This is a genomic window from Kaistia sp. MMO-174, from assembly GCF_037147815.1.
GTDB lineage: Bacteria > Pseudomonadota > Alphaproteobacteria > Rhizobiales > Kaistiaceae > Kaistia > Kaistia nematophila.
This window is the reverse complement of record NZ_JBBCUO010000002.1, coordinates 224,516-339,858: the sequence shown is the minus strand read 5'-3', so window position 1 is coordinate 339,858 and position 115,343 is coordinate 224,516. Positions and strand designations below refer to the sequence as shown.

General features: G+C 66.2%; 102 protein-coding genes, 4 tRNA genes and 3 pseudogenes (2 of these 109 running past the window's edge). 44 read left to right on the top strand and 65 right to left on the bottom strand.

What is annotated here, in order from left to right; genetic code table 11:
- A protein-coding gene (locus WFK98_RS07575; RefSeq protein WP_336799806.1) for an amidohydrolase family protein crosses the window boundary here: on the bottom strand, positions 1-255 show its beginning. The gene continues 1,281 nt to the left of window position 1, outside the view; 255 of the gene's 1,536 nt are visible here — the first part of the coding sequence; its start codon is at positions 253-255; the stop codon falls past the left edge of the window.
- Between the two features lie 185 nt (positions 256-440).
- On the opposite strand from WFK98_RS07575, the gene WFK98_RS07570 reads away from it, so the two are divergent.
- Positions 441-1,106: a YitT family protein gene (locus WFK98_RS07570; RefSeq protein WP_336799805.1), complete on the top strand. Its 666-nt coding sequence runs from the start codon at positions 441-443 to the stop codon at positions 1,104-1,106.
- 16 nt (positions 1,107-1,122) lie between these two features.
- Here WFK98_RS07570 and WFK98_RS07565 read toward each other — a convergent pair whose 3' ends face one another.
- The 3 genes from WFK98_RS07565 to epmA all read right to left on the bottom strand — a co-directional run bounded on the left by WFK98_RS07565 (position 1,123) and on the right by epmA (position 3,966).
- On the bottom strand, positions 1,123-1,758 hold the full coding sequence (locus tag WFK98_RS07565; RefSeq protein ID WP_336799804.1) for an FMN-binding negative transcriptional regulator: 636 nt from the start codon (positions 1,756-1,758) through the stop codon (positions 1,123-1,125).
- Between the two features lie 78 nt (positions 1,759-1,836).
- Positions 1,837-2,907 carry a lysine-2,3-aminomutase-like protein gene (locus tag WFK98_RS07560; RefSeq protein WP_336799803.1) on the bottom strand — a complete coding sequence of 357 codons (1,071 nt, stop codon included), beginning with the start codon at positions 2,905-2,907 and terminating at the stop codon, positions 1,837-1,839.
- A gap of 15 nt (positions 2,908-2,922) precedes the next feature.
- Positions 2,923-3,966: an EF-P lysine aminoacylase EpmA gene (gene epmA / locus WFK98_RS07555; RefSeq protein ID WP_336799802.1), complete on the bottom strand. Its 1,044-nt coding sequence runs from the start codon at positions 3,964-3,966 to the stop codon at positions 2,923-2,925.
- 141 nt (positions 3,967-4,107) lie between these two features.
- Here epmA and efp point away from each other — a divergent pair, with 141 nt between their 5' ends.
- The 5 genes from efp (at position 4,108) to WFK98_RS07530 (ending at position 7,230) form a co-directional block, all read left to right on the top strand.
- Complete coding sequence (gene efp / locus WFK98_RS07550) at positions 4,108-4,674, top strand: elongation factor P (RefSeq protein ID WP_266337401.1); 567 nt, start codon at positions 4,108-4,110, stop codon at positions 4,672-4,674.
- 610 nt (positions 4,675-5,284) lie between these two features.
- Positions 5,285-6,580, top strand: a complete 1,296-nt coding sequence (locus WFK98_RS07545; RefSeq protein WP_336799801.1) for a putative bifunctional diguanylate cyclase/phosphodiesterase — start codon at positions 5,285-5,287, stop codon at positions 6,578-6,580.
- Between the two features lie 113 nt (positions 6,581-6,693).
- Positions 6,694-6,770: transfer RNA gene (locus tag WFK98_RS07540), tRNA-Pro, on the top strand.
- Positions 6,771-6,804: 34 nt separating this feature from the next.
- Complete coding sequence (locus WFK98_RS07535) at positions 6,805-7,110, top strand: ETC complex I subunit (RefSeq protein ID WP_266337399.1); 306 nt, start codon at positions 6,805-6,807, stop codon at positions 7,108-7,110.
- Between the two features lie 43 nt (positions 7,111-7,153).
- Positions 7,154-7,230: transfer RNA gene (locus tag WFK98_RS07530), tRNA-Arg, on the top strand.
- Between the two features lie 222 nt (positions 7,231-7,452).
- Here WFK98_RS07530 and WFK98_RS07525 read toward each other — a convergent pair.
- Positions 7,453-7,848 carry a DUF192 domain-containing protein gene (locus WFK98_RS07525; protein WP_266337398.1) on the bottom strand — a complete coding sequence of 132 codons (396 nt, stop codon included), beginning with the start codon at positions 7,846-7,848 and terminating at the stop codon, positions 7,453-7,455.
- Positions 7,849-7,925: 77 nt separating this feature from the next.
- On the bottom strand, positions 7,926-8,501 hold the full coding sequence (locus WFK98_RS07520) for a cold-shock protein (protein WP_266337397.1): 576 nt from the start codon (positions 8,499-8,501) through the stop codon (positions 7,926-7,928).
- A gap of 328 nt (positions 8,502-8,829) precedes the next feature.
- On the opposite strand from WFK98_RS07520, the gene WFK98_RS07515 reads away from it, so the two are divergent.
- From WFK98_RS07515 to WFK98_RS07485, 7 genes are all read left to right on the top strand, one after another.
- Positions 8,830-9,246, top strand: a complete 417-nt coding sequence (locus tag WFK98_RS07515; RefSeq protein WP_266337396.1) for a VOC family protein — start codon at positions 8,830-8,832, stop codon at positions 9,244-9,246.
- A 119-nt stretch (positions 9,247-9,365) separates the two neighbouring features.
- Positions 9,366-9,440: transfer RNA gene (locus tag WFK98_RS07510), tRNA-Glu, on the top strand.
- An 80-nt stretch (positions 9,441-9,520) separates the two neighbouring features.
- Positions 9,521-9,595: transfer RNA gene (locus WFK98_RS07505), tRNA-Glu, on the top strand.
- Positions 9,596-9,777: 182 nt separating this feature from the next.
- Entirely contained in the window at positions 9,778-11,313 is a 1,536-nt protein-coding gene (locus tag WFK98_RS07500) for an ATP-binding protein (protein ID WP_266337395.1), read from the top strand.
- Between the two features lie 142 nt (positions 11,314-11,455).
- On the top strand, positions 11,456-12,010 hold the full coding sequence (locus WFK98_RS07495; protein WP_336799800.1) for a hypothetical protein: 555 nt from the start codon (positions 11,456-11,458) through the stop codon (positions 12,008-12,010).
- 54 nt (positions 12,011-12,064) lie between these two features.
- Complete coding sequence (locus tag WFK98_RS07490; RefSeq protein WP_336799799.1) at positions 12,065-12,706, top strand: L,D-transpeptidase; 642 nt, start codon at positions 12,065-12,067, stop codon at positions 12,704-12,706.
- A gap of 64 nt (positions 12,707-12,770) precedes the next feature.
- Entirely contained in the window at positions 12,771-13,802 is a 1,032-nt protein-coding gene (locus tag WFK98_RS07485; protein ID WP_266337392.1) for an amino acid ABC transporter substrate-binding protein, read from the top strand.
- A gap of 214 nt (positions 13,803-14,016) precedes the next feature.
- Here WFK98_RS07485 and WFK98_RS07480 read toward each other — a convergent pair whose 3' ends face one another.
- On the bottom strand, positions 14,017-14,571 hold the full coding sequence (locus WFK98_RS07480; RefSeq protein WP_266337391.1) for a 2,4'-dihydroxyacetophenone dioxygenase family protein: 555 nt from the start codon (positions 14,569-14,571) through the stop codon (positions 14,017-14,019).
- A 17-nt stretch (positions 14,572-14,588) separates the two neighbouring features.
- A complete protein-coding gene (locus WFK98_RS07475; RefSeq protein ID WP_336799798.1) occupies positions 14,589-15,290 on the bottom strand; it encodes an SDR family NAD(P)-dependent oxidoreductase in 702 nt (233 codons plus the stop codon).
- 95 nt (positions 15,291-15,385) lie between these two features.
- On the opposite strand from WFK98_RS07475, the gene WFK98_RS07470 reads away from it, so the two are divergent.
- From WFK98_RS07470 to WFK98_RS07455, 4 genes are all read left to right on the top strand, one after another.
- The gene (locus tag WFK98_RS07470; RefSeq protein WP_336799797.1) at positions 15,386-16,117 is read left to right on the top strand and encodes a GntR family transcriptional regulator; all 732 of its coding nucleotides are present in this window, start codon (positions 15,386-15,388) and stop codon (positions 16,115-16,117) included.
- Between the two features lie 31 nt (positions 16,118-16,148).
- Positions 16,149-17,036: an NAD-dependent epimerase/dehydratase family protein gene (locus WFK98_RS07465; protein ID WP_336799796.1), complete on the top strand. Its 888-nt coding sequence runs from the start codon at positions 16,149-16,151 to the stop codon at positions 17,034-17,036.
- A 239-nt stretch (positions 17,037-17,275) separates the two neighbouring features.
- Positions 17,276-18,538, top strand: coding sequence for a Glu/Leu/Phe/Val family dehydrogenase (locus tag WFK98_RS07460; protein WP_336800313.1), 1,263 nt, complete (start codon positions 17,276-17,278; stop codon positions 18,536-18,538).
- Between the two features lie 421 nt (positions 18,539-18,959).
- Positions 18,960-20,051 carry a hypothetical protein gene (locus WFK98_RS07455; protein ID WP_336799795.1) on the top strand — a complete coding sequence of 364 codons (1,092 nt, stop codon included), beginning with the start codon at positions 18,960-18,962 and terminating at the stop codon, positions 20,049-20,051.
- A gap of 69 nt (positions 20,052-20,120) precedes the next feature.
- Here WFK98_RS07455 and WFK98_RS07450 read toward each other — a convergent pair.
- The 3 genes and pseudogenes from WFK98_RS07450 to WFK98_RS07440 form a co-directional block, all read right to left on the bottom strand.
- Positions 20,121-20,465, bottom strand: a pseudogene (locus WFK98_RS07450) (CrcB family protein); the annotation flags it as partial.
- Between the two features lie 12 nt (positions 20,466-20,477).
- Complete coding sequence (crcB, locus tag WFK98_RS07445; RefSeq protein WP_336799793.1) at positions 20,478-20,867, bottom strand: fluoride efflux transporter CrcB; 390 nt, start codon at positions 20,865-20,867, stop codon at positions 20,478-20,480.
- 29 nt (positions 20,868-20,896) lie between these two features.
- On the bottom strand, positions 20,897-21,970 hold the full coding sequence (locus WFK98_RS07440; protein WP_336799792.1) for an FUSC family protein: 1,074 nt from the start codon (positions 21,968-21,970) through the stop codon (positions 20,897-20,899).
- Between the two features lie 170 nt (positions 21,971-22,140).
- Between WFK98_RS07440 and WFK98_RS07435 the strand changes: the two genes are divergently transcribed.
- Positions 22,141-22,404, top strand: coding sequence for a hypothetical protein (locus WFK98_RS07435; protein WP_336799791.1), 264 nt, complete (start codon positions 22,141-22,143; stop codon positions 22,402-22,404).
- A 4-nt stretch (positions 22,405-22,408) separates the two neighbouring features.
- Here WFK98_RS07435 and WFK98_RS07430 read toward each other — a convergent pair whose 3' ends face one another.
- The 5 genes from WFK98_RS07430 to WFK98_RS07410 form a co-directional block, all read right to left on the bottom strand.
- The gene (locus WFK98_RS07430) at positions 22,409-23,413 is read right to left on the bottom strand and encodes a LacI family DNA-binding transcriptional regulator (protein ID WP_336799790.1); all 1,005 of its coding nucleotides are present in this window, start codon (positions 23,411-23,413) and stop codon (positions 22,409-22,411) included.
- Positions 23,414-23,505: 92 nt separating this feature from the next.
- Entirely contained in the window at positions 23,506-24,294 is a 789-nt protein-coding gene (locus tag WFK98_RS07425) for an SDR family NAD(P)-dependent oxidoreductase (RefSeq protein WP_336799789.1), read from the bottom strand.
- Between the two features lie 52 nt (positions 24,295-24,346).
- Positions 24,347-25,372: an ABC transporter permease gene (locus WFK98_RS07420; RefSeq protein WP_336799788.1), complete on the bottom strand. Its 1,026-nt coding sequence runs from the start codon at positions 25,370-25,372 to the stop codon at positions 24,347-24,349.
- Between the two features lie 12 nt (positions 25,373-25,384).
- Positions 25,385-26,905, bottom strand: coding sequence for a sugar ABC transporter ATP-binding protein (locus tag WFK98_RS07415; protein ID WP_336799787.1), 1,521 nt, complete (start codon positions 26,903-26,905; stop codon positions 25,385-25,387).
- A gap of 145 nt (positions 26,906-27,050) precedes the next feature.
- On the bottom strand, positions 27,051-28,088 hold the full coding sequence (locus WFK98_RS07410; protein WP_266340139.1) for a sugar ABC transporter substrate-binding protein: 1,038 nt from the start codon (positions 28,086-28,088) through the stop codon (positions 27,051-27,053).
- A gap of 482 nt (positions 28,089-28,570) precedes the next feature.
- Between WFK98_RS07410 and WFK98_RS07405 the strand changes: the two genes are divergently transcribed.
- The 10 genes from WFK98_RS07405 to WFK98_RS07360 all read left to right on the top strand — a co-directional run bounded on the left by WFK98_RS07405 (position 28,571) and on the right by WFK98_RS07360 (position 38,902).
- Entirely contained in the window at positions 28,571-29,539 is a 969-nt protein-coding gene (locus WFK98_RS07405) for a sugar-binding protein (RefSeq protein WP_266340138.1), read from the top strand.
- Positions 29,540-29,637: 98 nt separating this feature from the next.
- Complete coding sequence (locus tag WFK98_RS07400) at positions 29,638-31,164, top strand: sugar ABC transporter ATP-binding protein (RefSeq protein WP_336800312.1); 1,527 nt, start codon at positions 29,638-29,640, stop codon at positions 31,162-31,164.
- Complete coding sequence (locus WFK98_RS07395) at positions 31,157-32,161, top strand: ABC transporter permease (RefSeq protein WP_266340137.1); 1,005 nt, start codon at positions 31,157-31,159, stop codon at positions 32,159-32,161. The genes WFK98_RS07400 and WFK98_RS07395 overlap by 8 nt, the downstream gene beginning before the upstream one ends.
- Before the next feature lie 391 nt (positions 32,162-32,552).
- Entirely contained in the window at positions 32,553-33,260 is a 708-nt protein-coding gene (locus WFK98_RS07390; RefSeq protein ID WP_336799786.1) for a FadR/GntR family transcriptional regulator, read from the top strand.
- 7 nt (positions 33,261-33,267) lie between these two features.
- Positions 33,268-34,473 carry a mandelate racemase/muconate lactonizing enzyme family protein gene (locus tag WFK98_RS07385; RefSeq protein WP_336799785.1) on the top strand — a complete coding sequence of 402 codons (1,206 nt, stop codon included), beginning with the start codon at positions 33,268-33,270 and terminating at the stop codon, positions 34,471-34,473.
- 25 nt (positions 34,474-34,498) lie between these two features.
- Positions 34,499-35,476 (top strand): sugar ABC transporter substrate-binding protein, encoded by a 978-nt coding sequence (locus WFK98_RS07380; RefSeq protein ID WP_336799784.1) that lies wholly within the window; start codon positions 34,499-34,501, stop codon positions 35,474-35,476.
- Positions 35,477-35,554: 78 nt separating this feature from the next.
- Entirely contained in the window at positions 35,555-36,538 is a 984-nt protein-coding gene (locus WFK98_RS07375) for an ABC transporter permease (RefSeq protein ID WP_336799783.1), read from the top strand.
- Entirely contained in the window at positions 36,538-37,293 is a 756-nt protein-coding gene (locus WFK98_RS07370) for an ATP-binding cassette domain-containing protein (protein WP_336799782.1), read from the top strand. The genes WFK98_RS07375 and WFK98_RS07370 overlap by 1 nt, the downstream gene beginning before the upstream one ends.
- Before the next feature lie 10 nt (positions 37,294-37,303).
- The gene (locus WFK98_RS07365) at positions 37,304-38,011 is read left to right on the top strand and encodes an SDR family oxidoreductase (protein ID WP_336799781.1); all 708 of its coding nucleotides are present in this window, start codon (positions 37,304-37,306) and stop codon (positions 38,009-38,011) included.
- A 3-nt stretch (positions 38,012-38,014) separates the two neighbouring features.
- Positions 38,015-38,902 carry an SMP-30/gluconolactonase/LRE family protein gene (locus WFK98_RS07360; RefSeq protein ID WP_336799780.1) on the top strand — a complete coding sequence of 296 codons (888 nt, stop codon included), beginning with the start codon at positions 38,015-38,017 and terminating at the stop codon, positions 38,900-38,902.
- 145 nt (positions 38,903-39,047) lie between these two features.
- On the opposite strand, the gene otnI is transcribed toward WFK98_RS07360, so the two are convergent.
- Positions 39,048-39,824: a 2-oxo-tetronate isomerase gene (gene otnI, locus WFK98_RS07355; protein WP_336799779.1), complete on the bottom strand. Its 777-nt coding sequence runs from the start codon at positions 39,822-39,824 to the stop codon at positions 39,048-39,050.
- 7 nt (positions 39,825-39,831) lie between these two features.
- Entirely contained in the window at positions 39,832-40,767 is a 936-nt protein-coding gene (gene ltnD / locus WFK98_RS07350; RefSeq protein ID WP_336799778.1) for an L-threonate dehydrogenase, read from the bottom strand.
- A gap of 232 nt (positions 40,768-40,999) precedes the next feature.
- Between ltnD and otnK the strand changes: the two genes are divergently transcribed.
- The 3 genes from otnK to WFK98_RS07335 all read left to right on the top strand — a co-directional run bounded on the left by otnK (position 41,000) and on the right by WFK98_RS07335 (position 43,183).
- The gene (otnK, locus tag WFK98_RS07345; protein ID WP_336799777.1) at positions 41,000-42,268 is read left to right on the top strand and encodes a 3-oxo-tetronate kinase; all 1,269 of its coding nucleotides are present in this window, start codon (positions 41,000-41,002) and stop codon (positions 42,266-42,268) included.
- Positions 42,265-42,912, top strand: coding sequence for a 3-oxo-tetronate 4-phosphate decarboxylase (gene otnC / locus WFK98_RS07340; protein WP_442907383.1), 648 nt, complete (start codon positions 42,265-42,267; stop codon positions 42,910-42,912). The genes otnK and otnC overlap by 4 nt, the downstream gene beginning before the upstream one ends.
- 136 nt (positions 42,913-43,048) lie before the next feature.
- On the top strand, positions 43,049-43,183 hold the full coding sequence (locus tag WFK98_RS07335; protein ID WP_266340125.1) for a hypothetical protein: 135 nt from the start codon (positions 43,049-43,051) through the stop codon (positions 43,181-43,183).
- A gap of 116 nt (positions 43,184-43,299) precedes the next feature.
- Here the strand turns inward: WFK98_RS07335 and WFK98_RS07330 are convergent, their stop codons facing one another.
- From WFK98_RS07330 to WFK98_RS07300, 7 genes are all read right to left on the bottom strand, one after another.
- Positions 43,300-44,577, bottom strand: coding sequence for a D-tagatose-bisphosphate aldolase, class II, non-catalytic subunit (locus tag WFK98_RS07330; RefSeq protein WP_336799775.1), 1,278 nt, complete (start codon positions 44,575-44,577; stop codon positions 43,300-43,302).
- Positions 44,577-45,533, bottom strand: a complete 957-nt coding sequence (locus WFK98_RS07325; RefSeq protein WP_336799774.1) for a tagatose kinase — start codon at positions 45,531-45,533, stop codon at positions 44,577-44,579. Before WFK98_RS07325 ends, WFK98_RS07330 begins: the two co-directional genes overlap by 1 nt.
- 240 nt (positions 45,534-45,773) lie before the next feature.
- Complete coding sequence (locus WFK98_RS07320; protein ID WP_336799773.1) at positions 45,774-46,934, bottom strand: ROK family protein; 1,161 nt, start codon at positions 46,932-46,934, stop codon at positions 45,774-45,776.
- Between the two features lie 210 nt (positions 46,935-47,144).
- On the bottom strand, positions 47,145-48,164 hold the full coding sequence (locus WFK98_RS07315) for a substrate-binding domain-containing protein (protein WP_266340121.1): 1,020 nt from the start codon (positions 48,162-48,164) through the stop codon (positions 47,145-47,147).
- Positions 48,165-48,224: 60 nt separating this feature from the next.
- Positions 48,225-49,214, bottom strand: coding sequence for an ABC transporter permease (locus WFK98_RS07310; RefSeq protein WP_266340120.1), 990 nt, complete (start codon positions 49,212-49,214; stop codon positions 48,225-48,227).
- 17 nt (positions 49,215-49,231) lie between these two features.
- Positions 49,232-50,821: a sugar ABC transporter ATP-binding protein gene (locus WFK98_RS07305; protein WP_442907382.1), complete on the bottom strand. Its 1,590-nt coding sequence runs from the start codon at positions 50,819-50,821 to the stop codon at positions 49,232-49,234.
- Between the two features lie 405 nt (positions 50,822-51,226).
- Positions 51,227-52,111: a sugar phosphate isomerase/epimerase family protein gene (locus WFK98_RS07300; RefSeq protein WP_266340119.1), complete on the bottom strand. Its 885-nt coding sequence runs from the start codon at positions 52,109-52,111 to the stop codon at positions 51,227-51,229.
- 219 nt (positions 52,112-52,330) lie between these two features.
- Here WFK98_RS07300 and WFK98_RS07295 point away from each other — a divergent pair, with 219 nt between their 5' ends.
- The 3 genes from WFK98_RS07295 to WFK98_RS07285 all read left to right on the top strand — a co-directional run bounded on the left by WFK98_RS07295 (position 52,331) and on the right by WFK98_RS07285 (position 54,616).
- Positions 52,331-53,107: a GolD/DthD family dehydrogenase gene (locus WFK98_RS07295; RefSeq protein WP_336799772.1), complete on the top strand. Its 777-nt coding sequence runs from the start codon at positions 52,331-52,333 to the stop codon at positions 53,105-53,107.
- A gap of 28 nt (positions 53,108-53,135) precedes the next feature.
- Positions 53,136-53,864 (top strand): SDR family oxidoreductase, encoded by a 729-nt coding sequence (locus WFK98_RS07290; protein ID WP_336799771.1) that lies wholly within the window; start codon positions 53,136-53,138, stop codon positions 53,862-53,864.
- 323 nt (positions 53,865-54,187) lie between these two features.
- Complete coding sequence (locus tag WFK98_RS07285) at positions 54,188-54,616, top strand: VOC family protein (protein ID WP_336800310.1); 429 nt, start codon at positions 54,188-54,190, stop codon at positions 54,614-54,616.
- Positions 54,617-54,841: 225 nt separating this feature from the next.
- Here WFK98_RS07285 and WFK98_RS27345 read toward each other — a convergent pair.
- The 15 genes and pseudogenes from WFK98_RS27345 to WFK98_RS07215 form a co-directional block, all read right to left on the bottom strand.
- Positions 54,842-54,985 (bottom strand): annotated as a pseudogene (locus WFK98_RS27345) (HNH endonuclease); the annotation flags it as partial.
- Positions 54,986-55,835: 850 nt separating this feature from the next.
- Complete coding sequence (locus WFK98_RS07280) at positions 55,836-56,882, bottom strand: quaternary amine ABC transporter ATP-binding protein (RefSeq protein WP_336799770.1); 1,047 nt, start codon at positions 56,880-56,882, stop codon at positions 55,836-55,838.
- Positions 56,882-57,751: an ABC transporter permease gene (locus WFK98_RS07275; RefSeq protein ID WP_266340114.1), complete on the bottom strand. Its 870-nt coding sequence runs from the start codon at positions 57,749-57,751 to the stop codon at positions 56,882-56,884. The genes WFK98_RS07280 and WFK98_RS07275 overlap by 1 nt, the downstream gene beginning before the upstream one ends.
- 155 nt (positions 57,752-57,906) lie before the next feature.
- Positions 57,907-58,805, bottom strand: a pseudogene (locus WFK98_RS07270) (glycine betaine ABC transporter substrate-binding protein).
- Positions 58,806-59,321: 516 nt separating this feature from the next.
- A complete protein-coding gene (locus tag WFK98_RS07265; protein ID WP_336799769.1) occupies positions 59,322-62,423 on the bottom strand; it encodes an efflux RND transporter permease subunit in 3,102 nt (1,033 codons plus the stop codon).
- Positions 62,424-62,476: 53 nt separating this feature from the next.
- Positions 62,477-63,607, bottom strand: a complete 1,131-nt coding sequence (locus WFK98_RS07260; protein ID WP_266340111.1) for an efflux RND transporter periplasmic adaptor subunit — start codon at positions 63,605-63,607, stop codon at positions 62,477-62,479.
- 187 nt (positions 63,608-63,794) lie between these two features.
- Positions 63,795-64,448, bottom strand: a complete 654-nt coding sequence (locus tag WFK98_RS07255) for a flavin reductase family protein (RefSeq protein ID WP_336799768.1) — start codon at positions 64,446-64,448, stop codon at positions 63,795-63,797.
- A complete protein-coding gene (locus tag WFK98_RS07250) occupies positions 64,445-65,194 on the bottom strand; it encodes a GntR family transcriptional regulator (RefSeq protein WP_336799767.1) in 750 nt (249 codons plus the stop codon). The genes WFK98_RS07255 and WFK98_RS07250 overlap by 4 nt, the downstream gene beginning before the upstream one ends.
- A gap of 177 nt (positions 65,195-65,371) precedes the next feature.
- Complete coding sequence (locus WFK98_RS07245) at positions 65,372-66,856, bottom strand: amidohydrolase family protein (RefSeq protein ID WP_336799766.1); 1,485 nt, start codon at positions 66,854-66,856, stop codon at positions 65,372-65,374.
- A 12-nt stretch (positions 66,857-66,868) separates the two neighbouring features.
- On the bottom strand, positions 66,869-67,882 hold the full coding sequence (locus WFK98_RS07240) for an ABC transporter ATP-binding protein (RefSeq protein WP_336799765.1): 1,014 nt from the start codon (positions 67,880-67,882) through the stop codon (positions 66,869-66,871).
- Entirely contained in the window at positions 67,875-68,894 is a 1,020-nt protein-coding gene (locus WFK98_RS07235; RefSeq protein ID WP_336799764.1) for an ABC transporter ATP-binding protein, read from the bottom strand. The genes WFK98_RS07240 and WFK98_RS07235 overlap by 8 nt, the downstream gene beginning before the upstream one ends.
- On the bottom strand, positions 68,891-70,084 hold the full coding sequence (locus WFK98_RS07230) for an amidohydrolase family protein (RefSeq protein WP_336799763.1): 1,194 nt from the start codon (positions 70,082-70,084) through the stop codon (positions 68,891-68,893). Before WFK98_RS07230 ends, WFK98_RS07235 begins: the two co-directional genes overlap by 4 nt.
- A gap of 8 nt (positions 70,085-70,092) precedes the next feature.
- Positions 70,093-71,040: an ABC transporter permease gene (locus tag WFK98_RS07225; protein WP_336799762.1), complete on the bottom strand. Its 948-nt coding sequence runs from the start codon at positions 71,038-71,040 to the stop codon at positions 70,093-70,095.
- Positions 71,030-72,019 (bottom strand): ABC transporter permease, encoded by a 990-nt coding sequence (locus WFK98_RS07220; RefSeq protein WP_336799761.1) that lies wholly within the window; start codon positions 72,017-72,019, stop codon positions 71,030-71,032. The genes WFK98_RS07225 and WFK98_RS07220 overlap by 11 nt, the downstream gene beginning before the upstream one ends.
- Positions 72,020-72,108: 89 nt before the next feature.
- Positions 72,109-73,686 (bottom strand): ABC transporter substrate-binding protein, encoded by a 1,578-nt coding sequence (locus tag WFK98_RS07215; protein WP_266340102.1) that lies wholly within the window; start codon positions 73,684-73,686, stop codon positions 72,109-72,111.
- A gap of 346 nt (positions 73,687-74,032) precedes the next feature.
- Here WFK98_RS07215 and WFK98_RS07210 point away from each other — a divergent pair, with 346 nt between their 5' ends.
- The 5 genes from WFK98_RS07210 (at position 74,033) to lexA (ending at position 78,974) form a co-directional block, all read left to right on the top strand.
- Complete coding sequence (locus WFK98_RS07210; protein ID WP_336799760.1) at positions 74,033-75,229, top strand: ROK family transcriptional regulator; 1,197 nt, start codon at positions 74,033-74,035, stop codon at positions 75,227-75,229.
- A gap of 66 nt (positions 75,230-75,295) precedes the next feature.
- Complete coding sequence (locus WFK98_RS07205; protein WP_336799759.1) at positions 75,296-76,114, top strand: PIG-L deacetylase family protein; 819 nt, start codon at positions 75,296-75,298, stop codon at positions 76,112-76,114.
- 274 nt (positions 76,115-76,388) lie between these two features.
- The gene (locus tag WFK98_RS07200; RefSeq protein ID WP_266340099.1) at positions 76,389-77,294 is read left to right on the top strand and encodes a glycosyltransferase family 2 protein; all 906 of its coding nucleotides are present in this window, start codon (positions 76,389-76,391) and stop codon (positions 77,292-77,294) included.
- Complete coding sequence (locus tag WFK98_RS07195) at positions 77,281-78,042, top strand: hypothetical protein (protein WP_336799758.1); 762 nt, start codon at positions 77,281-77,283, stop codon at positions 78,040-78,042. Before WFK98_RS07200 ends, WFK98_RS07195 begins: the two co-directional genes overlap by 14 nt.
- Positions 78,043-78,269: 227 nt before the next feature.
- Entirely contained in the window at positions 78,270-78,974 is a 705-nt protein-coding gene (lexA, locus tag WFK98_RS07190) for a transcriptional repressor LexA (RefSeq protein WP_266340097.1), read from the top strand.
- Here lexA and WFK98_RS07185 read toward each other — a convergent pair.
- Positions 78,968-81,448, bottom strand: coding sequence for a ComEC/Rec2 family competence protein (locus WFK98_RS07185; protein WP_336799757.1), 2,481 nt, complete (start codon positions 81,446-81,448; stop codon positions 78,968-78,970). The two genes, lexA and WFK98_RS07185, sit on opposite strands and share 7 nt — an antisense overlap.
- Before the next feature lie 159 nt (positions 81,449-81,607).
- Between WFK98_RS07185 and gltX the strand changes: the two genes are divergently transcribed.
- Positions 81,608-83,029 carry a glutamate--tRNA ligase gene (gltX, locus tag WFK98_RS07180; protein WP_336799756.1) on the top strand — a complete coding sequence of 474 codons (1,422 nt, stop codon included), beginning with the start codon at positions 81,608-81,610 and terminating at the stop codon, positions 83,027-83,029.
- Between the two features lie 215 nt (positions 83,030-83,244).
- Positions 83,245-84,537 (top strand): citrate synthase, encoded by a 1,293-nt coding sequence (gene gltA / locus WFK98_RS07175; RefSeq protein WP_266340094.1) that lies wholly within the window; start codon positions 83,245-83,247, stop codon positions 84,535-84,537.
- 374 nt (positions 84,538-84,911) lie between these two features.
- Here the strand turns inward: gltA and lpxB are convergent, their stop codons facing one another.
- The 15 genes from lpxB to dnaE all read right to left on the bottom strand — a co-directional run bounded on the left by lpxB (position 84,912) and on the right by dnaE (position 103,336).
- Positions 84,912-86,087, bottom strand: coding sequence for a lipid-A-disaccharide synthase (gene lpxB / locus WFK98_RS07170; protein WP_266340093.1), 1,176 nt, complete (start codon positions 86,085-86,087; stop codon positions 84,912-84,914).
- Entirely contained in the window at positions 86,084-86,953 is an 870-nt protein-coding gene (locus WFK98_RS07165; protein WP_266340092.1) for a UDP-2,3-diacylglucosamine diphosphatase LpxI domain-containing protein, read from the bottom strand. Before WFK98_RS07165 ends, lpxB begins: the two co-directional genes overlap by 4 nt.
- A 10-nt stretch (positions 86,954-86,963) precedes the next feature.
- Positions 86,964-87,782: an acyl-ACP--UDP-N-acetylglucosamine O-acyltransferase gene (gene lpxA / locus WFK98_RS07160; protein WP_266340091.1), complete on the bottom strand. Its 819-nt coding sequence runs from the start codon at positions 87,780-87,782 to the stop codon at positions 86,964-86,966.
- Positions 87,783-87,792: 10 nt separating this feature from the next.
- Positions 87,793-88,260: a 3-hydroxyacyl-ACP dehydratase FabZ gene (gene fabZ / locus WFK98_RS07155; RefSeq protein ID WP_266340090.1), complete on the bottom strand. Its 468-nt coding sequence runs from the start codon at positions 88,258-88,260 to the stop codon at positions 87,793-87,795.
- A gap of 4 nt (positions 88,261-88,264) precedes the next feature.
- On the bottom strand, positions 88,265-89,332 hold the full coding sequence (gene lpxD / locus WFK98_RS07150) for a UDP-3-O-(3-hydroxymyristoyl)glucosamine N-acyltransferase (protein WP_336799755.1): 1,068 nt from the start codon (positions 89,330-89,332) through the stop codon (positions 88,265-88,267).
- A 69-nt stretch (positions 89,333-89,401) separates the two neighbouring features.
- Entirely contained in the window at positions 89,402-91,720 is a 2,319-nt protein-coding gene (gene bamA / locus WFK98_RS07145) for an outer membrane protein assembly factor BamA (protein WP_266340088.1), read from the bottom strand.
- A 219-nt stretch (positions 91,721-91,939) separates the two neighbouring features.
- Positions 91,940-93,085, bottom strand: a complete 1,146-nt coding sequence (rseP, locus tag WFK98_RS07140; protein WP_266340087.1) for an RIP metalloprotease RseP — start codon at positions 93,083-93,085, stop codon at positions 91,940-91,942.
- A 36-nt stretch (positions 93,086-93,121) separates the two neighbouring features.
- Positions 93,122-94,351 carry a 1-deoxy-D-xylulose-5-phosphate reductoisomerase gene (gene dxr / locus WFK98_RS07135; RefSeq protein ID WP_336799754.1) on the bottom strand — a complete coding sequence of 410 codons (1,230 nt, stop codon included), beginning with the start codon at positions 94,349-94,351 and terminating at the stop codon, positions 93,122-93,124.
- On the bottom strand, positions 94,345-95,142 hold the full coding sequence (locus tag WFK98_RS07130; RefSeq protein WP_336799753.1) for a phosphatidate cytidylyltransferase: 798 nt from the start codon (positions 95,140-95,142) through the stop codon (positions 94,345-94,347). The genes dxr and WFK98_RS07130 overlap by 7 nt, the downstream gene beginning before the upstream one ends.
- 62 nt (positions 95,143-95,204) lie before the next feature.
- Complete coding sequence (locus WFK98_RS07125) at positions 95,205-95,990, bottom strand: isoprenyl transferase (RefSeq protein ID WP_266340084.1); 786 nt, start codon at positions 95,988-95,990, stop codon at positions 95,205-95,207.
- Positions 95,991-96,007: 17 nt separating this feature from the next.
- Complete coding sequence (gene frr / locus WFK98_RS07120) at positions 96,008-96,553, bottom strand: ribosome recycling factor (RefSeq protein WP_266340083.1); 546 nt, start codon at positions 96,551-96,553, stop codon at positions 96,008-96,010.
- Positions 96,554-96,599: 46 nt separating this feature from the next.
- Positions 96,600-97,322: a UMP kinase gene (gene pyrH, locus WFK98_RS07115; protein ID WP_336799752.1), complete on the bottom strand. Its 723-nt coding sequence runs from the start codon at positions 97,320-97,322 to the stop codon at positions 96,600-96,602.
- A gap of 107 nt (positions 97,323-97,429) precedes the next feature.
- On the bottom strand, positions 97,430-98,356 hold the full coding sequence (gene tsf, locus WFK98_RS07110) for a translation elongation factor Ts (protein ID WP_266340081.1): 927 nt from the start codon (positions 98,354-98,356) through the stop codon (positions 97,430-97,432).
- Positions 98,357-98,462: 106 nt separating this feature from the next.
- A complete protein-coding gene (gene rpsB, locus WFK98_RS07105; RefSeq protein WP_266340080.1) occupies positions 98,463-99,239 on the bottom strand; it encodes a 30S ribosomal protein S2 in 777 nt (258 codons plus the stop codon).
- Between the two features lie 629 nt (positions 99,240-99,868).
- Positions 99,869-103,336, bottom strand: coding sequence for a DNA polymerase III subunit alpha (gene dnaE, locus WFK98_RS07100; protein WP_266340079.1), 3,468 nt, complete (start codon positions 103,334-103,336; stop codon positions 99,869-99,871).
- A 542-nt stretch (positions 103,337-103,878) separates the two neighbouring features.
- On the opposite strand from dnaE, the gene WFK98_RS07095 reads away from it, so the two are divergent.
- Positions 103,879-104,439 carry a DUF1269 domain-containing protein gene (locus tag WFK98_RS07095; RefSeq protein ID WP_266340078.1) on the top strand — a complete coding sequence of 187 codons (561 nt, stop codon included), beginning with the start codon at positions 103,879-103,881 and terminating at the stop codon, positions 104,437-104,439.
- A gap of 51 nt (positions 104,440-104,490) precedes the next feature.
- Complete coding sequence (locus WFK98_RS07090; protein ID WP_336799751.1) at positions 104,491-106,251, top strand: metallophosphoesterase family protein; 1,761 nt, start codon at positions 104,491-104,493, stop codon at positions 106,249-106,251.
- A 39-nt stretch (positions 106,252-106,290) separates the two neighbouring features.
- Here WFK98_RS07090 and WFK98_RS07085 read toward each other — a convergent pair whose 3' ends face one another.
- From WFK98_RS07085 to WFK98_RS07070, 4 genes are all read right to left on the bottom strand, one after another.
- Complete coding sequence (locus WFK98_RS07085) at positions 106,291-107,355, bottom strand: AI-2E family transporter (protein ID WP_336799750.1); 1,065 nt, start codon at positions 107,353-107,355, stop codon at positions 106,291-106,293.
- 151 nt (positions 107,356-107,506) lie between these two features.
- Positions 107,507-107,911 (bottom strand): response regulator transcription factor, encoded by a 405-nt coding sequence (locus tag WFK98_RS07080; RefSeq protein ID WP_266340075.1) that lies wholly within the window; start codon positions 107,909-107,911, stop codon positions 107,507-107,509.
- A 77-nt stretch (positions 107,912-107,988) separates the two neighbouring features.
- On the bottom strand, positions 107,989-108,618 hold the full coding sequence (gene fixJ / locus WFK98_RS07075; protein WP_266340074.1) for a response regulator FixJ: 630 nt from the start codon (positions 108,616-108,618) through the stop codon (positions 107,989-107,991).
- A complete protein-coding gene (locus WFK98_RS07070; RefSeq protein ID WP_336799749.1) occupies positions 108,608-110,095 on the bottom strand; it encodes a PAS domain S-box protein in 1,488 nt (495 codons plus the stop codon). Before WFK98_RS07070 ends, fixJ begins: the two co-directional genes overlap by 11 nt.
- A 215-nt stretch (positions 110,096-110,310) precedes the next feature.
- Here WFK98_RS07070 and WFK98_RS07065 point away from each other — a divergent pair, with 215 nt between their 5' ends.
- Complete coding sequence (locus WFK98_RS07065) at positions 110,311-111,000, top strand: helix-turn-helix domain-containing protein (RefSeq protein WP_336799748.1); 690 nt, start codon at positions 110,311-110,313, stop codon at positions 110,998-111,000.
- Positions 111,001-111,004: 4 nt separating this feature from the next.
- Here the strand turns inward: WFK98_RS07065 and cysW are convergent, their stop codons facing one another.
- From cysW to WFK98_RS07040, 5 genes are all read right to left on the bottom strand, one after another.
- Positions 111,005-111,859: a sulfate ABC transporter permease subunit CysW gene (gene cysW / locus WFK98_RS07060; protein WP_336799747.1), complete on the bottom strand. Its 855-nt coding sequence runs from the start codon at positions 111,857-111,859 to the stop codon at positions 111,005-111,007.
- Positions 111,856-112,713, bottom strand: a complete 858-nt coding sequence (cysT, locus tag WFK98_RS07055) for a sulfate ABC transporter permease subunit CysT (protein WP_266340070.1) — start codon at positions 112,711-112,713, stop codon at positions 111,856-111,858. Before cysT ends, cysW begins: the two co-directional genes overlap by 4 nt.
- 35 nt (positions 112,714-112,748) lie before the next feature.
- A complete protein-coding gene (gene cysP / locus WFK98_RS07050; RefSeq protein WP_266340069.1) occupies positions 112,749-113,753 on the bottom strand; it encodes a thiosulfate ABC transporter substrate-binding protein CysP in 1,005 nt (334 codons plus the stop codon).
- A gap of 163 nt (positions 113,754-113,916) precedes the next feature.
- On the bottom strand, positions 113,917-114,645 hold the full coding sequence (locus tag WFK98_RS07045) for an ABC transporter ATP-binding protein (protein WP_336799746.1): 729 nt from the start codon (positions 114,643-114,645) through the stop codon (positions 113,917-113,919).
- Positions 114,642-115,343, bottom strand: the 3' portion of a protein-coding gene (locus tag WFK98_RS07040) for a lipoprotein-releasing ABC transporter permease subunit (protein ID WP_336799745.1). Its footprint extends 567 nt past the window's final position; only the last 702 of its 1,269 coding nucleotides appear in the window; the start codon falls outside the window, past its right edge — the gene reads right to left on this strand; its stop codon occupies positions 114,642-114,644. The genes WFK98_RS07045 and WFK98_RS07040 overlap by 4 nt, the downstream gene beginning before the upstream one ends.

Here is a 115,343-nt window from a genome sequence, read left to right as displayed (position 1 = left end):
CAGCAGGAGTTCCAGGTTGAAGCGGTCGCGGTAGCCGCGCGTCAGCGCGCCGGTGCCATGGGTGTGGCCGTTGACGAGGCCGGCATGCAGCAAATGCCGGCCGGCGTCGATGACTTCCGCGTCGTCCGGCGCGGCAAGACCCGGAGCGCCGATCTCGAGGATGGCGCCGTCGCGGATCAGGATATCGCGCAGCGGCGCCGCCCGCCCCGCCGCGTCGAGCAGGCGTCCACCCCGGATGATCCTGAATTCGCTCATCGATTTCCCCTGTGGCTGGCTGTGGTCAATCCGGCCCATCGCTGCCGGCCATGCTAGATCGTCGCCGGCGATCCGTCAGCCGCAAGAACATCGCCCGATCGATGCTGCACCGCAATATTCTCTTGCCGGCAATTTAAGACAGTATTACTGTCCTATTTCATCGGTGCGCCTCGGAGAGATGGCCAATGGACGACGAACGGCAGCTTGCTCATTCGCTCTATGACGACGCGCTCGCCTTCCTGATCGGCACGCTGTTCATCGCGCTCGGTCTCGCCATGCTGAAGGCGGCGGGGCTCGGTATTGGCGGGACTGCCGGTATTGCCTTCCTGACCAACAAGGCGACCGGGCTCGATTTCGGCAGCGTCTTCTTCGTCATCAACGTGCCGTTCTTCATCTTCGCCTATCTCGCCTTCGGGCCCCTCTACCTGCTGCGCTCGGTGATCGCGACAGCCCTGCTATCGCTCGAAACCACGCTGCTGCCGTCCTTCCTCACCTTCGGCCATATCGACCCGGTGCTGGCGGCGGCGATGGGCGGGTTGCTGATCGGCATGGGCATGCTGTCGCTGATCCGTCATCAGGCCGGCATCGGCGGCTTCGCGACGGCGGCGGTCTATCTGCAGGACCGCTATGGCTGGCGCGCCGGCAAACTGCTGATGGCGGCCGATCTTTCCGTCATGGCGGCGGCGTTCCTGCTGCTCCAGCCGAGCCAGGTGGCGCTCTCCGTCTTCGCGGTGATCTGCCTCAACATCGTGCTGGCGTTCTACCACAAGCCCGGCCGCTATGCCGGCTTCGCCCGCTTCGAACGGCGGCGCGCCAAGGCCGCCAGTGTCGCGCGCGCCGAAGAGGCCTGAGGCCGCGCGGGCACGCTTATTCCGAGGTTTCGCGGTAGCGCTCGGCCACCAGCTCGCCCATCGGGTGCCCGCTCTGGCCCAGCCCTTCGATGACGCCTTCGCGGTCGGCCGCCGGACGATTCTGGCTGACCTTCCACTTGCCCTCGATGCGCGCGATCGGGATCTCGAGCCCGACGATCCCCTTCATCTGCGCCGCGACGAACGGCTCCGGTGCATCGTCGACGCTCCAGGCATGCGCCTGCGCCTTCTCGCTCTCATCGGTCAGTTCGCCGACCTGCTGGCGCAGCCAGTCCGTCGATTCCAGGATGCGCGGCGTGCCCCAGGCATGCACCGTGGCGTAGTTCCAGGTCGGCACCACCTTATGGGTCTCGGCCTTGGTCGCATACCAGTTCGGCGTCACATAGGCATTCGGCCCCTGGAACAGCACCATGGCTTCCGAGCCGGCCCGGAGAGCCGCCAGCTGGTTGTTGGCGCGGGCGAGATGGGCGCGCAGCAAGCCCTTCTCGGCACCGGCCGGGTCGATCAGGAACGGGATCAGATTGGCCATCAGGCCGCCCTCGCCCGCCGTCACCAGCATGGCGAGCGGATGGGCGCGCATCAACCCGTGCAGGACGTCGAGCCGGTCTTCACGGAATGCGGGCGGCTGGTACACGATGGAACCTCATGCGGAATTGTCTGACGACACTGCCACCGCGCGCCGTTGGATCGCAAGCGGCGGAGAGGCGGCAGGTCAGACGGCGTCGTTGAAGCGATAGGCGTGCTCGCCGCCATTCGGGTCGGTAACGGTGTCGTCCTCGCCGACATAGTCCGGCCCGATCGGCACCTTGCCGTAACCGCCCGGAATGTCGAGGACGTAGGTCGGCTGCGCCAGACCGGAGAGGCGGCCACGCAGGGCGCGCATCAGCGCCTGCCCCTCGGCGATCGAGGTGCGGAAATGGCTGGTGCCGGGCGCGAGGTCGCCATGGTGCAGGTAATAGGGCTTCACCCGCGCCTCGACGAAACCGCGCATCAGCGCCGCCATCGTCTCGGGATCGTCATTGATGCCCTTCAGGAGAACCGTCTGGCTGACCATGGCGATGCCGGCATCGGCGAGCCGCGCCAGCGCCGCCCTGGCCTCCGCCGTCAACTCCCGCGGATGGTTGGCATGGATGGCGACATAGACCGTCTTGCCGGTGTTGCGCAGCGCGGCGACGATCTCGGCCGTGATCCGCGCGGGGTCGACGACCGGCACGCGGGTATGGAAGCGCAGGATCCGGACATGCTCGATGGTGCGGAACCGCTCCAGCAGCTCGGCCAGCCGACGCGGCGCGATCACCAGGGGATCGCCGCCGGTGAAGACGACCTCCCAGATCTCCGGACGCGCGCGGATATAGTCGAGCGCCGCTTCCAGTTCCTGCTCGCCCAGCATGGTCGGGCCGCCGGGACCGACGGTCTCGCGCCGGAAGCAGAAGCGGCAATAGACGGCGCAGACATGCACGAGCTTCAGCAGCACGCGGTCCTGATAGCGATGCACCAACCCCGGCACCGGGCTGTGCGCGTCATCGCCGATCGGGTCGGCCCGCTCCTCCGGCAGCGTCGTCAGCTCGGCCGTTGTCGGCACGAACTGGGCCGCGATCGGGTCGTTGGGATCGCTCGCCTCGATCAGCTTCGCCATCGCCGGCGTCACCGCCACCGCATAGCGTTCCGCCACGCGGTCCAGCCCCTCGCGCGCCGAAGGTGGCACAAGGCCGGCCTCGACCAAGGCGGCCGAGGAGCGCAGGGTCAGTGATTTTTCGAGCGGAATGACGGGTGAGCGCGACATTCCGCACTCTTTCGGTCATTCGGCCGCCGGTGTCCAGATCACAACGTCGAGACGCGGCGCGCCGGTCGCCAGCATGACCAACCGGTCGAATCCGAGCGCGATGCCGGACGCCTCCGGCATGATGGCGAGCGCGGCTAGAAAATCCTCGTCAAGCGGATAGCGGTCGCCATAGACGCGCTCCTTCTCGTCCATCTCGGCGACGAAGCGACGACGCTGCTCGGCCGGGTCGGTCAGTTCGCCGAAGCCGTTGGCAAGCTCGACACCGCAGCAATAAAGCTCGAAGCGTTCGGCGACACGCGGATCGCCCGCCTTCGGGCGCGCCAGCGCTGCCTCGACAACAGGATATTCGCAGAGAACCGTTGGCCGCCCCTGCCCCAGATTGGGCTCGACCTTCTCGGCGATGATGCGGCTGAAGATGTCGCTCCAGCTGTCGTCGAAGACGATGCGGATGCCGATTGCCGTCGCCTGCGCCGCCAGCGCATCGCGGTCGGCCGAGCCGTTCGCGTCGAGCGTTGCGAGCAGATCGATGCCGGCATGGCGCAGGAACGCTTCGGCCACCGTCACGCGCTCGGGCTCGGCGAACGGATCCGATTCGAAGCCGCGATGGGTGAAGCGCCGCGTTTCGGCAGCGTCGGCCGCGACGGCGAGAAGCTCGGCGCAATCGCGCATCAGCGCCTCATAGGGTTCGGCCGCACGATACCACTCCAGCATAGTGAACTCACAGGCGTGGCGCGGCCCGAGCTCGCGGTTCCGGAACACCGGCCCGAGCGTATAGATGCGGCTCTCGCCGGCGGCGAGCAGCTTCTTCGCCGCGAATTCGGGCGAGGTATGCAGGTAGAGCGGCTGGCGCGTCCCGTCGGGGAAGACGCGCTCGGTCGCGAAGGCATGCAGATGCGCCTCGTTGCCGGGCGAGACCTGGACGATGCCGCATTCGACCTCGACGAAATCGCGCTGCTGGAACCAGTTGTGCACCGCTGCCTTGATGCGCCCGCGCTTCATCAGGAAGGGGCGGCGATCCGCATGGACATGCGGCGTCCACCAGGGGGATGCACGGGTCATTCTCGGCTTCTCCTGTCATCGCTGCCGCGCCGCGCTGCCGGCTTCGGCGAAATTCGACTGGCGCGAACCAGCGGAATCGCTATGGTGCGCGCCATTATCGCGCCCTTGTACGGGCGCCGACGCCAATCTGAGGGTTAATTCGTGAAGGTTATCGCCAGCCAGGTCCGCAAGGGCAATGTTCTCGAGATCGACGGCAAGCTCTACTCCGTCCTGATCGCTGAAAGCTTCCATCCCGGCAAGGGCACGCCGACGACGCAGATCGACATGCGCGGCCTGGCCGACGGCGTGAAGATCTCGAACCGCTACAAGACGACCGAGCAGGTCGAGCGCGCCTTCGTCGAGGATCGTGACTTCTCGTATCTGTTCCAGGACGGTGAAGGCTTCACCTTCATGAACACTGAGAACTACGAGCAGTTGATCGTGCCGAACGCCGTCGTCGGCGACGCCGCTCCCTATCTCCAGGAAGGCATGGTCGTCCGCCTGTCGATCTTCGAAGAGCAGGCTGTCGGCATCGTCCTGCCGCAGCGCGTGACGCTCGAAGTCGTCGAGACCGAGCCCACCACCAAGGGCCAGACCGCTTCCTCTTCCTACAAGCCGGCGATCCTGTCGAACGGCGTTCGCGCCATGGTCCCCCCGCATATCGGACCGGGCACGCGCATCGTCATCCTGACGGAAGACGGTTCCTACGTGGAACGCGCCAAGGACTAAGCCGCACGGCAGGCGTCTCGTCAGGGCGCCGGAGGGACCCGTTTCGAGCGGCGCCGGACAACCAGTCCGGCGCCGTTTCATTTGGGGCATAGCGATGGTGTGGCCCTGCCCGATCGCGACGATGAACATCGGGAACGGGAGCGCGCGGGCCAATCTTCTCCGCTTCTCCTGCAACTCTACGCGCCCCGGAGCGCGCCGATCTGGACCCGGCTTAGCGTTCATCTATCAAAATATGCTGAAGCATGGTCCAAACTGGACCCACGCCGGCATTCTTCTATTGACTTGTTTACATATTATCCGTGACTCTGATGTTGGGTCGGACTTGGGGGTCCTGGGCAACGCAGCGAAGTTTCGGGCGTTGTTTGCGCATGACAGCCCCAGGGCGCGGTAGGCAGTAATCATGTTGATCGGCATCCTTCTTCTGGGATTGAGCGCCATTATCTTGGCCGTCATCGGCATGTTTGCGGTGCCACTCGGCCTGGGTGCGGCCATATCGCCCCTCTATCTCGCGGCTGCCCTCGCGCTTTTCCTCGCCATCGGCCTTTGGATGCAGCGCAACCTCGTTCGGCTTCGCCGAGCGCTGACCCGCTCACATCACAAGCAGCGTCGCATGTCCGCCACCGCGCGGATCGACCAGCTCACCGGCATGTTCAATCGCGCCAGCTTCATGCGGGCGCTCGACAAGGCGCTGGCGCGCCGGCAGAACGGCGGCCCTTCCGTTGCTGTTTTGCTGGTCGACCTCAACTTCATGCCCGTCAACGACGCGCATGGGCACGCTGTGGGCGACCAGGTTCTGATCGAGATGGCGCGGCGGATCTCCGCCGCCAAGCAGGCCGGCACCACCGTCGCCCGCGTCGGTGGCGACGAGTTCGCGCTGCTGCTCGAAGGCGACGCCGCCACGCCGGAAACAATCGGCCATCGCCTGCTCGACGACATCGCGGCGCCGGTGCAGGTTCCGAACGGCAATGTGCGCATCAGCGCCACCATCGGCATCGCCGCCGCCGAAAAGCGGCAGGTGAGCGGCGAGGAACTGTTGCGCGCCGCCGAACTGGCCCTTCGCGGAACGCGGCGGGGCCTGCACGGCTCGCTGCGCCGGTTCGAGGCGGGCATGGAGGAAGCGCTCAAGGAGCGCCACGCGCTCGAGGTCGACCTTCGACGTGCCCTCGATGAAGACGAAATCGTTCCCTTCTACCAGCCGCTGATCGCGCTCGACGGCGACCGACTGATCGGCTTCGAGGTACTGGCGCGCTGGCAGCACCCGACCCGCGGCCTCATTCCGCCCGCGGCGTTCATTCCGCTGGCCGAGGAGATCGGCCGAATCGGCGAGTTGTTCGACAAGCTGCTGGTGCGCGCCTGCAGCGACGCCCGCAGTTGGCCCTCGGACCTGCGCCTGTCGGTCAATATCTCGCCGACCCAGTTCGCCGAGCCGCAGATGGCGTCGCGCATCCTCGACATTCTCGCCAAGGAGAATTTCGCGCCCGCACGGCTGGAGCTTGAGATCACCGAAAACGCGCTGGTCGATGAAGTCTCCTCGGCCCGCCTGATCCTGACCACGCTGCGCAATGTCGGCGTCTCGGTCGCGCTCGACGATTTCGGCACCGGCTACTCGAGCCTGCGGCACCTGAGCGACCTGCCCGTGGACCGGCTGAAGATCGACCGCGGCTTCGTCGAGAGCGCCCGCCTCAACGAGGAAGGCTGGCGAATCGTCCGCGCCATCGTGCAGCTCGCCGGCACCTTCGACCTCGCCACGACGGCGGAAGGCATCGAGGCACCGGAGATCCTGTCGACGCTGCGCGAGCTGGGCTGCGACATCGGCCAGGGCTACCTCTTCGGCAAGCCGATTTCCGCCGAACAGACCAGCCTCTGGCTGCTTGGCCGGCCGTTGCCCACCGCTCTCGCCTCCTGACGGACCGGATGCCGGCGTCACAATGCGGCTGCGCTGTTGAGGCCGGCATTTGTCGCGGCCGGACGCCTTGAAGACCGGAGACGGACCGTGTAATCCACCCCTGTCGTGAATGTCGGGGCATAGCGCAGCCTGGTAGCGCATCTGGTTTGGGACCAGAGGGTCGTAAGTTCGAATCTTACTGCCCCGACCAATCGACCGAAGAGATTTGATGGAGGCGAGCTGACATGGTTGCGCGTATCTTCAGGCCGGCGCGGACTGCGATGCAGTCGGGTAAGGCGAAGACCGAGCGTTGGACGCTCTCCTACGAGCCGGAAGTCCCGGTTTCGGTCGAGCCGCTGATGGGCTACACCTCGTCCTCCGACATGAAGCGGCAGATCAAGCTCAGCTTCGATACGCAGGAAGAGGCAATCGCCTACGCCGAGAAGAACGGCATCCCCTACCAGGTGCTGACGGCGCAGGACGACACGCGCAAGAAGATCTCCTACTCCGACAATTTCAAGTTCGGCCGCCTGCAGTCCTGGACGCATTGAGCGCCGAACGCGCATCGGCACCGTCACACGGGCCGAGACGATCGGCCCCGTAGCTCAGCTGGATAGAGCAGCCGCCTTCTAAGCGGCAGGTCGCAGGTTCGAGCCCTGCCGGGGTCGCCAACGCCTTCCGCCCGGATCGGATCGCCTGGCTTGGAGCGCGGCGCGCATTCTGGCCACCGCCCTTTGGCTGACTACTTCCCGCAGCCGATTCTCCGCCCCCCGCCGGCGCGACAACCAACCTCTACACCTTCCAGGAATTGCCGCGCGTCCACGCGTCGTCGCGCCCTGTCGCGCGACGTGGCCGCACGATCACGCCTGCCGCCCCCGGCCGATCCCTGGATCTCAGTGCTTCGGAATGGAAAAGCGGTCGCCAGGCGCCAGCGCCAGCCGATCGGCACTGCCGCCGACGAGCTCCAGTACGTAGCGTGCCGGTTCACCGCCCGGAATCAGAGCCTCGGAGAACGGCGTCGCGTTGTGTTCGATGCGCGAGGTGCGACCGTCCGCCTTGATGAAGATCATGTCGAGCGACAGCGGCGTATTCTTCATCCAGAAATAGAGCTGCTGCTCGCTGCCGAAATCGAACAGCATGCCGTGGTTCTGCGCCATCTTTTCGCGCCCCATCAGCCCGTGCTCGCGCTCAGCGGGCGTCACGGCCCATTCGACGCTGAGCCGGTGCTTGCCCGTCCTGGTGGTGACGTGGATTTCGCCCGGCTTCTCGGCAGAAGCGGCTCCGCTCACGGACGCCAGTCCGAAGACGAGCGCGGCGAACAGGGCGGGCAGGAGGGAGAAACGGGAGCGGGGCGTCGCCACGGCGATCAGTGAGACGACGGTCCGGAGCCGTCATCCGGACGGATCTCGGCGGCCATGAGGCCCTTGTCGCCATCGCCAAAGCGAACGAGCACAGTCTGGCCGGGGCGCAGCTCGGTGAGACCGTAGCGGCGCAGCGTCTCCATATGGACGAAGATATCCTCCGTCCCCTCGCCGCGCGTAACGAAGCCATATCCCTTGACGCGGTTGAACCACTTCACGATGCAACGCTCGAGGCCGCTGGTCGGGACGATGACGGTGTGGGTGCGCGGCGGACCGGCCTGCGCCGGATGCACGGCGGTCGAATCATCCATGCTCAGGATGCGGAAGGCCTGCAACCCGCGCTGGCCACGGGTGACCTCGCAGACGATGCGCGATCCCTCATAGGCCGTCTGGAAGCCGTCGCGACGAAGACAGGTTACATGAAGCAGAATATCGGGCGAACCATCATCCGGCAGGATGAATCCATACCCCTTCGAGGCATCGAACCATTTGATCGATCCCGCTACTTCGAACAGATCCAGCCCGCCGTCGTCCTCGCGCCCTGCGGCGGACGATGGTTCAGCGCTGTTCTTGGAACCCATCTTGCCGGCCCCCGATAGGCCTTCTCTCAGGCCGTCATTTCACATGGCAGATCGCGCAGAACCGTCATTACGGCAATGTTGCGACCGATTCCCGTCATGAGAATAACATCGGATCCGACCGTGACCAGTGACATCCCGGCCACAACCACGGATTTCCTTAACGCTGGTTAAGGAATGCGATCTTGCCGAAGGAAGGCGCGCAGTCCCGGTTGCGCGCGGGTTTCTGTTTGCCGCGCTGACCGCTATGGTGTCGGCGCCATATGACGGCCGCGCCGGATCCGAAGCGCGAGCCTCCGATCGGACACATCTGGGAAAGGACAACGCGCCAATGAAGTATCTTCACACCATGGTCCGCGTGACCGACGTCGACAAGTCGATCGCCTTCTATAACGAGCTGGGCCTGAACCTGGTGCGCCGCATCGACAACGAGAAGGGTCGCTACACGCTCTACTTCCTTGCCGCCCCGGGCGACGAGGACGCGCAGGTTGAGCTGACCTTCAACTGGGATCCAGAGGTTTACGGCGAAGGTCGCAATTTCGGCCACCTCGCCTATCGCGTCGACGACATCTACGCGCTCTGCGACAAGCTGCAGAAGGCCGGCATCGTCATCAACCGCCCGCCGCGCGACGGCCACATGGCCTTCATCCGCTCGCCCGACAACATCTCGGTCGAGCTGATCCAGGCCGGCGATCCGCTGCCGCCGCAGGAGCCGTGGGCCTCGATGCCGAATACGGGCAAGTGGTAGAACGGAACCAATTCGTGCCGTCTCAGCGATGAGGCGGCACTCTATCCACAGGCGTAAAACTTGACCGGCGAACGGTCTTGTCTCTCCGGGGCTTGCCCCCTATAAACCGCCTCGCCGCTGCGCCCTTCGTCTATCGGTTAGGACGCCACCCTTTCACGGTGGAGAGAGGGGTTCGACTCCCCTAGGGCGTACCATTCCCTCGGTAGAGTGAATGGTGGAATAGAGACTTGAGCTTGTCAGGCTCAGGTGGACTACCTATAACGCGCATCGGTATGCGCCCTTCGTCTATCGGTTAGGACGCCACCCTTTCACGGTGGAGAGAGGGGTTCGACTCCCCTAGGGCGTACCATTCCTCTGTAGCCGAACACCGAGATGACCCGGACGATGCGTCGCCCGGAAACGCGGGCTGCGACAGCATCCGGCGGATTGCGCCTTCCGCGCGCGATCTCCTGTGGAGTTCGGATGAGGCGGCCCGACGCCTCGGCCTCCCGTGATAGGGTCCGGCCAACGCGAAAAGGCTAGTGGAGCACTATGAAGGCTGGAATCGAACTCGGGACGAACACGACCGGCCAGCCGGCGCTTCTCGACCTCGAGGAACTGCTTTCGACGCGCCTGCTGGTGCAGGGCAATTCCGGCTCCGGCAAGTCCCATCTGCTGCGACGCCTGCTCGAACAGAGCGCCGGCATGGTGCAGCAGGCGATCATCGATCCCGAAGGCGACTTCGTTTCCTTCTCCGAGCGCTTCGGCCACACGGTCGTCGATGCCGAGCGCAGCCCGAGCGAACTGCAGCGGATCGCGCTGCGCATCCGCCAGCACCGGGCCTCCGTCGTGCTCAATCTCGAAGGTCTCGACGCGGAGGAGCAGATGCGCTGCGCCGCCGCCTTCCTGAACGGCCTTTTCGATGCCGATCGCAGCGTCTGGTATCCGATGCTGATCACCGTCGACGAGGCGCAGATCTTCGCGCCCGCCGTCGCCGGCGAGGTATCGGACGAGGCGCGGCGCCTCTCGCTCGGCGCGATGACCAACCTGATGTGCCGCGGCCGCAAGCGCGGCCTCGCCGGCATCGTCGCGACGCAGCGCCTCGCCAAGCTCGCCAAGAACGTCGCGGCCGAGGCGTCCAACTTCCTGATGGGCCGCACCTTCCTCGATATCGACATGGCGCGCGCCGCCGACCTGCTCGGCATGGATCGCCGCCAGGCGGAAGGGTTCCGCGATCTCGAGCCCGGCCAGTTCGTCGCTCTCGGACCGGCTCTGTCGCGGCGCCCGGTTCCCGTGCGCATCGGCGCCGTCGATACGGCTGGTCGCAGCGGCCGTCCCGTGCTGATGCCGCTGCCGGAAATGCCGCAGGCGGAGATGCAGGACCTGATCTTCGTCGGCGGCGAGGACGACCTGCTGCCGATGCCGGCGCCGGTTTCGCGCGCCCGCGGCACGGCCGAGCTGCTGCGCGACATCGAGACTTCCGGCCCGCTCGATTCGACGCCGGAGGTCGAGGCCGATACGCGCACCGAGGCCGAGAAGCAGGAGCTGCTCGATTCCGTCTACGCCGAGATCATGTCGGACCCGGAGACGGCGTTCCGCCCGGCGCCGCTGATCTACCAGGATTTCCTTTTCCATTGCCGGATCAAGAAGCTCGGCACCTTCGGACAGGACATGCCGAGCTTCCGCAAGCGCCTGGCGATGGCGCGGGCCGGCGTCAGCTCGGATCGCGGCGATGACGCCTGGGAACAGGTTCTCGCAGTCGCCGAGAGTCTGCCCGAAGAGATGCAGGGCGTGTTCCTGCTGCTTGCCCGCGCCGCGCGCGAGGAAGCTCCCTGCCCCACCGACGAGGCGCTAGCCAATGCCTATGGCAGCCGCTCGCCGTCGCGCGGGCGTTGGCTGCTCACCTATATGTCCGAGCACGGCCATATCCGCAGCGAAGAGGATTTTCGCGGCAGCCGAATCGTCACGATCGCCGGCGTCAACTGGCGCACCCTGCCCGGCGCGCCCAAGGCCGGACCGATCCGGAAGGTCGATCCGCTGCGGCGAGCGCCGATGCTGACGATGCCTTCCTCGCGGCCGGCCGAATAGGACGCTGCGGAAGATACATCAGGCAGTTGCTTTCCCTGCCCCATGCCCGCCATCATGCTGCCCAGAATCACGCGCTGGCTTAGCGCGGATAGGGTCGTGTCCGGCCGATCCGGCCCGGAACAGCTTCGAACGGGGGAAGCGGATGGAACAGACCGTAACGTCGTCGGGAGACGCGGGGCCTGCCGGGCACCTGAACCGTAGAACGGCGACCTGGCTCGCCGGTGCCGCCGCGCTGCTCGCCGTATCGGGTTGCGCCTCCGTGACCGACAAGGTCGCCCCGTCCGTCGCGCCGGCCACGCCCTCCGTCTCGATCACCACGGAGGATCTCGTCGGCAACTGGGGTCTCGGCTCGTTCCGTCAGGAAGCCGACCTGCCGCGCACGATCAACGAGGCGCGCCGCTACTGCAGCAATCCCTATGTCATCACGCGCGGGCCGAACAACGGCGTGATGATGTATCTGGCCGACCAGTCGACGCCGAGCGAACTGGTGCTGAAGAATTCCGGCGGTCGCGTCTATATCGGACCGCCCGGCCCCGCCGGCACGCCGAAAGACCGCCAGATCACCTCCTTCCAGGACGGCGTCATCGTCGCGCCCTGGGTCGATCCGAGCGTCACCGCGCGCTATGGCACCATGGTATTCGTGCGTTGCGGCCAGGCCGCCGCGCCGGCCGCCACGAAACCGGCAGCTTCCGGCTAAGGGCGGGACCGCCCGCTAACCCATCCGATCCGCCTTCTGAGATTCGAGGTTCCCATGCGTGACAAAGCGGTCCAAATTCTCCGCAAGGTCCTTAGAAGCCCACTGTCGCTGGCCCTGCTTGGCTGCGCCGCCGTCATCGCGCTGGCGCCGGCCGTGCCGGCCGAAGCCGGCATTCGGGACATGCTCAACATCAACGAGCAGCCCGGTGTGGTGCCGACGAAGCAGGAATCCCTGCTTCCGCCCGAGTTCCGGCCGCAGCCGGTCTATTTCCGCTCCAACGAGCCGCCGGGCACGATCATCATCAATACGGACGAGCGCTTCCTTTATCTCGTCCAGTCCGACAATCGCGCCATCCGCTACGGCGTCGGCGTCGGCCGCGACGGATTCCAGTGGTCTGGCCTGCTGAAGATCTCCCGCAAGGCAGAATGGCCGGACTGGCGCCCGCCGGCGGAAATGATCCAGCGCCAGCCCTACCTGCCGCGCTTCATGGCCGGCGGCGAAGGCAACCCGATGGGCGCCCGCGCCCTTTATCTCGGCGACACCATCTACCGCATCCATGGCACCAACCAGCCGCAGACGATCGGCCATGCGCTGTCTTCGGGCTGCTTCCGCATGGTGAACAACGACGTCATGGACCTCTATGAGCGCGTCCCTGTCGGGACCAAGGTCATCGTCCGCCAGCAGGCGAAGCTCTAACAGCATCCTCCGGTCGCTCCTTTCGGGGCGGCTTCCGAGAGCATTCAACGGGAAAGCGACCACGATGTTTCCTGCAAAGGTGATCTATGGCCGCGTGGCGGCCCTTGCCCTGGCCGTCACGCTCGGCGGCGCAGCCGTCGCCGAGGCGGGCACGCTCGACACGGTGAAGCAGCGCGGCAACCTCGTCTGCGGCGTCAGCCAGGGCCTGCTCGGCTTCTCGGCCAAGGACGATTCCGGCAAATGGAGCGGCTTCGACGTCGACTTCTGCCGCGCCGTGGCGACAGCCATCTTCGGCGACGCCGAAAAGGTGACCTACGTGCCGCTGTCCGCCGCCGAGCGCTTCGACGCGCTCAAGGACGGCAAGGTCGACCTCCTGTCGCGCAACTCCACCTGGACGATGTCGCGCGAGACGGACCTGCCGCTCGCCTTCGTCGGCGTCACCTACTATGACGGCCAGGGCTTCATGGTGAAGCGCGACAGCGGCAAGATCTCGGCGCTGGAGCTCGACGGCTCGAAGGTCTGCGTCCAGAGCGGCACCACCAGCGAGCAGAACTTCGTCGACTACTTCAACACCAACACGATGACGTTCACGACCATCGCCGCCGACAGCCCCGAGCAGTCGCTGGAAAACTACAAGACCGGCAAGTGCGACGTCATCACCACCGACGTGTCGCAGCTCTATTCCGAGCGCGCGACGCTCGCCGACGCCGCCGACCATGTCATCCTGCCCGACGTGATCTCGAAGGAGCCGCTCGGCCCGGTCGTCCGTCAGGACGATGCCAAGTGGCGCGCCTTGGTCGGCTGGGTGCATTTCGCGCTTCTGAACGCCGAGGAACTCGGCGTCTCGTCCGAGCGGGTCGACGAGGCGAAGGCCTCGAAGAAGCCCGACGTCATGCGCCTGGTCGGCACCGATGGGGCCTTCGGCGCGAAGCTCGGCCTCTCGAACGACTGGGCCATCAACGTCGTCAAGACGGTCGGCAATTACGGCGAGATCTACGAGCGCAACCTCGGCCTCGGCTCCAAGCTCGGCATCCCGCGCGGCCTGAACCAGCTCTGGTCGCTCGGCGGTATCCAGTACGCACCGCCGATCCGCTAGGATCCCCCGGACTGCAGAATACAAAGGCCGGCGTCTCGCGACGCCGGCCTTTTCATTTGGCGATGAAGACGCTTCTGCCTTCACCCTTCCCAGGGGGGGAGGTCGGCTGACGAGCCGGGTGAGGGACTGCGGCATCTCCGGGCAGGCCAACCCCTCACCCGCCGGCCTGCGGCCGTGGACCTATCCTCAGAGAGAGGTGAAGACACCACCTTCCCTATCGGATGAACTGGTCGATATAGCCCTCGCCGAGGCCAATCTCGGTATAGTGCTTGCGGCAGAGGTCGATCTTGGTGAAGACGTCCTCATAGCCCTGCACGGCGCCGTCGGGATCGACATAGATCATCGCGCCATTGACCTGGAACAGCGTGATCATCTCGGTCACATGCGGCTCGACGACGAGCGTGTGGGTCTCGCCCGGCGCCTCGTAGACGTAGGAGCCTTCCTCCGCCGTCCAGTCGTGCTCCAGATAGTGCCAGCTGCCCTTCAGCACCCAGCCATGCACCGGCTGCGGATGGCGGTGGCGCGACAGCACGCCGGACTTGCGCACGCGCAGCAGGTTCATCCAGTAGCCGCGGCTCGCCGAAAGGCAGAGCGGGCGGAACCAGACATTTTCCTGCTGCGGCACCCAGAGCCGCTCATCCGTCGGGATCGCGTTGGGGATGACGATCTCAGGGAAGGATTCCTTCGGCTGCGGGTGCCGATAAGGAATGCGCTTCGTGTCCGGATCGGTTTCAAGGCCGGCATGGTTGACCGTGGTGTTGTCGCTCATTGTCTCACTCTTTCATCTCAAACCGAGGCATAGCCGCCGTCGACAGGCACGATGGCGCCGGTCATGAAGCGGGCGGCGTCGGAGCACAGGAAGGCGACGACGTCGCCGATATCGCGGGGGTCGCCCCAGCGTTTCATGGGCGTGCGGCCGAGAATGCCGGCGGAGCGGACGGGATCCTCGACGATGCCGCGCGTCACCTCGGTCGCGACCCAGCCGGGCGCCACCGCGTTGACGCGGATGCCCTCTTCCGCCCAGGCGACGCCCAGCGCCTTGGTCAGCTGCGCGACGCCACCCTTGGAGGCGGTGTAGCCGGGGACCAGCGGGCCGCCGAAGGTCGACAGCATCGACGCCGTGTTGACGATCGCGCCGCCCTGCTTCGCCAGCAATGGCCGCGCCCCGACGCACATCCGCATCGTGCCGGTCAGGTTGACGTCGATCACCTTCTGGAACACGTCGATGTCGTATTCCTTGCCCCGGAAGATCACGCCCGCGCAGTTCACGAGCGCGTCCAACTGCTCGAAGCGCGCCAGAACGGCATCGACCGACGCCTGGTCGGTGACGTCGAGGACGACGGCAGCGAGGCCGTCGCGCGCCGGCACGGCCGCAACCTCCGCCTCGCTCACGCCTGTGACGGTGACGGCATAGCCGGCGGCAAGCAGCGCCTCGGCGACGCCGAAGCCGATCCCGCGCGCGCCGCCGGTAACAAGTGCCTGTTTCAAGATCGAGTCCCTAGACTGGAAGACGGATGAGTTGATCGGTAAAATTTCAGATGTTACATGTCAAGCCAACATCCACTCTGCGACACAGGCTCGACTTGCCCCGCGAAAAATCCTTCTCCGATCCTGACGCGGCACCGGCCGGTATCGGCTTCGAGCCGTTGCGGCACGCCGATCTCGGCGAACAGACCTATGCGGCGATCCGCCGGCGCATCCTCCGACGCGAGTTGGAAACCGGCCAGCAGATCCCGATCGACATCGTCGCCGCCGAGCTCGGCGTCAGCCGCACCCCTGTGCTCGACGCGATGAAGCGGCTCGCCGCTGAGGGGCTGGTCGAGATCCGGGCCCGGCGCGGCTGCTATGTCCGGGCGCTGACGAACGACGATGTCAGCGAGATCTTCGGGGTGCGCGAGGCGATCGAACTGCATGGCGTCCGCGTCGCGATCCGCGAGGGTCGACACGCCGCCCTCGCCGACGCGCTGGCGACCGCCTGCGAGGCGATGGAGGCGGCTACCGCCGGCGACGTCTATGTCGACTACGACCTGTTCACCGAATGGGACCGCGCTTTCCACCGCGCCATCGTGACCGCGAGCCACAATCGCCGGCTGGAGGAGCTCTACGGCAACCTCCATGTGCATCTGCACATCATGCGCGTGCACTATTTCCGCGAGCTAGAAGCGGCTATCCGTATCAAGGCCGATCACCGCGCCATCCTGGACGCCGTCCGCGCCGGCGACCTCTCCGCGGCGGAAGCGGCGATGTCGGCGCATATTTTCGTCACGCGGGATCGCATCGTCGCCAACCTGGCGCAGGATGGCGGCCGCCTCTAGCCGTCCCTCGCCCTCGAACCGGATCCTCGCCATGCGCATTGCCATCACCGGCGGTAACGGAAACCTCGCCCGCAAGCTGATCACCGGCCTCGGGGCCGAGCCTTGGTGCAGCGCGCTCGTGGCGCTCGACCGGCGTTTCGATCCAATCGAGCCGCCGGCGCATTCAGATCTCGCCTGCGTCGAGGCGGACCTGCGCCAGCCGGACGACAGTCGCTGGCTCGATACGGTCGCCTCGGTCGATGCCGTCGTCCACCTCGCGGCGCAAAATCCCTATCCGGAAGCGGACTGGACCGACTCGGCCGCCTCCCTCGACATGACCGCGCTGCTGCTGCGCGCCGCCGGCCGGGCGGGCGCCGGCCGGTTCGTCTTCGCCAGCTCCAACCACGTCATGGGCGGCTACAAGGACACCGAGATCGCGACGACTCCGGGCTCGCTCACCGAGGCGCTGCCGCCGCTCCCGGGCACGCGCTGGCGCAACGACGCCGGCAGCAATGACAGCACGCCCTATGCCGTCGCCAAGTTGATGGGCGAGCGGCTCTGCTGTTCGCTGGCCGAGCGCGGCGGGCTGACGGCGGTGGCGCTACGGATCGGCTGGTGCCAGCCTGGCGAAAACCACCCCTCGACCATCTCGGCATCCGGCACGCCGAACAGCCGGCTCGACGCGCTCGACGACGCGGCCCGGCACGACCTCGCCTGGTTCCGCGGCATGTGGCTCTCCAACCGTGACCTCGTCGCCGTCTTTGCCGCGGCACTACGTGCCAGCGCGGCGGGATGGCCGGCGCCCGGCATTGTCGTCAATGCAGTATCGAACAATGCCGGCATGGCCTGGAATCTGACGAAGGCGGCCGACTGGCTGGGCTTCGCGCCGACTGACGATGCCGCTGAACGGCTGAACGACTCAATGCCGATGTTGCCCTGATTCTAGGCAGGCAAGTCGTTCGGGAAACCCTGCATTCCCCGACGTCGGCAACGGTGCAGGAAAATTAGGGCAATTCGTAATCGGTATGACTTACGTATAGGCAGGATGCTGCACAAAAAATGCAATAACTGCTCTAATCTGCATCACATTTTGTTGCCCTCCGCTTTCCGAGGGGTCATAACCGCCGCCATAACCCACGCGGGAAAATCATGACCACCAACCAGCGGAGCTATGCCGGGATGACCGACGCCACCATGCTCGACCAGGCCTTGACGCGCCTTGACGACGCAGCTGCCCATCTCAATCTGGACGGCGATGTCCTGGAGAAGCTCAAGTACCCGCGCGAGACCACCAAGGTGCGGCTGATGATCCGCATGGATGATGGCTCGCGGAAGTCCTTCATGGCCTGGCGCTGCCGCTATGACGACACGCGCGGCCCGACCAAGGGCGGCATCCGCTTCCATCCGGAATCGACCATCGAGGAAGTCGAGACGCTCGCCTTCTGGATGACGATGAAGTGCGCCGTGATGAACCTGCCCTATGGCGGCGGCAAGGGCGCGGTCCGCGTCGATCCGCATGCGCTGTCGAAGGCGGAGCTGGAGCGCCTGTCGCGCGCCTACATGCAGGCCTTCTCGAAGATCGTCGGCCCCGACCGCGACATCCCGGCGCCCGACGTCTACACCAACTCGATGATCATGGGCTGGATGGCGGACGAATACGCCTCGATCGTCGGCGAATCGACCCCGGCCGTCATCACCGGCAAGCCGATCGCGCTCGGCGGTTCGCTCGGCCGCGATGACGCCACCGCGCGCGGCGGCTATTACCTCGTCCGCAACCTCGCTTCCGAGCTGGGCCTGACGCCCGGCGCCCGCGTGGCGATCCAGGGCTTCGGCAATGCCGGCCAGCACATCGCCAGCCTGCTCGCCGCAGACGGCTACAAGATCGTCGCCGTCTCCGACTCGCGCGGCGCGATCCACAAGGACGCCGGCCTCGACGTCGCCAAGCTGCTCGCCTCCAAGAAGAACGGCTCGGTCGTCTCGCTGGCCGGTTCGGAGGGAATCCAGGCGATCAACGCCGACGAGATCACCGCCGTCGACTGCGAGATCCTGGTGCCGGCCGCGCTCGAAGACCTGATCCACAAGGACAATGCCGCCGCCATCAAGGCGCGCGTCATCCTCGAGCTCGCCAACGGCCCCATCACCCCGGAAGCCGACGTCATCCTGGCCGAGAAGAATGTCGTCGTCCTCCCCGACATCCTCGCGAATGCCGGCGGCGTCACCGTCTCCTATTTCGAATGGGTGCAGAACCGCCAGGGCTTCTACTGGACCGCCGACGAGGTTCGTTCGCGCCTGCAGGAGACCATGGATCGCGAGGGCCGCGCCGTTTGGAGCCTGGCGCAGCAGCGTGGCATCACCGTTCGCAGCGCGGCCTATGTGCATGCGCTCTCGCGCGTCGCCGGCGCCATCGAAGCGCACGGCACGCAGAGCTTCTTCGCGAGCTGATCCGGCGATCGGGACCCTCTCGCCGGCTGGCGGAAGCGGCCCGGCGCCACGCCGTCGCAGCCATTGGGTGAGCAGGCAGGATCGAGATCGAGGGGCCTGTAATCCCTTGCTCGAACGAGAACAGGGCGGCCGCGCTCCGAGCGCGGCCGCCCATTCATTTTCAAGAATGCGGCAAAGGCCCACCCAGGCGGATCGAACGGGCGGCGCTCGTCATCCTCATGCCTTCCGCATGGGTTGCATCGACCGCAGCCCCTTGACCTTGCCGTGTCGACGCGCAAGCTGTCTGGGTCGACCAGACCGCGCCCATAGGGACGATGCTGGCCGGCACACGTCGAGACGCGGCACGCGCTCGTCCATCTGTTTCCTCCCGTGCTGTCGTCCCCGGATCCCGGCCTGTAACGACACGCATGGAAAGATGCAGATGGATATCGTGCTTCATATTGCTGCCGTCCTGATCGGCATCGCCGCCGTCGTCCTCTACTTCCGCTCGATCGTCAGGGTGGTCCTGATCAATCGGCGCGAGCGCGACTTCATCGAGCACGGCGCCCGCTTCTGCGCTGTCTGGATCATCCACACGCTCGCCCGGCCGCAGAAGGACTACAACGAAACCCAGCGGCTGCAGGCCTGGATCATGCCGCTCTTCCTGTTCCTGGCGATCGCTTCCTGGTTCCTGCTCGTCCAGACCGGATTCACGCTGATCCTGTGGGGGCTCGGGACCGAGCCGCGCTGGGGCTACGCCTTCACGGCGAGCGGCTCCGCCCTCAGCACGCTCGGCTTCAAGACGCCGCCGACGCTCACCGGCGAACTGCTGGCCGTGTTCGAGGCGGCGATCGGGCTGGCCGTCGTCATCCTGCTGTTCACCTTCGTGCCGGGCTACCAGGCCGCCATCCAGATCCGCGAACGCAAGGTCGGCTGGCTCTATGCTCGCACCGGCCGGCGCCCGACCACCGCCAGCCTGATCGAATCCCTGCAGCGCAGCGGCCAGATCGAGCATCACAGCGCCGTCTGGGAGGATTGGGAGCAATGGTTTCGCGGCCTGCTCGAAACGCATTCGATCTCGCCGATCCTCGCCTATGTGCCGGCGATCTATCGCGGCACCAGCTGGGTCGGCGCCGCCGCCGCCGTGCTCGACGCCACCTCGCTCCTGACCGCCTGCCTGGACGAGAAGCACACGGAATCGGCTCGCATCTGCCGCGAGATCGGCTGCCACGCGCTGAAGAGCCTCGCCATCGAGCTCAATCCGCGCATTCCGGCCGACGCCTGGACGCACAGGAGCGTCGATCCGAAGCTGATCGAGAACTTCGACCAGCTCTATGCCCGGCTCGGCGAGATCGGACTGCCGACGAAGTCCGACAAGGACGAATGCCGCAAGGCCTTCATCGCGCTGCGCGCGGACTACGAGACCAGCGTCCGGCTGCTTGCCCAATCGACCCTGATGCCGATCGAGGAACCGTGGGTCCTGCCGCACTCGCACCAGAGCGAGCCCGCCAACGCGACGCCTACCCTCGCCTGAGCCAGGCCGGCGGGCCAGTCGCCGGCCCTACGCGGCCGCCCCGCCCTGCCCGAGCCTGAGCCCGAGGCGCACGGCGCCATAGCCGAGCGCCAGGCTGACCAGCAGATAGAGGATCGCCACGGCGGCCGCGGATACCGAGGCCGACATCAGCACGAACGAGCCGTAGACGAAGCTGGAGAAGGTCGACAGGCCACCCATGATGCCGGTCCCGACCATGGTGTTGACGTCGTCGCTGACGGCGCGGCGCTTATGCAGACCCGTGACGAGGCCGAGAAGGAAGGCCGCGACGACATTGGCGACCAGGATCGCCATCGGGAAGCCGTCGGAAAGGTTGGGCACGCCGAGCATCAGGAACTCGCGCGCCATGGCGCCGATGGCGCCTCCGACGAAGACGAGTATGACGAGATTGATCATGATCCGCTCCCCTCACCCCTGAAGCCGAGCCAGCGCCGCACCCAGCGCGGCCGCGATCAGGCCAGCCGCCACCGACAGCAGCAGATAGCCGAAGGCCGTGGTTCGCTTTCCCGCATCATCGAGTTTCGCCGCGTCGAGTTGCATGCTGCTGAAGGTCGTGTAGCCGCCGAGGATGCCGGTCAGCACACCCGCGTTCAGGACCGTGCCGAAACGGTCGCGCCAGTCGACCGAGAAGAGCACCGACAGATAGCCGATGACGAAGGCGCCGCTGACGTTGATCAGGAAGGTCGCGAGCGGAAAACCGCCGTGGTAGCGCTCCCCGACCACCCGCCCGATCCACCAGCGCAGCAGCGATCCGGCGCCGCCGCCGAGCCCCACCCACATGATATCCAAAGGCCGCATCGCCCCACTCCTCGCCTTTTCGGGCCCCTCTAGGGGCCGGCGGCCGCATCCGCCATATCGGATACGCAGCCGGCCACGTTCGCAATCGAATGCCGCACCTGCTCCAGCGCGAAGGACAGGTTGTTGAGATAGGCGACCGCCGAGGCGTCCATGGCGGAATCGCCGCCCATAAGATTCTGGGCCGTGTCCTGGAACGCGGCGAACGACCGATCGAGCGCGTCCATCCCCGATGGCGCAGCGCGGGCGATCAGGCTCTGGCCAAGCCCTGTCAGCGCCATCCGCACCGCAGCGGTCACCTCGGCCAGCGGCCCGCCCAGCGCGTCGGCGACAGAGGCAGGTTTCGGCAGGCGCGACATCCGGAACATGAAGGAGGACGAGGTGCGCAGGTCGCGCAGGCCATGCCGCAGCCGTTCGGGGTCGACCACACCGCGCGAGATGTGGCTCGCCCGCTCTTCCGCGACCTCCTTGGTCAAGGTATCGAACGAGCGGAATGCCTTGTCGATCGCTGCGTCGGCCTCGCCGATGCGGCCGTCACGGGCCTCGTCCGTGCCGCTGCGGTCGATGCCGAAGAGCGTGGCGAGGCGCGACAGGATCTCGGCCGCCTCGGTCCGCATCCAGCTATCCGAGCGGCCCGGCGCCACTGTCATCGAGACCAGTACGCCGATCGCGCAGCCGACAAGGATCTCGATCATCCGGTGCGTGGCGGAGATCGTCACGGCGACGTGCGACGGCGCGCTGACGAGCAGGATCGCCGCGGTCAGCGGCGCGACGCGCAGATTGACATGCCGCACCGCCATCATGCCGAGCACGCCGAGGGCGAGCGCCAGGCCGAGAAAAGCGCCGACCGGCGTCGCCGGCATCACCATGGCAACGGCGAAGCCGACGAGACCGCCGACCAGCGTGCCGATGACGCGGCTCGCCGCCGCCTGCAGCGAGGCGCCGATGCGGTTCTGCACGATGATGACGGCCGAGATCACTGCCCAGTAGCCCTGCGGCAGCGCCAGGAAATCGGCGATGAGCAGCGTCAGCCCGCCGGCCGCGGCCGTCCGCAGGCCGGCCTGCCAGATTTCACGGTCCGGGTGCATCCAGTTCGAGAGATTCATGGCCCCAGTGAGAATCGCAATCTTCCAACAACCAGCGCGAAATCAAACCATCGCGCTGCACGGAATGCTAGAGAAGCAGTTCCTGTGTCCCCGCATGATCCCGAGCCGGAGTGTGCTAGTGTCGGTGGGGACGCGGAATGCTGCAACCACGCCCGCCGAGGAACGGAACGATGAAGCTTGCGATGCTCGCGGCCCTGGCCGTCGTCATGGTGCCGGTATCGGCCAGCGCCACCATGCTGGAGCGCCAGACCGGGCGAGCGATCCGCAATGCCGGCCATTGGTGCGGCCACGTCAGCTACATGACCGTCGACACCAAGGTCTCGACGCCGAAGCGACGCGTCGTCCTCGTCACCTGCGACGACGGCACGCGCTACGAGCAGTACAGCCTCGTGCTCAGCGCCGACAACAAGATAAGCTCGATCGAGAAAAAGTAGGGCGTCAGGCCGTCTCGCCGATGATGATCTCGTAGCCGGTGTCGCGGATCGTCGGCGTGCCGGGATGCGCCGGGCTTTCCAGGATCATCTCGGCCGCGATCTGGCCGATCAGGAAGCGGTGCGAACGGATGGTCGATAGCGGCTGTGGCAGCGCCTGGCCGATATCGAGACCGTTGAAGCCGAACAGCGCCAGATCCTCACGCGGGCGGATGCCGGCAGCGAAGCAGTGGAACACGCCGCCGACCGCCATGTCGTCATTGGAGAAGACGACAACATCGAGGTCGCGATGCTCGGCCAGCAGGCGGGCGAGCAGGTCTCGGCCGTCTTGGGTCGAGCTCGGCCCGTCCGAGGCCGCCTCGCCAACCAGCGACAGGCCGACCGCCTGAAGTCCCTCACGAAACCCCTCATAGCGGCGGGCGGCGCGTTCGTCGCGCTTTCGGTCATGGCCGACATAGCCGAAGCGGCGATAGCCCCGCTGGAACAGATGCAGCGCCGAATCATAGCCCGCCTGGCGATGCGACATGCCGACGGCGATATCGAGCGGCATCGCGTCGATATCCATCAGTTCGGCAATGCGCACGCCCGAGCGCTTCAGCATCGCTACCGTGTAGTCCGTATGGTGCAGGCCGGAGACGATCATGGCCGCCGGCTGCCAGGAGAGCAGCGAGGCGACCAGCGCCTCTTCCGTGTCCATGTCGTAGTCGGTGACTCCGACCACGGGCTGGTAGCCAGACGAGGCGAGCGAGGCATGAATGCCGCGCAACACATCCGGGAACACGATGTTGGACAGCGACGGGAGCACCACCCCGATCAGGTTGGAGCCGGCCGAAGCCAGTGTTCCAGCGACCCGATTCGGCACATAGCCCATCTGACGAACGACCGCGAGCACACGCTCGCGCGTCTTCTCGGCGACCGACGCCTTGTTGCGCAGCACGCGCGAGACGGTGATCTCGCTTACTTCCGCGCGCTGCGCCACATCGGCCAGGGTATAGGAGTTCTTCACGTTCATAGAGACGACGCCATCCGGGTAAGGGACGCCCGACCATGCCGGACGCGGCTCCTTATCACGGATCGCCGCGCCTGAACCCACTCCCGCGCGACTTACGTCCAGCCACCATCCGCGACATAGCTCTGGTTGGTGCAGGCGCCGGACTCATCGGAAGCGAAGAACATGATCACGCGGGCGATGTCGGCCGGATAGATCTTCCGCTTCAGGCATTGCCGCGTGAAGATCGCCTGCTCTACTTCTGGCGTGACCCATAGATCGAGCTGGCGCTGCGTCATGATCCAGCCGGGCAGAACGCAATTGACGCGAATGTTGTGCGGCCCGAGTTCGCGCGCCAGGCCGCGGGTCAGGCCGATGACGCCCGACTTCGCGGCGAGATAGGGAGTGAGTCCCTCGACGCCGGCGATATAGGCGAAGGAACCGACATTCACGATCGAGCCGCCGCCGAGCTCGGCCATGTCCTTATAGACGGCCTGGGCGCAGAAGAACTGGTGCTTCAGGTTCACCGCCTGGCGCGAATCCCAGAATTCCGGCGTGATCTCGTCGATGGTGGCGCGCTGGTCATGCGCGGCGTTGTTGACCAGCATGGCGATCGGCCCGAGCTTGGCGCGGATCACCTCAATCGCAGCGCGCGTCGCGTCGATGTCGGTCAGGTCCGCCTTCTCGAACACGACCGTGTGGCCTTCGGCCTCCAGTTCCGCGACCAGCGCCCGCGACGGTTCCTCGATGATGTCGATGAAGCCGACCTTCGAGCCCTGGCGGGCGAACTGGCGGACGATTTCCTCGCCGATGCCGCTGCCGCCGCCGGTGATCAGCACGACGCTGTCCACCAGGCTCGGATAGGCGGCGCCATAGCGCGGCCGGTAGGATGACTCTGACGTCAACGCTTCTGTCCTTTCGTCATTCTGCGTCTTGTGGAAGTGCCAGCCGTCCTCATCAGCCCTCCGCGCGCTCGACGCTGCGGATGTTCTGCACGTAGACGTTGACGATGAGGGCGGCGAGCAGGATCAGGCCACGGATCAGGATCTTCAGGAAGCTGTCGATCTGGATGTGGTCGAGGCCGTTGTTGAGCACGCCGAGGACGCAGAGGCCGACGATCGTGTTACCGATGCCGCCGCGTCCGCCGAACAGGCTGGTGCCGCCGACAACGACCGCCGCGATGGCGTCGAGCAGGTAGCCGTCGAACTCGTTCTGCTGGGCGCTGCCAAAATGGGCAACGCCGACCATGCCGGCGATGCCGGAGCAGACGGCGCAGATCACCAGCGCCGCGCCGAGGATAAGCTTCACGTTGACGCCGGAATACTCGGCCGCCTCGCGATTGCCGCCCACCATGTAGATGTAGCGGCCGAAGCGCGTGTAGGTCAGCGTCACATGGCCGACGACCAGGAAGGCGAGCAGTACCAGCGCGATGGTCGGGAAGCCGCCGACATTGCCGGAGCCGAGCGTCGAGACGATGTCCGGAACGTTGTAGGCGATCTGGCCGCGCACCAGCAGCGCCGAGATGCCGGCGCCGATCTGCATCATAGCGAGCGTCATGATAAACGACGGAATGCCGATGAATGTGGTGCCGAAGGCGTTGACCAGGCCGAGGCCGGCGCAGGTCGCCAAAGCCAGAGCCACCGCCAGCCAGCCGGCGACTGGAATATTGGCGATGTTCACATAGCTTTCCTGCAACGTGAAATACGCCACCACGATGCCGGTCGCATTGGCGATCGAGGCCACCGACAGATCGATCTCACCGCAGAGGATCACGAAGGTCAGCCCCACCGCCATGATGCCCGTCACCGAGATCTGGGTGAGGATGTTCGAGGCGTTGTCGATCGTCGCGAAGGACGGGCTGGCGATGCTGAAGAAGATCAGCAGCAGGATCAGCGTCGCGAAGGGGGCGATGTTGCGCATCTGGCTGCGCAGGAACAGGCTCGACTTCGAGGCGCGCGCCGTGCTGGTTTGCTGGAACGTCATGTCAAATCCTTCTCAGGCCGCTTCCAGCAGCCGATCCTTGCTGATCGTCTCGTTGGCAAATTCGCGGACAATGCGTCCCTTCTTCATGACGAGGACGCGATCGGCGAGCGACAGAACCGTCTCCGGCTCGGCCGAGACGACGATGACGGCGAGCCCCTCGTCGCGCAGCGCCCGCACAATCTTCACGACATCGTCCTTGGCGCCGACATCCATGCCGCGCGTCGGCTCGCTGAGCACCAGCACCTTCGGGCGGTGGGTCAGCCACTTGGCGAGCGCCACCTTCTGCTGGTTGCCGCCCGAAAGGGCTCCGAGCGCCACCTCGGCGCGCGGCGGCCGGATATGCAGGCTCTCGACATGCTTGTGCGCGATCGACCGCTCGATCGTCGGCTTCAGCCAGAGTCGCGAGATGCGGCCCAGGATGCTGATCGAGACGTTCTTGTAGACCGGCTGCTCGTAGAACAGCATCGAGCGCCGGTTCTCGGGTACGAAGGCAATTCCGGCCTCGCGCGCCTGCGTCGTGTTGCGCAGGCGGCGCTTTCGTCCATCGATCGCCAGTGTGCCGGTATCGGCCTTGAGCTTGCCGAAGAGGGTCCGCGCCAGTTCAATCTGGCCGCAGCCCATGAAACCGTAGATGCCGAGGATCTCGCCGGCCTTCACGTCGAAGGTGACGTCGGTATAGGCGCGGCCATAACCGAGATGCTCGGCGGCGAGCACGACCGGCTGGCCGGGCTTCGACGCCAGGGTGATCGCGCCTGTGTAGCTCTCCTCCAGGTCTTCGTGACCGGAGCCGATCATGCGCTCGATCAGCCAGCCCTTGTCGATGCCCTCGACAGAATGGGTGACGATCAGCCGGCCGTTGCGGAAGACCGTGACCGTGTCGGAGATCGAGAGAATGTCGTCGAGGAAATGCGAGATGAAGACGATGCTGCGGCCGCTGGCGCGGACGCCCTTCAGCACCTCGAACAGAAGCTGCACTTCCGGCGGCGACAGCGCCGAGGTCGGCTCGTCGAGGATGATGATGCGCGCACCGGAGAAGATCACGCGCGCCAGCTCGATCAGCTGCTGCAGCCCGATCGGCAGGTCGCCCATGCGCGTCTTCGGATCGACGTCTATGCCGAGGCTTTTCAGCTGCTCGTGCGCGCCCGACATCATGGTGCGCCAGTCGATGATGCCGGCGCCCGTCACCGGCTGCTTGCCGAGATAGACATTCTCGCCGACCGTCAGGTCCGGCATGATGCTCAATTCCTGGTGCACCATGCCGATGCCGGCGGCGAGCGCGTCACGGGCGGAGCGGAAATGCACTTCCCTCCCGTCGATCAGCATCTTGCCTTCGTAATCTGTATGAACGCCGGCGATGATCTTCATCATCGTCGACTTGCCGGCGCCGTTTTCGCCGACGAGGCCGTGAATTTCGCCGGAGCGCAGCGTGAAATCGACTTCGCGCAACGCCGTGACGCCGCCGAAGGATTTGGAGATGCCCTGCATCTGCAGGCGCGGCGTTTCGCGGCTCGGATCAAGCGGATCGGTCGTCATCAGTTTCACCGGTTCGACGGCAGGAAACGGTCTCATGACGACGGTGACGGCCGGATCAGCCCGGCCGCCATCGCCTGTCAGGGAACCGTCGCGGCCCCTTCCGACGAACCGAACTCGTCCGGAAGAGACCGCTCATGCGGATGGATCAGATCAGGAAGTGGTTCTGCATCCACTGCATGCCGGCAGCATTGTCCTTGGTGACGACGGGACCATCGGTGACGACATTCTTCGGAATGCCCTCGCCCGTCTTCTCGCCGCTGACGACAGCGGCGACGCCGGCGACGATGGCGCCGCCATGGATACGGGAGGACGGGTTGCGGACGGTCGCGTACATGCGGCCATCGGCGACAGCGGCGATCGCCGGGGGCATGGCGTCGACGCCGCCGATCAGGATGTCGGTGCGGCCGCGCGACTTCATGACGTTGTAGGCGGCGAGCGCCATGTCGTCATTGTGGAAGAAGGCCGCGTCGATCTGCGGGTACTTCGTCAGATAGGTGTCCCACAGGCGAGAAGCCTTGGTGACGTCCCAATCGGCCGGCTGGTCGTCGAGCACTTCCATGCCGGGATTGTTGGCGATCACCGACTTGAAGCCGGCGGCGCGACCCTGGGCGCCGGTATGGCCGAGCGCGCCCTGCGTCATAATGATCTTGCCCTTGCCGCCGAGCTTGGAGACGAGAGCCTGGGTCACCGCGGCGCCCATGAACTCGTTGTTCGGGGCGAGGAAGGTGTGGACGTTGATCTTCTCCAACGGGGCGATCAGCGTGTCCATGTCGATGACCGGAATGCCGGCGTCGATCATCTTCTGCACCGGCTGGATCAACGTGCCGATGCCGAAGGCCTGAATCGCGACAAAGTCCCACTTCTGCGAAGCCATGTTGTCGATGGCGGCGCGCTGCTTGACCGCGTCGAGCTGGCCGTCGAACCAGGTGACCTCGACGTTGAAGAGCTTGCCCCAGTGCTCGGCAGCCTGCTTGCCCTGGGCGCACCAGGTCGCCTGCAGGCCGGCATTGGAGAAGGCCGCCTTCAGCGGCTTCTCGGAACGCCCGGTCGCGGCGGCCATCTCCTGCGCCATCGCGGGGCTGATGCCGAGGCCGCCCAGCATGGCGGCGGCGCTGCCGGCGGCGGTGACGCCGGCGGTGCGGAAAAAGTCACGGCGCGACTTGGAATGCTTGTCTTCAGACATCTATTCCCTCCCTCCCTGCTCGTCGAAGCGCGAGCTTGAGGGAGCAATCATGACAGCGCTGTCAAAATAGTCAACGCGCTCCCGCCGATAATGTTTTGCCGACGATTTACGCTTGACGGCCCTATTCGTCGCACAATAGCGTAGGGGAGGCCGCGTATAGGAACCTTGAATTTAAACAAGGTGTTACGCCTGGATTGAGGAACATCTGAACGGAAAGCTCCCCACAGGAGTTCTCCGCAAGAGATATACTGTCTATAGAGAGTTTTCCGAGCTGGAGGGCTCCGTCCATGGACGGAGGAGCGAGGAAGCCAACCTCCTATATCCAGTACATCCCGGCATGCAGATCGAGAAAACATCGATCCGCGCGACACGAAGGACCGAGGATCCGTTCGCGTTCGGCAAAGGATGTATTCAGGCGGTATCGCCTGCTTATTTCCCACATTCAAAAAACATACTGAAACTAACATAGGGCGAGGAAACAAATGCACATCTTCAACAGACGTACCCTGATCATCGCATCGTCGGCCATCGCGATGGCGCTGAGCGCGACCAGCCCGTCCTTCGCGGCGGACAAGAAGACGCTCGCCTTCGTGGTGAACGTCCCGGCCGACTTCTGGACGATCGCGCGCGCCGGCACCAACAAGGCCCAGGCCGAGCTGCCGAACTACAACATCGAGTTCTACATCCCCGGCGAAATGTCGGCCGCGGCCCAGAAGAAGATCCTCGAGGACCTGCTCGCCCGCGGCGTCGCCGGCGTCGCCATCAGCCCGGTCAACCCGGACGATTCGACCGCCATCCTCAACGAGGTCGCCTCGAAGGCCGTGCTCATCACCCATGACGCCGACGCGCCGAAGTCGAACCGCCTGATGTATGTCGGCACCGACAACGTCGCCGCCGGCCGCCAGGCAGGCGAACTGATGAAGAAGGCTCTGCCGAACGGCGGCAAGGCGATGCTGTTCGTGGGTACGATGGATGCGGCCAATGCCCGCGAGCGCAGCCAGGGCATCAAGGAAGCTATCGCCGGCACCAATATCGAGATCATCGACATCCGCACCGATGGCGGCGACCAGGCCAAGGCCAAGGCGAATGTCGAGGACACGCTGACCAAGTACCCGGACATCGACCTTCTGGTCGGCCTGTGGGCCTACAACACCCCGCAGATCTACAACGCGGTGAAGGCACTGGGTAAGGCCGGTTCGGTCAAGATCGTCGGCTTCGACGAAGACCAGCAGACCCTCAAGGGCGTCGCCGAAGGCGTGATCGACGGCACCGTCGTCCAGCAGCCCTACGAGTTCGGCTACCAGTCGATGATCAACATGGCGAAGATCATCGAGGGCGACAAGTCGGTCATCCCCGAGAACAAGCTGCAGATCGTCCCGACGCAGATCATCGACAAGTCCAACGTCAAGGAATTTGGCGAAAACCTGAAGAAGGTCCTGGCCGCCAAGTAACAGCCCGATCGCGTGCGTGTCCCGGGCCGCTCGGTCCGGGACACGTCTGGTCTCCATGCGACCCGGGCTGCCGCCCGGACGATCCTCTCGCGGGCATGATGACAGAGAAAATTCTAGAACTACGGGCCATCACCAAGACCTATCCGGGCGTGACCGCCCTCAACGGCGTCGACCTCATGGTCAATCGCGGCGAGGTGCTCGGCCTGATTGGCGAGAACGGCGCCGGCAAGTCGACGCTGATGAAGATTCTCGGCGGGGTGGTCGCCCCGAGCGCGGGATCGATCTGGATCGACGGCGTCGAACACACGGCGCTGACGGTGAACAGCTCGACCGGCGCCGGCATCGCCTTCGTCCACCAGGAACTCAACCTTTTCGAGAATCTCGACGTCGCGGGCAATGTCCTGATCGGGCGCGAGCCACGTTTCGGCGGCCCGTTGAAGCTGATCGACCAGAAGGCGCTCCGGGCGCGGGTGCAGCCCCTGCTCGACCGTCTGGGCGTCGATTTCAACGCCCGTGCGCTGGTCGAGGACCTTTCGATCGCGCAGCGCCAGATGGTCGAGATCGCCAAGGCGCTCTCCTATGACGCGCGCGTCATCATCATGGACGAGCCGACCTCTTCCCTCACCCTGACAGAGACGGAGCGGCTGCTCGAGGTGATCGGCGAGCTGCGCCAGTCCGGCGTCAGCGTCATCTACATCTCGCACCGGCTTTCCGAGGTCATGGCCTGCGCCGACCGCGTCGTCGTGCTGCGCGACGGCCAGCGCGTCGGCGCGCTCGACCGGGAGCAGATCACGCATGATGCGATGATCCGGCTGATGATCGGCCGATCGCTGAAATCGCTCTATGTGCCGCCGAAGAGCCCGCCCCGCGACAGCGGCCTGATCGTCGAGGATCTCGTCACCACCGCGTTTTCCAACACCAAGGTGTCGTTCAAGATCCGCCGCGGCGAGATCGTCGGCCTGGCGGGCCTCGTCGGCTGCGGCCGCACCGAAGTGGCGCAGGCGATCTTTGGCGTCGATCCGGCGCTCGGCGGCCGCATCACGATAGACGGCAAGCCGGTGAAGCTCGGCGACGTCCAGTCGGCGATCGCGAACGGCATCTATCTGGCGCCGGAGGACCGCAAGCGCTCCGGCCTCGTGCTCGACCTGCCGATCGCCGAGAACATCACGCTTGCGAGCCTGCCGCGCTATGCGCGGATGACGCTGGTCGACACGGCGGAGGAGCACAAGGTCGCCGAAGAGCAGGGCCGCAAGCTCAAGATCAAGGCGCCCAATGTCGACACGATCGCTCTCACGCTTTCCGGCGGCAACCAGCAGAAGATCGTGCTCGGCAAATGGATGTCGATGCAGCCCAATGTCGTGATCTTCGACGAACCGACGCGCGGCATCGACGTCGGCGCCAAGAGCGAGATCTACGCGCTGATGCGCGAACTCGCCGACGCCGGCGTCGCCATCCTCATGATCTCGAGCGACATGGAGGAAGTGCTGGGCGTCAGCGACCGCATGATCGTCATGCATGAGGGCCACGTCTCCGGCCATCTCGAACGTAACCAATTCTCCGAACACAACGTGCTGACGCTTGCCGTCGGCGGGACGATCCAACAGGAAGCCATCCAACATGCTTAGGAAAGAACTCGGTCTCTTCCTGCTGATCATCGTCATCGGCGCGATCACCGCGGTGCTCAACCCGCAGTTCATCTCGCAGATCAACCTGACCAACCTCGCCAACCAGATCGGCCTGTTCGGCCTGTTCGCGATCGGCGTCGGCATCGTCATCATCACCGGCGGCATCGAATTGTCGGTCGGCTCGATGCTGGCGCTGCTCGGCATCATCTTCCTCGACCTGCTGGTCAATCACGAGATCGGCTGGCCGCTCGCCCTGCTGATCACGGTCGGCGGCGGCGTCATCCTCGGCACCATCCACGGCCTGCTGGTGACGCAGCTCCGGCTGCAGCCCTTCGTCGTCACCCTCTGCGGCCTGCTGATCTACCGCGGCCTGGCGCGCTACTACACCGCCGATTCGACCGCCGGCTTCGGCTATGGCAGCGGCTACGAGACGCTCGAATGGCTGGTGTCCGGCCGCGTCGGCGTGGTGCCGAACGCCTTCATCTTCTTCGTCGCCGTCTGCCTGGTCATGTCGGTGGTGCTGCACAAGTCGGTGTTCGGCCGCTATCTCTTCGCGGTCGGCAAGAACGAGGAAGCGGCGCGCTTCTCCGGCATTCCGACCAAGCTCGTCGTCACCGCCGCCTATTCGATCGCGGGCCTCCTGACCGGCCTGTCGGCGATCTTCTTCGTGTTCTACACGCAGTCGGTCTCGCCCTCGGCGCACGGCAATTTCTACGAGCTCTACGCGGTCGCGGCGGCCGTGCTGGGCGGCTGTTCGCTGCGCGGCGGCGAAGGCTCGATCCTCGGCATCTTCCTCGGCACGGTGCTGCTGCAGGTGCTGCAGAACCTCGTCAACATGCTCGGCATCCCGAGTTCGCTGAACTACACCGTCATGGGCGCAGTGATCATGCTCGGCGTCATCGCCGACCGTGAACTGCAACGCCGCCGCATGCACAAGATCATGATCGAGAGCGCGGCCGCCCGCGCCACCGGCAAGGCAGCCGCCACGGCCGGCTAACAGACCCAACTCCGACGAACTGAATTCGGGGCCCGGAACAGACGTTCCGGGCCCCGAATTCGTTTGCGCGCCAGAACGGCCCATGGCCGGAAGACCATATCGGACGGCACGAGACAGCCCCCTCGCCGGCCCTACGCCTGATCCGACCACGCCTCCTCAGCCCGACCTCGCCCGCTGCTGGCTGGCCGAACGCCCGCGGTGCAGCGGCGCCGTCATCGCCAGGCGTTGCCTGCGCGGGGCCTTCCCCCTCGATCGCCCCGACGCCACGCCGCCGCACGCCACTCGGCGGGGACCCGACGCGACGCGCAGGTCAGCGGCACTTGACAGACATGATTCCGGATTCTAATCACAGGTCATGTGTAACCTGTCATACAGGTAAGGGAGTTTCGGCATGCAGCCTGATCGAGTGAACGGCGGAGGACTGGTCGGCGACGCCATCGGCGCCATCACCCGCCACATCCGCGAAAACGACCTCATGCCGGGGGACAAGCTGCCGTCGGAAGCGACGCTGTCGAAGGAGCTCAACGTTTCCCGCACCGTCGTGCGCGAGGCGTTCCGCTCCCTCGCGGCGATGCGGATCATCGAGCTCGCCACCGGCAAGCGCGCCACCATCTCGCCGATCGACCATGGCGCGATGTCGCTGATCATCGAGCACGGCGTGCACACCGATCAGATCAACGTGCAGCAGATCTACGACGTGCGCCGGACCATCGAGACGCGCATCGTCACCCTCGCCTCGATCCGCCGCAGCGACGCCGAGGCGGCCGAGATCCTGGCAGAGGCGGCGGCGATGCGCGCCTCGATCCACGATCCCGACCGGTTGATGGAGCACGACCTCGCCTTCCACCGCGCGCTCGCGCGGGCGTCGAAGAACCCGGTCTTCGCGCTGATCGTCGGCGCGTTCCAGGGCATCGCCCGCCAGACCTGGCCGATCGGCTGGAAGAGCCGCACGAGCCAGGAAGCGCGCGACGCGATGATCGCGACCCACGAGGAGATCGCCAGCGCCGTCGCGGCCGGCGATCCGCAGAAGGCCGTCTCCGCCATGGCCGTCCATTTTGATGAAAGCGTGCGCGCCCTCCTGTCGGCCGGACTGTCCTGAGGATCCCATGAAAATCACTGCCATCGAGACGGTTCGGATCGCCGAACGGCCCAACCTGCTGTGGGTGCAGGTGCATACCGACGAAGGCCTCACCGGTCTCGGCGAGACTTTCTTCGGCGCCGCGACGGTCGAGGCGCACCTGCATGAATACGTCGCCCCGCGCGTCATCGGCCGCGATCCGCTGGAGATCGACAAGCTGTCCGGCGATCTCGTCGGCTATCTCGGCTTCCGGTCGTCCGGCGCCGAGGTGCGCGGCAATTCCGCCTTCGACATCGCGCTCTGGGATCTGTTCGGCAAGGCGGTGAACCAGCCGATCGCCCAGTTGCTCGGCGGCTTCACCCGGCGCGAGATCCGCACCTACAACACCTGCGCCGGCACCGAATACATCAAGAAGGCCACCGGCCAGACGACGGGCAACTACGACCTCGGCGGCGGCCACAAGGACTATGACGACCTGAACGGCTTCCTGCATCGGGCCGATGAGCTGGCGCACTCCCTGCTCGACGACGGCATCACGGCCATGAAGATCTGGCCGTTCGACATCGCCGCCGAGAAGTCGCGCGGGCAATACATCTCGCCGGAAGACCTGAAGAAGGCGCTGGTGCCGTTCGAGAAGATCCGCAACGCCGTCGGCGACCGGATGGAAATCATGGTCGAGTTCCATTCGATGTGGCAGCTGCTGCCGGCGATGCAGATCGCCAGGGCGCTGGAGCCGTTCGGCACCTTCTGGCACGAAGACCCGATCAAAATGGACAGCCTGTCGAGCCTGTCGCGCTACGCCGCCGTCTCGCATGCGCCGATTTCGGCCTCCGAGACGCTCGGTTCGCGCTGGGGTTTTCGCGATCTGCTGGAAACCGGGGCGGCCGGCATCGTCATGCTCGACCTGAGCTGGTGCGGCGGCCTGTCCGAGGCGCGCAAGATCGCCTCAATGGCGGAGGCCTGGCACCTGCCGGTCGCGCCGCATGACTGCACCGGGCCGGTCGTCCTCTGCGCTTCGACGCATCTGTCGCTGAACGCGCCGAACGCGCTGGTCCAGGAAAGCGTCCGCGCCTTCTACCGCACCTGGTACCGCGACCTCGTCACCGCACTGCCCGAGGTGAAGGACGGCATGATCACCGTGCCGCCGGGACCGGGCCTCGGCATGGAACTGCACCCCGATCTGGAGCGGGCCTACACCGTCACCCGCCAGATCACGGACGCGACGTCTCTCTAGAATTTCAACGCTCGGGAGGAGCAAAATGATGAGACTGAAAGCAACGGCTCTCGCAGTCGCCATGTTGACCACCGCCTCCGGTCTGGCGATGGCGGAAGAAAAGCTCGACATCGTCTTCGCGGTCCACTCGTCAGCCTCGAACACGTTCTGGCAGGCGGCGAAGAAGGGCTATGACGACGCCTGCGCGAAGGTTTCCGCCAACTGCCAGATGCTGTTCACCCAGACCGAGGGCTCCGTTCCGGAACAGCTCGCCAATCTCGAGGCCGCGCTGGCGCAGAAGCCTGCCGCGATCCTGACCTCGATCGTCGACAACAACGCGCTGGACGACGTGATCCAGCGCGCCCGCGACGCCGGCATCGTCGTGATCGGCGTCAACGTCGACGATCTCGAAGGCGCGAAGGGCAATGCGCGCCAGGCCTTCGTCGGCCAGGGCTTCCTCGCCGCCGGCCATTCGCTCGGCCAGGCGCAGGCCGCGAACTTCCCGGCCGAGGGGCCGATCAAGGTGCTGGTCGGCATCTCGGCGCCGGGCCAGAACTGGTCCGAGCAGCGCGGCCAGGGCGTGATCAGCTTCCTCGAGGAGTACAAGGCTTCCTCCGGCCGCGACGTCAGCTGGGAGAAGATCGACAGCGGCACCGACCTCGCCATCACCTCGGACCGCGTCGGCGCCTATCTGGCGGCCCATCCCGACACCACCGCCTATTTCGACACCGGCTTCTGGCATGCCGGCGTCGCCCGCGTCCTCGCCGATCGCGGCGAAGCGCCGGGCAAGGTCCTGCTGGGCGGCTTCGACCTCGTGCCGGAAGCGGTCGAGCAGATGCAGAAGGGCTATATCCAGGTCGAGGTCGACCAGCAGCCTTACATGCAGGGCTTCATGCCCGTCATGATGGTCTACCTCGCCAAGAACTTCGGCCTGGCGCCCGCCAATGTCGACACCGGGCAGGGCATCGTCAAGGCGGCCGACGCCGCCGCCCTCATGGAACTGGCCGCCAAGGGCCTTCGCTAACGCCTGTCCCGACCTGATGCCCCACGGGCGCCCGCGCGGCGCCTGTGGGACCGTGCCCGCTGAAAAGGAACTGCCGCAATGAGACGGCTTCTGAAGATATCGCTGCAAAAGCCAGAACTTGCGGCCGGCCTGCTGCTGATCTGCCTGATCGTGTTCTTCCAGGTCATGTCGCAGGGCGTGTTTCTCGGCGTCGCCAACATGCGCGGCGTGCTGGGCCTGCTGCCGGAAATGGCGCTGGTCGCCATCGGCGTCACCCTCTTGATGATCTGCGGCGAGTTCGACCTCTCGGTCGGCTCGGTCTTCGCGCTGAGCCCGATGACGCTCGCCGTGCTGATGACCATGGGCTGGGGCTTCTGGCCGGCCCTGCTGATCGGCCTGCTGGTCTGCGCGGCCATCGGCCTCGCGAATGGCTGGCTGACGATCCGCTTCGCCATCCCCTCCTTCATCACCACGCTCGGCATGCTGTTCATGGCGCGCTCGCTGACCATCGTCATCTCGGGCGGCTTCCCGCCGCGGCTGAAGACCGACGAGATCCCGATGTGGCTGTTCGTCGAGTTCGTCGGCCCCGGCAACCTGTTCCGCGCCTCGTTCCTCTGGTTCGTCGTCATCGCCATCCTCGTCAGTCTGCTGCTTTCGAGGACCAATTTCGGCAACTGGGTGCGGGCGACGGGTGGCTTCCTGCCGGCGGCCAACGCCATGGGCATCCCCTCGTCAACGGTGAAGATCGCCTGCTTCATGATCTGCTCGGTGCTCGCCGGTCTCGCCGGCACGATCCAGGTGCTGCGCATCGGCTCGCCCCTGCCCTCGATCGGCGAAGGGCTGGAACTCGCCGCGGTCGCCGCCGCCGTCATCGGCGGCACGTCGCTCCTCGGCGGCATCGGCTCGATCATCGGCGGCATCGTCGGCGCTACCCTGATCCGCGTCATCGACAACGGCATGGTGCTGAGCCAGGTCAACGGCAACTGGTTCAAGTTCGCCATCGGCGCCCTGACCATCCTCGCCGTCGTCGGCAATTCGTGGCTGCGCAAGCGCGGCCGCGCCATGAAGGTGGAGACGGTATGATGACCGCGGCACACGAAGCCAACCACGACCAGCCGATCATCTCGGTCCGCGACCTGCACAAATGGTATTCCGGCGTCCACGCCCTGAAGGGCGTCAGCCTGGATTTCAAGCGCAACGAGGCCGTCGGCCTCGTCGGCGACAACGGCGCCGGCAAGTCGACGCTGATCTCGATCCTGGCGGGCCTGCATCCGAAGGACGAGGGCGAGATCTATGTCGAGGGCCGGCCGGCCGAGATCAACCGGCCGCGCGACGCGATGAACCTGGGGATCGAGACCATCTACCAGTACAATTCGATGGTCCCCAACATGAGCATCGCCCGCAATTTGTTCATCGGTCGAGAGCCGCTGAAGGCCTCGTTCATGGGCGTCGGCCTGCTCGACCAGGCGCGCATGCGCTCCGAGAGCATGGAGGCGATCGCCAATGTCGACCTGCACCTGCGCTCCCCGGACGCGCTGGTCGGCGAATTGTCGGGCGGCCAGCGCCAGGGCGTCGCCATCGCCCGCGCCATGCACTTCAAGTCGAAGGTGATGATCCTCGACGAGCCGACCAACCATCTGTCGGTCAAGGAGACCAACAAAGTCATCGGCTTCGTCAAATCGCTGAAGGAGCAGAACGTGACCGGCATCTTCATCAGCCACAACATGCATCACGTCTTCGCCTGCTGCGACCGCGTCGTCGCCATGGCGCTCGGCAAGGTCGTGCTCGACAAGCCGATCTCCGAGACGTCGATCGAAGAAGTGCACGACGTCCTGTGAGGAGCGCGCCATGACGATTTCCGAAAGACACGCCCTGATCACGGGCGGGCTCGGTACCATCGGCCGGGCGATGGCGCAGAAATTCATCGCGGCCGGCGCCGTGGTCACGGTGCTCGACCGCCCGGGCTCGGAGCCGCTCGAAGGCGCCGGCTGGCTCGGCGTCGATCTGAACGACCTCGCGGCGGCCGAGGCGGCCGTAGCCCGGCTCGACCGGCCCGTGGACATCCTCATCAACAATGCGGCGCTGATCCTCAACAAGCCGCATGAGGAATTCAGCCTGCAGGAATACGAGGACCAGGTCCGGGTCAATTCCTCGGCCGCCTTCGCGCTGACCCGCGCCTGCGCGGCCGGGATGAAGGCCCGGCAATGGGGCCGGATCGTCAATCTGACCTCGATCACGCTGAACGGCCAATGGGACGGCTATGTTCCCTATGTCGCCTCCAAGGGCGCGATGCTGGGCCTCACCAAGGCGTTTGCCCGCGAGCTGGGGCGATACGGGATCACCGTCAACGCGATCTCGCCGGGCGCAGTGGTGTCGGAGGCGGAGGACCGTGTCTTCGCCGACCGGCTGCAGGAATTCCAGGACTGGGTGCTGAAGCAGCAGAGCCTGAAGTCGCGCGTCCAGCCCGAAGACGTCGCCGACCTAGCCGCCTTCCTCTGCTCGGACGCGGCGCGGATGATCTCCGGCCAAAACATCGCCATCGACGGCGGCTGGTGAGCCATGACGGCGAAACTCGTCCTCGATGCCGCGGACAGCGTCGGCGAAAGCCTCGTCTGGCATGCGGAGCGCCAGCGCCTCGTCTGGGTCGACATCATCGGCCGGCGCATCCACGCCTTCGATCCCACGAGCGGCGACCACCGGATCTGGCCGCTCGCCGGACGCCCGACCTCCATCGGCCTCCGCGTGGATGGCGGCGCGATCGTCGGGATGGAGCGCGACATCTGCCTGTGGGACTGGCACGGCGAGCCTGTCCCCGTCCGCGAGGTCGAGCCCGACCTCCCCGCCAATCGGCTGAACGAGGGCGTCGTCGCGCCGGACGGCAGCTTCTGGATCGGCACGATGCGGAACAACATCGCCGACGACGACAGTCCGCTCGACGCGCCGGAAGAAACCGGCAGGATCTATCGCTACAGCCCGGACGGCCGGCTGACGCGGCTTTCGGACGATAGCTTCGCCATCACCAACACCTTCGTCTGGCCGGCCACCGACCGCTTCGTCACCGCCGATACGCCGAAGAACACGCTCTACAGCTACCGGATCGGCGCGGATGGCCTTCTGTCCGACCGCCGGATCTTGCAGCAGGGGTTCGGCCGCGGCCTGCCGGATGGTTCGACGATGGACGCCGAGGGCTACGTCTGGACGGCGCGGGTGGTCGGCGGCGCCTGCCTGACCCGCACGGCGCCGGATGGCCGCGTCGATCGCGTCGTCGAGCTGCCCTGCTCCTGGCCGACCAGTTGCGCCTTCGGCGGACCGGATCTCGCCACTCTGTTCGTCACCTCGGCCCGCTTCACCATGACATCAGGACATCTCGCCGCCAATCCGCAGGAGGGCGGCCTGTTCGCGCTCGACGCCGCGGTGAAGGGCCTGCCCGCAAACCGGTTCGGCTAGATCCTTTCCGTGTTTCATCGAAACACGAAAAGGATCAGGCGCTCTGTTTGGCCGCATTTTCTTGACGCGAACCGGTATCCCCTTCGCTCGAAAGCGCTCTTGGCCGGATGACGGGCGCCGCTTGCGAAGGCGCCACCTCCCAATCTCAGCGCAGCGTCGTCTGCTTCATCCAGCCGAGACCATCCAGCGTCGCGCCGGCGGGCCGGTATTCGCAGCCGACGAAGCCGTCATAGCCGAGCCGGTCGAGTTCGTTGAAGATGCGGAAATCGTTGAGTTCGCCCGTGCCCGGCTCGTTGCGCAGCGGCACCGAGGCGATCTGGACATGGCCGATCACCGGCAGCAGTTCCTCCAGGCTCTTCACCACGTCGCCATGCAGGATCTGGCGGTGGTAGATGTCGTACTGGAGCTTCAGATTGGGCAGGCCGAGCTCGTCGATGATTTCGCCCGCCATGTCGAAATCATTCAGGAAATAGCCCGGCATGTCGCGCCGGTTGATCGGCTCCAGCACGATGTCGATGCCATGCGGCTCCATCGTCGCGCAGGCCATGCGCACGGCGTCGCGGTAGCGCTCGCCGGCCTCGGCCGAATGGCTCGGCGCCAGGCCCGCCATCATGTGCAGCCGCTTGACGCCGGTCGCCAGCGCATAGTCGAGCGCCTTCATCACCGAGGCGCGGAACTCGTCGTGCCGACCCGCCAGCGCGGCGATGCCGCGCTCGCCGGCCGCCCAGTCGCCCGGCGGCAGGTTGAACAGCGCCTGCTCCAGCCCCGCCGCCTTCAGCCTGCCGGCAACGTCCTCCGGCGAGAAATCGTAGGGAAACAGGAACTCGACGGCCTTGAAGCCGGCATCGGCGGCGGCGGCGAAGCGATCGAGGAACGACCACTCGTTGAACATCATCGAGAGATTGGCGGCAAAACGCGGCATCGGAGTCTCAGTCCTTGTCAGTGGAGGCGGCGGCGCCAGGCAGGTCGATGCCGGCGATCCTCGCGTAGAGGCGTGCGACGGAGGCGTCGTCATCCTTGCCCATTCCGGCGGCGGCCGTCATCAGAAACATCTGCAGCGCGGACGAGGCGATCGGCGTCGCGAACTTCTCGCTGCGGGAGATGTCGGCGATGATGCCGAGATCCTTGGTGAAGATCTCGACCGCGCTCTTCGGCGAATAGTCGCCGTCGAGCACATGCGGCATGCGGTTCTCGAACATCCAGGAATTGCCGGCCGAAGCGGTGATCACCTCATAGACCTTGGCGATGTCGAGCCCGAGCCGCTTGGCGAAGACGATCGCCTCGGAGGCGGCAGCGATGTGAACGCCCGCCAGCAACTGATTGACGATCTTGAAGGAAGCGCCGATTCCCGGCTCGTCACCGAGCAGATAGAGCTTGGCCGACATGGCGTCGAGCGCCGCGCGGGACTTGTCGATCGCCACTGGCTTGCCGGAGACCAGCATGGTCAGCGCGCCTTCCGCCGCCCGCGTCGCACCGCCGGAAATCGGCGCATCGACATAGTGGCGGCCGGCCGCCTCGACGGCCGCCGCGAGCGCGCGCGCCCGTTCCGGCGCCATGGTGGCGCAGGAAACGATCACCGCGCCCGGCCTTGCCGAGGCCAGCACCCCGCCCTCGCCGAGCAGCACCTGTTCCGTCTGGTCGGCATTGACGACGACGACGACGAGAATGTCCGCCCCGGACGCCGCCTCCGCCAGCGACGCGGCGCCGGCGCCATGCGCGGCAGCGAACTTCGCCACCACCTCCGGCCGCGTGTCGAACCCGGTGACGGCGAAGCCGCCGCGCGCCAGCGATTGCGCCATGCCATAGCCCATCGAACCGAGGCCGATCACCGAGACCCGCGGCCCGGACACTTCGTTCGCGCTCATGCGTCAATTCCTTCTGCCAGAGACGACCGTTCCCGGATCGCCGAATGCTAGCGCTGTCATTTCTTGCGGAATCGTCATGACAGCGCTAACAGTAGCCATTACTTGCCGAGCCGGGATGCCCGCCGTCAAGCCCGGGGGAGGGCGAAAATGTCTTGCAACGCACCATGTCGCGGCCAGCCGGTCCGTCCCCTGCCCGCCCCTCGGACCTAACCTCCTCGAAGGACCTCATCGCATGCTGCTTGGATGCATCGCCGACGATTTGACAGGCGCAACCGATCTCTCGCTGATGCTGTCGCGCGAGGGCCTGCGCACGGTGCAGAGCACCGGCCTGCCCGGCGACGATCTCGACCTCACGGAAGTCGACGCGCTCGTCGTGGCGCTGAAGTCGCGCACCATTCCCGCCGCCGACGCCGTGGCGCAGTCGCTCGCGGCGGCGGAGTGGCTGCTGGCGCACGGGGCCGAGCGGCTGTTCTTCAAATATTGCTCGACCTTCGATTCCACCGACAAGGGCAATATCGGTCCGGTGACGGAGGCGCTGCTGAATCGGCTCGATGCCGGCTTCACCATCGCCTGCCCCGCCTTCCCGGCGACCGGCCGTTCGATCTACCAGGGCCATCTCTTCGTCAACGGCGTGCCGCTCAACGAAAGCTCGATGCGCGATCACCCGCTGACGCCGATGCGCGATTCCGACCTTCGCCGCGTGCTGCAGCGCCAGACCGAGCTGCCGGTCGGGCTGGTCGCCTATGCCGATGTCGATGCCGGCGCACCGGCCATCGCGAAGGCGTTCCAGCGCGAGCAGGCAGCCGGCAAGCGCATCGCCATCGTCGACGCGCTGCAGGACGCGCATCTGCGCGAGATCGGCAAGGCTCTGGTGGACCTGCAACTCGTCACCGGCGGCTCAGGCATCGCCATCGGCCTGCCCGCCGCCTATCGCGACGCCGGGCTGATCGACGAACTGACGCCGCCGGCGACCTCGATCGAAGCCCCGAAGGGGCGTGGCGCGATCCTCGCCGGCTCCTGTTCGGCAGCGACGCGCGGCCAGGTCGCCAAGGCGCAGGAGGCTGGACTGCCGACGCTGCGCATCGACCCGCTCGAGATTGCCGCCGGCAGATTGAGCCCGGCCGAGGTGATCGACTGGCTGGTGTCGCAGGCGGCCGACGTGACGCCGCTGGTCTATTCGAGCGATGATCCCGACAGCGTGCGCGCCGTGCAGGAGAAGCTCGGCCGCGACAAGGCCGGCACGCTGGTCGAGGACCTGCTCGCCGCGGTGGCTTCAGCGCTGCCGGAAAAGGGCTTCACCCGCCTGCTCGTCGCCGGCGGCGAGACGTCGGGCGCCGTCGTCAACGCGCTCGGCGTCAAGGCGCTGTCGATCGGCCCCGAGATCGATCCCGGCGTGCCGTGGACGTTGAGCCGTTCCGGTCCGGATGTTGCGCTGGCGCTCAAATCAGGCAATTTCGGCGCGCCCGATTTCTTCCTCAAGGCATGGAGTTCGCTCGCGTGAGCCAGACGTCCCAAACCGAATCCGCGCTGCGCGAGCGGATCTGCAAGTGCGGCGCCTCGCTGTTCCAGCGCGGCCTCACCTTCGGCTCGACCGGCAATATCTCAGTCTCGCTGCCGGACGGCGGCTGGCTGATGACGCCGACCAATGCCTCGCTCGGCGACCTCGACCCGGCCAAGATCTCGAAGATCGACGCCAGCGGCAACCATGTCGGCGGCGACAAGCCGACCAAGGAAGCCTTCCTGCACCGGGTGATGTACAAGCAGCGCCCGACCTGCGAGGCGGTGGTGCATCTGCATTCGACCCATTCGGTCGCGGTTTCCTGCCTGCACCACATCGACCATCATGACTGCCTGCCGCCGCTGACCGCCTATTACATCATGCGCGTCGGCAAGCTGCCGCTGGTGCCCTATCACCCGCCCGGCGACGAGAGCCTGGCGCTGGCGGTCGAGAAGCTGGCCGACAAGCATCATGCCGTGCTGCTCGCCAATCACGGTCCCGTCGTCGCCGGCAAGAGCCTGGAAGACGCGATGTACGCGACCGAGGAGCTGGAGGAGACGGCCAAGCTGTTCCTGATGCTGCGCGGCGAGGCTACCCGCCCGCTGACGCCCGAACAGGTCGCCGAACTGCGCAAGCGCAACAGCTGAAGCAGGGTGGGGAGCGCCATCCTTCCTCGTAAGCGGGGCCATCGGCGTCGCTCACGAGGGTTTGACGCATCCCTCCTTGAATCGTCGACTGCGAGGCAGATCTTCCCTCACCTGTGGTTGCACAGGGAGGGATGAGATGAAGATCTTTGTGGCTCTGCTTCTGTTCGCCGCGTCGCTGGCCGGCTGCCAGACGAGCGACACCTCGACCGGCGGCAGCTTCACCAGCTGCCAGTCAATCGGCACAGGCGGCACCGCCGACGTCATCTGCTGACGCCGACGCGGGTCACGGGGCTTGTTGCGGACGAGGCGGCATCACCGCTTCGCCGAGCTCGGCTTCTTCACCTCTCTCGTGGGGAGAGGTGAAGCGCGGCCTCCGGTGAAAATCCCCTACTCCGGCCGGCAGGCGCGGCCGTAAAGCTGCAGCATCCGCGTTACGCCGCGCTCCAGCAGCGCCTCGGCGGTGGCGGCGGTTTCGCCGCTGCGCACCGCTTCCGCATCCTCCGCGAGGTACTGCGCGACCAGCGGCTCGGGGATCGCCCGGCCCTTCAACGTCGCCATCAGCTTCGCCACCGCGCGCTCGGCCTGCTCGTGCGGCCAGTAATAGCGGATACGGTCGCTGTAGCTGTAGTGGCGCAGCACATGCTGCTCATCCGGCGTGCCGGGATAGTAGCGCTGCCAGTAGTTCGGCTCCGACAGCATCAGCGCTTCCATCGCATTCGCCAGTTCCCGGCCGCCATAGGCGGCGTCGAGCTCCGAGGCGATCAGGTCGAGGCCATAGAGCGTCTGGCGCAACGCGAAGGTCAGGCCGGGGCCGACCTTGAGGATGGGGAAGCCGTCGCGGACCAGCGTGGCGAGCGCCGCCTCGGGCTGGTAGTCGGTCGAATGCGCCTCGAACACGAACTGCGTCTCGTCGCCGAGAACGGCGATCAAGTCGCGCGCCCGTTCCGGCCGATAGACGACGACCTTGTCGTGGCCGAATTCGACGCCCGGCTGCACGACGAGGCCGATGACGCGGGCGAATGCCTCCGTCAGCCCCGCTTCCGCGAAGACGCGGCGGTGGGTGGCGATGGTTTCACGCGCCGCCGAGGCGAGCGTCGGCGGTACGTCGTCGAGATCATGCAGCGCTCCGCCCGGCGTCGGCACCTCCGTGCCGATGATATAGACGGGCAGCGCCAGGCCGTTCGCCTTCGCCGTGGCCTCGGCGACGGTCGCTAGGCGGGCGGCGCGATGCGCCGTCGTCTCGTCGTCGAGGCCTTCCGGCTCGCCGGCGCAGCCCATGCTGGCGTCGAGATGGATCTTGGTGAAGCCGGCGGCGACATAGGCCGCCACCATGGCCTCGGCCTTGGCCAGCGCTTCCTCGGCCGGCAGGCTGCGCCAGGGATTGGGACCGAGATGGTCGCCGCCGAGGATCAGGTTCGCCGTGTCGAAGCCGACTTCTGCGGCGATGCCCTCGACGAAGCGACGGAAGTCGGCCGGCTTCATGCCGGTATAGCCGCCTTCGTGATTGACCTGGTTGCAGGTCGCCTCGACCAGCACGACGGTGTCAGTGCGCAGGCCTTCGCGCAGCGTCGCGCGGATGACGGCGGGATGCGCCGAGCAGACCGAGGTGATGCCGCGCGTGCGGCCGGCCTGATAGTCGCGGGCGAGTTCGGTCAGAAAGCTCATCAGGCGGCTCCCACCGGCGTCGCGGCAATGAAGGCGTCGAGCTCGGCGAAGGACGAGGTGCCCTCCATCGGCCCCTTTACGGTGACGGTGCGCGCGCCGGCCGCGTTGGCGTAGCGCAGGCAATCCTCGACCGAATTGCCGAGGCGGCGGGCGACGAGGAAGGTGGCGCCAAAACTGTCGCCGGCGCCGGTCGGGTCGATTTCCTCGACGATGAAGCCAGGAACGTCCGTCCGGCCGGAGCGGTCAAAGTGGCTGGCGCCGGCCTTGCCGCGCTTCAGCACGATCTCCTTGACGCCGGCATCGAGCAGCGCCGCGATTGCGCGGCCCTCGTCCGCTTCCCCGGAGAACAGGGACAGTTCCTCGCCCGAGGGCAGGAACAGGTCGGTCGCGGCGAGCACGGTCTGGAACGCCGCCTTGCCGGCCGGGTCGCGCAGCATCTCGACGCGGATATTGGGATCAAACGACACGGTGCCGCCGCGCGCCTTGATCGCCGGGATCGACGCGCTGACCATGCCGAAAACGGCGGGGACCGGCAGGCCGGAGCCCATGACGTGGAGATGGCCGGCCTCGGCCAGCACGGCCTCCGCCTCCGGCGTCGCGGCGATGCGGCCGGCGGCGCTGTCTCGCATGTTGAAGACGAAGTCGCGGCCGCCATCGGGACGGTAGCGGACGAAGGCGCTGCCGGTGGCGGCCCCCGGATGGATGGCGACGGCCGAGACGTCGACGCCGTCCTGCTTCAGCCGCTCCAGATTGACGGTGCCGAAATCGTCGTCGCCGACGGCCGAGACGATCGCCGCGGGATGGCCGAGCTTGCCGACCTGGTCGATGAAGATGGCGGGGGCACCGCTCGGGAACGGACCGATCAGGGTCTGCGCCTCGAGGAAGCCATGGCCGAGCGTGGTCGCCATGATCTCGACGAGGATCTCGCCGATGGTGACGATCTTGCCTTCAATCATCGATTTTCTCTCCCTGGGCGCCCTGTCAGGAGCAAGATACAATTTCGTTCTACGCAACGGCCGTTCTTCACCTCTCCCTGAGGGAGAGGTCGACGGCCGAGGCCGGCGGGTGAGGGTTTACGGCCTCACCGGATAGTTCCCTAAACCCTCACCCGGAGCTTCGCTCCGACCTCTCCCTGAGGGAGAGGTAAGCAAGCAGATCCCGATCCATCGATCTCCATACAGCGCCGACAGCCCACGTCACGTCTGAAACAGCGTGATCGGCTGCGCGCTCGCATAGATCGCGCTTTCGTCGATCGAGAACATGCGCTGGTGCATGATCAGCGCGCCGCCAAGCGCCGGACCTTCGAGGCCGAGCGAGGAAACCTCGATCTTGGGCATCGGGAACCCTTCGAGGAATTCGCGCCGCATGCCGGCCTCGACCTCCTCCGCCACGAAGCGGAACAGCGGCGCAACGGTGCCGCCGAGGATGATCACGCCGGGATTGAGCACGCTCGAAAGCTGGATCAGGCCGATGGCGAGCCCGCCGCCCCACTCGCGCACGGTGCGAATGGCGCTCGCGTCGCCGGCTTCCAGCGCCGCGATCAGCTGGTCGAGGTCGGCGCCCTCGGCGGCGCCATTGGCGCGATAGCGCGCCAGCACGGCGTCCTTGCCGATATAGCTTTCGAGATGTCCGGGCTTGTGGCGCCCGCCATAAAAGCCCTCGCTGCCCAGCACGATCTGGCCGAATTCGCCGGCAAAGCCGGTCGAGCCGCGAAACAGTCGCCCGCCAATGACGATACCGCCACCGGCGCCGTTCTCGATCAGCAGGAAGGCGACGGTCTCGGCGCTGTGCGAGGGGTCGCGATAGGTCTCGGCGATGGCGAAGGCGTTGGCGTCGTTCTCGATCGAAACCTGCAACTCCAGCTGCGGGAAACGGGCGGCCAGGCGCTCGGTGATCATCGCCTTCAGGTCGACGTCGCGCCAGCCGATGATCAGCGCGTTGATCACCTTGCCCTCGGCGTCGAGCAGCGCCGGCAGCGTCACGCAGAGCCCGCGGATCAGCGTCTTGTCCGCAAGGCCATCGATCACCTCGCCGATCATCGCCGCGACGCGATCGATACCGGCCTCGAGCGGCTGCTGATGGGTCGGAAACGGGGTGGAGATGCGCCGGATCTCGTTGGCGCAGAGGTCGATGGCGACGACGGTCAGCCGGTCGACGCCGATCTCGGCGCCGAGGAAGGTGGCGCCGGCCGGATTGATCTCGATGTTGATGCCGGGACGGCCCGTTTTCGCAGCGGTCTCGCCACGGCCGCCATTCGGCAGCTCGACCACCAGCGCATCAGCCATAAGGTTGGCGATGATGTGGCCGGTCGTCGACCGGTTCAGGCCCAGCATGCGCGCCAGATCGGCCCGGCTCATCCCACCGCTTCGAAACAACGCGTTGAGCGCCCGGATTTCGTTGAGGTAGCGGACGGATTGGGGCGTTGCCAAGATCTGGAACTCATTCTGAAACGACTTGGAGGCTCCCCGGGGTGGCGCGGTCGGGCGCCCTTGCGACCGGAGAGATGAGAGGCGGCCGAAGCCGCCTCTCCTTGGCACGTTGCACGCTGTCGCGTGCAATACGCTTGATTACTGTGTCTTGCGCATCGAGAGAAGAGCGTCGACGTTGTCGAGCGTGACCGGAATCCACGGCACGGAATAGTGCTGCTGCTTGCCGCCTTCCCAGGCCAGCTTGCCGCCGTTGACGTCCCAGACAGCCGCCTTCGGCTTGTAGTCGGGCTGCTTGGCGACGAGGGCGAGATCGATCGCGCCCTGGGCCTGCGCATCGGCGTCCTGCAGCGTCGACATCATCTCGCCGCGCTTGACGGCCAGCAGGGCGTCGGTGACGCCGTCGACGCCGGCGACCGGAATGGTCTTCGGGTCGAGGCCGTGCGCCTTGATCGCCTCGAGCGCGCCGATCGCGATCTCGTCATTCTCGCCGATGACGCCGTTGATCTGGCCGGCATGGGCGGTCAGCCAGTTCTCCATCAGCGAGAGTGCCTCGGCGCGAGACCAGTTGGCGGTCTTCTGCTCGAGAACCTTGATATCAGGATAGTCCTTCAGGGTTTCCTCGATACCCTGCAGGCGCTGCACCTGGGCCGACTGGCCGATCATGCCCTCGCCGATGACGACGTTGCCCTTGCCACCCATCTTGTCGAACACGGACTTGGCCAGCAGCTTGCCGGCCTCGACGTCGTTCGAGGCGATGTAGGCGTTGTAGAGGTCGGTATTCGAGATCAGCGTGTTGGAGCCGATGACGGTGATGCCGGCATCCTTGGCGCGCTGGACCGGATCGTTGCCGGCGTCGATATCGACCGGGACGAAGACGATGGCGTCATACTTCTCGCTGATCGCGGTATCGAACTGGTTTGACTGGGTCAGCGCATCCATGCGGCCGTCGAGGACGGTCAGCTTGACGGTACCGTCCTTGACCAGCGGATGGTTGTTGGCGGCATTGGCCCAGAGCACGTTGAATTCCGTGTCGAGGCTCTGCACGACCGCGGCGATCCGGACCGGGTCGGCGGCGGCAGCCTGACCGATCGTCAGGGCGGCAATGCCGACGCCTGCCAGCATGGCGAGGCCGCGGCGGGTAAAGGTGTTGAGTGCCATTCTAGGGTTCCCTCCCACAATCATAGCTCTGCATTCCCGCGCCGGAGGGCGCGGATCCCATCAAGGATTCATGTTTCTGGAGCGGTCGATCAGGACAGCGACGACGATGATCGCGCCCTTGATGATCTGCTGGTAGTAGGACGAGACGCCCATCAGATCGAGACCGTTCGAGATGACGCCGATGATCAGCGCGCCGATCAGCGTGTAGACCACCGAGCCGACGCCACCGGTCAGCGAGGTGCCGCCGATGACGACCGCGGCGATCGCGTCGAGTTCGTAGCCGAGGCCCGCCTGCGGCAGCGCCGAGGTGGTGCGCGCCGTCAGGATCATGCCGGAAAGGCCGGCAAGCGCGCCCATCAGCAGGTAGACCGAGAAGATCACCGTCCGGGTCGGGATGCCGCTCGTCTTGGCGCTCTTCACATTGCCGCCGACGGCATAGACCCAGCGGCCATAGACCGTGTAGCGCAGCGTGATCCAGGCGGCGACGAAGACGATCGCGAAGATGATGACCGGAACCGGGATGCCGGCGACGAAGCCCTGGCCGAGCCAGCGGAATTCCGGGCTCAGATTCGGGATCGGGCGGCCGTTCGAATAGAGCAGCGTCGCGCCGCGCGCCATCGACAGCATGCCGAGCGTGACAACGAAGGCCGGCACCGAGAAGCGGGCGATCAGCGTGCCGTTGACGGCGCCGAACAGCGCGCCGACGCCGACGGCGGCGAAGAAGGCGATCGCCGGATTATAGGGATCGCCGCCCGTCACCAGGCTGCCGGCGACGACGCCGGTGATCGCCAGCACCGAGCCAATCGACAGGTCGATGCCGCCGGTCAGAATGACGAAGGTCATGCCGATGGCGAGGATGCCGTTGATCGAGACCTGGCGAAGCACGTTCAGCAAATTGGCGGTCGACAGGAAGTTCGGATGCGCGAAGGAGAGGATCACGAACAGGATGATGAACGACAGCAGGATGCCGTAGCGCGACAGGAAGCGGCCGATCGCCTGGTTCCTGGCTCCCGATGCGGAAGTGGCGTTGGTGGTGAGTTCGGTCGACATGGAGGCGCCTCGGTCGCTCAGCTTGCCAGATGGACGAGCGCCTCTTGGGTCGCCGCGGCGCCCTCGAGTTCGCCCGCGATCCGCCCGCGCCGGAACACGAGGATCCGGTCGGCGTTGGCGAGAATTTCGGGAATTTCGGAAGAGATCATCAGCACGGAGTTGCCGGCCGCCGCGAAGGCGGAGAGGAAGGCATAGACCTCCCGCTTGGCGCCCTCGTCGATGCCGCGGGTCGGCTCGTCGCAGATCAGGATCTTGGGCTCGGTCTCGACGCAGCGCGCCAGCACCACCTTCTGCTGGTTGCCGCCGGAAAGGCTCTGGACCGGCAGGTCGCGCGAGGCAGTGCGGATGCGGAAGCGGGCGATCTGGCCGTCGACATTCGACGCGACCTTCTTGCCGTCGACGAAGCCGAGGCGGGAAAACTGGTCGAGCGCCGCCAGCACGACGTTCTCGGACACGCTGGAGGTCAGGACCAGGCCCGTCTCCTTGCGATCCTCGGTGACGATGGCGATGCCGTTCGCGAGCGCGTCCGACGGCGAGCGGATCTCGACCGGCTTGCCCTCGATGCGGACGGTGCCGGCATCCTTGGGCTCGTTGCCATAGAGCGCGTTGGCGAACTCGCTGCGTCCGGCGCCCATCAGGCCGTAGAGGCCGAGGATCTCGCCCTTGGCGAGATCGAGCGAGATATCCTCGAACTGGCCGTGCCGGCCAAAGCCGGAGACGGAGAGCATCGGCTCGCCGGTGCTGGTGCTCTTGCGGGCCTCTTGGTCGCGCAGGTCGCGACCGACGATCAGCGAGATCAGCCGCTGCCGGTCGATGTCGGCGAGATCGCCAGCCTCGATGAAGCGGCCATCGCGGAACACCGTATAGCTATCGGCGATCGAGAAGATGTCGGTCAGGCGGTGCGAGACATAGATGATGCCGACGCCCTGGTCCTGCAGCGAGCGGATCGCCTTGAACAGCGTCGCCGCTTCCTTCTCGCCGATCGCCGAGGTCGGCTCGTCCATGATCAGGATGTCGCTCTCGCGGCTGATCGCCTTGGCGATCTCGACGAGCTGGATCTTGGCGACGGAGAGCGAACGCATGGTGGCGCGGGCGTCGATGTCGAAGCCGAGGCGGGCGAACAGGGCGGTCGCATCCGCCTCCATCTTCGCCTTGTCGGCGAACCAGCCCATCCGGCGCGGCTCGCGGCCGAGATAGATGTTCTCGGCCACGGTCATGTCGAGTACCGGGCTCAACTCCTGCGTGATGATGGCGATGCCATCGGCGAGCGCCTCGGCGGCCGAGGCGTAGTGCACGACCCTGCCCTTGACCATGACCGTGCCGGCATCGGCGCGATGCAGTCCCATCAGGATGTTCAGGAAGGTCGACTTGCCGGCGCCATTGCCGCCGCAGAGCGCATGGACGCTGCCGCGCTTCAGGCGAATGCGACCGTCGACCAGGGCGGGAACGCCGGCGAACGCCTTGGAAATGCTGGTGGCGGCGAGGAGCAGATCCGCATCGACGACCACGCCATCATCGGGCGCGGTCTGCGACGGGGAAGCGGGCGGAACGACGGCGTGATGCGCCTGTTCCGGCTTGCCCTCACCAAGGGAGGCAGGCTCGGCCACTACGACTTTTCTCCCGGTTGATCGGAACTTCTGAGGTCCGAATTATTTTGTTCGTTGCGACACCAAACATATTTGCAGATGTCAGACAAGTCAACCTGCCGACGATTGTCGTAGCGGCAGATGCACCCATTCAGGATGACGAAAAGCGGAGTCCCACCCTCCCCGCGCTCGCAGAACTTCCGCGATCGCCTCGCCCGACACCCGCCCCAGCCGGATCGGGAGACGCCGATGCCGCGCCGGTAATACAGGGACGAACCAGGCGGACGCGATTTCACGCGGCGACAAAGGATGGATGGCGGCCATTGCAGGCGCCATCCATCAAGGTGCGGATCGCCCCCGGGAGGAGGATCGGGACGAACCGCTGTCCAGGGGCAGCCAGGGGTCAGCCGCCCCCCTGCCCTCAAATCAGAGCGAACGGGCGGTGATCGCCTTGCGGGCGGACTCGCCGATGCGGGCCTCGATATAGGCCTTGGCCAGGCGCGCCACCTCGACATTGTCCTTCCAGGTGTTTCGCCAGATCGCGCAGGTGATCGACAGATCCTTGTCGACGACCTCGGTCGAGAAACTCTCGAAGGTGATCCAGTCCTGGTAGTCGATCTCAAGCAGCGCGTCGAAGATCGCCGAGAAGTTGATCACGCCGGAGCCGAGGAAGCCGCGATTGCTCTCGCCGATATGGAAGTAACCGAGCTTCTTGCCGGCGGTGCGCAGCGCCTGGACCGGATCCGCTTCCTCGATGTTCATGTGGAAGGTGTCGAGGTGCAGGAAGATGTTGTCCGAGCCGGACTGCTCGATGAAGGCGAGGCCCTGCGCGGTGGTGTTGAGCAGGTTGCTCTCGAAGCGGTTGACGACCTCGAGGTTCATCGACACGCCGGCGGCCTTGCCGATGTCGGCGGCGCGGGCCAGCGCCGCGACGCTGTTGTCCCAGCCCTTCTGGGTCGGCATGCTCTGGTACTTGGTGTGGGCGGAGAAGATGATGCCGCCGAGCTTGGAGCCGCCGAGGTCGCGGGTGATCGAGATCGCCTCGGCCAGCACCGCCTCGCCGCGCTTCACCACCGCCGGATCTTCCGACGAGACGTCGCTGTCGGCCGGCAGGCCCATGGTGACGACGACCTTCAGGTCATAGTCCTGCAGGCGCTTCGCGAGCCAGTTGACGTCGAACTTCTTGGGGTCGAGGCGCGGGAACTCGATCAGGCCATAGCCGAGGTCGTGCGACTTCTTCATCGCGCCCTCGAGGTCTTCCTGTGTCGTGCCGCCGGTCCAGACGAACGAATGAATGCCAAGCTTCTTCATCAGCGTTTCCTCACGGTTCCATGCACCCGCCGGGTCCGGCCGGGTCGACATCCAGTGCGATTTCATCATCGCTTATTTGTTGGCAGTAGCAGCAAACAAACTTGCTTTCAAGCGGGCGGCGAGGCTAGTTTGGTGCAACGCGCCGCCAGGAACGAGCGGCGGCAAGCCATGCGCCGAGCGCGGACATGATGTCCGCCGCGGCTTTGGGAGGAAACAGGAATGTCTGCCAATCAGGCCTTTACCGCCGATCTGACGCGGCCCTTCGACATGACCGGCAAGGTCGCCCTGATCACGGGTGCGGCCGGCGGAATCGGCCGGGCGCTCGCGACGCTGTTCGCCGCCAACGGAGCCACCCTTGCCCTCCTCGACAAGAACGAGGCGGTGCACGACTTCGCGGCCTCGCTCGGCGCCGGCCACAAGGGCTGGACCGGCGACGTCACCGACGCCGCCACGATCGAGCGCGTCGTCGCCGAGGTCGCGGCGCATTTCGGCAAGATCGACATCCTCGTCAACAATGCCGGCATCGGCATGCTGGCGCCGGCCGAGGCGACGACGACCGAGAGCTGGGACCTGCAGCTCGCCGTCAACCTGCGCGCGCCCTACCTGTTCTCGCGCGAGGTCGCCGGCCACATGATCGCCGCCGGCTATGGCCGCATCGTCACCATCGCCTCGCAGGCCGCCGTCATCGGCATCGAGGGCCATGTCGCCTACTCCGCCTCGAAGGCGGGCCTGCTCGGCATGACCAATTGCATGGCGCTGGAATGGGGCCCGAAGGGCATCACCGCCAACTGCATCTCGCCCACCGTCGTCGAGACCGAGCTCGCCAAGGTCGGCTGGGCCGGCGAGAAGGGCGAGCGCGCCCGCGCCGAGATCCCGACCCGCCGCTTCGCCCAGCCGGAAGAGATCGCCTACGCCGCGCTCTACCTCGCCAGCGACGGCGCCGCCATGGTGAACGGCGCCAACCTGCTGGTCGATGGCGGCTACACCATCCGCTGATCCCAAGAGAACTGAAGGGGGAGACACCATGGCCGTATCCGTTGCCGGCAAGGTGATGATCGTTACCGGCGCGAGCTCGGGCATCGGCCGCGCCGCCGCCCGCCGCTTCGCCGCCGAGGGCGCGAAGCTGGTGCTGGTCGCCCGCTCGGCCGACAAGCTCGAGGCGCTGGCGAAGGAGCTGGGCGGCGACGCGCTCGCGGTTCCCGCCGACCTGACCAGGCCGGCCGACGTCGAAAAGGTCGTCGCCGAGGCCGAGGCGCATTTCGGCCGGATCGACATCCTGTTCGCCAATGCCGGCAGCTATGTCACCGGCGACGTCGCCGGGGGCGATCCGGACGAGTGGGACCGCGTCATCGGCGTCAACGTCAACGGCGTGTTCCGCATGGTCCGCGCCGTGCTGCCGGGCATGATCGCCCGCCGCTCCGGCGACATCGTCGTCACCTCGTCGATCTCCGGCCACCAGGCGATCCACTGGGAGCCGGTCTATTCGGCCACCAAGCACGCGGTGCAGTCCTTCGTGCACGGCGTCCGCCGCCAGGTCGGGCCGCACAATGTCCGCGTCGGCGCGCTGGCGCCGGGAATCGTGCTGAACGAACTCTGGGGCATCAACGATCCCGCCGAGATCGAGCGCCGCGCCGAGGCGCATGAGGGCCTGCGCTCGGAGGACATCGCCGACGCCCTGCTCTTCATGGTGACCCGCCCGCCGAACGCCACGATCCGCGACCTCGTCATCCTGCCGCAGAACCAGGACATCTGATCGGGCCCAAGCCCCCCTCACCCCAGCCCTCTCCCGCACGCGGGAGAGGGAGTTCTCCGCGCCACGTCTCGCCGCAGAGCGGACAGACCGTCAGCGTTGCGGCCCGGAATTGCCCAGCCTCCCTCGCCGCCATGCCGGCCGAAAAGCCCTCGCCCGCTTGCGGGAGAGGGGTGGGTGAGGGTCTTGCATCCCTACCCCGGCGCCACCGCCGACCAGCGCCCGAAAAATCTCTCCTCGTCCCTGTCGAATCCATCCCTCCCCGCTCGTCGTGACCACGACGGCGGCCCTGGGCCGCGCGCGTCCCATCGAGAGGAGACCGGATGATGGATACCAAGACCGACGAGACCAACGCCTTCGCCAACATGCCGAAGGTGCTGAGCGGCGTGGCCCCCTATCTCAGCGTCGGCGGCGCCGTGAAGGCGTCCGAGTTCTACCAGCGCGCGCTGGCGGCCAGGGAGGTGATGCGGGTTCCCGTCGACGAGAAGGGCCGGACCATGCACATCCACCTCTACATCAATGGCGGCTCGATCATGCTGGCCGACCCGTATGAGGAATACGGCCACCCGCTGGAGAAGCCGCAGGGCTACACACTGCACCTGCAGCTCGACGACGACATCGATGCCTGGTTTCAGCGTGCCGTCGACGCCGGCATGGAGGTCGTGATGCCGCTCGACCTGCAATTCTGGGGCGACCGCTACGGCCAGCTGCGCGATCCGTTCGGCGTGCTGTGGTCGATGGGCGCCCGCGCCTAGACCGTCACGGCGGTTGTCGAGGGACGCCCCAGCGCCCCTCGCTTTCACCGGGCGATCAGCCCTCGAAGACGTGCTCGCGATGAAACCGCAGAAAGCTCGGATGCGGCCGCCATTCGGGACGCGCGGGAACGGCCAGCTTTCGTGCAGGGGCGGCCAGCCTCTCCTATCTTCGGGCCTCAGCCGGCTCGCGACCAGGATCGTGTAGTCGTCGGCGATGGAGAGCAGTCCCGCGTCGAACATCCAGTGCACAGAGCGCGAAAACGCAATGCCGTTGCAGACGAGGTCCGGCCCGCCTCGGGCCACAGGCCTGATATGCGCGGCTTCGGCTTCCCATCGTCCATAGCGATCCATCACCCGGCTCCCGGTCATCGCACACCGGTTGTCGTAGGCCGCCATCACGACCACGGGAAAGGCCCAGTCACGGTGCGGGCGCGAAACCTGCCTCGTTTCGATTGCCCGCGGCACGGACAGCAGCGGCTCATCCTGCACGAAGAGTGCCGGGTCTTCTGCGGTGTACAGATGGCCTGGACGGGGAAGAGCCGCCGACCCAGGAAACTGCCACGATGCATCGGCTGAGACTGCCACAAGTCCGGCCGCAACGATCTGCCCGAACTCGTCTTTGTGCAGATTGCGAACACCCTGACCGAAGGCCCCGCGATTCCTCGAAGCGTCCGCCCTGCGAAGCGCAGCCTCGTAGTAGTGCCCGTCTTCCTTGAACGGCACCGTCCGGTCGAAGCCGCGATAGCCCGCCATTCGCGCGAGACGGTAGCCTGGCCGCAACGGCTCCAGGTCGATGCCCTCAACCTGGGCCATGGCAAAATACCCGGATGGGAGGGCCGCACGCGCGCGCCGGGTGGGTCGGTAGTAGATGATCCAGTGGCCGATCGAGGCCTCAGCCTGGTTCAGATTGGCACTCTTGAAAACATAGCGCGTCTCGATGCGGCCACCGGGCACGTCATCACCATTGGTTGTAAAGACAGAATTTACAAGCATCCAACAGAATTGCCCTGCCCCCCACGGAAGGCGCAAGAGCCTGATCCCTATGGCCGTATTGAATTCTGCGCACTCGGCTGCAATCCGGCGATCACCACCGGAGGCAACCGCCGTCGCGATTGTCGGGCGCGGATGCCTCCTTGCTGGCCTCGCCTCTCGCATCGCCGCCGAGGGGAGAAGAGGCGCTCGCGCCCCCTCTCCCTCGCGCCCGGATGCGATCCGCGCCTCAGCCCACGCCCGGCGTGTGGCGGGCGAGCGCCTTGATCACCTGCTTGGCGGTGACGCGGCCGATCTGATTGCCGTCGCCGTCGACGACGCCAACCCACAGATGCTCGGCGAACAGCGGCAGCACGTCCTCGCAGCGCGCATCCATCGACACCGACTGCTCGCACGGCTCCGTCGCGCCGCGCTCCATGATCGAGCGCACGTGAATCGCGCGCGCCTTGTTCACCTCGCGCACGAACTCCTCGATGTGGTCGTTGGCCGGCCGCAGCACGATGTCCTCGGGCTTGCCCTCCTGCTGCACGGCGCCGTCCTTCAGCACGGCGATCCGATCGCCGATCTTCAGCGCCTCGTCGAAATCATGGGTGATGAACAGGATCGTCTTGTTGAGCGATTTCTGCAGCGTGATCAGCTGGTCCTGCATGCCCGAGCGGATCAGCGGATCGAGCGCCGAGAACGCCTCGTCCATCAGGATGATGTCCGAATCCATCGACAGCGCCCGCGCCAGGCCGACGCGCTGCTGCTGGCCGCCGGAAAGCTGGCGGGTGCGCGACCCCTCGTAGCCGGCGAGGCCGACCGTCTCGATCCACTTCGCCGCCGTCTCCAGCCGCTCCTTGCGGCCGACGCCGCGCACTTCGAGGCCATAGGCGACGTTGTCGATCACCGAGCGGTGCGGCAGCAGGCCGAACTTCTGGAACACCATCGCCACCTTCGAGCGGCGATAGGCGCGGAGCTGGTCGCGGCTCATCTTCAGCACGTCGTCGCCATGCACGAGGATCTCGCCCGCCGTCGGCTCGATCAGCCGGTTCACGTGGCGGATCAGGGTCGACTTGCCGGAGCCCGAAAGCCCCATGACGACGAAGATCTGCCCGGCGGCGATATCGAGCGAGACGTTGTCGAGGCCGACGACATGATTGGTCTCGGCCTGCACCTCGGCCTTGGATTTTCCCGCCCGCAGCAGAGCAAGCGCCCCTTCGGGATCGGGGCCGAAGATCTTGGTGACGCCGCGCATGGCGATGGCGAGATCGGGCTTTACGTTGATGTCGGACATTAGCGCGCCTCCTGCATGCCGATCCGGGCCTGAAGCTGGCGGCCGAATGCCTGGGTGATCCGGTCGAAGATGATGGCGAGCGCGACGATGCCGAGACCGGCGAACAGGCCGCGGCTGACTTCGAGACGGCCGATGCCCTGCAGCACCTGGTAGCCGAGGCCGCCGGCGCCGATCATCGAGGCGATCACCACCATCGAGAGCGCCATCATCGTCGTCTGGTTGATGCCGGCGAGGATGGTCGGCAATGCCAGCGGGATCTGTACGCCGAAGAGGCGCTGGCGCGGATTGGTGCCGAAAGCGCGGCTCGCCTCGAGCACGGCCGGATCGACCGAGCGGAGGCCGAGATCGGTCAGCCGCACCAGCGGCGGCGCCGCATAGACGATGGTGGCGATCAGCGCCGGGATCTTGCCGGGGCCGAAGATCATCACCGTCGGGATCAGGTAGACGAAGCTCGGCAGCGTCTGCATCAGGTCGAGGATCGGCGCGACGAACTGGCGGGTGCGCGGGGAACGCGACATCCAGACGCCGACCGGGATCGAGACGAGGATCGCCGTCAGCGTGGCGGCGATCATCAGCGCCATGGTCGTCATGGCGTCCTTCCAGAGATCCATGATGCCGAGGAACATCAACGCCGCGAACACGACGGCCGGCAATTGCCAGCGCCGCGTGGCGAGCCAGGCGATGCCGGTCAGAGCCACGATGATCAGCCACCATGGCGTCGCGACCAGCAGGTCCTCGATCGCCTTCAGCAGCATCAGGAGCGGATGGGCGGCGGTCTCGAAGGTGCCGCCCCAATGGCGGACGACCCAGTTCAGGCCGTCATCGACCGCGCGGCGCCAGGGCCGCGTATCAATCAGTTGAGGGAACAAGATTTGTCTCTTTCTTCACGCCGCGGGGGGCGAGGAAATCCAGGGGGCGACGCGACAGGCGTCCGCCCTGCCCGGCGGCGCGGCCGGGCGAAAGGAAACGGCCAAACGGAAACGGCCGGGAATGCCCGGCCGTCCGTTCGCCACAGGATGCAACCTCAGTTGAGGCTGGCCTTGACCTTCTCGGCCACGGCGGCCGGGACCCAGCTGGTCCAGCGGTCCTGCTTGGTCTTCAGGAAGTTGAGCGCGGTCGCGGCCGCGTCGGCCTTGTTCTCGTCGCCATAGACGAGGATCTCGCTGATCTCGGCATTGGTCAGGCCGACCTTGGCGAGATAGCCGGCGACGCCGGGCGCGTCGGTCTTGATCCAGCTCGCGGCGCCGACGACGGCGGGCGAGGACGGATAGGCCGTCACTTCAGGCGCCTTGTCGCAATCGCGGTTGGTGTTGCACTCGTAGACTTCGGGCTTGGTCGGGCCCAGGTCGAGCTGCACGGCGTCATACTTGCCGAGGATGGCGGTCGGGCCCCAGTAGTAGAACAGGATCGGCTCTTCCCGCGTGAAGGCGCGGGCGATCGAGGCGTCGAGCGCGCCGCCGGAACCGGGCGAGAACAGGTTCCAGCCCTTGTCCTTCATGCCGAGCGCCTCGAACAGCGCGCCGGTGGAAATCTCGCAGGCCCAGCCGGGCGGGCAGGAATAGAGCCGGCCCTTGCTGCCGTCCTCGGGATCCCTAAACAGCTCGGATGGGCGATCACGTCCTGGACGGTCTTGAGGTCCGGATGCGCCTTCTGCACGTAGCGCGGAATGAACCAGCCCTCGACGGTGCCGTCGGTGATGGCGTCGGCGAGCTCGACGACGTTGCCGTCGGCCAGGCCCTTCGCCCAGGGCTCCCGGATCGTGCTGGTCCAGAGTTCGGGCGCGATCGCCGGGCTGCCGCGCGTCAACATCGAGGACGATGTCGGAACGGTATCGCCGGTGACGATCTCGACGCTGCAGCCGAAGCCCTTCTCGAGAATGATGGCGTGGATATGGGCCAAGGCGGCCGCGGAGGGCCAGGTCATCTCGGCGATATCGATGGTCTTGTCGGTGCCGCAACTGGCGGCGTCAGTGGCTTGCGTATCGGCTTCCTGGGCAAGCGCGGAATGGCTCGTGGCGGTCAAAAGCGCAACGGCGATCGCGGCGGCAATGCCACCGGATTTGAATATCATTGGATAACACCTCGTGTCAGTTGATGAACACAACGGTAGACACTCAGTCCAATTGTGTCAAATCCGACAACTTCTTGCCACAAATCGACCAGACTTTTAGCAATTTCGCCATCAAATTTACCGATTTGTTTTACGGTACTTGAGATATAAAGAAACGATGATCACAGATAACCGATACGGAAGCCTAACGTATACGATCGCCAAGAAAAAATAAATTTCACGCCGCCGCACAAGATCTGCCGAGGCGCGACAAATCCCCTGATACCGCCGGTTGCGCGGCGAGCGGCAAGCCGACACCTTCCACTACGGAAACCGGCGCGCGAAAACTTGTACGCCGTCACCACCCTCTCCGCGAAGCGGATCCCGTCCTCAGGCTTCGGCCGGCTTGGCGCCGGCAGCTTCCGGCTTGCCGGCCGGCTCCGACTCGTCGGACGCTTTGTGATGCTCCGCCGCGATCAGGAGATAGACGGCCGGCACGACGAACAGCGTGAAGAGCGTGCCGATCGTCAGGCCGCTGGCGATCACCAGTCCCATGTTGAAGCGGGACACGGCCCCTGCCCCGGTCGCCGTGATCAGCGGGATGACGCCCAGCACCATCGCCGCCGTCGTCATCAGGATCGGCCGCAGGCGGATGCCGCAGGCCGCCTCGATCGCCTCGCGCTTCGACTTGCCGGCCATCTGCTCGGCATTGGCGAATTCGACGATCAGGATGCCGTGCTTGCTGATCAGCCCCATCAGCGTCACCAGCCCGACCTCGGTATAGATGTTGAGGCTGGCGCCGCCGATGCCGACGCTGATGAAAAGCAGCGCGCCGGCGATCGACATCGGCACCGACACCAGGATGATGACCGGATCGCGGAAACTCTCGAACAGGGCCGCCAGCGCCAGGTAGATGATGATCAGCGCGAAGCCGAAGGTGACGAGGAAGCCCGAGGATTCCTGGATGTACTGGCGCGACAGGCCGCCATAATCGACCGAGTAGCCCTGCGGCAGGGTGCGGACGGCGAGATCCTGCAGGAACTTCAGCGCGTCGGCCTGCGCCACGCCGGGCGCGGCGACGCCCTGGATCGTCGCGCTGTTCAGCTGCTGGAAATGGTTGATAGATTCCGGGATGACCTTGGTGGTGATCGAGGCGACCGTCGAGAGCGGGATCGGCACGCCGTTCACCACGCCGACATAGTAGTTCATCAATTGCTGCGGGTTGAGCCGGCTCGCTTGCTGCACCTGCGGGATCACCTTGTAGGAACGGTTGGCGAGGCTGAAATAGTTGACGTAGCCGCCGCCCAGCATCCCGCCCAGCGCCGCGCCGACCTGGCTCATGTTGAGGCCGAGCTGCGCGGTCTTGTTGCGGTCGATCTGGACCACGGATTGCGGGCTGTCGATCTTCAGGTCGCTGTCGAGGAAGATGAAGAGCCCGCTCTTCAGCGCCGCCTGCAGGAAGCCCTGCGCCACGTCGTTGAGACGCTCGAAGCTGTCCGTCGTGCTCAGCACGAACTGGATCGGCAGGCCCTGGCTGCCCGGCAAAGGCGGCAGTTGGAAGGCGGCCGCGCGTACCCCTGCCACGCCGTTCAGCTGCTGCTGGATCACCGGCTGCAGATCGTTGGTGGTGCGGGTGCGCTGGTCCCAGGGCGTGAACACCATGCCGGCGATCGAAGTGCTCGGCGCGTCGATCTGGAACACATGCGCGGTTTCGGGATAGCCGGCCATGATGCCGTGGACCTGGGACGAATAGAGCAGCTTCTGCTGCAGCGTGGCGTTCGGGGCCGGCGTAGACGAGGAGATGATGACGCCCTGGTCCTCCTGCGGCGCCAGCTCGCTCTTGGCGGTCGAATAGAGGAAATAGATGCTGCCGAGCACGATCAGCGCGAAGGTGACGGTGACCGGCAGGTAGCGGAAGCTGCCGCGCAGCCAGCGCTCGTAGCGGTCGCGGATGCGATTGAAGATGCGGTCGATCAGGCCGGCGAAGCGGTCCTGCCAGCCGCGCCCGTCATGGTCGCGCGCCCGCAGGATGCGCGAGCACATCATCGGCGACAGCGTCAGCGCCACGACGGCCGACATCGTCACCGCGCCGACCAGCGTGAAGGCGAATTCGGTGAACAGCGCGCCGGTGAGGCCGCCCTGGAAGCCGATCGGCACATAGACCGCGACGAGCACCACGGTCATGGCGAGGATCGGCCCGCCCAGTTCGCGCGCCGCCGCGATCGCCGCCGGCATCGGCTGCACGCCCTCATCCAGATGCCGGTTGACGTTCTCGACGACGATGATGGCATCGTCGACGACGAGACCGATGGCCAGCACCAGCGCCAGCAGCGTCAGGAGGTTGATCGAGAAGCCGAGGGCCAGCATGACCGCAAAGGCGCCGATCAGCGACAGCGGAATGGCGATGGTCGGGATCAGCACCGAGCGCAGCGAGCCGAGGAAGGCGAAGATCACCAGCGTGACGATCACCAGCGCCTCCAGCAGCGTCAGGATCACCTCGCGGATCGAGCTGTTCACGAAATCGGTCGAGTCGTAGACGATGGCGCCGCGCAGGCCGGCCGGAAGCTGGTCGTGGATCTCCGGGAACACCGCCCGCACGCCGGCGATGACGTTGAGCAGATTGGCGCCCGGTGCCACCTGGATGCCGATATAGACCGCCTGCTTGCCGTCGAAGGCGACCTGCGATTCATAGTCGTCGGCGCCGAGCGAGACATTGGCGACGTCCTTCAGCCGGACGATGGCGCCATTCGCCGATTTGATCACCAGATCCGAGAACTCGCGGACATTGTGCAGGCTGGTCGAGGCGGTCAGGTTGACCTGGACCATCTGGCCCTTGGTGGTGCCGAGCCCTGCGATATAATCGTTCTGCTGCAACGCGTTGGCGACGTCCGTTGCCGTCAGGTTGTAGGCGGCGAGCCTGACGGGATCGAGCCAGGCGCGGAGCGCGAAATTCTGGCCGCCGAGGATCTCCGCCGTCTGCACGCCGGGCACCGCCTGCAGCTTTGGCTGGACGACGCGGGTCAGGTAGTCGGTGATCTTGTTGCGCGGCAGCGCGTCGCTGTCGAAGCCCATATACATGGCGTCGATCGTCTGCCCGACCTTCACGGTCAGGACCGGCTGCTGGGTGCCGGAGGGCAACTGGTTCAGGACCGAGGCGACCTTGGTGTTGATCTCGGTCAGCGCCTTGTCGGCGTCGTAGTTCAGCCGGAGATAGATGGTGATGACGTTGACGCCGGTCTGGCTGGTCGAGCTCATGTAGTCGATGCCATTGGCCTGGGCGATGGCGTTCTCCAGCGGCGTGGCGATGAAGCCGGCGATGACGTCGGGATCGGCGCCGTAATAGGTGGTCGTCACGGTGACGACGGTGTTCTCGGTGCGCGGATATTGCAGCACGGGCAGCGAGCCGATGGCGCGAAGGCCGAGCACCAGGATCATCAGGCTGACGACGATCGCCAGGACCGGGCGGCGGATGAAGAGATCGGTGAAGTTCATGGCTCACCTGGCTCACCTTGCCCCGGGAGGCGGCAACCGCCCCGCCCGAGGCATCATTTGTCGACCGGCCTGGGGTTGGCTTCATTGGCGGGCTGCACCGTGTTGTCGACATGGACGGGCGTGCCGTTGCGCAGCTTCAGCTGGCCTGCCGTGACGACGGTCTCGCCCGCCTTGACGCCGTCGAGGATCGCGACCTGATCGCCGCGCGTCGGCCCGGTGGTGACGAAGGCCTGCCGGGCCACGAGCTGCGGCTGGCCGTTGGCATCCTTGCCCTTGTCATCGACGAGATAGGCGATGTCACCATAGGAATTATAGGCGATCGCCGTCTGCGGCAGCGTCACATAGTGCTGCGGCGCCGCCGTCTCGATGTCGACGGTGGCGAACATGCCCGGCAGCAGCAGGAAGTCCTTGTTCTCGACGGAGGCGCGGATCTGCACCGTCCGCGTCGCGGTATCGACCTGCGCGTTGATCGACGACACCTCGCCCTTGAAGCTGCGGTCGGGGAAGGTGTCGACCTTGGCGGTGACGGGCTGGCCCTTGCGGATCGCGGCCAGCGCCTGCTGCGGCACGTAGAAATCGACATAGATCGGATCGAGCTGCTGCAGCGTGACGATCGGCGTCCCGGCCGGGAGATACTGGCCGAGATCGACCTGGCGGATGCCGAGCCGGCCGGAGAACGGCGCCTTGACCGACTTGTAGTCGACCAGCGCCTGCTGCTGGTCGGCGAGCGACTCGGCGCTCAACAGGTTGGACTTGTCGGTATCGACCTGCTGCTGCGCGATCGCCTGGTTCTTCAGGAGGCGGCTGTCGCGCTCGAAGACGATGCGCTGCAGGTCGGCGGTCGCCTTCAGCGCGTTCAGGTGGGCGATGTCGTCGGAAGCCTCCAGCTCCAGCAGCAGGTCGCCCGCCTTGACGTCGGCCCCGGATTCGAAATGCAGGGCCGAGACGATGCCCGGCACCTCGGCGCTCAGATTGGCGCCGTTGACCGCCCGCACGCTGCCGACCGCCTCGAGGGTGGAGCGCCAGTCCTGTGCCGTCGCGACCGTCGTCGACACCGTCTGCGGCGGATTGGCGAGCGACGCCATCACCTTCTGGATCATCGACGCCTTGAACAGCTGGAAGCCGAAGACGCCGCCGAGGACCACGCCGGTCAGCACCAGCATGATCACCATGCGCTTGATCATCTCGCCACCTTCGCGAAGTCGGCCGGCAGGCGTAGCGCGGCGATTGCCGGTAACCCTTAGCGATATAAGGCGACGCGAGGCCGGGTCGAGTTCACCCCTCGCCTTCCAACGCTCCGCGATGTCGCAGCCGGTGGCGCCTCAGTCGGCGAGGCGGAGCGAAGAAGAACCTTGCATGAGCGGGATCGAGCTATTTTCTGCCGTTCTGCCATTCGGCGACGGATTGGGTCTTGATGTCGAACTGCGCCCGGGTCGAGGCATAGGTGTGCCCGCCCATCCGGCCTATGGCGTCCATCTTGATCTGGTCGACGTGCAGGCTCTCGCGATCGACGGCGTCCTCGCGGACGAAAACGCCGAGCACCTCGCCCAGGATGATCTCGCGTGCGTGCCCGAGCTCCAGCGTCATGTAGCGCTTGCATTCGAGCGCCGCCGGCGCCTCGAGGATGCGCGGGCTGCGGACGTTCAGCCCTGGCACGGTGGTCAGGCCGGCCTCGGCGATTTCGTCGACCTCGGGGCCGAACTTGATCGCACAGATCTCCATCTGCTTGACCAGCGCTTCGTCGACGATGTGGACGGTGAATTCGCCCGTCTCGAGAATGTTTCGCGCCGTGTCCTTGAAGCGCATGTCGTCATAGTTCTCGACGCCGATGGCGACGATGGCGGGATCATGCGTCAGCACGTTGAAGAAGCTGAACGGTCCGGCGTTTCGGCGGCCGTTTCGGTCGACGGTGCTGACGAAGGCGATCGGACGAGGGATGACCGTGCCGATCAGCAGCTTGTAGCGCTGGCGCTCGGTCAGCTCGGCAAAGTCGAAATGCAGGTGGCTCTGGGCGCGGGCGTTCATTTGGAACTCGCCGTCTTGCTGGGCTTGGCGGTGGGCTTGGGTGCCTGGCGGGCGGTGACGGCCGCGGCGTAGTGCGACAGCACATCGCCGAGCGCAGCCGGCTTCTCGTCGTCGCCGCCGAGCAGGGCGCGCCGCTCGACGGCGCCGATATGCGTGTTCATGATGGCGACCGCCTCCTCGGCCTTGCCGGCGCTCAGCGCCGCGATCAGCGCCGAATGCTCCTCGATGGCGCAATCGGACGAGTGCGGCCGGCCGAAGACAGCCAGAATCAGCGAACAGCGCGTGATCAACTCGCGCAGATAGCGCTCCAGCAGGGCGTTGCCGCTCAGATGGGCCAGCCGCAGGTGAAACTCGCCTGCCAGATGGATCGAGACGCGCTCGTCCTGACGGGATCGGGCTTCGTCTTCCTGGCGCAACAGGCCCTCGAGTTCGCTGGCGAAAGCCGGTTGCCAGCGCTTCGCCACCAGACGGACGGCCTCCGCCTCCAGCGCGCGCCGCACGCCGAAGACGTCGCGCGCCTCGGCGAGGGTCGGCTGCGCGACCGTGGCTGTGCGCTTCGGATGAGCGTCGACGAGGCCCTCTGCCTCAAGCTTGGCCAGCACGGCGCGGACCAGCGTGCGGCTCATGGCGAACTGCTCGCCGATCACGTCCTCCGGCAGCTTGGTGCCAGGCTTCAGGGCCTGTTCGATGATCGCCTGCCGGAGCGCCTCATGGGCAACTTCGATACGCGGAGACGGGCGCGCCATGGGAAGACCTCTTGTCCTCGGAACATCATTCCACGCGTACAAGATATAGCCTTCTTAGTATACAAAAATCGATCGAAATGCCGCTTGAATAGGCAGTCACCGAGGTATCGGATCCCATCCGCGCCAATCCGGTCGCCGCAGCCCTGCCCAACGCGATCGATCCGTGGCCGGACCGGCTCAGGAATTCGGCGCCTCAACGATCGGGTAGGCAGAGGAAAAGATCTCGCGCACAGGCGGATGGCCGATGGTCCGTTCCGGGTACTTCGCCATCAGGCCCTCGAACTGGGCTTGCGCGCGGGCGCTGTCGGCGGTGAAGTCGACGCCGGGAATGGCGCGGTCTTCCATCACGGCCCGGCCGTCGACGAAAACGCTGCGCACGTCGCGGCCGCTGCCGGTCAGCATCAACGTCTGGATCGGGTCGATGACCTGGCCCAGATCCGCATTGCCGAGATCGAACACGGTGATGTCGGCCCGAGCGCCGGGAGCGAGGCGACCAAGATCCGGTCGTCCCAGCGCATCGGCGCCGCCGAGCGTCGCCGCGTCGAAATAGTCCTCGGAGCGGAGGTTGGAGATCGTACGGTCGAGTACCCGCGAGATCATCATGCCGACCTGCATGTTGAGGATCATGTCCGGCGGCGCCGTGTCGGTGCCGAGCGCCATGCGCAATCCCATCGCCTTGTGGCTGGCAAAGCTCGCCAGCGCATCGCCATGCCGGGCGGCGACCAGCGGGCAATGGACGACCACCGCGCCGCGCTCCAGCAGGGTTAACAGATCGTTACCAGGCTCATCCATATTGCGGGACGGGCTGACATAGGTGCCATGCGGCAGCAGCGTGTTCGGCGTCAGGAAGCCGAGGCTGTCGAGCCATTCGACCGCGGTCTTGCCGTGCAGGCGGCGGACCGTGTCACGCTCGAACCGACCCTGATTGCAGTGCAGCCGTACCGGCACGCCAAGATCGCGCCCGGCAGCGGCCGTCTGGCGCAGCAGTTCCGCCGTGCAGGTCTCGATGCGGTCGGGGGCGAGCATGGTGCGGATGCGTCCCCCTGCCCTGCCCTCGAAATCGCGGCAGAAGCGGATGGCGTCGGCGAGACCGGCGAGGCCGCGCGGCTCGTCGAAATAAAGGCTGATGGCGCCGTCGTCGTCGACGACGGGATTGCCGGTGCGATAGGCCGGGCCGAGATAGATGCGGAGGCCGAGGTCCTCGGCGGCGTGGGCCGCGTCCGCGAACTCCGCATAGGTCTCGCCCCATTCCCGGTAGTAGAGCGAGGCGATCGGCATGGCGGTGGTGATGCCGTTGCGGATCAGGCGCGAGAAGGCGTGGCGCTTCTGGAAGGCGAGCTCGTCCGGGCTGTACATCTCGTATGGCCCGCGATCCATGTAGCTCTGCGGCCAGGTGCGGCCCTTCTGCCAGTCGGGATGGTTGTCATAGGAGAAGACGGTGGTGTCGAGGTCGGAAAGGGCGTCGAGATCGATGAAGCCCGGGCTGATCAGTGCATTGCCGTAGTCGATCCGCCGCGCGACCTCGCCGGGAAAACCATGGCCGACGAAGATCACCTGACCGTCCTCGAAGACTATTTCGCCGCGGTGCACCAGCGTGTGCTTGCCGTCGGCGTGGCCGACGATCCATTTGGCCTGGAGCAGCGTACGCGCCCGATGGTCCATTCGACAGTCCTTTCAGTCCGCGGATACGGCGGCGATGCCGGGGGTGGTGGAAAGGCGGGCGACAGCGAGCGGGAAATGGCAAGCGATGTCGCGACCGTCCTCGTCACGGACCATCGGTGGAGACACCTGCCGGCATAGGTCCCGCGCATGGGGGCAGCGGGGATGGAAGGTGCAGCCTGGCGGCGGATCGATCGGACTGGGCACCTCCCCGGCCAGGGGCTGGCGGGCACGATTGGGCGCCTCGAGGTCTGGAATCGTGTCGATCAGGAGGCGCGTGTAGGGGTGGCGTGGATTGCGGAACAGCATCTCGGTCGGCGCCTGCTCGACGATGCGGCCGAGATACATGACCGCGATCTGATCGGAGGCATGCCGCACGACGGCGAGGTTGTGGCTGATCAGCAGATAGGTGAGACCGAACTCGCGCTGCAGGTCCATCATCAGGTTGAGGATCTGCGCCTGCACGGACACGTCGAGCGCGGAGGTCGGCTCGTCGCAGACGAGGAACTCCGGCTCGGTCGCGAGCGCGCGGGCGATCGAGATGCGCTGACGCTGGCCGCCCGAGAAGGCGTGCGGATATTTCTCGCCATCGCCCTGCGCCAGGCCGACGAGGCCCAGCAGTTCCGACACGCGCGCGTCGACGGCGGCCGCGCCGCGACGCAGACCGAGTTCGCGGATCGGCTCGGCGATGATGTCCTTCACCCGCCAGCGCGGGTTCAGGCAGGCATAGGGATCCTGGAAGATCATCTGCACGCGCATCCGGCCGTCCCGGCCGGCGCCATGGGCGAAGTTCATCTCGCCGCGCGTCGGATGATGAAGCCCGACCGCGAGACGTGCGATCGTCGACTTGCCGCAGCCGCTCTCGCCCACGATGGCGAAGGTGCTGCCGCGAGACACGCTGAAGCTCACGCCGTCGACGGCCTTGAGGATGCGCTTCGGCTTGCGTTCCAGCACGCGCGTCAGCCACGGGGCCGAGACATCGAACCAGCGGGTGAGGTCCTGGACTTCGAGGGCCGAGGGATCAGGCATAGGAATGGCTCTCTTCCGCGCGCCAACAGGCGACCTGGCTTTCGCCGAACGACCTGAGTTCCGGCCGTTCATCGCACTTGGCGATCCGCTTCGGGCAGCGCGGGGCGAACGCACAGCCGGACGGCACGGCGCCCGGCCGGGGCATGGAGCCGTCGATCTGCACGAGCCGCTCGCGCCGGCGGTTGAGGCTCGGGATCGAGCCGATCAGGCCGGCCGTATAGACATGCCGGGGCGAGCCCAGCACGTCCTGGATCGGCCCGATCTCGACCAGCCGCCCGGCATACATCACCGCGACGCGGTCTGCGGTATCGGCGATGACGCCCATATCGTGGGTGACGAGCAGGATGGCGGTGCCGTGCTCGCGGCACATCTTCTTCAGCAGCGCGGTGATCTGCGCCTGGATCGAGACGTCGAGCGCCGTCGTCGGCTCATCGGCGATGATCAGCTTCGGATCCGCACAAAGCGCCAGCGCGATCACCACGCGCTGCCGCATGCCGCCGGAGAACTGGTGCGGATAGTGATCGATGCGGACATCCGGCGCGGGGATGCCGACCGCCTTCAGGAGGTCGAGCGCGCGGGCGCGGGCTGCCGCGCGCGACATCGGGAGATGGGTGAGGATGGTTTCGGTCAGCTGGTCGCCGATCCGCATCAGCGGATCAAGCGAAGTCAGCGGGTCCTGGAAGATGGCCGCGATCGTCCGGCCGCGCAGCTTGCGCATCTGGTTGGCCGGCAGGGCGTCGATGCGCTTGCCGTCGAAGGTGATCTCGCCCTCGACGACCTGGCCGGGCGGATCGATGAGCCCGATGATGGCGTTGCCGGAGAGCGATTTACCAGCGCCGGATTCGCCGACCAGTCCCAGGATCTCGCCCGGCGCCATGTCGAAGCTGACGCGGTCCAGCGCGCGGGCGCGGCCGCGCCGGGTGACGAATTCGACGCTGAGCCCGCGCACCGTGAGCAGCGGGGCCTCGAGCCTTTCGGGCAGGGCGGAGCGGGCGAGCGGCTGGTGCATCATGCCGCCTCGACCAGGGCTTCGCCGTCGCGCGCCACGACCCGGCCGCGCTTCACCACGAGCTTGCGCTGCGGCAGGGTGACGACGGCTTCGGTCAGCGTGCGACCCTCGACCAGAACGAGATCGGCGAAGTCGCCGACTTCGAGGCCGTAGTCGGGCAGGCCCATGACGGCGGCGCCGCCGAAGGTGCAGACATCGAGCGCCCGCTCCACCTCGGTGTCGCGGCTCAGATTGTTGCGGTCGGCGAGGATCTGCGCGCGCTGCAGCATGTCGGCATTGCCATAGGGGTTCCAGAGGTCGCGCATGCCGTCCGTGCCGGAGCAGAAGGCGATGCCCGCATCGAGGGCGCGGATCAGCGGCGGCACGGAGACGCCGGCCGGGCCGGTCGACATCAGCATGACGCCTGCTCCGGCGATCTCGTCCAGCAGTCTGCCGACGCGCAGATAGTCGTTCATGCCGAGCGAGAAGGCGTGACTGACGGTGACCTTGCCAGCGAGCCCGTGGGCGCGGGTCCGCTCCAGGATCATGCCGAAAGTGAAGAGGCCGAGCTCGCCCGGCTCGTGCAGGTGGATGTCGATCGGCTTGCCATGCCTGACGGCGAGATCGAACACCACGTCGAGATGACCTTTCGGATCGAAATCGATGGCGCAGGGATCGAGCCCGCCAACGATGTCGGCGCCCTGCCTGAGCGCCTCGTCCATCAGTTCCACCGTTCCCTTGCGGATCATCATGCCGGACTGCGGGAAGGCGACGATCTGCAGGTCGATCACGTCGGCATAGCGCTCGCGCGTGGCGGCGACGTCCTCGAGGCCAGCGAGGCCATAGGTGGTGTCGATGTCGACATGGCTGCGGATGGCGGTGGTGCCGCGCGCGATCGACATCACCACCTGCCGCGCCGATTGCAGCGCCGGGTCGAGACCGAGCACGCCCTTCATCTCGCGCTCATTGTCGATCTTGGAACGGATATCCGAGGCGACGACGTTCTCGACCCAGTCCATGCCCAGCAAGGTCTTGTCGAGGTGGGTATGCGCCTCGATCAGCCCGGGCAGCAGCAGCGCGCCGCCGCCGTCCTCGACGAGAGCGCCGTTCGCCGGCAGGTTCGTCCCCATTGCCGCGATGCGGCCCCCGGCGACGGCGATGTCGGTAGCCGCCTTGCCCAGCGGACGGACGTTGCGGATGACGAGATCGGTCATGGTGGTGCCTATTTCAGTTTGGGGTTGAGCGCGTCGCGCAGCCAGTCGCCGAGCAGGTTCACGGCCAGGATGATCAGGGTGAGCTGGAGCGCGGGGAACAGGACGATCCACCAGGTGCCCGAGAAGAAGAACTGGTTGCCGATGCGGATCAGCGTGCCGAGCGAAGGCTGGGCGCTGGGCATGCCAACGCCGAGGAAAGAGAGCGTCGCCTCCGCCAGGATGGCGAGCCCCAGATTGAGCGTCGCGGTGACGAGCGCCGCGGTCAGAACGTTCGGCAGGATGTGGCGCAGGATGATACGGCGGCGCGGAACCTTGATGATGCGCGCGGCGAGCACGTATTCCTTGCCGGCCTCGACCATGGTGGCGGCGCGGATCATGCGCGCATAGACGACCCAGCTGGTGAGCGCGAGGGCGACGACGAGGATCAGCGGCGCCGCCGCATCGCGATAGGCGACCGGCAGAAGGCCGCGAAACAGCGCACTGATCAGAATCGCGACCAGGAGCGTGGGGATCGACATGACCGCATCGGCTATGCGCATCAGGAAATTGTCGAGCGCGCCACCGACATAGCCGGCCAGCAACCCGACGAATACGCCGATCGTCATCGACAGCGCCACGCTCGCAACCCCGATGACGAGCGAGATGCGCGATCCGTAGACGATGGCCGACAGGATATCACGACCCTGCATGTCGGTTCCGAGCAGATAGGGCATCTGGCCGCCATCGACCCAGATCGGCGGCAGGTTCGCCTTGTCGAGATAAAGCTGGGTGATGTCGAAGGGGTTCTGCGGCATCAGCCACGCCGCGAAGAGCGAGGTGAAGGCGACGATCGCCAGCAGCGCGGCCGAGAGCATCGCCATCGGGCTGTGGCGGAAGCTCCAGACCAGATCGCTGTCCAGGAAGGTCGCGAGGCGCGCGGCGAGGCGCGACCGGGCCGGCGAGAGTTCAGTGGCCATGACCGCCTCCGCGCACGAGCTGATCGACGCGCGGGTCGACCACGACATAGATCAGATCGACGATCAGATTGATGGTGATGAAGATGAAGCAGACGATCATGAGGTAGGCCGCCATGACCGGGATATCGACGTACTGGACGGACTGCACGAACAGGAAGCCCATGCCCGGCCACTGGAAGACGATCTCGGTGACGAGCGTGAAGGCGATCAGGTCTCCGATCAGCATGCCGGTCATGGTCACTACCGGCATCAGGCAGTTCCGCAGCCCGTGCCGGAAGTAGATCGCGCGGGCCTTGAGGCCGCGCGCCTTGGCGAAGCGGATGAAATCGGTGCGCAGCACCTCGAGCATCTCGGCTGTGACCAGCCGCATGATGAAGGAGATCTGGAACAGGGCCAGCGAGATGGCCGGCATGACCAGCGCCGCCCGGCCGCTTGGGGTCAGGAATCCCGTCGTCCAGAAGCCGAGATCGACCACCTTGCCGCGTCCGAAGGCCGGCAGCCACTTGAGTTCGATCGAGAAGACGAGGATCAGCATGATGCCGATGACGAAGGCAGGCACCGAGACGCCGATCATCGAGATCAGGTGGCAGATTCGGGCCATGACCGTGCCGCCGCGGATGGCCGCGAAGACGCCGAGCGGCAGGCCGATCAGGAGCGCCATGATCGAGGATACCAGCACCAGCTCGAAGGTGGCGGGGAAGCGCTCGGCGATCACCTCCATGACGGGCATCTGGTTGCGGTAGCTCATGCCGAATTCGCCGCGCGCTGCGTTGAAGACGAATTTCGCGAACTGGACCGGGACCGGGTCGTTGAGGCCCAGCCGCTCGGTGAGCATGTCGCGCTCTTCCTGGGTCGCCTGCGGGTTCAGCATGAGCTGGACCGGATCGCCGAGGAACTTGAAGATGGTGAAGGCGAGCAGCGCCACCGCCAGGATGACGAAGATGGCATTGACCATGCGCTTGATGATGAGCAGCAGCAACGGCGTGTCTCCAGCGGAGCAGAACTTCGACCGCAATCAGGATGGACCGCCGCGCCAGACGCGGCGGTCCCGAGGGGACGCGGCGCAGGCTACTCCGTCATGCGGGTCAGCCAGTGGCGGGGCTTGTTGTCGGAGAGCTGCAGGACGCTCTCGATGTTGGCGCCGGTCGCCCAGGCCATCGGCTGCTGGTGAACCGGAATGAACATCGACAGCTCGTTGGCGCGCAACAGTGCCTTGGCCTGCAGGGCGAGGCGTTCGTCGCGATCCACGGTGGCGCCGGCCTTGTCGATCAGCGCGTCGATCTCCGCATCCTTCCAGCCGCCCCAGTTGAACACACCGGCATTGCCCGTCTTGGAGTGAACGACCTGAACAAGGATCGAGTAGCTGTCGATCATCGGCTCATTGGCCCAGCCCAGCGTGCCGACATCGAACTGGCCGGCGTCGAACTTGGCGTCCTGGATGGTGGTCGGGCCGAGATTGAGGTTCGGACGCAGGCCGACACGGGCCCACATCGCGGAGACCGCCTGGCAGATCTGTTCCTCGTTGACGAACTCGGTATTGCGGCAGAGGAACGAGAATGAGAAGCCGTCGGGATAGCCGGCCTCGGCCAGCAGCTTCTTGGCGAGTTCCGGATCGTAGCTGAGACGTTTGTCGAGCTCGGGCACATAGCCCGGGATGGAGGGCGAGACGAGAGAACCGGTGGTGCGGGAGAGGCCCGCCATCACGACCTTCTGGATCGCATCGGCGTCGATCGCGTGATAGAGCGCCTGGCGGACCTTGATGTCCTGCAGCGGGTTCTTGTCCGTCACGTCGGATTCGAACGCCTTGGGCGTCTGGTTCATCACGAAGAAGATCGTGCGCAGCTCGCTGTTCGACAGAACCTTGAGGTCGGGAGACGCTTCAAGGCGGGGTATGTCTTGCAGCGGCGCCTGGTTGGTGAAGTCGATCTCGCCCGAGATCAGCGCCGCGACGCGCGTCGCCGCCGAGGTGATCGGCGTCATGACGATGCGGTCGACATTGTGCTGGCGCTTGTCCCACCAGTCCGGATTGACCTCGAACACGGTCTCGGCGTCGGGCTTGCGCGAGACGAACTTGAACGGACCCGTGCCGTTTGCATGGCTGGTGGCGTAACCCTCGACGCCCTTGGCGACGTCGGTCGGAGCTTCCGCCTTGTTCGTGACCAACCAGCCCTGATCGAAGATGTGGATGTTGGTCAGGTCATTCAGCAGCAGCGGGTAGTTCTCGGTGACGACGATGTCGACCGTGTAGTCGTCGACCTTGCTCGATGAGACATAGGAAGGCAGGTTGCCGCGCAGGGGCGAGTTCGGGTCGCTGACGCGCTTCAGCGAGGCGAGCACGTCGTCGGCGGTAAAATCGGCGCCGTCATGGTATTTGACGCCCTTGCGCAGGTGAAAACGCCAGGTCGTCGGATTGACGACTTCCCAGCTCTCGGCCAATGCCGGCTCGATCTGCAGCTTGCTGTCATAGCGCACCAGGCCCTCGTAGACGTGGTTGAGCACCGACAGCGTGAAGGTGTCACCGAACGAGTACGGGTCCATCGAGACGATGTCGCGCTGCGGCGCCCATCGCAGGGTTCCCGCCTCGGCAGGGGCGATGAACACGCCCGCCAATAGCGCCGCCAGCGCGGCTGATCTCCAAGCCATCATTTCTGTCTCCTGATCTGGAAGGAAGTCTGCCTGTTTTTTCATTGGCCCCATTCCGGGGCTGAGTTGGTCCGGAGCGTTTCCGCCCGGCCTGTATTTCTTCGATAACGCTAACGTGTACGATCCAACTGTCAATTGGGTACTAAAAATAAAGTCTTCGCGTACGAGAATTCAAATAAACTGTATACGATATGGCCGCCGGCTTCCGCGCAATGCGCCCATCGCGAGGCCGGGTCTCCAAGGCGCAGCTCGTTTTTGAGGCCGAGGGGCCCATCAGATCTGGTACGCTTGACAGGCCGAGCGAATTACTCGTAACAGACTGTAAAGAAAGTTACCAGACAGTAGTTGGATGGAAATGCAGGCACTCTCCGGCAGCCCACGGTTGCTGCGAAATCTCAACGAACGCGCGGTCCTGAAGCGCCTCCTCTCGGAGGGGCCGCTGACGCGCATGGAGCTGGAAGCCTTCACGGGCCTGTCCAAACCGGCCATGTCGGAGCTTCTGCGACGCCTGGAGGCGGCCGAGCTGATCCGGCGCGACGGCGAGAAGGCCGGCAGCTTCGGGCCGAAGGCGGGGCTCTGGTGCATCGAGCCGGCCTCGGCCTTCGTCGGCGGCATCGACGTCTCCGTGCATGGCATCCACGCAGCCATCGCCGACATCGCCGGGCAGACGATCGCCACGGTGAATCGGCACGGCAAGCCGGGCGAGCGCTACGACGCGCGGGAGCGTCTGGTCGACGTCATCGACGACGTTGCCCGCCAAGCCGGAATTGCTGCGCGCGACATCGATCAGCTGGTCGTCGGCCTGCCCGGCATCGTCGATACCGAGAGCGGCAATCTGCGTCGCGGCCAGCAATTGCCGAACTGGGAAGGCTTTCATATTCCCGAGGCGCTTGAAAGCGTCGTCGGCCACCGCCGCGTGATCATCGAGAACGACGTCAATCTGGTCGCGCTTGAAGAGATGTCGGCCGGCGCGGCCGAGGGCGTGCAGTCCTTCATCCTGTTCTGGATCGGCGACGGCGTCGGCGCCGGCGCCGTCATCGGCGGCAAGCTGCTGCGCGGCTACACCGGCATGGCCGGCGAACTGGGCGGGACGATGGTTCCCGATCGGCTCGCCGCGCCGGGCGAGACCGTACGCATGGCGCTGCTCGAGGACCTTCTAAGCCCGGCCTCCGTCGCAGCGCTCGCTGCCGAGCATGGACTCGACGGCGAGGATGCCGCCGCCGCCATCGCGCGGGCTGCCGGCGGCGACGGTCATGCGGCCTTCTTCGCGGACCTTTCCTACCGGGTCGCGGCCGGGCTCACCGGCGCGATCGGCATTCTCGATCCCGAGATGGTGGTGCTGGGCGGAGCGATCGGCCACGCGGCTGGCCGTCGACTTTCGCGCGGCGTGGCCCAGGTCCTGGCGAGACTGCCGATCGCAATGCCGCAGATCGCCCCCTCGGCCGTGGGTTCCAATGCGGTCAGGGCCGGGGCCATCGAGCTGGCGCTCGACCATGCCCGCGAGCGGCTGTTTGCCGGCGGCAGCGCCGCGCGCGGCCAGCCCTGAGAGCCCTCCCCCTCACCCCATCCATGGCGCGCCTGCGCCGAGGTCGTCGCAAGGAAAAGCGCCCCCATGACATATCCGCTGAAGGTCATCGTAGTGAAAGCCCATCCCGACGAGGCGGAGCTCTATGCCGGCGGGACCTGCGCGCGACTGGCGGACAAGGGGGCGGCGATCAAGTTCCTGTCGCTGACCAATGGCGACGCCGGCCACTATGAAATGGCGCGCAAGCCCCTGAAGCGGCGCCGTGCGCGCGAAGCCTATGCCGCCGCCCGCCATCTCGGCGTGCTCGACTACGAGATCCTCGACATCCATGACGGCGAGTTGATGGCCGACATCGCGGTGCGGACGGCGATCATTGCCTCGGTGCGTCGCTGGCAGGCGGATCTCGTGATCACGTTTCATGACGAGCAGCCCGGCCATATCGATAATCGCATGGCAGGACGGGCGGTTCGCGACGCCTCGGGCTTCTTCACCAATGGCAATGTCGTGCCGGCCTACCCGCCGCTCGCGGTCGCGCCAGTCTGCCTGAAGATGACGGATTATGGCGCGTTCGCCACCCACCAGCACGAAGTGGTGGTGGACGTGGACGCCAGCATCGAGCGCAAGCTAAGAGCCTGCGCCGAGCACGCCACCCAGTTCTTCGAGTTCGCGCCCTTCGAACGTGATTTTAGCGACAAGGTCCCGGCGAGCGAGGATTGGGCCGTGCGGCGCGAATTCATCCTGACGCACTGGCATGAATTCATGTCGGCCGACGTGATGAGAGAGGAAATCCTGGCCAAGTACGGTCCGGAGCACGGCTCAAGGGTAGCCCATGCCGAGAGCTTCCAGCTCGCCGACTATGGCCGGCACGTCGATGCAGCCGCCGTGCACACGCTCCTCGGCCTTTGAAGTCGACATGGAGCACGAGGGTCCGATGCCCCCCGGCGTCCGCAGCGACGGACGCCGATCAAGCTGGCCTGATCGCCAACGCCGGGTCTAGTTCAGCCCTGCCGCCGGGTTCCGCGCCCGCGCTGCGCGGGTGTGACGTTGGTCACTCCATTCCGGCCGGCCCCGGCTGCTATGCTCGGCCGGTGCCATCCTGGAATGGATATGGACGGCGGGGGCAGTGGCGAGGAAGGGTGGGCGCAGGCGCCAGCTCCCGGGACAATCCGGGGAGATATCCTTGAAGGCGAATGACATCGCGACGATCGTGCTCAGCTACAGGGCGCAGTCGAACGTGATCGGGGCTGTCAGATCGCTGCTGGAACAGGGCGAGCCCACGGGGATCGTCGTCGTGAATTCCGGTGGCGGCTCCGTCCGCAACGTGCTGCGCGCCGAAGGCATCGAGGTTCCGTGCCTCGACTATCGGGAGCGCCTGTTCGCCGGTGGCGCCCGCAACCGGGGCATAGCCGAAACCAGCGCGCGCTACGTGGCGTTCCTCGCGGCCGACTGCCGGGCCCGTCCCGGCTGGATCCAGCACCGGCTCGCGGCGCATGGGGCCGGCGCGCGGACGGTGGCCAGCGCCATCGTCAACAGCGCCCCGCAAAGCCGGGTCGCCAGCGCCGCCCATCTCGGCATGTTCATGCGCCGGCTGCCTCGGCTGCCAGCCGAGAAGACGATCCGGTTCGGCGCTTCTTATGAGCGCTCGCTGTTCGACGAGTTCGGCCTGTTCGACGAAACCCTGAGAAGCGGCGAAGACACCGAGTTCCTTGAACGGTTGCCCGCGCCCCTAAGGCCCGTGTGGGATGGGCGCATCCAGACCGAGCATCTGAACGAGACGCGCCTTCTGTCCCTCCTGCGCGACCAGTTCTGCCGCGGCGTCCGCTACGGCAAGGAGCGCCAGCAGGTCTTCGGAGCCCGCCGGATCAAGATCGCGAAAGAAATCCTGCGTCAGCCGTCGCTTGCGCTCGAATTCGCGCGCCAGGGGCTCGAGGCAGACGAACTCGCGACCGTGCTTGAAGCCATGCCGATCCTCAGAGCGGCGCTCCTGGCCAGGGCCACCGGGGCCCTGCTTTCGGGTCTCCTGCCCTCCGACCTCGGCACAGGGCGCGCCACCGATTGCCGGGAATCCCTGCATGATAACCCTTAAGCGACTGACGCAGCCGCCGCGCCGTCCCTGGCTCACCCTGCGGCGCCGTCGTCCGCAGGTGTTCGCCGTCTTCAGCTACCGCTTCGACGCGCACCTCGTGCCGGACCTGCTCGCCAATATCGAGCCGATCGTCGATGGCTGGGTGGCGTTCGACGATCGCGCCGCCACGGGCGTGTTCAGTTCCGAGGCGGGCCGTCGCCGCATCCTGCTTCAGGAGGCACGAAAGGCCGGCGCGGACTGGATCCTCGCCGTTGACCCGGACGAGCGCTTCGAAGCCGGCGTGCGCTCCCGGATCAGACGACTGATGGCCGAGTCCGGTCGCGTCGCCTGGGGTTTTCGCTTCCGGGAAATGTACACGCCGACGACCTATCGCATCGACGGCATCTGGGGGAAGAAGATCCGCTATTGCCTGTTCACGATGTTCGACCCGGCCGAGCGCACGGACACGGGGCTGCACGACCTCTGGTTTCCCAGGGACGGCGGCTTCCAGACAAGGCATTGCGACCTTGACCTGTATCATCTCAAGATGATTGCCCCCGCACGCCGTCTGGCGCGGCGCGACCTCTATAATTTCCTCGATCCGAACCGCGCCGACCAGCCGATCGGCTATGACTACCTGGCCGAGGAACGGGACGCCGCCTTCGAGACGATCCCGCGCAACCGCCTCTACCACCCTGCCCATGTCGACGATGGCGGCCTATGGATGCAGGATCTCGGCTCGCTCCGGAAACACCCGATCGGCGAATAGGATACGCCTGCGGCCACCTCCCACGCCGGGGTCGACAGCAGACGACGACGCCCCGCCACGCCGTGCCTAACCGCGTGGGCCACCCTAGTCGCGCGTCCCGCGCGAACCCGGCCGCGCATCGCAAGCCATCGCCTTGCAGAACACATGGGGAACAGCTATCCTGTTCGTGTTTTGTACCTTGGCGATTCTGTCGTCATCCCTGGCAAGATTGGCAGCGCGAGAACGAGATGCTCACCCGGAAGCAGTATGAACTCCTCATGTTCATCCAGGAGCGCCTCAAGGAAGCGGGCGTCCCTCCCTCCTTCGACGAAATGAAGGACGCGCTGGACCTGCGCTCCAAATCCGGCATCCACCGCCTGATCAAGGCGCTGGAAGAGCGCGGCTTCATTCGCCGCCTGCCCAACCGGGCCCGCGCGCTGGAGGTCGTCCGCCTGCCGGAGACGATGACGCCGGCGATGGCGCGGCCGAAAAAGCAGGCCTTCTCGCCCAGCGTGATCGAGGGCAGCCTGGGCAAGTCCCGTCCGGTGGAGGACGTGCACGAGGCCGGCGAGCCGGTGATCATCCCGGTCATGGGCCGGATCGCCGCCGGTGTGCCGATCTCGGCCATCCAGACCCAGAGCCATGTGATCGCCGTGCCGCCCGACATGCTGCGCGGCGGCGAGCATTTCGCCCTCGAGGTGCGTGGCGATTCGATGATCGAGGCCGGCATCCTCGACGGCGACACGGTGCTGATCCGCAAGAGCGACAATGCCGATTCCGGCGACATCGTCGTGGCGCTGGTCGACGAGGAGGAAGCGACACTGAAGCGGCTCCGCCGCAAGGGCGCTTCGATCGCGTTGGAGGCCGCCAACCCGGCCTATGAAACCCGAATCTTCGGACCGGACCGTGTCCGTATCCAGGGCAAGCTGGTCGGCCTGTTGCGCACCTACTGATCCGCCGGCTCCGCTTCATAGGCCGGCATCCAGGGGCGCCGCACCGGCGGGTAGGCGGCGCGGAGCTCGAAAGCGACGGCCGGGCGCGGCGCGGTTGCGGCTGTGGTTTCCGGGGCCGCGGCCGGTGGTTCGGGCGCGAGCACGTCCTCGTCGTCGGCATTTCGCTCGACGAGGTCGTAGCGTGACGGGCCGCGTCCCGATGCGAGCCCGACGAACTCACCATCGGCGCCAAGAATTGACGGCTTCTGAGCATCCAGTTTCGAGGAATCTGGCTTCGGCGCATTGGGCACCGTGGCTTGCGGCGCCGGGCCCGGGGATTCCTCCTTCTCCGCGAACGACAGTGCGATCGAGCCGGTGCGCGCCAGCACATGGCGGTCTATGACGGCGGCATGGCGGGCGCAGTTTTCGGGCGCGGCGAGAGGTGTCACCACCAGCGAGGCGCGCCGGCAATCCTCCTCGAAGGCCGATCGGTCGAGCGCCAGCGCCACCCGCCGGCCGTCGGGCAACAATCCCACGCAGCCCGACGCATCGCAGCCGCCCGCCTGAACCACGCCCGCCTCCCTGGCGTCGCGGCCGTCACCGTCCGAACGCAGCCATATCTCGCTGATGAAGCGGTCCGGATCGCCCGCGACGATGCGATAGGCGCCATCCTCGCCCCGGATCGCCAGCTGCTTTCCATCCGCGGCGACGAGGATGCCGGGCCGCGCCGGCATCAAGGCGAGTGCGGTGCCGAGCAACATCGGCAGGAGGCCCAATAGCCGCCAGCGCTCGTGCCAGAGCGCCAGCCAGACGAAGCCGGCGACGAAGAGGAGCAGCGCGGCGGCGCCCGGCATGGCCGCGCCGCCGGATTGACCGGACCAGTGGCTGACCGTCGCCGAGACGCCGAGCATGCCGCCGATGCCCCAATCCATCACCCAGAGCGGCAAAGCCTCGAGCCCGAAGGGCATGGCGAGCACGGAGAGCAGCGCGAAGGGCATGACGAGAAAATCGGTCAGCGGCATCGCGGCGACATTGGCGAGGATCGACAGCGGCGCCATGCGCTGGAAGTGATAGAGCGCGAAGGGCGTGGTGCCGAGGCCGCCGAGCAGCGACGTCACCGCCATGCCGCCGACGAACAGGGCGAATTGCCGGGGGACGGCCGCCGCCCTGCTGCGGTTCCCAACGAGGCCGGGTTCGGCGCGGCGCCTGCGACGGTCGGCCAGGATCTCGAAGCCGGCGACGAGCGCCACCGTGGCGGCGAACGACATCTGGAAGCTGGCGGAAAGGATGCTCTCCGGCGTGATCGCGAGCACCAGCAGTCCGGCGAGCGCGACATTGCGCATCGAGATCGCGCGCCGGTCGAGCAGGACGGCGAGGAAGACGATCGAGGTCATGATGAAGGAGCGCTGCGCGGCGACGTCGAGGCCGGAAATCAGCAGGTAGAAGCCGCTGACCAGCAGCGCCGCGATCGCCGCCCACTTCTTGATGGGCCGCCGGAGCGCCAGCGACGGGATCAGCGCCAGCCCGGCCCTCACGCTCCAGAACACGACGCCGGTCACCAGCACCATGTGCAGGCCGGAGACCGAGAGCACATGCGCGAGGCCGGAGAGGCGAAGGTCGTCCTCGGTCTTCTCGGCCAGCCCGCCGGCGTCGCCGATGATGAGCGCCGAGGCGATGTAGCGGCTCTCGCCGTCGAGGCCGGCGACGATGCGGGCGCGGATCGCCTCGCGGACGGCCTCCAGCGGCTGGCGCAGGCGGATCGACAGCGGCGCTGGGCCGATGTCGGCCGGCCTGGCCGCGCCATAGGCGAAGCCCGTCGCGCCGATGCCGCGGAAATAGGAATCGCGGGCGAAATCATAGCCGCCCGGCAGCACTGGCCCCGAAGCCGGCCGAAGCCGCGCCAGAACGGAGACGCCGTCGCCGACATTGGGCGCCGTCTTGCCGCGCACGGTGACGGTGACCCGCTGCGGCACGGTCGTGACGCGCCTTGCGTCCAGGCTCGCGACCCGCAGCGTCAATCGGTATCCGCCACGCCGCGCCTTGCGGTCCTCGACCCAGCCCGTGACCGTCCCCGTCACCTGCCGCTCGAGCACCCGCGTCGCCAGATTGTCGGTGCGGAGCTTCATCGCGGCCGTGCCGCTCGCGGCCATCGCCAGCACGATGAGCAGGCGGACCGCGCCGGCGCTCTGCCGCCGCCAGACCGCGAGGGCCCAGAGCAGGACGGCGAGGCCCGCCAGCGCAGCGAAGGACGGCTCGGACGGCAGCGCGAAATAGATGAGGGCGCCGATGCCGAAGAGGACGGGCAGCCAGGGAAAGCCGCGCCCCGCCTCGATCTCGCGCTCCAGCCAAGCGCCGGCGCCGAGCTGCAGGCGGTCCAGCGCGGCAGCGGCGCGGGTGGCCGGCGAGGCGCCGCCCGGCACGAGCAGTCGGCGGGCGCGCAACGCGTCCGGCGGATCGCGCCCCCCCTCCTTCTCGCGCGGATCGAGCTCAGTCATGCCCCCGCCTTTTCGCAGCTGGGCAAAGCGGGCCGGGCGTTTCCAAACCCGTTTGGCCCCTGCGCGACCCTATGCTACATGACCTGCCGCAGATCGCCGAGTGGCGAGACTCCATGCCCCTTGGCTTCCTTGCGGCTCCCCGCACATCGAGATCAGTCCATGTCCAAACCGGTCGTCACCCGCTTCGCCCCCTCGCCTACCGGATTCCTGCACATCGGCGGTGGCCGCACCGCCCTGTTCAACTGGCTCTATGCGAAGCATACGGGCGGCAGAATGCTGCTGCGGATCGAGGACACGGACCGCGAACGCTCGACCGAGGCCGCCATCGACGCCATCCTCGACGGCCTGAAGTGGCTCGGCCTCGACTGGGACGGCGAGACCGTGTTCCAGTTCGCCCGCGCGCCGCGTCATCGCGAGGTGGTCGAGGAGCTGCTCGCGGCCGGCAAGGCCTATCGCTGCTACTGCACGCCGGCCGAGCTCGACGCGATGCGCGAGAAGGCGCGGGCCGAGGGCCGCGCGCCGCGCTATGACGGCACCTGGCGCGACCGCGACCCGTCCGAGGCGCCGGCCGGGGTCAAGCCCGCCATCCGCATCAAGGCGCCGCTCGAGGGCGAGACGGTGATCGAGGACCTCGTACAGGGTCGCGTCGCGATCCCGAACAAGGATCTCGACGATCTCGTGCTGCTGCGTTCGGACGGCAACCCGACCTACATGCTCTCCGTCGTCGTCGACGATCACGACATGGGCGTCACCCACGTCATTCGCGGCGACGACCACCTGACCAATGCCGCGCGCCAGATGATCATCTACCAGGGCATGGGCTGGGACGTGCCGGTGATGTCGCACATCCCGCTCATCCATGGCGCCGACGGCGCCAAGCTGTCGAAGCGCCATGGCGCGCTCGGCGTCGACGCCTACCGCGCCATGGGCTACCTGCCCGAGGCGATGCGCAACTACCTGGTCCGACTCGGCTGGGCGCATGGCGACGACGAGATCATGTCGCTCGAGCAGATGGTCGAGTGGTTCGATATCGTCGATGTCGGCCGTTCGGCCTCGCGCTTTGACTTCGCCAAGCTGGAGAACCTCAACGGTCACTACATGCGGGCGACCGACGACGAGACGTTGATGAAGATCTTCCTCGACACGCTGCCCTACCTGCCCGGCGGCGAGGCGATGGAGGTGCAGCTGACCCCGGAGAAGCTGGAACAGCTCCGTCTCGCCCTGCCCGGCCTGAAGGATCGCGCCAAGACGCTGGTCGAGCTCAAGGACGGCGCCAACTTCCTGATGGTGCAGCGTCCGCTTGCGCTGGACGAGAAGGCGACGACCATCCTCGACGGCAATGCCCGAGCGCTCCTGAAGGATGTGCACGAGGTGCTGGTCGGCGTGAACGACTGGACGGTCGAGGCGACGGAAGAGGCGGTCAAGGCGTTCGCCGAGTCGCGCGAGCTGAAGCTCGGCAAGATCGCGCAGCCGCTCCGCGCGGCGCTGACGGGACGCGCGACATCGCCCGGCATCTTCGACGTGCTGATCGTTCTCGGCCGCGAGGAAAGCCTCGGCCGCATCGCCGACCAGATCAGCTGAAAAACCTGTTGCGCGGGCGGGTCCGATCCGGGCCCGCCCGCCCTTCTCTTTGATATCAAAGCCTTATTATAGGCCAGTTTCGGACCGCTTGCCGCGCTGCAATAAATCGGATACCCATCGGTCCGTAAAATTCTCGGCAGCGCTGCCAAATCCACATCCTGACAGGCGCGCGAGCAACCGCCCGAACAGAACAATTATTCAAGGGGGTAGGTTTCATGAGCGAAACCAAAGCGACACTCACAGTCGGTGGCGAGTCCTGGGACTTCGACGTCAAGCAAGGCACCCTCGGACCCGACGTCATCGACATCGGATCGCTCTATTCCAAGACCGGACGCTTTACCTACGACCCCGGATTTACGTCCACCGGCGCCTGCGACAGCAAGATCACCTTCATCGACGGCGACAAGGGCGTGCTGCTCTATCGCGGTTACCCGATCGAGCAGCTGGCCGAAAACGGCGACTTCCTCGAAACCTGCTACCTGCTGCTCTACGGCGACCTGCCGACCGCCGCGCAGAAGGCCGATTTCGATCAGCGCGTCACCTATCACACGATGGTGCACGAGCAGATGTCGCGCTTCTTCACCGGCTTCCGCCGCGACGCGCATCCGATGTCCGTCATGGTCGGCGTGGTCGGCGCGCTTTCGGCCTTCTACCACGACTCGACCGATATCTCGGACCCGCATCAGCGCATGGTGGCCTCGCTCCGCCTGATCGCGAAGATGCCGACGATCGCGGCCATGGCCTACAAGTACCATGTCGGCCAGCCCTTCGTTTACCCGCTGAACTCGCTCGACTACGCGTCGAACTTCCTGCGCATGTGCTTCGCCGTACCGGCGGAAGAGTACAAGGTGAACCCGATCCTCGCCCGCGCGATGGACCGGATCTTCATCCTCCACGCCGACCATGAGCAGAACGCCTCGACCTCGACGGTCCGCCTCGCCGGCTCGTCGGGCGCCAACCCGTTCGCCTGCATCGCGGCCGGCATCGCCTGCCTCTGGGGTCCCGCCCATGGCGGCGCCAATGAAGCGGCGCTCAACATGCTGCAGGAAATCGGCACGGTCGACCGCATCCCCGAGTTCATCGCCCGCGCCAAGGACAAGAACGATCCGTTCCGTCTGATGGGCTTCGGTCATCGCGTCTACAAGAACTATGATCCGCGCGCGAAGATCATGCAGAAGACCTGCCATGAGGTTCTCGGCGAGCTCGGCATCACCGACGACCCGATCCTCGAGGTCGCGCTGGAGCTGGAGCGCATCGCGCTTCACGACGAGTACTTCGTCTCGAAGAAGCTCTACCCGAACATCGACTTCTACTCCGGCATCACGCTGAAGGCGCTCGGCTTCCCGACGACCATGTTCACCGTGCTGTTCGCGCTCGCCCGCACCGTCGGCTGGATCGCGCAGTGGAAGGAAATGGTCGAGGATCCGAGCCAGCGCATCGGCCGCCCGCGCCAGCTCTACACGGGCGCAGCGCAGCGCGACTACGTTCCGGTCTCGAAGCGCCACTAAGGCGGTTCGATTTGAATGCAAAAGGGCGCCTCCGGGCGCCCTTTTTTTGTCGCCAGCCCTCGAAGAAGGCCCTCACCCCACCCCTCTGCCGCGCGCGGGAGCGGGAGCGCGGCCCGTACAATCACCGTCTCACCCCGCCCTCGCCGTCTCCCGGGCTTGACCCGGGATCCATTCAGCCGAGGTGCGCGACGGCGCGGAACTTGCGCGTCATCACTCGCAGACATCGGCGAACCCGACCCAGCTCGCCGATGATACGGCTGTATGGATCCCGGATCTTCGCTTCGCTACGTCCGGGATGACGACGGAGAGAATGAAGGGTCCGCGGCAGCATTGGCGAGAGTGCGGGTATGAACCGCGCCCACATGCGCCTGCCCTTAGCCCCGTGCGGCCAGCACGCCGAGCACCGACTCCGCCGCGCGATCGGAGGGCGGCACGCCGCCGGTGCTCATCAACGCGTCCAGCCGGGCGAATCCGTCGAGCTGCGCCTGGCGCGACGGGCCGTCGGGTATCAGCGGCGCCAGCGCCTCGACCAGCTTTGCCGGCGTACAATCATGCTGGATCAATTCCGGCACGACCGGACCGTCGAGGATGATGTTCGGCAGAGTTGCGAAGCGGCCGATGATGAGATGCTTCGCCACCTTTGCCTCCCAGCCGGGAACGCGATAGGCAGCGGCGAACGGCACGCCGGCCAGCGCCAGCTCCAGCGTCACCGTACCGGAGGCCGCAAGCGCCACGCGCGCGGTTCGGAAGGCCGCGAGCTTCGCTTCTTCGCCGGCTACGATGTGAGGCCGCACCGGCCAGTCCTGGGTCGCCTCGGCGACCATGTCGACCAGGCGCGGCAGGGTCGGCAGCACCAGCCTGAAATCCTGGCCGCGCGCCCTGAGCAGGCCGAGCGCCTCGCCGAAAGGCCCGCCAAGACGCTTCAGTTCCATGCGCCGGCTTCCAGGCAGCACCAGCACGATCGGCGGCTCGCCATTGCGCAGCGCCAGATCGGCGGCGCTCGGCTGCAGGCTCGGGATCTCGCTCAGGAGCGGATGGCCGACATAGCTCGTTTCCGGTCCGCCGAGCCGTCGCATCACCTCCGGCTCGAAAGGCAGCAGCGCCAGCACATGATCGATCGTGCCGTACATCTTGCGTGCCCGGCCGGGTCGCCAGGCCCACACGGTCGGAGCGACATATTTGACGATGGGCAGATGCGGCAGCCGCCGGCGTACCTGCCCCGCGACACGGCGATTGAAATCCTGCGCGTCGACAAGCACGAGGATTTCGGGCGGATTGGCGACGATCGCCTCGACCGTCTGGCGCATCCGCCTCAGGATCGTCGGCAGCTTGCCGATCACGGCGCTGAAGCCCATCGCCGTCAGGTCGTCCATCGGATAGAGCCCGCGCAGGCCCGCGGCCGCCATGCGATGGCCGCCGACGCCGCGGTAGGAGACGCCGCCCGCCCATTTCTCCGCCAGCGACCGCATCAGGCCCGCTGCGAGGATGTCGCCCGATTCCTCGCCCGCGATGATGAAAACGTCGAGCGGTTTGACCGCCGGCAGCGTCATGGATCGAGCCCGATGATGAACAGGCCCCTTGCGTCGGCTATGCGCACGATGGCCTCGATCTCCGCGGCGATGACGCCGCCCGCCTCGACCGCCACGCCGGCAAGACCGGCATCGGCGGCAAGCTCGATTGTCCGCGGACCGATCGACGGCAGGTCGAGCCGGCGATTCTGTTCGGGCTTCGGCGCCTTGACGAGGACGCCCGACTTGCCGTGCAGCTTGATCCGGCCGTTGGCGCGCAGTTCGCGGCACCGCGCCAGCATCAGGTCGGTACCCTCAGCCGCCTCGACGGCGAGCACGCGGCGAGCGCCAACCACGACCCCCTGCCCGATATCATAGGAACCGAGCGCGCGAACGACGTCACGGCCGAAATGCGCGGCGGCGAGGTCTTCGGCGCTCGGCTCGAACGCGCCGAGCACGCCGGCCGGAACCAGGATCTCGGGCGCGATCTCATGCGCTCCAACCAGCTCGAAGCCGTTTTCCTCGAAAATGCGCCCTACGGCGGAAAGGAGATGGTCGTCGCCGCCACGAAACATGCCGAGCACGCGCGGCAGCAGTTTCAGCGAGCCCCAGTCGACGCGAAGCTTGCGGATGCTCGGACGCAGCACCGTGCCGACGAAGACGACCTGGCGGCAGCCATGGCTGCGCAGCGCCGACGACAGCTTGCCGAAGGCGCCGATGTGAATCCACTCATGCGGATAGCGCTCGACCTCGGCGTCGGCGAAGCCATGGATCGGCAGCAGGAAGACCTTGCGCCCGGATTTGAGCGCGGCCTCGGCGACGACAAAGGGAAAGGCGCCGCCGCCGCAGATGATGCCGAGCGTGCCCGGATCGGACGCGCTCGGCACGGATCGGGCCGCATCGGTCACGGCCTGCCTCTCACGCGTCCGCGTCGTGATGTTCGGTCGCGGCGCCGCGCGGCACCGTCAGCCGGCGCTTGCCACGGTTGTGGATGAAGTTCACCACATGCATGACATTGGCGTCGTCGGCATATCGGCCGGCCACGGTCTCGATGCGCTCGGCCAGCTGGCCGGGGCCGTAGAACAGGTCGCGATAAGCGGCGCGCAGGCGCTGGATCGCCGGGCGGTCGAAACCGCGGCGCTTCAGACCGATGATGTTGAGGCCCCCAAGGCCTTCCGCGCCCTCACGGACGGCGCCAAACGGGATCACGTCGTGCCAGATCGGGCAGAGGCCGCCGATGATCGCCTGATCGCCGACGCGCACGAACTGGTGCAGCGCGCAAAGACCGCCGAGAAAGACGTTGTTGCCGATCTCGACATGGCCGCCGAGCGTGGCGCAATTCGCCATGATGACGTCGTTGCCGAGCGAGCAGTCATGCGCGATGTGCACGCCGGTCATCAGGAAGCAGCGATCACCGATCTTGGTTTCGCGGCGCTCGCCGACCGAGCCGATGCTGATCGTGACATTTTCGCGGATGACGCAGTTCTTGCCGATCGTCACGAGGCCCGGTTCGCCCTTGTAGTGGACGGACTGCGGATTGCCGCCGATCGAGGCGAACGGATGGATCGTCGTGCCTTCGCCTACCGTCGTGCGGGCGGTGATCGAGACATGGTTGTGAACCACCGCGCCATCACCGAGCACGACATCGCGACCGATCATGGAGAATGCGCCGACGCGGACATCGGCGCCGAGACGCGCCCCATCCTCGATGACGGCTGTGGGATGAATGTTGCTCATGAAGCTCCGTTCACTGATCAATCAGCATGGCGCTGATCTCAGCCTCTGCGACCTTGGTCCCTGCGACGATACCCTCGCACTGGAACTTCCAGACCGCGCCGCGCGAACGAGTCTTGCGGACGTGGTATTCGAGCACGTCACCGGGGACCACCGGCTTGCGGAACTTCGCGCCATCGATCGTCATCAGATAGACGACACGCGGCGGACCTTCCTTGGCGGCATTGGCGATGCAGATTGCACCAGCCGTCTGCGCCATGCCCTCGAGGATCAGAACACCCGGCATCACCGGATGCCCGGGGAAATGACCCTGAAAATGCGGCTCATTGAAGGAGACGTTCTTCAGTCCCCTGGCGCTTTCGTCGCGGTCGATGTCGACGATGCGATCCACCATCAGGAACGGATAGCGATGCGGCAGCAACTCCAGAATCTTCTGGATGTCGGCAGCGCCGAGCACCTTGGCTTCCTCGGTTACGGTCATGGGCTCAATCCCCCTGGCTATCCTTATTATGTCCGGCTTTGACTTCCCGCTGAGCGAGGCGCCGGATGGCGACCTCCTCGCGATACCATTCCTTGATCGGCCGCGCGGGCGCGCCGCCATAGCGGCCGCCGGCCGCCAGGTCGTCCTTGACGCTCGCCGTCGCAGCAACCTGCGCGCCGGCCCCGACCGTCACATGGCCGTTCACGCCGACCTGACCGCCGAGCACGACGAAATCGCCGAGTGTGGCGCTGCCGGAAATGCCGACCTGGGAAACGATCACGCAATGGCGTCCGATCGACACGTTGTGTCCGATCTGGACCAGATTGTCGATCTTGGTGCCCTCACCGATCACCGTGTCGCGATTCGCGCCGCGGTCGATCGTCGTGTTGGCGCCGATCTCAACGTCGTCCTGGATCACCACCCGGCCGATCTGCGGCACCTTGGAGTGACCACGGCCGCTCATCAGATAGCCGAAGCCATCCTGGCCGATACGGACGCCGGGATGGACGACAACCCTGTTTCCAATCAATGCGTTGGTGATGGTTGTTGAAGCGGCGATCGAACTGTCCCGGCCAATGCGGACGCCCGCGCCGATCACCGCGCCGGGTCCGATCACCGTGTTGGAGCCAATCTCGGCGCCCTCGCCGACGACGGCGCCGGGCTCGACCGTCACGCCGGCCTCGAGACGAGCCGTCGGGTGCACATGGGCAGCCGGCGAGACGCCCGAACCGAAGACAAGCGCGGGCCGCAGCGCGGTCGGATAGAGCCGCACCTGCACCGCGACATAGGCTTCATAGGGCTTGGCGACTTCAAGCGCCGCTACGCCGGCCGGGACGGCTGCGCTGTGCTTCGGCGAACAGAAGCACGCGGCCGCCTGCGTATCGGCCAGCTGCGGCACATAGCGCGGATTGTCGATGAAGGTCAGGTCGGACGCGCGCGCCTGGTCCAGCGGCGCGACACCCCGGATCAGCCGACCGCCCTCGACGCCGTTGGCGATCCGCGCGCCCGTCATGGCGACGATGTCATCGAGTGTGATCGGGCCTGACGGAGCGAAAAAGACGGGATCTGTCATGCCGCGCGTGTCCACAAATAGAAAGGCCGCCGGCTCACCCGGCGGCCTTGCAGATCTCTATAGAGGCTATCAGAACTGGGTGCCAGCGCTGAAGCGGAACACCTGGGTCTTGTCCCAATCCGCCTTGGTGAGAGCTTCGGCGAAATCGGCACGCAGAAGACCGAACGGCGAGTTCCAGATGATCGAGGCGCCGACCGACGAACGGATCAGCGAGCTGTCCTGAACATCGAGACCCTCGAGACCGTCATAGCCCCACAGCGAGCCGGCGTCGGCGAAGACCGCGCCGCGCAGACCGAACTCTTCCGGGAAGGCCGGCAGCGGGAACTGAGCTTCGGCCGTCACGTTCCAGTAGTTCTTGCCGCCGATCGCGTAGTCATCGACGTTACCCTGGACACGACCGCCATAGCCGAACGACTGGAAGCCACGGATCGTCTCGCCGCCACGGAAGAAGTTATCGAGGACCGCGACGTCCTTGCCGCCGAAGCCGGTGATGTTGCCGGCGCCGCCCTTCAGGAAGCCGATGACGCCGCTATCCGGCCACAGCTCCTTGTAGATGCGCGCGTCCAGGGCGCTGCGGACGAACTGGCCGTCGCCGCCGACACCCGCGAAGTCCTGCGCGAACTTCACGAACACGCCGTCGTGCGGGTCCTGGAAGTTGTCGATCGTCGAATAGGTCAGCTGGTAGCCCAGCGACGAATTGATGGTCGATCCGAGCGGGTACAGAGCGGGAAGGACGCCCGAGCCAGCCGGCGGCAGGAGGATGTCGCTCTCGTAGTTGCTGCCATACGACGTGACGTCGCGCTGGACGAGCTTGTAGTTGAACTGGACGTTGAAGTCGTCGGTGATCGGCAGGCCGAGACGCAGCGTACCACCCCAGCTGTCCATGTTGTACGGACGGAAGTCCGTATCCTTGGCCTGGTTGTAGAACACGTCGAAGCCGAGCGACATGCGGCGACCGAGGAAGTACGGCTCGGTGAACGACAGATTGACCGTACGGTCATCCACGCCGCCGCCGACCGAGACCTTCAGGTACTGGCCGCGACCGAGGAAGTTCTTTTCGGTCATCGACACCGAGGCGATGAAGCCGCCGCCCTGGTCGGTGGTGTAGCCGCCGCCGACCTGGAACGAACCGGTCGACTGATCTTCGACCTGCACGTCGATGACGACCTTGTCGGGCGCGCTGCCCGGCTGCGTCGTGACCGAAACGGTCTTGAAGTAGCCGAGGTTCTTCAGGCGGCGCTCCGCCTTGTCGACGATGACGCGGTTGTACGCATCGCCTTCGGACAGATCGAACTCGCGACGAATGACGTAGTCACGCGTACGGGTGTTGCCGCGCACATTGATGCGCTCGACATAAAGACGCGGACCCTCATCGATCAGATAGGTGAGATCGATCGTGTGGTTCTCGTAGTTGCGGTCGCCGCGCGGACGGATCTGCGCGAAGGAGTAACCCTTGCGGGCGATCGCCGTGTTCAGGTCTTCCGTGGTGCGCTCGACCAGGGTCGCGTTGAACACCTTGCCTTCGCGGGTGCGGACGAGACCCTTGAGGTTGGCGGCGTCGACTTCCGGGATCGACGAGTCGACGTTGACCGTGCCGAAGCGGTAGCGCGGGCCTTCGTCGAGGGTGATCACCAGATTGTAGCGGTTGGTCGCCTCGTCGAAATTCGCTTCCGCCGAAACGATGCGGAAGTCGGCGAAGCCGTTGCGCAGGTAGAGGCGGCGAATCAGTTCCTGGTCGGACTGGAAGCGCGCTTCGTCAAACGTGTCGCGCTTCGACAGCCAGCTGGTGATGTTCGTCCGCTTGGTCGTCATCACGTCGCGCAGGCGGCTGTTCGAGAACGCCTTGTTGCCGACGAAGTTGATGCTGGAGATACCGGTGCGCGTGCCTTCGTTGATGACGAAGGTGACATCGATGCGGCCATTGTCGCGCGGCGTCGTCTGCACGGTGACACCGGCTTCCGAACGGCCATTGCGGCGATAGGCTTCCTTGATCCGCTCCACGTCGCCGTCGAGCTTCTCCTGCGTCAGCACGCCGCGAGACTTGGTCTCGATGATCGGCTGCAGCATGTCCTTCTTGAGCTTCTTGTTGCCCTGGAAGCGGACGGTGCCGACGATGTTGTTTTCCTTGACGTGAACCACCAGCGTGTTGCCCTGGCGGTTGATCTTCACGTCCGAGAACAGGCCAGTCGCGTAGAGCGCCTTGACCGATTCATTGATCTCGGCAGCGCCGAAGTTCCGGCCGGGCTCGATCGTCAGATAGTTCCGGACCGTCTCCGGATCGACGCGCGAGTTGCCCTGCACGACGATGTTGCGCACGACGTCAGCGTGGGCTTGCGTTGCCCCAATGACGGACATCTGCGCGGCGAGCGCCGGCACGGCCACAGTCATGACCGCGGCACGGGCCGCTCCCCGCGTGAAAGTCTTGAAGGAATTCATTGGGTTCAAACGCCCTGCTCTATTCTGACTTCCTAGGCTCGAGCCCCGAGACGGGATTCGTACCGGACTGATCAACTGCAGCTTTGTGGCATGCGCCCGAACCGTTCGCAAGCCGAGCCCCATAGTGCCACAACGGAATTTAACCGTCCGTTGCCAACGCGCCACGCTGGCTCAAAGAGAGCTCAAGTGGATGATATCGTTCCAGGTTGTGAAGATCATCAGCATAAGCACGGCGGCGAGGCCGATGCGGAAGCCAATGTCCTGCGCGCGCTCGCTGAGCGGCCGGCCGCGGACGATCTCGAAGAAATAGAACAGCAGGTGCCCGCCATCGAGCATCGGCACGGGGAAGAGATTGAGCAGGCCAATCGAAACCGAGAGGATCGCGGCCAGATTGATCAGCGCGACCACGCCGAGCGTCGCCACCTGCCCCGAAACCTGCGCCACGCGGATCGGGCCGCCCAGTTCCTCGGTCGACTCGCGGCCGGTAAAGATGCCGCCGATATAGTCAAAGGTGCGCTCGACGATGAACCACGTTTCCTTCGCGCCCTGCCAGATGGCCTCGGGCGGGGAGAATCGCTCGAGCTTGACGTCGCCGCCGCTCGCGCTGCGCGAGAGTCCGAGCTGGCCAATCTTGTGGACATTGCCGAAGCGGTCGGTGACCTCGCGCCGCTGTGGCGTCGCCTGGAGGGTCACCTCGCCGCCGTCGCGCTCGACGCGAATCGAAAGCGTCTCGTCGGCGCTGGCGCTGACGATGCGCTGCAGGTCGTTGAAGGACGAAATCGGGCTGCCATCGATCGAGAGGACGAGGTCGCCGACCTTGAAGCCAGCCGCTTCGGCGGCGCCGCCGGAGACGATCTGGTCGACGCGGGCGCTCGTCACCTCGCGGCCATAGACCGTGAAGATGCCGGCGAAGATGACGATGGCGAGGATGAAGTTGGCGATCGGACCGGCGGCGACGATCGCGGCGCGCTGCCAGACATTCTTGGCGAAGAAGGTGTCCTTGCGGTCCTCCTCCGACATGCGGTCGATGGTTGCGCGGCTCGGCGTGCTGGCAGCGTCCTCGTCGCCCAGGAACTTCACATAGCCGCCGAGCGGAATGGCGGAGATCTTCCAGCGCGTGCCGCGACGGTCATTGAAGCCGATCAGCTCCGGGCCGAAGCCGATGGAGAAGGCCTTGACACGCACGCCGCACCAGCGGGCGACGAGAAAATGACCGAGCTCGTGAAAGAACACGACGATGGTCAAAACGAAGAGGAACGGAATCAGGTAGCCGAGCGTGCTCGATCCGAAATGTCCCAAGGGAGCCAGAACGTCCATTCCTCACTTCACCTTTCCGCTTCCGCGGTCAGCGCGTCAGCCGGCGCGCCGTCCTCGGGAGTCAATTCGTTCGGCGGCGAGACGCCGCCCTTCGCGATCGAGCGCCAGAACGGCCTCGAGCGTGTCGAGCTCCGTTCCGCCGACGGTCCCGGTCGCAACGTCAAGCACAGCCTCGACCGTCGCCGCGATCTCGAGATACCCGATCGCCCCATCGAGAAACGCCTGAACGGCGACCTCATTGGCAGCATTCAGAATATTGGTGGCCCAGTCGCCGTTTTCCAGCGCCGTCCGCGCCACCCGCAATGCCGGAAAACGCTGCAAATCCGGCTTTTCGAAGGAAAGCATGCCCACCGTGGCGAGATCGAGCCGCGGTGTTGCCGTTTCGACCCGGCGCGGCCAGTTCAAGCAATGCGAGATCGGGATCCGCATGTCGGCGACGCCGAGCTGGGCGACGACCGATCCGTCGGAATAGGTGACGAAGCCGTGCACGATCGACTGCGGATGCACCAGCACGTCGAGCCGGGCCGATTCGATATCGAACAGATGGTGCGCCTCGATCAGTTCGAGGCCCTTGTTCATCATCGTCGCCGAATCGATCGAGATCTTCGGCCCCATCGCCCAGCGCGGGTGCTTCAGCGCCTCTGCCGGCGTGGCGCGGCGCATCTCGTCGAGTGTCGCGGTGCGGAACGGGCCGCCGGAAGCGGTGATGGTGATGCGCTCGACAGCGTGGAGATTGTTCGCCTCCAGCGACTGGAAGATCGCGTCATGCTCCGAATCGACCGGCAGCACGCGAACCGAAGCCGCCGCGGCGCGGCGATTGAACAGGCCGCCGGCGCAGACCATGCATTCCTTGTTGGCGAGCGCGATATCGGCGCCGGCATCGATCGCCGCCAATGTCGGCTCCAGCCCTGCGGCGCCGACGATGGCGGCAACGGCAAGATCGACCGGGCGCGACGCCGCCTCGACGATCGCGGCCGGGCCGGCGGCGACGCCGATGCCCGTCCCGGCGAGGCGCGCGCGCAGCACTTCGAGCCGGTCGGGATCGCCGATCACGGCATGCTTCGCACCAAGGCGGATGGCGGTCTCGGCCAGTTCCTCGGCGCGTCTCTGCGCCGTCACGACCTCGACGTCGAAGGAATCGCGGTGCTGCAGCACGACATCGGCCGTGCTGACGCCAATCGAACCGGTGGCGCCGAAGATCGACAGGGTGCGGCGCGCCTTGTCGGTCCGCGTCCGTCCCTCCGGCTGCGCCGGGCTTCTCACCATGAAAGCAATCCCTGGCCGATATGGTGGTCGCCATTCAAGGCGCCGATCAGGGCGGCGCCGATGGCGGCGAAGATCAGGCCGTCGACCCGGTCCATCATGCCGCCATGGCCGGGAATGATGCAGCCGGAATCCTTCTTGTCGAAGTGGCGCTTGATGGCCGATTCGAACAGGTCGCCGGCCTGCGAGACGATCGAGAGCACCGCCAGGCACAGAAGCAGCAGCGGGCCGACCCGGACGCCGAACAGCCAGGCGGCCAGCGCGGCCAGCACGACGCCGCCGACAAGGCCGCCGATCGAGCCCGACCATGTCTTCTTCGGCGAGACGCGCGGCCAGAGCTTCGGCCCGCCAAGCGTGCGGCCGGCGAAATAGGCGAAGCTGTCCGTCGCCCAGACGAGCACCAGCAGCACGACCACGGAAGCGAGGCCTGCCGCATCCTCGCCACGCAGCGCCGCGAGGCAGACGCCGAGCAGGCCGGAATAGGCGACGCCGGCGGCGAGCCAGGCCGAGCGCGAGATCAACGCAACGCCGACCATGCCGGCAACCAGCACGGCGAGGCCCGTGACCAGGCCCTGCATGCCGGCGACGATCGCCGACAGCGCGACGAAGGCGACGCCGATCGAGACATCGGGCGTGGAAGGCAGGAGGCGCGGCGACCGGCCGATGATGTTCGCCCATTCGGCGAAGACGATCGCGGAGACGAGCGCCACTAGCAGATAGGCGGGCAGACCGCCCCACCAGGTGACGGCGAGCGCCAGCGGCACGAGCACCACGGCGGACCAGAACCGAAGCATCAGGTCGCTTCGGCGGGGCCTGCCGTCGTCATTCGCGGGAGGGCCCACGGGATCCAGGGATTTCAACCGCTCCTCCGGGCGGCAATTCCGCCAAAGCGCCGCGTGCGGCGCGAATATTCCTCGACCGCCTGCAGATAGGCCGCGCGGTCGAAATCGGGCCAGTAGGCCGGCAGGAAGACGAGCTCGGCATAGGCCGCCTGCCAGAGCAGGAAATTCGAAAGCCGCATTTCGCCGCTGGTGCGGATGACGAGATCCGGATCCGGCATGTCGGCCGTGTCGAGATGGGCGCGGATCGTGTTCTCGTCGATCGCCTCCGGCGCGAGCTTCCCCGCGGCAACGTCGGCGCCGATGCGGCGCACGGCGCGGGTGATCTCGTCGCGCGCGCCATAGTTGAACGCGATGACCAGGCGAAGGCCGGTATTGTCCTTGGTCAGCTTCTCGGCCTGATCGAGCAGCGAGCGGATATCGGCCGACAGCTTCACCCGGTCGCCGATGACGGTCACCCGCACGCCGTTGCGGTGCAGGTCGGCGAGGTCGCGCTGGATGAACAGCCGCAGCAGGCCGAACAGGAACTGGATCTCGAGCGGCGGGCGCGACCAGTTTTCCGACGAGAAGCTGAACAGAGTCAGGTGCGAGACGCCGAGCTCGCGCGACGTCTCGACCGCGGCGCGAACCGCCTCCATGCCACGGCGATGGCCTTCGGTGCGGGTCAGGCCACGGCCCTGCGCCCAGCGACCGTTGCCATCCATGATGATGGCAACGTGCCGGGGCACGCTCAGCCCGACCGATGCCACGCCAGGAGCGTCCACCAGCAGCTCGGCGCCCGAATCGTCGGCATTCGAGTTCATGGCTGCCCCGCCCTCACTCAGATCTGGGTGATCTCCGCTTCCTTCGCCGCGAGGATCGCGTCGATCTCGGCGATGGTGTCGTCGGTGAGCTTCTGGACCTTTTCGGAGAGCTTGCGGCTCTCGTCCTCGCTCATGCCGTCCTTCTCGCTCTTCTTCAGACCGTCAATGCCGTCGCGACGGACATGGCGGACCGAGATGCGGGCGGCTTCGGCATATTTATGCGCGACTTTGACGAATTCCTGGCGGCGCTCGGCGTTGAGCTCGGGAATCGGAATGCGGAACACCTGTCCTTCGACGACCGGGTTCAGGCCGAGGCTCGACTCGCGGATCGCCTTCTCGACGGCGCCCGCGGTGGCGCGATCCCAGACCTGCACCATGATCAGGCGCGGCTCCGGCACGCTGATCGTGGCAAGCTGGGTGATCGGCATATGCGAGCCATAGGCATTGACCATGATCGGATCGAGCATTCCCGACGAAGCGCGACCGGTGCGAAGGCCGGCAAGCTCGGTCCTGAGGACCGAGATAGCGCCGTCCATGCGGCGTTTCAGGTCGTCCAAGTTCATGGCATCCTCTTAAGGCTGGCGCGCGCGGAGCTTACCGCTGCGCGCATCACTCGTCAGCGACAATCGTGGCGCGGCCCTGGCCGCGCAGAATATCGACAAACGCGTTGGGTTCCTGGATCGAAAATACGACAAGCGGAATGCCGTTGTCACGGGCCAGCGCCACGGCCGCCGTGTCCATGACCTGCAGGCCGCGCGCCAGCACCTCCGCATGGCTGATTGTGTCGAAACGGACGGCGTTCGGGTCCTTGCGCGGATCGGCGGAGTAGATGCCGTCCACGTTCGTGCCCTTGAACAGCGCTTCGCAGCCCATTTCGGCCGCGCGCAGCGCCGCGCCCGAATCCGTCGTGAAGAACGGGTTGCCGGTGCCGCCGGCGAACAGCACGACCTTGGAGCGCTTCAGCGCCCGCTCTGCGCGCTGCTGGCTGAACGTCTCGCAGATGGTCGGCATCGGCACGGCCGAGAACACGCGGGAAGAAATGCCGCGGCGCTCCAGCGCCTCGTGCATGCCGATCGCGTTCATCACCGTCGCCAGCATGCCCATGTGGTCGCCGGCGACGCGATTGCCGCCCGCCTTGGCGATGGTCATGCCGCGAAAGATGTTGCCGCCGCCAACGACGAGGCCGACCTCGACGCCCAGTTCGACCGCCTGGCCGACTTCTCCCGCGATCCGGTCGATGACCTTTTCATCGATACCAAAGGGCTGATCACCGAGAAGCGCTTCGCCAGAGACCTTGAGGAGGACACGTCGAAAACGGACCGACTCCGCCATGCTTGTTTCCTCTTCGCTTTATGAAAGGCGCCTTCGGATACACGAAGGGCGCCGGGATGTCATCCGGCGCCCTGTCTTTTCTCGGAAAGGAACGGGTGTTCCCCGAATTATTTCGTGCCGGCGGCAGCAGCGACTTCGGCCGCGAAATCCGACTCTTCCTTCTCGACGCCTTCGCCGAGGCGGAAGGAGACAAAGGTGGTCAGCTCGATCGGCGCGCCGACATCCGCCTCGGCGGCCTTGAGGGCCTTCTCGACGGTCAGGTCGGGGTTGATCACGAAAGCCTGCGAGAGAAGCACGACTTCCTCGTAGAACTTGCGGACGCGGCCCTCGACCATCTTCTCGATGATGGCTTCCGGCTTGCCGGACTCGCGAGCCTGCTCGGCGTAGACGGCGCGCTCACGCGCCACGACGTCGGCGTCCAGCTCTTCGCTGCGAACGGCGAGCGGGTTGGTGGCGGCGATGTGCATCGCGACCTGGCGGCCGAGCGCCAGCAGCTTGTCCTTGTCGCCGGTCGACTGCAGGCCGACGAGGACGCCGATCTTGCCGAGGTTCGGAGCGACGGCCGAGTGGACATAGCTGGCGACGACGCCATCGGTCACCTCGACGGCGGCCGAACGGCGCAGGCCCATGTGCTCGCCGATCGTGGCGACAGCGGTGGTGATCGCGGCCTCGACGGTCTTGTCGGAGCCCGGGAAGTTCGCAGCCGCGACCGAGGCGACCGCGCCATCGGTGGCGAGCGCCGCCTGGGCGACGTTCTGCACGACCTGCTGGAACTCGGCGTTGCGGGCCACGAAGTCGGTCTCGGAGTTGACCTCGACGACAACCGCCTTGGCGCCCGAAGCAGCCACGCCGACCAGACCTTCAGCCGCGACGCGACCGGCCTTCTTGGCAGCCTTGGCGAGACCCTTGGTCCGCAGCCAGTCGATCGCAGCCTCGACGTCGCCGTTGTTCTCGATCAGCGCCGCCTTGCAATCCATCATGCCCGCGCCGGTCTTCTCGCGCAGGTCCTTCACCATCGAAGCGGAAATGGTCATCGTCTGCCTCGTTTTCTCGTTTTTCTAACGAACAGCCGGGCAGAACGCCCGGCTGACTGTGTCTTCGTTTCCAACATCACGCAGATCTGCGTGACGACGGCGTGACTTAGGCGGCGGTCTCGGCCGAGGCTTCCTCGCCGAGCGCCTCTTCGTAGACTTCGTCCTGGGCGCCGAGGTCGATGCCGGCGCCGCCGGAGGCGCGCATGATGCCGTCGAGCGCGGCGCGGGCGACGAGGTCGCCGTAGAGCGTCAGGGCGCGACCGGCGTCGTCGTTGCCGGGGATCGGGTAGGTGATGCCATCGGGATCCGAGTTCGAATCGATGATCGCCGCGACCGGGATGTTCAGGCGACGGGCTTCCTGGATCGCCAGGGCTTCCTTGTTCGTGTCGATGACGAACAGGAGGTCCGGGATGCCGCCCATGTCCTTGATACCGCCGAGGGCGTTCTCGAGCTTGTCACGCTCGCGCGACAGCGTCAGACGCTCCTTCTTGGTCAGGCCCTGCACGTCGGAGCCGAGCAGCTCGTCGAGGTGGCGCAGGCGCTGGATCGAGTTCGAGATCGTCTTCCAGTTGGTCAGCATGCCGCCGAGCCAGCGCGAGTTGACGTAGTACTGCGCGCAGCGCTTGGCAGCCGAGGCGACCGGCTCGGAAGCCTGGCGCTTGGTGCCGACGAACAGGACGCGGCCACCGCCGGCGACGGTGTCGCTGACCGCCTGAAGGGCGCGGTGCAGCATCGGCACGGTCTGGGCCAGGTCGATGATGTGGATGTTGTTGCGGACGCCGTACAGGTACGGGGCCATCTTCGGGTTCCAGCGGTGCTTCTGGTGGCCGAAGTGGACGCCAGCCTCAAGCAGCTGACGCATCGAGAAATCCGGAAGAGCCATAGCCCTATCTCCTTTTACCGGTTCAACCTCCGTGGGGAAAGCCGCGTTCGCGACACCGGTGGGTTCCGTCGGTCGAATGGCTGTTCGCCGCCGGAGCCCGAGCCCCACGTGTGGAATGCGCGCCTTATAGGGGGCGATCGGCCGAAGCGCAAGGGATTCGCTGCGTCGACGGAACACAAGGTGGGGATCGGTTGCCGCAACCGCCAGGTTCCCGCGCCGGTTCTGCGCGGGCTGGCCTTCCGGTCGGGAACTGCAGCTATTCCGGATTTAGGAAAGCCCCTCACCCCAACCCTCTCCCGCGCGCGGGAGAGGGGGCCGACGGCGCCGATTGCAGCATTGGCTCGCCGTCGATGAGGATCGCTGCCCCAAAAGCCCTCGCCCGCTTGCGGGAGAGGGTTGGGTGAGGGTCTTGCTTGCCGACCTCGCGCCGAAACCGTCATTCCCGCCAAGGCAGGAATCCAGGTAGCCGAGGCCACATCCAGCCGATCGAGGCACGGCTCCGAACCTCCCGATATCGCGGCTGAATGGATCCCGTCTCGGGGGACGGGATGACGGCGAGCGTGTTGAGGCACGGAGGCAGGACGAAGGACGCCCGCCGCCTGCACCCGCTCGACCTACACCAGTTCGACCTAAACCAGCTCCACCTGCACCACGCCGCTGACCGCGCGGAGCGCGCCGGCGATCTGCGGTGATAGCAGGTAGCGGCCGGGCAGCTGCACCTCGACCTCGCGCTGCCCCTTGTCCAGCATCAGCACAAGGCTGACGTCGCCGTCGCCCTTGCCACGCGCCAGATGGCGCTCGATGCTTCGCAACGGCTCCTCGCCGCGCATGAAGATACGGAGCGCCTTCAGGCCGGTCGTCATCTGGTCGAGCGGCTTCACCGAGATGATGCGGACGCTGATGCCCTCCGGCCGGTCTTCGGCGGCGACCTGCACGATCACCGACTGGCCGGGCTCCAGCTTGTCGCGGAACTCGTTCAGCGCTTCCGAGAACATGATCGCCTCGAACTGGCCGGTCGGGTCCGAGAACTGGACGATGCCCATCTTGTTGCCGGACTTGGTCTTGCGCTCCTGCCTCGTCGTGACCGTACCGGCGAGGCGGCCAGCAGCCGAACCGAGGCGCACGGCCTCGGAAAACTCGGCCCAGGTCTGCACGCGCATCCGCTTCAGGATCGGCGCGTATTCGTCGAGCGGATGGGCGCTCAGGTAGAAGCCGACCACCGCATGCTCGCGCTGCAGCCGCTCCGAGGGCATCCACGGATCGACGAAGGGCAACGTCAGCGCGCCGCCCTCCCCGCCGCCGCCGGCGCCGAAGAAATCGTCCTGGCCGATCGCCGTGCCTTCGACCACGCGGTTGCCGATCGCCATGATCCGCTCGATGCCGGCCATGACACGGGCGCGGTCCGGGTTGAGCGTGTCGAGCGCGCCGGCGCAGATCAGGCTTTCCAGCGTGCGCTTGTTCAGGATGCGCGGATTGATGCGGGCGGCGAAATCGGCGAGATCGCGGAACGGCCGATCGCCCCGGCTCTCGACCAGATGCTCGACCGCCTGGCTGCCGACACCCTTGATGGCGGCCAGCGAATAAAGGATGCGACCTTGCTCGACGTCGAAGACGGCGCCGGAGCGATTGACCGACGGCAACTCGACGGCGAAGCCGAGGCGCATCGCCTCGCGACGGAAATCGTTCAGCTTCTCGGTATTGCCCATGTCGAGCGTCATCGACGCGGCGAGGAACTCGACCGGATAGTTCGCCTTGAGATAGGCGGTCTGGTAGGCAACGAGGGCATAGGCCGCCGCGTGGCTCTTGTTGAAGCCGTAGTCGGCGAACTTCGCCAGCATGTCGAAGATCGAGTTGGCGTGGTCCTTGGTCAGGCCCTGCTTGATGGCGCCGTCGACGAAGCGGTCGCGCTGGGCGTCCATCTCCGCCTTGATCTTCTTGCCCATGGCGCGGCGCAGCATGTCGGCTTCGCCGAGCGAATAGCCGGACAGGATCTGCGCGATCTGCATCACCTGTTCCTGGTAGATGACGACGCCGTGCGTTTCCTTCAGCACCACCTCGATCAGCGGATGGTAGTAGTCCGGCTCTTCCTCGCCATGCTTGCGGGCGTTGTAGGTCGGGATGTTGTCCATCGGGCCCGGGCGATAGAGCGCCACCAGCGCGATGATGTCCTCGAACCGGTCCGGCCGCATGCCCATCAGGGCCTTGCGCATGCCCTGGCTTTCCAGCTGGAACACGCCGACCGTCTCGCCCCGCGCCAGCATCTCGTAGGATACCTTGTCGTCGAGCGGGATCGCGGCGAGGTCGACGGTGATGCCGCGCTTGGCGATCAGCTTCACCGCCGTCTCCAGCACCGTCAGCGTCTTCAGGCCGAGGAAGTCGAACTTCACCAGGCCGGCGCTCTCGACCCACTTCATGTTGAACTGGGTGACAGGCATGGTCGAGCGCGGGTCGCGATAGAGCGGCACCAGCGCGTCGAGGCGCCGGTCGCCGATCACGATGCCGGCGGCGTGCGTCGAGGCGTGGCGATAGAGCCCCTCGAGCTTCTGCGCCATGTCGAGCAGCTGCGCGACGGTCGGGTCCTCGTCGCGCGCCTCGCGCAGGCGCGGCTCGTCGATCAGCGCCTGCGCCAGCGACACCGGGTTGGCCGGGTTCTGCGGCACCATCTTGCAGAGACGGTCGACCTGACCATAGGGCATCTGCAGCACGCGGCCGACGTCACGCAGCACGGCGCGCGCCTGCAGCGTTCCGAAGGTGATGATCTGCGCCACCTGGGCGGCGCCGTATTTCTGCTGAACGTAGTCGATGACCTCGCCGCGGCGGTCCTGGCAGAAGTCGATGTCGAAGTCCGGCATCGAGACGCGTTCGGGATTGAGGAAGCGCTCGAACAGCAGCGCGAACCGCATCGGGTCGAGGTCGGTGATGGTCAACGCCCAGGCGACGAGCGAGCCCGCGCCGGAGCCGCGGCCCGGACCGACGGGAATGCCCTGCGACTTCGCCCACTGGATGAAGTCCGCGACGATCAGGAAGTAACCGGGGAACTTCATGCGCTCGATGATCGAGAGCTCGAACTCCAGCCGGTCCCAGTATTCCTTGTCGGTCAGGCCCGGGGCGAGGCCATGGAAGGCCAGCCGCTTCTCGAGGCCGGAGGTCGCGAGATCGCGCAGCGCCTTGACCTCGGCGCGCTCCGCCTCCTCCGCGTCGGCATCGGCGCCGGCGAAGCGCGGCAGGATCGGCTTGCGCTTGGTCGGCCGGTAGGAACAACGAAGCGCGATCTCGACCGAATTGTCCGTCGCCTCCGGCAGGTCGGCGAACAGCTCGACCATCTCGGCGCGCGACTTGAAATAGTGCTCCGCCGTCAGGCGCCGGCGGTTCTCCTCCGCCACCACCGAACCCTCGGCGATCGCGATCAGCGCGTCATGCGCCTCGTAGTCGCCGCGCTTCGGGAAGAACGCCTCGTTGGTCGCGACCAGCGGCAGGCCATGGCGATAGGCGAGATCGATCAGCTCCGGCTCGGCGCGCTGCTCCTCGATCGCGTGATGGCGCTGCAACTCGACATAAAGCCGGTCGCCGAGCAGGCCGGCCATGCGCTCGATCCGCTTTTCGGCAAAGCCGCCCTGACCGATCCGGATCGCCTGGTCAAGCGGCCCGTTGCCGCCGCCGGTCAGCACGATAAGGCCGGAATGCGTCTCTTCCAGATCGGTGAACTTGATATGCGGCTTGTCGCCTGGATCCGTCTCCATGAAGGCGCGCGAGACGAGGCGGACGAGGTTCCAGTATCCGGCCTCGTTGGCCGCGATCATGACGAGGTCGGAGAGATTCTTCTGGCCCGGCACCGGACGGCGCGACGGCTCGAAGCCGTCGTCGAACAGAACCGAGACCTGGCAGCCGATGATCGGCTGGATGCCGACCTCGACCGTCTTCTCCGAGAATTCGAGCGCGCCGAACAGATTGCCCGTGTCGGTCAGCCCGAGCGCCGGCATCTTGTCGGCCGCCGCCAGCTTGATCAGCGACTTCAGCGGCAGCGCGCCTTCGAGCAGCGAATAGGCGGAGTGGACGCGCAGATGAACAAATCCGACGTCCCGGGCGATATGACTCATCAGGCGATCCTCTTCCGCCTGATTTACGTCCACAGCGCCGCGCCTGTCCATCGCATCGGCGCCTTTCCCCCGGTCGTCGCGGGTCAGACGATGTTGACGAGAAGATCGGACCAGAGGCTCACCATCGCGATGAACAGCATCAGGGCGCCAAGGGCGGCAACGTCACGGATATAGGCGGTCATGGCTATCTCCATATCGGACTGTCGATGCCTCATATGTTCATGTTTTGTTCTCATCGTCAAGCCTCCCGTCCGGCCCGGCATTTTCCGTAGCGTCCGCGCGGGTTTCCAAGGTCGATGCGGCCATAGAACTCCCGCCACGCGGCACCCCGCCCCCCCCGCGCATCGGCCGTGGGAAAACTTCAATTTAGGAACACAGAGCCGTGCGGCGGGATTTGGCGCGCTCGCAATCTTCGCCAGTCGCGCTATGGTAGCGCCGCTGGACCCATGCGCCTCTCCGGCGCGTGGTGGCTGGGCATGTTTCCACCTGCCGGCCAACCGATCCGCGGTTTCAAAATCGTCCCGAACGATGGAGTTTTCCCGATGAGCGACCTCGTCTTTATCGCCTTTCCGTCCGAGCAGAAGGCCGAGGAAGTGCGCGACCGCGTGCTGGAGATGCAGAAGGAGTATCTGATCGAGCTCGGCGACGCCGTGGTGGCCGTGCGCGACGCCAATGGCCGGATCAAGCTCAACCAGTTAGTGAACACGACGGCGACCGGCGCGGTCTCCGGCGCCTTCTGGGGCACGCTGATCGGCTTCATCTTCCTGATGCCGCTGGTCGGCACGGCGATCGGCGCCGCCTCGGGCGCGCTCGGCGGCAAGCTGACCGATGTCGGCATCAACGACCAGTTCATGAAGGACGCGGCGCAGTCGCTGGCGCCGGGCAATGCCGGCCTGTTCCTGCTCATCCGCAAGATGACCACCGACAAGGTGCTGGCGGACCTGCGCGGCGTCGGCGGCACGGTGATGCGCACCTCGCTCACCGACGAGCAGGAGAAGGCGCTGCGCGAGGCGCTGGCCGATCACTCCGGCGCTCAGGCCGCCCCGGCCGAGGCCGCGCCGGGTTCCGCCCCCGCCGGCGGCGCCACCCCGGCCACCAGCTAGTCGCCCTTAACCTGGAATGTCGCCCTTGCCCGTGTGCCGCCTATGAAACCGATGGTCGATCCCCGCAAGGGCGACATTGAAGACGATGCCTCCAGCACCAAGCAGCGCTCGCTGTTTGCGATCGCCGGATCGCTGCTGGCTGAAATCAGCCCGATCAAACTGATCTTCGCCTGGATCCTGCTGATGGGGCTGCCCGGGCTCGTGCTCGGGCTCATCCCGTTTTTCCTGTCGATCTGGATCGGCAATGTCTCGCGCCAGGCGGCGGAGCTCTATAGCGGGCTGGTGCCGGCGGCATTGCTGGTGATCCTCGGACTTATCGCCTGGTATGGCGGCCGGCCGCTGTTCCGGATGATCGAGAGCAGCTTTTGGTCGCTGAACTCGATCATGGTGCAACCGGGCTATGCGCTTTGCCGCGAGACGCTGCGCCACCTGATCGAGCATCGCCTGCTCCGCCGCATCGACGCCAAGCCGGCGACCGTCGCCAGCGCCCGCGCCATGACGGCGGCGATCGCCGGCCTCACCGTCTGCATCCTGGCGATCGGCGTCGCCGCCCTGGTCTGGCCGGCGACGCACTGGACCGGCACACTCGCCGATCTCGCGGCGCCGCGCCGGGTCGTCATCCTGGCGCTTGCCAACGCCACGGTGCTGCTCTGCGCCTATCTTGCCATCGCCGCCCTCGTCTGGGGCATCGCTGACGCCACCATGGCGCAGCCGCGCAGCTTCACGGATTTCCGGCCGGTGCCGGCCGGCGCGCCACGCTGGCGCGTCGCGCATCTCTCCGACGTCCACTGCGTCGGCGACCGCTATGGCTTCCGCATCGAAAGTGGCCGGGTCGGCCCGCGCGGCAACGACAAGTTCACCGCAACGCTGGAACGCCTGCGCGCCGTCCACGCGTCGAATCCCCTCGACGCCATCCTGATCACCGGCGACATGACGGACGCCGGCATCTCGACGGAATGGGCGGCTTTCCTCGACGCGCTGGAGCCGTTTGCGGAACTGATCCCTCTGGTGACGGTGCTGCCCGGCAACCACGACGTCAACGTCGTCGACCGCAACAACCCCGCCCGCATGGACCTACCGATGAGCCCGAACAAGCGGCTGCGACAGCTGCGGACTCTATCTGGCATGGAGGCGCTGCAGGGCGAGCGCTACCGGGTGATCGACCGTGGCCAGCGCCGGCTGGGCGAGACCTTCCATGCGGTGATGAATGGCCAGCGCGAGGCGATCGAAGCCTTTGCCAACCGCGCCTCACGCCGCGCCGGGCGGCCGGTCGCCGAGCTGTGGACCGGCGTCTTTCCAATGGTGCAGCCGCCGGCGCGTCCGGACGGGCTCGGCATCATCGTGTTGAACTCCAATGCCGAGACGCATTTTTCCTTCACCAACGCGCTCGGAATGGTTTCGCTGGAGCAGGCTCGGGCGATGGACGCGATCGTGGAGAAATATCCCGGGGCGTCGTGGCTGATCGCGCTGCACCACCATGTCGTCGAATATCCGCAACCTGCCAAGGCGCTGTCGGAGCGGATCGGGACGGCCCTGATCAACGGCACCTGGTTCGTGCGCCACATCGCCCGCTTCGCCGGACGGGCCGTGATCCTGCACGGCCATCGCCATGTCGACTGGATCGGCGAGAGCGGTGGGCTGCCGATCATCTCGGCGCCGTCACCGGTGATGGAAGGGACCAACGCCAGGGACAGCTACTTCCACATCCACACACTGCATGTCGACGGTGGAAGACTGGCGCTGGCGCGGCCGGAGACGATCGTCGTTCCGGCGCCCGAGCGCAAATCCGCTGCAACGCCGACGCAGGGCTAACGATCCGTTACCAGCGGGGCCGAGCTGTTAACCCCGGCCTCAGCCGGACTGCAGCTCCGACGCATCGCCGTCGCCGGCGCCGAAGATGTCGGCGAGCCAGCGGCTCGATTCGTGATGGGCGGCGATCGTCACGATGGCGATCGCGATCGGCACGCCGATGAAGGCGCCGGCGATGCCCCAGAGGAAGGTGCCGAAGAACACCGCGAATAGAACCATCACCGGCGAGAGCGCCAGCGAACGGCCGGCGATTCGCGGCTCCAGATAGGAGCCGACCAGGAACTGGATCAGGTTCAGGAAGACGAAGATAAGGATCGCCGCCTGCCAGGTATCGAACTGGGCGATGGCGAAGAGCGTCGGCAGCACGGTGGCGAAGAGCGGCCCGATCACCGGGATGTAATTGAGCGCGAAGGCGATGACGCCCCACTCGGCGGAAAGGCTCAGGCCTGAACCATAGGTGAGGCCCCAGACAAGCACACCGGTCATGATGCTCATCAGCGTGCGGACCAGCATGTAGCGGCGCAGCTTGGCCGCGGTCTCGCTGCTGCCGACCAGGAAGGCATAGCCGATGCTGCCGGGCTGGAAGCGGCGGAGCTTGCGGCCGATGTCACCAACCTCCAGCAGGCCGAGCATGACGTAGATCAGGACCACCAGCGAGAAGGTCAGCGTGCTGTTCAGGCGGCCGGTGACCTGCTGGACGATGCGCAGGATCCAGCTGACGTTGAAATGCCGCTCCCAGAGGCCGTTGACGGCGATGCCGTAGCCTTCCAGCCAGGTCGCTAGCTGGTTGTACATCGCCTGGAAGCGCGCCGTGTCGCTCAGCACATAGATGCCGACCCGATTGAGGCTCCAGCCGAGGAGCAGCGCGAAGATCGCCATCACGACGATGGTGCCAACGAGGCAGACAAGCAGCGCGACGAGTTGCGGCAGGCGCGCCTGCATCGCGCGCTGCACCGGCCAGACCATGGCGATGATCAGCAGCGCGAAGGATATCGGCGCGAAGACGTTGCTCGCCCAGTACATCGCCGCGATGATCAGGATGATCGCGCAGATGCCGATCATGGCCGGCACGGGACTGCGTCCCGCATTGCTCGTCGTATCGTTCATGGAAAGTCCCGGCTACGTCCCGTTCGCGCGATCGTTCAGGAGCGTCGTAGCACGCGCGACCTGATTCGACTGCGCAATCCATACGCGAGTGAAACGCCGCTACCATGACGGGGGCGTGCAGGCAGAGGTCGGCCGATACCGTCCTATCGCCTCAGCCGAGCGGGGCGGCGCCCGCGAGCGCCTCGCGGATCCGGTCGAGCAGGGCGGATCCGAGCAGCGGCTTCTCGACCAGGGCAACCCCGGCCTCCGCCGCCCGGCGGATCAGCGCCGGCGATGGATTGGTGACGGTCAGGATCGCCGGCATCGGGCAGCCGCGCCGCCAGACGGTCTCGATAAGGTCGATGCCGTTGATGCGTTTCAGGTGGTAGTCGACGACGACGCAAGCGTCGGGACGGAGTTCGGCCAGCCTTAGGAACGTCTCGGCATCGCCGAAGGTCTCGACCGCGAAGCCGTCAATGCCGAGGGCGAAGCGCAGCGAACGACGCACCGCGCCATCCCCGTCGATGACGAAAACCAGGCCGGGCGGCGGAGGATCGGAAATTGCGGAGCTTGCCATCGATCGAGGGTTCGCGCGGAAAGCCCGTACCCTGGCCGCCTACCGCCTCGACCGCATTGATCCATCGCAACTGGCCGTTAGCCTTCGGCCACGCCGCCGGTCGTCCCCACGATCAGCGCCATCCGCACCAGTTCCGACAGGCTTGCGGCGTCCATCTTGGTCATCACATGCGCCCGGTAGATCTCGACCGTGCGCGGGCTGATGTCGAGGTCGTGCGCGATGCGCTTGTTGGCATGGCCGGCGACGAGGCCTTCGAGAACCTGCTGCTCGCGATTGGTGAGGGCTGCCAGGCGCTGGCGGATATCCGCCTTCTCGCGCCCCTCCTCGCGCGCCTTGCCCTGCCGCGCCAGCGCGGCGCGAACGGCGCGCAGCATCGCCTCGTCGTCGAACGGCTTCTCCATGAAATCGACGGCGCCGCTTTTCATCGCCTCGACGGCGAGCGCGATGTCGGCATGACCGGTGATGACGATGACGGGCAGAGCGATCGCCTGCGCCTTCAACCGCTTCAGAAGTTCGATGCCGTTGATTTCCGGCATCCGCACGTCGGTGACGATGCAGCCATCCGCGAGGGTCGGCGCCGCCGCGAGAAAGGCGGCGCCCGACGCATAGGTCTCGACGGCGATGCCGGCGCTCTCGAACAGGAAGGCGAGCGAGTCGCGCGCCGCGTCGTCATCGTCGATGACGTGAACCCTCGCTTCAGTGGACACGCTCAGTCTCCTCGATCCGGACCGCAGGCACGGTGAAGTTGAAGACGGTGCCGCCGCCGGGATTGCCTTCGGCCCAGATTCGCCCGCCATGCGCCTCGACGATGGTCCGGCAGATGGAAAGGCCGACGCCCATGCCGTTCTGCTTCGTGGTCAGGAAGGGCTGGAACAACCGCGCCATCACCTCCGGCGCAATCCCAGTGCCTCTGTCCGATACCTTCACTCGAATCATCTCGCCGCCCGGTTCGATCTCGCTGGAAATGACCAGATCCCTGCCCCCGCCCTCGTCCATCGCGTCGATGGCGTTGCGCATCAGATTGACAAGCACCTGCTGGATCTGCACCCGGTCGCCGAACAGAAGATCGACCTCGGGATCCAAGGCAAAGCGGATGCGGATGCCCTTCTCCTTGGCGCCGACGAGCGCCAGCGCGCTCGCTTCCTCGATAAGGCGGGCGAGGCTCTCGACGCGCTTCTCCGTTTCGCCGCGCGCCAGAAAGTCGCGCAGGCGGCGGATGATCTCACCGGCGCGCAGGGCCTGGTCGGCGGCGCTCTCGAGCGCGGCGCGCACCTTGGGAATGTTCTCCGGCGCGCCGCTCTCCAGCAGCCGGCGCGAGCCGCGCAGATAATTGGCGACGGCCGAGAGCGGCTGGTTCAACTCGTGCGCCAGGGTCGAGGCGATCTCGCCCATGGCGGTGACGCGCGAGATATGCACCAGTTCCGACTGCAATTCCTGCAGCCGCGCCTCGGTTTCCTGCCGCTCGGAGAGATCCCGCACGAAGCCGGTGAAGAAGCGCTGGTCACCGGAATGCATCTCGCCGATCGCCAGCTCCATCGGGAAGGTCGAGCCGTCCTTGCGCTCGCCGACGACGATGCGGCCGATGCCGATGATGCGCCGCTCGCCGGTCCTGCGGTAGCGCTCCAGATAGCCGTCGTGCTGTTCGCGATAGGAAGACGGCATCAGCCGCTTCACATTGCTGCCGAGAATCTCCTCGGCCGAATAGCCGAACATGCGCTGCGCCGCCGCGCTGAACGATTGCACCAGCCCGGCATCGTCGATGACGATCATCGCGTCGGGAATCGTCTCGAGGATGGAGCGGAGATGCGCCTCGCGGTAGCGAAGATCCGCCGCCGCCGTGGCAAGCTGCCGGCGCACCCGGCGCAACCACTCGCCAAGGACAACAAGCGCCCCGCCGATCACGGCGAAAGCAGCGCCATTCCAGACATGCGGTGCCTGCAATCCCTCCAGCTGGCCATGGATCGCCAGGCCGACCACCAGGCTGGTGGCGATCGCGATGAGGCCGGGCCAGAGCCCGCCAAGGCCGGCGGCGACGATCACGGCCGGAATATAGAGCAGGAACGTCGCCTGCATCCGGAAGACCGGCTGCACGGACAGCCAGGTGGCGGCCGCCATCAGCACGGCGACGAACAACGACGCCAGCAGCACCCGCGAGGCCCGGCCGACGGGCCAGGAGATCTTCATCGCCGAGCCACCGAGTTGCCACGGACACGGGCGATTCCGCCGGCGCGCCGCTCAGGAAAACGGAACAAGCAACTCACCTCTCGACATAGAACCGGCCGCGCTCGGAGCCCGCCAACCCACCTACGGGATATCCCTTAGGTACATGATCTGAATTCAATCCCGGCCGTCGGCATCCTAATCCAGCATCAACACTGGATGAATTCGAGGATGACGACATGTTGACGTCCGTTGCAACCACCCGGAGCATCGTTTCCAACCGGACCGACGGCGCCCGCGGGTTCGTTCCCTCGGCCCGCCACACCAGCTTCCTCGGCCTCACGGGCATCCCGCTCCACTTCGAGCGCGGCGCCGAGATCGTCGCCGAGGAAGACCCCGCCGAGCACATCTACCAGGTCGTCAGCGGCACGGCCCGCACCTGCAAGCTGCTCTGCAACGGCAGGCGGCAGATCGGCGCCTTCCTGATGGCGGGCGACTATTTCGGCATGGAAGCGCGCGACACGCACTGCTTCGCCGTCGAAGCCATCACCGACCTCCACGTCGTCATGGTCAGCCGCAGCGCTGCCTTCGCGGCAGCCGGCCGCGACACGGCAGTCGCCCGCTCGCTCTGGGACATCACGGCCCGCAGCCTCGATGCCTGCCAGCAGCATGCGCTGCTGCTCGGCCGCAAGACCGCCGTGGAGAAGATCGGCTCGTTCCTGAGCGAGATGGCCGAACGGCAGGGCAGCGACGACGAGATCGACCTGCCGATGTCGCGCCAGGACATCGCCGACTATCTCGGCCTCACCATCGAGACCGTTTCACGCACCATGACCCAGCTCGAGAGCGCCGGCACGATCGCGCTGCCGACCTCCCGCCACGTCGTGATCAAGCGTCCGCACGAGTTGGAGCGGCTCAGCCTCTGCTGAGACCTCAGGACCCGTGCAGCGCACCGGCGCTGCCGGTCACCCGCTCCAGGATCGTCTTGTCGAACAAGGTCACGAGCGCCACCAGCGTCAGCACCGCCGCCGCCGCGAAAGCGCCGGCGGCGTTGTAGTCGTGATACAGCAGCTCGACATGCAGCGGCAGCGTGTTGGTCTCGCCCCGGATATTGCCGGAGACGATCGACACGGCGCCGAATTCGCCGAGCACGCGCGCATTGCAGAGCACCACGCCGTAAAGCAGGCCCCAGCGGATGTTGGGCAGGGTCACGCGGAAGAACGTCTGCCAGCCATGCGCGCCGAGCGTCGCCGCCACCTCCTCGTCGCCATTGCCCTGGAGCTGCATCAGCGGGATCAGCTCGCGCGCCACGAAGGGTGCCGTCACGAAGGTCGTGGCGAGGATGATGCCCGGCAAGGCGAACATGATCTTCAGGTCATGCGCTTCAAGGAACGGGCCAAACAGCCCCTGCCCGCCATAGACGAACAGATAGGAAATGCCGGCGACGATCGGCGAGACCGAGAAGGGCAGTTCGACGATGGCGAGCAGCAGCTTGCGGCCGGGAAAGCGGAACTTGGCGATCGCCCAGGCGGCTGCGATGCCGAACACCGTATTGATCGGCACGACGATGACCGCGACCGTGATGCTGAGCCAGATGGCCGCGCGCGTATCCGGATCGGCGAGCGACTTCAGCGCGAAGCCAAGACCCTGCGACAGTGCCTGCACGAAGACGGCCGCGACCGGTGCGCCGATGACGAGCGCCGTCACCAGCAACACGCCGCCGATCAGCGCGTAGCCGCGCCAGTTGCGACGGGCGCCGCCGCGGGAGAGATGCGAGGCAGCGCTCATGGGGCGAGCTCGTGGCGGCGGGCAAAGGCCTGCAGCGCGTTGGTGACAACGAGCAGGACGAAGGCGGTCCCGAGCATGACCGTCGCGATCGCCGCGGCGGCGGGATAGTCGTATTCCTCGATGCGGATGAAGGCGAGCAGAGCCGTGATCTCGGTGCTGTAGGGCTGGTTGCCGGCGATGAAGATCACCGCGCCGAACTCGCCCAGGCAGCGCGCGAAGGCGAGCGAGACGCCCGCCAGCAGCGCCGGCACGAGGATCGGCAGCACGACGCGGAAGAAGATCGTGACATTGCCGGCGCCGAGCGTGCGCGCCGCCTCCTCGATCTCGCCATCCAGTTCCTCCATCACCGGCTGCAGGGTGCGCACGATGAAGGGCAGGCTGGTGAAGGCCATGGCGAGCGCGATGCCGATCGGGGTGTAGGCGACCTTGATTCCGAGCGCCGCGAGCGGTTCACCGAACCAGCCATTCTTGGCGAAGATCGCCGTTAGCGCCACGCCGGCGACGGCGGTCGGCAACGCAAAGGGCAGATCGACGATGGCATCCAGGATCCGGCGACCGGGAAAATCATGCCGGACCAGCACCCAGGCGAGCGCGAAGCCGTAGACGGTGTTGAAGATCGTGGCGAGCGCGGCCGCGCCCAGCGTGACGCGATAGCTGGCGACCGCGCGCGGCGAGCTGACGACGGCCCAGTAATCGGCCGGCCCCAGACGCGCGCCGACGACGATCAACGTCGCCAGCGGCAGGCAGATGATCAGCGCCGCATAGAGCAGCGTCAGGCCGAGCGAAAGGCGAAAGCCGGGTACGACCCGGCCCTGCCCTTTTCCCTTCGTCTTCGTCGGGCGGCGGCGCGGCAACGCGCCGGCCCCGCCCAGACTCACATCGGCGGAACTCACTGGCCGGCGAGCTGCTGATCGAGCAGGCCGTCGGAGCCGAAATAGGTCTTGTTGACGGCCGGCCAGCCGCCGAAGACGTCCTCGACCGTGACCAGGCGCACGGGCTGGAACGAGGCGGCGAACTTCTCGACCACGGCCTTGTCGCGGACGCGGTTGCCGTTCTCGGCGAGGATGGTCTGGCCTTCCGGCGAATAGAGGAAGTTCAGGTAGTCGTTCGCGATCTCCTTGGAGCCGCGCTTCTCGGCCACCTTGTCGACCACGGCGACCGGGAAATCGGCCAGCAGGCTGACCGAGGGAACGACCGTGTCGAACTTGTCGGCGCCGAATTCCTTGCGGATGCCGGTCGTCTCGGTCTCGAAGGTGATCAGGACGTCGCCGATCTCGCGCTCCACGAAGGTGGTCGTCGCGGCGCGGCCGCCGGTGTCGAACACGGCGACGTTGGCGAGGAACTTCTTGACGAAGTCATTCACCTTGGCCTCGTCATTGCCGAAGGCTTCCTTGGCGTAGGCGGTGGCGGCCAGATAGGTGTAGCGGGCGTTGCCGGAGGTCTTCGGGTTGGGGAAGACCAGCTTCACGTCATCGCGGACCAGGTCGTTCCAATCCTTGATCCCCTTCGGATTACCGGCGCGCACGAGGAACACCGGCAGCGAATAATAGGGCGAGGCGTTGTTCGGGAACTTCGACGTCCAGTCGGCGGCGACGAAGCCCTTGTCGGCCAGGACCTGGATGTCGGTCGCCTGGTTGAAGGTGACGACATCGGCCTCCAGCCCCTCGAGGATGGAGCGCGCCTGCTTGGACGAACCGGCATGCGACTGCTTGATCTCGAGCGTCTTGCCGGTGTCCTTGGCGTATTTCTCGGCATAGGCCTTGTCGATGGCGACGAAGAGCTCGCGCGAGACATCATAGGAAGCGTTGAGGATGGTGCCCGGCGCCTCGGCGAAGGCCGGCAGGCCGCCAAGCGCGAAGAGGACGGCAGCCGTTACAACCGAAAGGCGACGCATCGTGTATCCCTGCTCGTGATTCCGGCCGACCAAGTCGGCCCGATGAAATGGATGAGCAAAGTAGCAAGCGTCAGAATGGCCTTCGAGGAATGAACGCCTCAATTCCGGCAATCGATGGGATCGGCATTCCAGGAAACTTCGATCACGCGCAAGACGCGAGCGCTCAGAACTCGACGATCTTGCCCGCCTGGAGCGTGATGCGGCGGTCCATGCGCTCGGCCAGCTCCATGTTGTGCGTCACGATCAGCGCCGCGAGGCCCGAGGCGCGCACCAGGGCGTCGAGCGCGTCGAAGACATAGTGCGAGGTCTTGGGATCGAGATTGCCGGTCGGTTCGTCCGCCAGCAGTAGGCGCGGCGCGTTGGCGACGGCGCGGGCGATCGCGACGCGCTGCTGCTCGCCGCCCGAGAGCTCGGACGGCCGGTGCATCACCCGCGCCTCGAGCTTCATATAGGCCAGCAGCTCCTCGGCCCGGCGCGCCGCTTCCTTGCGGTCGAGCCCGCGGATCAGCTGCGGCATCATCACGTTCTCGAGCGCCGAGAACTCCGGCAGCAGATGATGGAACTGGTAGACGAAGCCGATCTGCAGCCGGCGGATCGCCGTCCGCTCCGCATCGCCGAGCGAACCGGCGAGCCGGCCGCCGATTTCGACATCGCCGCCATCCGGCCGCTCCAGCAGGCCGGCGAGGTGCAGCACCGTCGACTTGCCGGCGCCCGAGGGAGCGACGAGCGCGACGATCTCGCCCGGATGGATGGCGAGATTGGCGCCCGTCAGGATCGAGAGCCTGCCGGCGCCCTCCTTGTAGTGCCGCTCGACCCCCAGCAAGCGGAGGGCGGGCGCCCTCTCCGCTCCGGATGTCGGCCTCTGCCGTTCTGCTGCCAAGGCGTTGCTCATTCGTATCGCAGGGCCTCGACCGGATCGAGCCGCGCCGCCCGCCAGGCCGGATAGATGGTGGCGAGATAGCTGAGCACGAGCGCCATGATGACGATCGAAACCGTTTCGCCGGCGTTCATATCCGCCGGCAGCTTCGACAGGAAATAGAGCTCCGGCGAGAAGACCTCGGTCCGGGTCAGCCAGGACACGAACTGCCGGATCGATTCGATGTTCATGCAGACGAGCGTCCCGAGCAGCACGCCGACGATAGTGCCGACGGTGCCGATCGCAGCGCCGGTGATGAAGAACACGCGCAGGATGGCGCCGCGCGTCGCGCCCATGGTGCGCAGGATCGCGATGTCGTGGCTCTTGTCCTTCACCAGCATGGTAAGCCCGGAGATGATGTTGAGCGCGGCGACGAGCACGATCAGCGTCAGGATCATGAACATCATGTTGCGCTCGACCTCGAGCGCCGAGAAGAAGGTCATGTTGCGCTGGCGCCAGTCGGTCAGCACGACCGGCCGGCCGGCGGCCGTCTCGATCGGCTCGCGCAGCGCGCCGGTCTGGTCGGCGTCGGAGAGATAGACCTCGATCGCCGACGCCTTGTCGTCCTGGTTGAAGAAGCCCTGCGCTTCGGCGAACGGCATGAAGACGAAGGAAGAATCATATTCCGACATGCCGATCTCGAAGATCGCCACCACCGGATAGGCCTTCACGCG

Bases quoted from the DNA above. Each gene is read 5' to 3' on its own strand.
- WFK98_RS07520 (WP_266337397.1), bottom strand. From the start codon at position 8,501: ATGGGTTCCAAGAACAGCGCTGAACCATCGTCCGCCGCAGGGCGCGAG.
- WFK98_RS07500 (WP_266337395.1), top strand. From the start codon at position 9,778: ATGAAGGCTGGAATCGAACTCGGGACGAACACGACCGGCCAGCCGGCG.
- WFK98_RS07460 (WP_336800313.1), top strand. From the start codon at position 17,276: ATGACCGACGCCACCATGCTCGACCAGGCCTTGACGCGCCTTGACGAC.
- ltnD (WP_336799778.1), bottom strand. From the start codon at position 40,767: ATGAGCGCGAACGAAGTGTCCGGGCCGCGGGTCTCGGTGATCGGCCTC.
- WFK98_RS07485 (WP_266337392.1), top strand. From the start codon at position 12,771: ATGTTTCCTGCAAAGGTGATCTATGGCCGCGTGGCGGCCCTTGCCCTG.
- WFK98_RS07250 (WP_336799767.1), bottom strand. From the start codon at position 65,194: ATGGCGCGCCCGTCTCCGCGTATCGAAGTTGCCCATGAGGCGCTCCGG.
- WFK98_RS07080 (WP_266340075.1), bottom strand. From the start codon at position 107,911: ATGGCAAGCTCCGCAATTTCCGATCCTCCGCCGCCCGGCCTGGTTTTC.
- WFK98_RS07570 (WP_336799805.1), top strand. From the start codon at position 441: ATGGACGACGAACGGCAGCTTGCTCATTCGCTCTATGACGACGCGCTC.
- frr (WP_266340083.1), bottom strand. From the start codon at position 96,553: ATGAACTTGGACGACCTGAAACGCCGCATGGACGGCGCTATCTCGGTC.
- WFK98_RS07280 (WP_336799770.1), bottom strand. From the start codon at position 56,882: ATGTCCGACATCAACGTAAAGCCCGATCTCGCCATCGCCATGCGCGGC.
- WFK98_RS07490 (WP_336799799.1), top strand. From the start codon at position 12,065: ATGCGTGACAAAGCGGTCCAAATTCTCCGCAAGGTCCTTAGAAGCCCA.
- WFK98_RS07185 (WP_336799757.1), bottom strand. From the start codon at position 81,448: ATGACTGAGCTCGATCCGCGCGAGAAGGAGGGGGGGCGCGATCCGCCG.
- WFK98_RS07375 (WP_336799783.1), top strand. From the start codon at position 35,555: ATGAGACGGCTTCTGAAGATATCGCTGCAAAAGCCAGAACTTGCGGCC.
- WFK98_RS07260 (WP_266340111.1), bottom strand. From the start codon at position 63,607: ATGATCAAGCGCATGGTGATCATGCTGGTGCTGACCGGCGTGGTCCTC.
- WFK98_RS07205 (WP_336799759.1), top strand. From the start codon at position 75,296: ATGACATATCCGCTGAAGGTCATCGTAGTGAAAGCCCATCCCGACGAG.
- dxr (WP_336799754.1), bottom strand. From the start codon at position 94,351: ATGGTGAGAAGCCCGGCGCAGCCGGAGGGACGGACGCGGACCGACAAG.
- WFK98_RS07365 (WP_336799781.1), top strand. From the start codon at position 37,304: ATGACGATTTCCGAAAGACACGCCCTGATCACGGGCGGGCTCGGTACC.
- WFK98_RS07195 (WP_336799758.1), top strand. From the start codon at position 77,281: ATGATAACCCTTAAGCGACTGACGCAGCCGCCGCGCCGTCCCTGGCTC.
- WFK98_RS07380 (WP_336799784.1), top strand. From the start codon at position 34,499: ATGATGAGACTGAAAGCAACGGCTCTCGCAGTCGCCATGTTGACCACC.
- WFK98_RS07405 (WP_266340138.1), top strand. From the start codon at position 28,571: ATGCACATCTTCAACAGACGTACCCTGATCATCGCATCGTCGGCCATC.
- WFK98_RS07410 (WP_266340139.1), bottom strand. From the start codon at position 28,088: ATGTCTGAAGACAAGCATTCCAAGTCGCGCCGTGACTTTTTCCGCACC.
- WFK98_RS07310 (WP_266340120.1), bottom strand. From the start codon at position 49,214: ATGTCGACCGAACTCACCACCAACGCCACTTCCGCATCGGGAGCCAGG.
- WFK98_RS07335 (WP_266340125.1), top strand. From the start codon at position 43,049: ATGAAGATCTTTGTGGCTCTGCTTCTGTTCGCCGCGTCGCTGGCCGGC.
- tsf (WP_266340081.1), bottom strand. From the start codon at position 98,356: ATGACCATTTCCGCTTCGATGGTGAAGGACCTGCGCGAGAAGACCGGC.
- WFK98_RS07235 (WP_336799764.1), bottom strand. From the start codon at position 68,894: ATGATGCACCAGCCGCTCGCCCGCTCCGCCCTGCCCGAAAGGCTCGAG.
- lpxA (WP_266340091.1), bottom strand. From the start codon at position 87,782: ATGAGCAACATTCATCCCACAGCCGTCATCGAGGATGGGGCGCGTCTC.
- WFK98_RS07330 (WP_336799775.1), bottom strand. From the start codon at position 44,577: ATGAGCTTTCTGACCGAACTCGCCCGCGACTATCAGGCCGGCCGCACG.
- WFK98_RS07415 (WP_336799787.1), bottom strand. From the start codon at position 26,905: ATGACGACCGATCCGCTTGATCCGAGCCGCGAAACGCCGCGCCTGCAG.
- lexA (WP_266340097.1), top strand. From the start codon at position 78,270: ATGCTCACCCGGAAGCAGTATGAACTCCTCATGTTCATCCAGGAGCGC.
- WFK98_RS07370 (WP_336799782.1), top strand. From the start codon at position 36,538: ATGACCGCGGCACACGAAGCCAACCACGACCAGCCGATCATCTCGGTC.
- WFK98_RS07225 (WP_336799762.1), bottom strand. From the start codon at position 71,040: ATGGCCACTGAACTCTCGCCGGCCCGGTCGCGCCTCGCCGCGCGCCTC.
- rpsB (WP_266340080.1), bottom strand. From the start codon at position 99,239: ATGGCTCTTCCGGATTTCTCGATGCGTCAGCTGCTTGAGGCTGGCGTC.
- WFK98_RS07210 (WP_336799760.1), top strand. From the start codon at position 74,033: ATGGAAATGCAGGCACTCTCCGGCAGCCCACGGTTGCTGCGAAATCTC.
- WFK98_RS07455 (WP_336799795.1), top strand. From the start codon at position 18,960: ATGGATATCGTGCTTCATATTGCTGCCGTCCTGATCGGCATCGCCGCC.
- WFK98_RS07535 (WP_266337399.1), top strand. From the start codon at position 6,805: ATGGTTGCGCGTATCTTCAGGCCGGCGCGGACTGCGATGCAGTCGGGT.
- WFK98_RS07065 (WP_336799748.1), top strand. From the start codon at position 110,311: ATGTTGACGTCCGTTGCAACCACCCGGAGCATCGTTTCCAACCGGACC.
- WFK98_RS07390 (WP_336799786.1), top strand. From the start codon at position 32,553: ATGCAGCCTGATCGAGTGAACGGCGGAGGACTGGTCGGCGACGCCATC.
- WFK98_RS07240 (WP_336799765.1), bottom strand. From the start codon at position 67,882: ATGCCTGATCCCTCGGCCCTCGAAGTCCAGGACCTCACCCGCTGGTTC.
- WFK98_RS07265 (WP_336799769.1), bottom strand. From the start codon at position 62,423: ATGAACTTCACCGATCTCTTCATCCGCCGCCCGGTCCTGGCGATCGTC.
- WFK98_RS07395 (WP_266340137.1), top strand. From the start codon at position 31,157: ATGCTTAGGAAAGAACTCGGTCTCTTCCTGCTGATCATCGTCATCGGC.
- rseP (WP_266340087.1), bottom strand. From the start codon at position 93,085: ATGGACGTTCTGGCTCCCTTGGGACATTTCGGATCGAGCACGCTCGGC.
- WFK98_RS07315 (WP_266340121.1), bottom strand. From the start codon at position 48,164: ATGGCACTCAACACCTTTACCCGCCGCGGCCTCGCCATGCTGGCAGGC.
- epmA (WP_336799802.1), bottom strand. From the start codon at position 3,966: ATGACCCGTGCATCCCCCTGGTGGACGCCGCATGTCCATGCGGATCGC.
- cysW (WP_336799747.1), bottom strand. From the start codon at position 111,859: ATGAGCGCTGCCTCGCATCTCTCCCGCGGCGGCGCCCGTCGCAACTGG.
- WFK98_RS07400 (WP_336800312.1), top strand. From the start codon at position 29,638: ATGACAGAGAAAATTCTAGAACTACGGGCCATCACCAAGACCTATCCG.
- WFK98_RS07230 (WP_336799763.1), bottom strand. From the start codon at position 70,084: ATGACCGATCTCGTCATCCGCAACGTCCGTCCGCTGGGCAAGGCGGCT.
- WFK98_RS07360 (WP_336799780.1), top strand. From the start codon at position 38,015: ATGACGGCGAAACTCGTCCTCGATGCCGCGGACAGCGTCGGCGAAAGC.
- WFK98_RS07085 (WP_336799750.1), bottom strand. From the start codon at position 107,355: ATGAACGATACGACGAGCAATGCGGGACGCAGTCCCGTGCCGGCCATG.
- WFK98_RS07255 (WP_336799768.1), bottom strand. From the start codon at position 64,448: ATGAACGCCCGCGCCCAGAGCCACCTGCATTTCGACTTTGCCGAGCTG.
- WFK98_RS07440 (WP_336799792.1), bottom strand. From the start codon at position 21,970: ATGAATCTCTCGAACTGGATGCACCCGGACCGTGAAATCTGGCAGGCC.
- WFK98_RS07420 (WP_336799788.1), bottom strand. From the start codon at position 25,372: ATGACGTTCCAGCAAACCAGCACGGCGCGCGCCTCGAAGTCGAGCCTG.
- gltX (WP_336799756.1), top strand. From the start codon at position 81,608: ATGTCCAAACCGGTCGTCACCCGCTTCGCCCCCTCGCCTACCGGATTC.
- WFK98_RS07320 (WP_336799773.1), bottom strand. From the start codon at position 46,934: ATGAGCCGGGCCGATCTGGCGCGCATGCTGGGCCTGAACCGGTCGACG.
- WFK98_RS07430 (WP_336799790.1), bottom strand. From the start codon at position 23,413: ATGAACGTGAAGAACTCCTATACCCTGGCCGATGTGGCGCAGCGCGCG.
- WFK98_RS07130 (WP_336799753.1), bottom strand. From the start codon at position 95,142: ATGCTTCGGTTCTGGTCCGCCGTGGTGCTCGTGCCGCTGGCGCTCGCC.
- dnaE (WP_266340079.1), bottom strand. From the start codon at position 103,336: ATGAGTCATATCGCCCGGGACGTCGGATTTGTTCATCTGCGCGTCCAC.
- WFK98_RS07480 (WP_266337391.1), bottom strand. From the start codon at position 14,571: ATGAGCGACAACACCACGGTCAACCATGCCGGCCTTGAAACCGATCCG.
- WFK98_RS07435 (WP_336799791.1), top strand. From the start codon at position 22,141: ATGAAGCTTGCGATGCTCGCGGCCCTGGCCGTCGTCATGGTGCCGGTA.
- WFK98_RS07560 (WP_336799803.1), bottom strand. From the start codon at position 2,907: ATGTCGCGCTCACCCGTCATTCCGCTCGAAAAATCACTGACCCTGCGC.
- gltA (WP_266340094.1), top strand. From the start codon at position 83,245: ATGAGCGAAACCAAAGCGACACTCACAGTCGGTGGCGAGTCCTGGGAC.
- otnK (WP_336799777.1), top strand. From the start codon at position 41,000: ATGCTGCTTGGATGCATCGCCGACGATTTGACAGGCGCAACCGATCTC.
- lpxD (WP_336799755.1), bottom strand. From the start codon at position 89,332: ATGACAGATCCCGTCTTTTTCGCTCCGTCAGGCCCGATCACACTCGAT.
- crcB (WP_336799793.1), bottom strand. From the start codon at position 20,867: ATGCGGCCTTTGGATATCATGTGGGTGGGGCTCGGCGGCGGCGCCGGA.
- WFK98_RS07515 (WP_266337396.1), top strand. From the start codon at position 8,830: ATGAAGTATCTTCACACCATGGTCCGCGTGACCGACGTCGACAAGTCG.
- WFK98_RS07090 (WP_336799751.1), top strand. From the start codon at position 104,491: ATGGTCGATCCCCGCAAGGGCGACATTGAAGACGATGCCTCCAGCACC.
- lpxB (WP_266340093.1), bottom strand. From the start codon at position 86,087: ATGACGCTGCCGGCGGTCAAACCGCTCGACGTTTTCATCATCGCGGGC.
- WFK98_RS07070 (WP_336799749.1), bottom strand. From the start codon at position 110,095: ATGAAGATCTCCTGGCCCGTCGGCCGGGCCTCGCGGGTGCTGCTGGCG.
- WFK98_RS07125 (WP_266340084.1), bottom strand. From the start codon at position 95,990: ATGAACTCGAATGCCGACGATTCGGGCGCCGAGCTGCTGGTGGACGCT.
- WFK98_RS07300 (WP_266340119.1), bottom strand. From the start codon at position 52,111: ATGAAGAAGCTTGGCATTCATTCGTTCGTCTGGACCGGCGGCACGACA.
- WFK98_RS07325 (WP_336799774.1), bottom strand. From the start codon at position 45,533: ATGATTGAAGGCAAGATCGTCACCATCGGCGAGATCCTCGTCGAGATC.
- WFK98_RS07215 (WP_266340102.1), bottom strand. From the start codon at position 73,686: ATGATGGCTTGGAGATCAGCCGCGCTGGCGGCGCTATTGGCGGGCGTG.
- WFK98_RS07465 (WP_336799796.1), top strand. From the start codon at position 16,149: ATGCGCATTGCCATCACCGGCGGTAACGGAAACCTCGCCCGCAAGCTG.
- cysP (WP_266340069.1), bottom strand. From the start codon at position 113,753: ATGCGTCGCCTTTCGGTTGTAACGGCTGCCGTCCTCTTCGCGCTTGGC.
- WFK98_RS07385 (WP_336799785.1), top strand. From the start codon at position 33,268: ATGAAAATCACTGCCATCGAGACGGTTCGGATCGCCGAACGGCCCAAC.
- WFK98_RS07495 (WP_336799800.1), top strand. From the start codon at position 11,456: ATGGAACAGACCGTAACGTCGTCGGGAGACGCGGGGCCTGCCGGGCAC.
- bamA (WP_266340088.1), bottom strand. From the start codon at position 91,720: ATGACTGTGGCCGTGCCGGCGCTCGCCGCGCAGATGTCCGTCATTGGG.
- WFK98_RS07285 (WP_336800310.1), top strand. From the start codon at position 54,188: ATGGATACCAAGACCGACGAGACCAACGCCTTCGCCAACATGCCGAAG.
- WFK98_RS07295 (WP_336799772.1), top strand. From the start codon at position 52,331: ATGTCTGCCAATCAGGCCTTTACCGCCGATCTGACGCGGCCCTTCGAC.
- WFK98_RS07095 (WP_266340078.1), top strand. From the start codon at position 103,879: ATGAGCGACCTCGTCTTTATCGCCTTTCCGTCCGAGCAGAAGGCCGAG.
- WFK98_RS07290 (WP_336799771.1), top strand. From the start codon at position 53,136: ATGGCCGTATCCGTTGCCGGCAAGGTGATGATCGTTACCGGCGCGAGC.
- WFK98_RS07045 (WP_336799746.1), bottom strand. From the start codon at position 114,645: ATGAGCAACGCCTTGGCAGCAGAACGGCAGAGGCCGACATCCGGAGCG.
- WFK98_RS07545 (WP_336799801.1), top strand. From the start codon at position 5,285: ATGTCCGCCACCGCGCGGATCGACCAGCTCACCGGCATGTTCAATCGC.
- WFK98_RS07245 (WP_336799766.1), bottom strand. From the start codon at position 66,856: ATGGACCATCGGGCGCGTACGCTGCTCCAGGCCAAATGGATCGTCGGC.
- pyrH (WP_336799752.1), bottom strand. From the start codon at position 97,322: ATGGCGGAGTCGGTCCGTTTTCGACGTGTCCTCCTCAAGGTCTCTGGC.
- otnI (WP_336799779.1), bottom strand. From the start codon at position 39,824: ATGCCGCGTTTTGCCGCCAATCTCTCGATGATGTTCAACGAGTGGTCG.
- fabZ (WP_266340090.1), bottom strand. From the start codon at position 88,260: ATGACCGTAACCGAGGAAGCCAAGGTGCTCGGCGCTGCCGACATCCAG.